104 protein-coding genes, 1 pseudogene and 1 riboswitch (1 of these 106 only partly in view) are annotated in these 112,923 nt (G+C 62.5%); of the genes and pseudogenes, 37 read left to right on the top strand and 68 right to left on the bottom strand.

The window, feature by feature from the left end; translation table 11 throughout:
• Both mmsB and araD1 read left to right on the top strand, forming a co-directional pair.
• Positions 1–535 carry the final stretch of a multiple monosaccharide ABC transporter permease gene (gene mmsB, locus NKJ40_RS04190; protein ID WP_352464896.1) on the top strand. 758 nt of this gene lie to the left of the window's left edge, so the window shows 535 of its 1,293 coding nt (coding positions 759–1,293); its start codon lies off the left edge, out of view; the stop codon is at positions 533–535.
• A 189-nt stretch (positions 536–724) separates the two neighbouring features.
• Entirely contained in the window at positions 725–1,717 is a 993-nt protein-coding gene (araD1, locus tag NKJ40_RS04185; RefSeq protein ID WP_352464895.1) for an AraD1 family protein, read from the top strand.
• Positions 1,718–1,746: 29 nt separating this feature from the next.
• Here araD1 and NKJ40_RS04180 read toward each other — a convergent pair whose 3' ends face one another.
• Positions 1,747–2,841, bottom strand: coding sequence for a 2'-deoxycytidine 5'-triphosphate deaminase (locus NKJ40_RS04180; RefSeq protein WP_292659520.1), 1,095 nt, complete (start codon positions 2,839–2,841; stop codon positions 1,747–1,749).
• A 135-nt stretch (positions 2,842–2,976) separates the two neighbouring features.
• A riboswitch (SAM riboswitch) is annotated at positions 2,977–3,054 on the top strand.
• 69 nt (positions 3,055–3,123) lie between these two features.
• Here NKJ40_RS04180 and NKJ40_RS04175 point away from each other — a divergent pair.
• Positions 3,124–4,314, top strand: a complete 1,191-nt coding sequence (locus NKJ40_RS04175; RefSeq protein ID WP_292659518.1) for an O-succinylhomoserine sulfhydrylase — start codon at positions 3,124–3,126, stop codon at positions 4,312–4,314.
• A 36-nt stretch (positions 4,315–4,350) separates the two neighbouring features.
• Here the strand turns inward: NKJ40_RS04175 and NKJ40_RS04170 are convergent.
• A pseudogene (locus NKJ40_RS04170) lies at positions 4,351–5,509 on the bottom strand (glycosyltransferase).
• Between the two features lie 228 nt (positions 5,510–5,737).
• On the opposite strand from NKJ40_RS04170, the gene apaG reads away from it, so the two are divergent.
• Positions 5,738–6,130 carry a Co2+/Mg2+ efflux facilitator ApaG/CorD gene (apaG, locus tag NKJ40_RS04165; protein ID WP_352464894.1) on the top strand — a complete coding sequence of 131 codons (393 nt, stop codon included), beginning with the start codon at positions 5,738–5,740 and terminating at the stop codon, positions 6,128–6,130.
• Between the two features lie 6 nt (positions 6,131–6,136).
• Here the strand turns inward: apaG and NKJ40_RS04160 are convergent, their stop codons facing one another.
• From NKJ40_RS04160 to NKJ40_RS04150, 3 genes are all read right to left on the bottom strand, one after another.
• Positions 6,137–7,147: an Hsp33 family molecular chaperone gene (locus NKJ40_RS04160; RefSeq protein ID WP_352464893.1), complete on the bottom strand. Its 1,011-nt coding sequence runs from the start codon at positions 7,145–7,147 to the stop codon at positions 6,137–6,139.
• Between the two features lie 177 nt (positions 7,148–7,324).
• Entirely contained in the window at positions 7,325–8,236 is a 912-nt protein-coding gene (argF, locus tag NKJ40_RS04155) for an ornithine carbamoyltransferase (protein WP_292659512.1), read from the bottom strand.
• A gap of 14 nt (positions 8,237–8,250) precedes the next feature.
• Entirely contained in the window at positions 8,251–9,450 is a 1,200-nt protein-coding gene (locus tag NKJ40_RS04150) for an aspartate aminotransferase family protein (RefSeq protein ID WP_352464892.1), read from the bottom strand.
• 355 nt (positions 9,451–9,805) lie between these two features.
• Here NKJ40_RS04150 and NKJ40_RS04145 point away from each other — a divergent pair, with 355 nt between their 5' ends.
• Complete coding sequence (locus tag NKJ40_RS04145) at positions 9,806–10,330, top strand: GcrA family cell cycle regulator (RefSeq protein ID WP_352464891.1); 525 nt, start codon at positions 9,806–9,808, stop codon at positions 10,328–10,330.
• A 126-nt stretch (positions 10,331–10,456) separates the two neighbouring features.
• Here the strand turns inward: NKJ40_RS04145 and NKJ40_RS04140 are convergent, their stop codons facing one another.
• The 3 genes from NKJ40_RS04140 to NKJ40_RS04130 form a co-directional block, all read right to left on the bottom strand.
• Positions 10,457–11,464: a magnesium and cobalt transport protein CorA gene (locus NKJ40_RS04140; protein ID WP_023677347.1), complete on the bottom strand. Its 1,008-nt coding sequence runs from the start codon at positions 11,462–11,464 to the stop codon at positions 10,457–10,459.
• Between the two features lie 116 nt (positions 11,465–11,580).
• On the bottom strand, positions 11,581–12,306 hold the full coding sequence (phoU, locus tag NKJ40_RS04135) for a phosphate signaling complex protein PhoU (protein ID WP_023677346.1): 726 nt from the start codon (positions 12,304–12,306) through the stop codon (positions 11,581–11,583).
• A 117-nt stretch (positions 12,307–12,423) separates the two neighbouring features.
• Positions 12,424–13,689, bottom strand: a complete 1,266-nt coding sequence (locus NKJ40_RS04130) for a sensor histidine kinase (RefSeq protein WP_352465092.1) — start codon at positions 13,687–13,689, stop codon at positions 12,424–12,426.
• 197 nt (positions 13,690–13,886) lie between these two features.
• Here NKJ40_RS04130 and ppk2 point away from each other — a divergent pair, with 197 nt between their 5' ends.
• Positions 13,887–14,789, top strand: coding sequence for a polyphosphate kinase 2 (ppk2, locus tag NKJ40_RS04125; protein WP_352464890.1), 903 nt, complete (start codon positions 13,887–13,889; stop codon positions 14,787–14,789).
• A 24-nt stretch (positions 14,790–14,813) separates the two neighbouring features.
• On the opposite strand, the gene NKJ40_RS04120 is transcribed toward ppk2, so the two are convergent.
• From NKJ40_RS04120 to NKJ40_RS04110, 3 genes are all read right to left on the bottom strand, one after another.
• Positions 14,814–15,563 carry an enoyl-CoA hydratase-related protein gene (locus NKJ40_RS04120; RefSeq protein ID WP_023677343.1) on the bottom strand — a complete coding sequence of 250 codons (750 nt, stop codon included), beginning with the start codon at positions 15,561–15,563 and terminating at the stop codon, positions 14,814–14,816.
• 15 nt (positions 15,564–15,578) lie between these two features.
• On the bottom strand, positions 15,579–16,217 hold the full coding sequence (locus NKJ40_RS04115) for an acyl-homoserine-lactone synthase (RefSeq protein ID WP_352464889.1): 639 nt from the start codon (positions 16,215–16,217) through the stop codon (positions 15,579–15,581).
• 97 nt (positions 16,218–16,314) lie between these two features.
• Positions 16,315–17,046 (bottom strand): helix-turn-helix transcriptional regulator, encoded by a 732-nt coding sequence (locus NKJ40_RS04110; RefSeq protein WP_023677341.1) that lies wholly within the window; start codon positions 17,044–17,046, stop codon positions 16,315–16,317.
• 271 nt (positions 17,047–17,317) lie between these two features.
• On the opposite strand from NKJ40_RS04110, the gene NKJ40_RS04105 reads away from it, so the two are divergent.
• Complete coding sequence (locus tag NKJ40_RS04105) at positions 17,318–18,169, top strand: ABC transporter substrate-binding protein (protein ID WP_352464888.1); 852 nt, start codon at positions 17,318–17,320, stop codon at positions 18,167–18,169.
• Between the two features lie 14 nt (positions 18,170–18,183).
• Here the strand turns inward: NKJ40_RS04105 and NKJ40_RS04100 are convergent, their stop codons facing one another.
• Positions 18,184–18,594 carry a tellurite resistance TerB family protein gene (locus NKJ40_RS04100; RefSeq protein WP_352464887.1) on the bottom strand — a complete coding sequence of 137 codons (411 nt, stop codon included), beginning with the start codon at positions 18,592–18,594 and terminating at the stop codon, positions 18,184–18,186.
• Positions 18,595–18,840: 246 nt separating this feature from the next.
• Here NKJ40_RS04100 and NKJ40_RS04095 point away from each other — a divergent pair, with 246 nt between their 5' ends.
• The gene (locus NKJ40_RS04095; protein WP_352464886.1) at positions 18,841–20,496 is read left to right on the top strand and encodes a lysine--tRNA ligase; all 1,656 of its coding nucleotides are present in this window, start codon (positions 18,841–18,843) and stop codon (positions 20,494–20,496) included.
• Here NKJ40_RS04095 and NKJ40_RS04090 read toward each other — a convergent pair.
• The 7 genes from NKJ40_RS04090 to NKJ40_RS04060 form a co-directional block, all read right to left on the bottom strand.
• Positions 20,459–21,298, bottom strand: coding sequence for a thermonuclease family protein (locus NKJ40_RS04090; RefSeq protein ID WP_352464885.1), 840 nt, complete (start codon positions 21,296–21,298; stop codon positions 20,459–20,461). The genes NKJ40_RS04095 and NKJ40_RS04090 overlap by 38 nt on opposite strands.
• A gap of 11 nt (positions 21,299–21,309) precedes the next feature.
• Positions 21,310–21,954, bottom strand: coding sequence for a S24 family peptidase (locus NKJ40_RS04085; protein ID WP_292659493.1), 645 nt, complete (start codon positions 21,952–21,954; stop codon positions 21,310–21,312).
• 81 nt (positions 21,955–22,035) lie between these two features.
• Positions 22,036–24,255 carry a 3-hydroxyacyl-CoA dehydrogenase NAD-binding domain-containing protein gene (locus NKJ40_RS04080; RefSeq protein WP_352464884.1) on the bottom strand — a complete coding sequence of 740 codons (2,220 nt, stop codon included), beginning with the start codon at positions 24,253–24,255 and terminating at the stop codon, positions 22,036–22,038.
• Positions 24,256–24,267: 12 nt separating this feature from the next.
• Positions 24,268–25,476, bottom strand: a complete 1,209-nt coding sequence (locus tag NKJ40_RS04075) for an acetyl-CoA C-acetyltransferase (protein WP_352464883.1) — start codon at positions 25,474–25,476, stop codon at positions 24,268–24,270.
• A gap of 31 nt (positions 25,477–25,507) precedes the next feature.
• Positions 25,508–26,677 carry an acyl-CoA dehydrogenase family protein gene (locus NKJ40_RS04070; RefSeq protein ID WP_352464882.1) on the bottom strand — a complete coding sequence of 390 codons (1,170 nt, stop codon included), beginning with the start codon at positions 26,675–26,677 and terminating at the stop codon, positions 25,508–25,510.
• Between the two features lie 112 nt (positions 26,678–26,789).
• Entirely contained in the window at positions 26,790–28,586 is a 1,797-nt protein-coding gene (locus NKJ40_RS04065; protein WP_352464881.1) for an acyl-CoA dehydrogenase, read from the bottom strand.
• A gap of 237 nt (positions 28,587–28,823) precedes the next feature.
• A complete protein-coding gene (locus tag NKJ40_RS04060; RefSeq protein WP_352465091.1) occupies positions 28,824–29,285 on the bottom strand; it encodes a MerR family transcriptional regulator in 462 nt (153 codons plus the stop codon).
• A gap of 550 nt (positions 29,286–29,835) precedes the next feature.
• Between NKJ40_RS04060 and NKJ40_RS04055 the strand changes: the two genes are divergently transcribed.
• The 4 genes from NKJ40_RS04055 to NKJ40_RS04040 all read left to right on the top strand — a co-directional run bounded on the left by NKJ40_RS04055 (position 29,836) and on the right by NKJ40_RS04040 (position 36,964).
• Complete coding sequence (locus tag NKJ40_RS04055) at positions 29,836–33,693, top strand: peptidoglycan-binding protein (protein WP_352464880.1); 3,858 nt, start codon at positions 29,836–29,838, stop codon at positions 33,691–33,693.
• A gap of 191 nt (positions 33,694–33,884) precedes the next feature.
• The gene (locus NKJ40_RS04050; protein ID WP_023676949.1) at positions 33,885–34,808 is read left to right on the top strand and encodes a sulfite exporter TauE/SafE family protein; all 924 of its coding nucleotides are present in this window, start codon (positions 33,885–33,887) and stop codon (positions 34,806–34,808) included.
• Positions 34,808–35,599 carry a TIGR02186 family protein gene (locus NKJ40_RS04045; RefSeq protein WP_352464879.1) on the top strand — a complete coding sequence of 264 codons (792 nt, stop codon included), beginning with the start codon at positions 34,808–34,810 and terminating at the stop codon, positions 35,597–35,599. Before NKJ40_RS04050 ends, NKJ40_RS04045 begins: the two co-directional genes overlap by 1 nt.
• 108 nt (positions 35,600–35,707) lie before the next feature.
• A complete protein-coding gene (locus NKJ40_RS04040) occupies positions 35,708–36,964 on the top strand; it encodes an Hsp70 family protein (RefSeq protein WP_352464878.1) in 1,257 nt (418 codons plus the stop codon).
• Between the two features lie 5 nt (positions 36,965–36,969).
• Here the strand turns inward: NKJ40_RS04040 and NKJ40_RS04035 are convergent, their stop codons facing one another.
• Positions 36,970–37,872 carry a LysR substrate-binding domain-containing protein gene (locus tag NKJ40_RS04035; RefSeq protein WP_352464877.1) on the bottom strand — a complete coding sequence of 301 codons (903 nt, stop codon included), beginning with the start codon at positions 37,870–37,872 and terminating at the stop codon, positions 36,970–36,972.
• Between the two features lie 280 nt (positions 37,873–38,152).
• On the opposite strand from NKJ40_RS04035, the gene NKJ40_RS04030 reads away from it, so the two are divergent.
• From NKJ40_RS04030 to NKJ40_RS04015, 4 genes are all read left to right on the top strand, one after another.
• Complete coding sequence (locus NKJ40_RS04030) at positions 38,153–41,080, top strand: molybdopterin oxidoreductase family protein (RefSeq protein ID WP_352464876.1); 2,928 nt, start codon at positions 38,153–38,155, stop codon at positions 41,078–41,080.
• Complete coding sequence (locus NKJ40_RS04025) at positions 41,077–41,811, top strand: 4Fe-4S dicluster domain-containing protein (RefSeq protein WP_352464875.1); 735 nt, start codon at positions 41,077–41,079, stop codon at positions 41,809–41,811. The genes NKJ40_RS04030 and NKJ40_RS04025 overlap by 4 nt, the downstream gene beginning before the upstream one ends.
• Before the next feature lie 11 nt (positions 41,812–41,822).
• On the top strand, positions 41,823–42,758 hold the full coding sequence (locus tag NKJ40_RS04020) for a dimethyl sulfoxide reductase anchor subunit family protein (RefSeq protein WP_352464874.1): 936 nt from the start codon (positions 41,823–41,825) through the stop codon (positions 42,756–42,758).
• Positions 42,759–42,875: 117 nt separating this feature from the next.
• A complete protein-coding gene (locus tag NKJ40_RS04015; protein ID WP_352464873.1) occupies positions 42,876–43,568 on the top strand; it encodes a tetratricopeptide repeat protein in 693 nt (230 codons plus the stop codon).
• A 104-nt stretch (positions 43,569–43,672) separates the two neighbouring features.
• Here the strand turns inward: NKJ40_RS04015 and pdeM are convergent, their stop codons facing one another.
• The 5 genes from pdeM to NKJ40_RS03990 all read right to left on the bottom strand — a co-directional run bounded on the left by pdeM (position 43,673) and on the right by NKJ40_RS03990 (position 49,652).
• Positions 43,673–44,389, bottom strand: coding sequence for a ligase-associated DNA damage response endonuclease PdeM (pdeM, locus tag NKJ40_RS04010; RefSeq protein WP_352464872.1), 717 nt, complete (start codon positions 44,387–44,389; stop codon positions 43,673–43,675).
• Positions 44,386–46,908, bottom strand: coding sequence for a ligase-associated DNA damage response DEXH box helicase (locus NKJ40_RS04005; protein ID WP_352464871.1), 2,523 nt, complete (start codon positions 46,906–46,908; stop codon positions 44,386–44,388). Before NKJ40_RS04005 ends, pdeM begins: the two co-directional genes overlap by 4 nt.
• A gap of 68 nt (positions 46,909–46,976) precedes the next feature.
• On the bottom strand, positions 46,977–47,837 hold the full coding sequence (locus NKJ40_RS04000) for a C40 family peptidase (protein WP_352464870.1): 861 nt from the start codon (positions 47,835–47,837) through the stop codon (positions 46,977–46,979).
• A 29-nt stretch (positions 47,838–47,866) separates the two neighbouring features.
• Positions 47,867–48,217, bottom strand: coding sequence for a MarR family winged helix-turn-helix transcriptional regulator (locus NKJ40_RS03995; protein WP_023676939.1), 351 nt, complete (start codon positions 48,215–48,217; stop codon positions 47,867–47,869).
• A gap of 70 nt (positions 48,218–48,287) precedes the next feature.
• Entirely contained in the window at positions 48,288–49,652 is a 1,365-nt protein-coding gene (locus tag NKJ40_RS03990) for a leucyl aminopeptidase family protein (protein WP_352464869.1), read from the bottom strand.
• 121 nt (positions 49,653–49,773) lie between these two features.
• Between NKJ40_RS03990 and NKJ40_RS03985 the strand changes: the two genes are divergently transcribed.
• Positions 49,774–50,595, top strand: a complete 822-nt coding sequence (locus NKJ40_RS03985; protein WP_352465090.1) for a tetratricopeptide repeat protein — start codon at positions 49,774–49,776, stop codon at positions 50,593–50,595.
• A gap of 117 nt (positions 50,596–50,712) precedes the next feature.
• On the opposite strand, the gene NKJ40_RS03980 is transcribed toward NKJ40_RS03985, so the two are convergent.
• From NKJ40_RS03980 to NKJ40_RS03935, 10 genes are all read right to left on the bottom strand, one after another.
• Positions 50,713–51,729 carry a type II secretion system F family protein gene (locus NKJ40_RS03980; protein ID WP_292654024.1) on the bottom strand — a complete coding sequence of 339 codons (1,017 nt, stop codon included), beginning with the start codon at positions 51,727–51,729 and terminating at the stop codon, positions 50,713–50,715.
• A 9-nt stretch (positions 51,730–51,738) separates the two neighbouring features.
• Complete coding sequence (locus tag NKJ40_RS03975) at positions 51,739–52,752, bottom strand: type II secretion system F family protein (protein WP_352464868.1); 1,014 nt, start codon at positions 52,750–52,752, stop codon at positions 51,739–51,741.
• A 29-nt stretch (positions 52,753–52,781) separates the two neighbouring features.
• On the bottom strand, positions 52,782–54,281 hold the full coding sequence (locus NKJ40_RS03970) for a TadA family conjugal transfer-associated ATPase (RefSeq protein ID WP_352464867.1): 1,500 nt from the start codon (positions 54,279–54,281) through the stop codon (positions 52,782–52,784).
• Between the two features lie 29 nt (positions 54,282–54,310).
• Complete coding sequence (locus tag NKJ40_RS03965; protein WP_352464866.1) at positions 54,311–55,594, bottom strand: CpaE/TadZ family protein; 1,284 nt, start codon at positions 55,592–55,594, stop codon at positions 54,311–54,313.
• A 56-nt stretch (positions 55,595–55,650) separates the two neighbouring features.
• Complete coding sequence (locus NKJ40_RS03960; protein WP_352464865.1) at positions 55,651–56,385, bottom strand: CpaD family pilus assembly protein; 735 nt, start codon at positions 56,383–56,385, stop codon at positions 55,651–55,653.
• 14 nt (positions 56,386–56,399) lie between these two features.
• A complete protein-coding gene (locus tag NKJ40_RS03955) occupies positions 56,400–57,938 on the bottom strand; it encodes a type II and III secretion system protein family protein (protein WP_352464864.1) in 1,539 nt (512 codons plus the stop codon).
• Positions 57,935–58,750 (bottom strand): Flp pilus assembly protein CpaB, encoded by an 816-nt coding sequence (gene cpaB / locus NKJ40_RS03950; RefSeq protein WP_352464863.1) that lies wholly within the window; start codon positions 58,748–58,750, stop codon positions 57,935–57,937. The genes NKJ40_RS03955 and cpaB overlap by 4 nt, the downstream gene beginning before the upstream one ends.
• Before the next feature lie 190 nt (positions 58,751–58,940).
• Positions 58,941–59,459 carry an A24 family peptidase gene (locus NKJ40_RS03945; RefSeq protein WP_352464862.1) on the bottom strand — a complete coding sequence of 173 codons (519 nt, stop codon included), beginning with the start codon at positions 59,457–59,459 and terminating at the stop codon, positions 58,941–58,943.
• A 150-nt stretch (positions 59,460–59,609) separates the two neighbouring features.
• Complete coding sequence (locus tag NKJ40_RS03940; RefSeq protein WP_352464861.1) at positions 59,610–59,780, bottom strand: Flp family type IVb pilin; 171 nt, start codon at positions 59,778–59,780, stop codon at positions 59,610–59,612.
• Positions 59,781–59,875: 95 nt separating this feature from the next.
• Entirely contained in the window at positions 59,876–60,151 is a 276-nt protein-coding gene (locus NKJ40_RS03935; protein WP_352465102.1) for a hypothetical protein, read from the bottom strand.
• On the opposite strand from NKJ40_RS03935, the gene NKJ40_RS03930 reads away from it, so the two are divergent.
• The 3 genes from NKJ40_RS03930 (at position 60,117) to NKJ40_RS03920 (ending at position 61,903) form a co-directional block, all read left to right on the top strand.
• Positions 60,117–60,539 (top strand): pilus assembly protein N-terminal domain-containing protein, encoded by a 423-nt coding sequence (locus NKJ40_RS03930; RefSeq protein ID WP_352464860.1) that lies wholly within the window; start codon positions 60,117–60,119, stop codon positions 60,537–60,539. The genes NKJ40_RS03935 and NKJ40_RS03930 overlap by 35 nt on opposite strands.
• Before the next feature lie 152 nt (positions 60,540–60,691).
• The gene (locus NKJ40_RS03925) at positions 60,692–61,252 is read left to right on the top strand and encodes a TadE/TadG family type IV pilus assembly protein (protein ID WP_352464859.1); all 561 of its coding nucleotides are present in this window, start codon (positions 60,692–60,694) and stop codon (positions 61,250–61,252) included.
• A gap of 30 nt (positions 61,253–61,282) precedes the next feature.
• Positions 61,283–61,903, top strand: a complete 621-nt coding sequence (locus NKJ40_RS03920) for a TadE/TadG family type IV pilus assembly protein (protein WP_352464858.1) — start codon at positions 61,283–61,285, stop codon at positions 61,901–61,903.
• A gap of 27 nt (positions 61,904–61,930) precedes the next feature.
• Here the strand turns inward: NKJ40_RS03920 and NKJ40_RS03915 are convergent, their stop codons facing one another.
• A complete protein-coding gene (locus NKJ40_RS03915) occupies positions 61,931–62,857 on the bottom strand; it encodes a phosphate/phosphite/phosphonate ABC transporter substrate-binding protein (RefSeq protein ID WP_352464857.1) in 927 nt (308 codons plus the stop codon).
• A gap of 160 nt (positions 62,858–63,017) precedes the next feature.
• Here NKJ40_RS03915 and NKJ40_RS03910 point away from each other — a divergent pair, with 160 nt between their 5' ends.
• The 9 genes from NKJ40_RS03910 (at position 63,018) to NKJ40_RS03870 (ending at position 72,572) form a co-directional block, all read left to right on the top strand.
• On the top strand, positions 63,018–64,259 hold the full coding sequence (locus NKJ40_RS03910) for a phosphopentomutase (RefSeq protein WP_352464856.1): 1,242 nt from the start codon (positions 63,018–63,020) through the stop codon (positions 64,257–64,259).
• A complete protein-coding gene (gene mutM, locus NKJ40_RS03905; RefSeq protein WP_352464854.1) occupies positions 64,252–65,142 on the top strand; it encodes a bifunctional DNA-formamidopyrimidine glycosylase/DNA-(apurinic or apyrimidinic site) lyase in 891 nt (296 codons plus the stop codon). Before NKJ40_RS03910 ends, mutM begins: the two co-directional genes overlap by 8 nt.
• Positions 65,143–65,169: 27 nt before the next feature.
• Positions 65,170–65,943 carry an enoyl-CoA hydratase gene (locus NKJ40_RS03900; RefSeq protein ID WP_352464853.1) on the top strand — a complete coding sequence of 258 codons (774 nt, stop codon included), beginning with the start codon at positions 65,170–65,172 and terminating at the stop codon, positions 65,941–65,943.
• A 160-nt stretch (positions 65,944–66,103) separates the two neighbouring features.
• A complete protein-coding gene (gene rpsT / locus NKJ40_RS03895) occupies positions 66,104–66,370 on the top strand; it encodes a 30S ribosomal protein S20 (protein ID WP_023676922.1) in 267 nt (88 codons plus the stop codon).
• An 838-nt stretch (positions 66,371–67,208) separates the two neighbouring features.
• Entirely contained in the window at positions 67,209–68,756 is a 1,548-nt protein-coding gene (dnaA, locus tag NKJ40_RS03890; RefSeq protein WP_376702025.1) for a chromosomal replication initiator protein DnaA, read from the top strand.
• 199 nt (positions 68,757–68,955) lie between these two features.
• Entirely contained in the window at positions 68,956–70,074 is a 1,119-nt protein-coding gene (gene dnaN, locus NKJ40_RS03885; RefSeq protein WP_023676920.1) for a DNA polymerase III subunit beta, read from the top strand.
• A 26-nt stretch (positions 70,075–70,100) separates the two neighbouring features.
• Positions 70,101–71,249: a DNA replication/repair protein RecF gene (gene recF / locus NKJ40_RS03880; protein WP_352464849.1), complete on the top strand. Its 1,149-nt coding sequence runs from the start codon at positions 70,101–70,103 to the stop codon at positions 71,247–71,249.
• A gap of 76 nt (positions 71,250–71,325) precedes the next feature.
• Positions 71,326–72,087, top strand: coding sequence for a molybdopterin-synthase adenylyltransferase MoeB (locus NKJ40_RS03875; protein WP_352465089.1), 762 nt, complete (start codon positions 71,326–71,328; stop codon positions 72,085–72,087).
• A complete protein-coding gene (locus tag NKJ40_RS03870) occupies positions 72,084–72,572 on the top strand; it encodes a GNAT family N-acetyltransferase (protein ID WP_352464847.1) in 489 nt (162 codons plus the stop codon). The genes NKJ40_RS03875 and NKJ40_RS03870 overlap by 4 nt, the downstream gene beginning before the upstream one ends.
• A 64-nt stretch (positions 72,573–72,636) precedes the next feature.
• Here the strand turns inward: NKJ40_RS03870 and NKJ40_RS03865 are convergent, their stop codons facing one another.
• Positions 72,637–73,638, bottom strand: a complete 1,002-nt coding sequence (locus NKJ40_RS03865; protein WP_292654007.1) for a 2-hydroxyacid dehydrogenase — start codon at positions 73,636–73,638, stop codon at positions 72,637–72,639.
• Positions 73,639–73,795: 157 nt separating this feature from the next.
• Here NKJ40_RS03865 and NKJ40_RS03860 point away from each other — a divergent pair, with 157 nt between their 5' ends.
• Positions 73,796–74,353 carry an SH3 domain-containing protein gene (locus tag NKJ40_RS03860; protein WP_023676915.1) on the top strand — a complete coding sequence of 186 codons (558 nt, stop codon included), beginning with the start codon at positions 73,796–73,798 and terminating at the stop codon, positions 74,351–74,353.
• An 82-nt stretch (positions 74,354–74,435) separates the two neighbouring features.
• Here NKJ40_RS03860 and NKJ40_RS03855 read toward each other — a convergent pair whose 3' ends face one another.
• Together NKJ40_RS03855 and irrA are read right to left on the bottom strand one after the other, a co-directional pair.
• Positions 74,436–74,795 (bottom strand): DUF4260 domain-containing protein, encoded by a 360-nt coding sequence (locus tag NKJ40_RS03855; protein WP_352464845.1) that lies wholly within the window; start codon positions 74,793–74,795, stop codon positions 74,436–74,438.
• 10 nt (positions 74,796–74,805) lie between these two features.
• Positions 74,806–75,237: an iron response transcriptional regulator IrrA gene (irrA, locus tag NKJ40_RS03850; protein ID WP_023676913.1), complete on the bottom strand. Its 432-nt coding sequence runs from the start codon at positions 75,235–75,237 to the stop codon at positions 74,806–74,808.
• Positions 75,238–75,477: 240 nt separating this feature from the next.
• On the opposite strand from irrA, the gene fabA reads away from it, so the two are divergent.
• The 3 genes from fabA (at position 75,478) to fabI (ending at position 78,164) form a co-directional block, all read left to right on the top strand.
• Complete coding sequence (gene fabA / locus NKJ40_RS03845) at positions 75,478–75,996, top strand: 3-hydroxyacyl-[acyl-carrier-protein] dehydratase FabA (protein ID WP_352464844.1); 519 nt, start codon at positions 75,478–75,480, stop codon at positions 75,994–75,996.
• A gap of 121 nt (positions 75,997–76,117) precedes the next feature.
• Positions 76,118–77,338: a beta-ketoacyl-ACP synthase I gene (fabB, locus tag NKJ40_RS03840; RefSeq protein WP_352464843.1), complete on the top strand. Its 1,221-nt coding sequence runs from the start codon at positions 76,118–76,120 to the stop codon at positions 77,336–77,338.
• A gap of 13 nt (positions 77,339–77,351) precedes the next feature.
• Positions 77,352–78,164, top strand: a complete 813-nt coding sequence (gene fabI / locus NKJ40_RS03835) for an enoyl-ACP reductase FabI (RefSeq protein ID WP_352464841.1) — start codon at positions 77,352–77,354, stop codon at positions 78,162–78,164.
• Between the two features lie 34 nt (positions 78,165–78,198).
• On the opposite strand, the gene NKJ40_RS03830 is transcribed toward fabI, so the two are convergent.
• From NKJ40_RS03830 to rimP, 10 genes are all read right to left on the bottom strand, one after another.
• On the bottom strand, positions 78,199–79,212 hold the full coding sequence (locus NKJ40_RS03830) for a class I SAM-dependent methyltransferase (RefSeq protein ID WP_352464839.1): 1,014 nt from the start codon (positions 79,210–79,212) through the stop codon (positions 78,199–78,201).
• A gap of 87 nt (positions 79,213–79,299) precedes the next feature.
• A complete protein-coding gene (gene pnp / locus NKJ40_RS03825; protein WP_292654001.1) occupies positions 79,300–81,447 on the bottom strand; it encodes a polyribonucleotide nucleotidyltransferase in 2,148 nt (715 codons plus the stop codon).
• Between the two features lie 407 nt (positions 81,448–81,854).
• A complete protein-coding gene (rpsO, locus tag NKJ40_RS03820; protein ID WP_352465088.1) occupies positions 81,855–82,166 on the bottom strand; it encodes a 30S ribosomal protein S15 in 312 nt (103 codons plus the stop codon).
• A gap of 140 nt (positions 82,167–82,306) precedes the next feature.
• Positions 82,307–83,401 carry a magnesium/cobalt transporter CorA gene (corA, locus tag NKJ40_RS03815; protein WP_352464837.1) on the bottom strand — a complete coding sequence of 365 codons (1,095 nt, stop codon included), beginning with the start codon at positions 83,399–83,401 and terminating at the stop codon, positions 82,307–82,309.
• A 146-nt stretch (positions 83,402–83,547) separates the two neighbouring features.
• Positions 83,548–84,507, bottom strand: coding sequence for a tRNA pseudouridine(55) synthase TruB (truB, locus tag NKJ40_RS03810; RefSeq protein ID WP_352464836.1), 960 nt, complete (start codon positions 84,505–84,507; stop codon positions 83,548–83,550).
• Entirely contained in the window at positions 84,507–84,932 is a 426-nt protein-coding gene (gene rbfA, locus NKJ40_RS03805; RefSeq protein ID WP_352464835.1) for a 30S ribosome-binding factor RbfA, read from the bottom strand. The genes truB and rbfA overlap by 1 nt, the downstream gene beginning before the upstream one ends.
• A gap of 124 nt (positions 84,933–85,056) precedes the next feature.
• A complete protein-coding gene (gene infB, locus NKJ40_RS03800) occupies positions 85,057–87,624 on the bottom strand; it encodes a translation initiation factor IF-2 (RefSeq protein WP_352464833.1) in 2,568 nt (855 codons plus the stop codon).
• Positions 87,621–88,271 carry an RNA-binding protein gene (locus NKJ40_RS03795; protein ID WP_352464832.1) on the bottom strand — a complete coding sequence of 217 codons (651 nt, stop codon included), beginning with the start codon at positions 88,269–88,271 and terminating at the stop codon, positions 87,621–87,623. The genes infB and NKJ40_RS03795 overlap by 4 nt, the downstream gene beginning before the upstream one ends.
• 38 nt (positions 88,272–88,309) lie before the next feature.
• A complete protein-coding gene (nusA, locus tag NKJ40_RS03790) occupies positions 88,310–89,905 on the bottom strand; it encodes a transcription termination factor NusA (RefSeq protein ID WP_023676901.1) in 1,596 nt (531 codons plus the stop codon).
• 47 nt (positions 89,906–89,952) lie between these two features.
• Entirely contained in the window at positions 89,953–90,585 is a 633-nt protein-coding gene (gene rimP, locus NKJ40_RS03785; protein WP_352464831.1) for a ribosome maturation factor RimP, read from the bottom strand.
• A gap of 283 nt (positions 90,586–90,868) precedes the next feature.
• Between rimP and NKJ40_RS03780 the strand changes: the two genes are divergently transcribed.
• Positions 90,869–91,033 (top strand): hypothetical protein, encoded by a 165-nt coding sequence (locus tag NKJ40_RS03780; RefSeq protein WP_352464829.1) that lies wholly within the window; start codon positions 90,869–90,871, stop codon positions 91,031–91,033.
• Positions 91,034–91,093: 60 nt separating this feature from the next.
• On the opposite strand, the gene trmB is transcribed toward NKJ40_RS03780, so the two are convergent.
• The 17 genes from trmB to NKJ40_RS03695 form a co-directional block, all read right to left on the bottom strand.
• The gene (gene trmB / locus NKJ40_RS03775) at positions 91,094–91,795 is read right to left on the bottom strand and encodes a tRNA (guanine(46)-N(7))-methyltransferase TrmB (protein ID WP_352464827.1); all 702 of its coding nucleotides are present in this window, start codon (positions 91,793–91,795) and stop codon (positions 91,094–91,096) included.
• 11 nt (positions 91,796–91,806) lie between these two features.
• On the bottom strand, positions 91,807–93,096 hold the full coding sequence (metK, locus tag NKJ40_RS03770; protein WP_352464825.1) for a methionine adenosyltransferase: 1,290 nt from the start codon (positions 93,094–93,096) through the stop codon (positions 91,807–91,809).
• Positions 93,097–93,424: 328 nt separating this feature from the next.
• Positions 93,425–93,844 carry a helix-turn-helix domain-containing protein gene (locus NKJ40_RS03765; protein ID WP_292653991.1) on the bottom strand — a complete coding sequence of 140 codons (420 nt, stop codon included), beginning with the start codon at positions 93,842–93,844 and terminating at the stop codon, positions 93,425–93,427.
• 138 nt (positions 93,845–93,982) lie between these two features.
• Positions 93,983–95,569: an apolipoprotein N-acyltransferase gene (gene lnt / locus NKJ40_RS03760; protein WP_352464824.1), complete on the bottom strand. Its 1,587-nt coding sequence runs from the start codon at positions 95,567–95,569 to the stop codon at positions 93,983–93,985.
• A 69-nt stretch (positions 95,570–95,638) separates the two neighbouring features.
• Entirely contained in the window at positions 95,639–96,712 is a 1,074-nt protein-coding gene (locus NKJ40_RS03755; RefSeq protein ID WP_254816261.1) for a hemolysin family protein, read from the bottom strand.
• A 28-nt stretch (positions 96,713–96,740) separates the two neighbouring features.
• Positions 96,741–97,238 (bottom strand): rRNA maturation RNase YbeY, encoded by a 498-nt coding sequence (ybeY, locus tag NKJ40_RS03750; protein ID WP_352464823.1) that lies wholly within the window; start codon positions 97,236–97,238, stop codon positions 96,741–96,743.
• A 17-nt stretch (positions 97,239–97,255) separates the two neighbouring features.
• Entirely contained in the window at positions 97,256–98,248 is a 993-nt protein-coding gene (locus NKJ40_RS03745) for a PhoH family protein (protein WP_352464821.1), read from the bottom strand.
• Between the two features lie 83 nt (positions 98,249–98,331).
• A complete protein-coding gene (miaB, locus tag NKJ40_RS03740) occupies positions 98,332–99,741 on the bottom strand; it encodes a tRNA (N6-isopentenyl adenosine(37)-C2)-methylthiotransferase MiaB (RefSeq protein ID WP_352464819.1) in 1,410 nt (469 codons plus the stop codon).
• A 63-nt stretch (positions 99,742–99,804) separates the two neighbouring features.
• Positions 99,805–100,605, bottom strand: coding sequence for a lyso-ornithine lipid O-acyltransferase (gene olsA, locus NKJ40_RS03735; RefSeq protein ID WP_292653986.1), 801 nt, complete (start codon positions 100,603–100,605; stop codon positions 99,805–99,807).
• Positions 100,606–100,626: 21 nt separating this feature from the next.
• Positions 100,627–101,121 (bottom strand): ribosomal protein S18-alanine N-acetyltransferase, encoded by a 495-nt coding sequence (rimI, locus tag NKJ40_RS03730; protein ID WP_352464817.1) that lies wholly within the window; start codon positions 101,119–101,121, stop codon positions 100,627–100,629.
• Positions 101,121–101,798, bottom strand: a complete 678-nt coding sequence (gene tsaB, locus NKJ40_RS03725; protein ID WP_352464815.1) for a tRNA (adenosine(37)-N6)-threonylcarbamoyltransferase complex dimerization subunit type 1 TsaB — start codon at positions 101,796–101,798, stop codon at positions 101,121–101,123. Before tsaB ends, rimI begins: the two co-directional genes overlap by 1 nt.
• A 159-nt stretch (positions 101,799–101,957) precedes the next feature.
• A complete protein-coding gene (locus NKJ40_RS03720) occupies positions 101,958–103,064 on the bottom strand; it encodes a DUF1513 domain-containing protein (protein WP_352464814.1) in 1,107 nt (368 codons plus the stop codon).
• A 2-nt stretch (positions 103,065–103,066) separates the two neighbouring features.
• A complete protein-coding gene (locus NKJ40_RS03715; protein ID WP_352464812.1) occupies positions 103,067–104,140 on the bottom strand; it encodes an imelysin family protein in 1,074 nt (357 codons plus the stop codon).
• Positions 104,140–105,636 carry a di-heme oxidoreductase family protein gene (locus tag NKJ40_RS03710; protein WP_502903688.1) on the bottom strand — a complete coding sequence of 499 codons (1,497 nt, stop codon included), beginning with the start codon at positions 105,634–105,636 and terminating at the stop codon, positions 104,140–104,142. Before NKJ40_RS03710 ends, NKJ40_RS03715 begins: the two co-directional genes overlap by 1 nt.
• A 123-nt stretch (positions 105,637–105,759) precedes the next feature.
• Entirely contained in the window at positions 105,760–106,245 is a 486-nt protein-coding gene (gene bfr, locus NKJ40_RS03705) for a bacterioferritin (RefSeq protein ID WP_023676883.1), read from the bottom strand.
• Entirely contained in the window at positions 106,211–106,522 is a 312-nt protein-coding gene (locus NKJ40_RS03700; RefSeq protein ID WP_352464808.1) for a (2Fe-2S)-binding protein, read from the bottom strand. The genes bfr and NKJ40_RS03700 overlap by 35 nt, the downstream gene beginning before the upstream one ends.
• Positions 106,523–106,576: 54 nt before the next feature.
• On the bottom strand, positions 106,577–107,866 hold the full coding sequence (locus tag NKJ40_RS03695; protein ID WP_352465087.1) for an imelysin family protein: 1,290 nt from the start codon (positions 107,864–107,866) through the stop codon (positions 106,577–106,579).
• A 425-nt stretch (positions 107,867–108,291) separates the two neighbouring features.
• Between NKJ40_RS03695 and NKJ40_RS03690 the strand changes: the two genes are divergently transcribed.
• Positions 108,292–109,545, top strand: a complete 1,254-nt coding sequence (locus NKJ40_RS03690) for an NAD(P)/FAD-dependent oxidoreductase (RefSeq protein ID WP_352464807.1) — start codon at positions 108,292–108,294, stop codon at positions 109,543–109,545.
• A gap of 2 nt (positions 109,546–109,547) precedes the next feature.
• Here the strand turns inward: NKJ40_RS03690 and NKJ40_RS03685 are convergent, their stop codons facing one another.
• Positions 109,548–110,825: a 4-aminobutyrate--2-oxoglutarate transaminase gene (locus NKJ40_RS03685; RefSeq protein ID WP_352464805.1), complete on the bottom strand. Its 1,278-nt coding sequence runs from the start codon at positions 110,823–110,825 to the stop codon at positions 109,548–109,550.
• A gap of 60 nt (positions 110,826–110,885) precedes the next feature.
• Positions 110,886–111,239: a hypothetical protein gene (locus NKJ40_RS03680; protein ID WP_352464804.1), complete on the bottom strand. Its 354-nt coding sequence runs from the start codon at positions 111,237–111,239 to the stop codon at positions 110,886–110,888.
• Between NKJ40_RS03680 and NKJ40_RS03675 the strand changes: the two genes are divergently transcribed.
• A complete protein-coding gene (locus NKJ40_RS03675; RefSeq protein ID WP_352464802.1) occupies positions 111,238–112,221 on the top strand; it encodes an efflux RND transporter periplasmic adaptor subunit in 984 nt (327 codons plus the stop codon). The genes NKJ40_RS03680 and NKJ40_RS03675 overlap by 2 nt on opposite strands.
• On the top strand, positions 112,218–112,923 hold a 706-nt coding region (locus NKJ40_RS03670; RefSeq protein WP_352464800.1), incomplete at its 3' end, for an efflux RND transporter periplasmic adaptor subunit. The genes NKJ40_RS03675 and NKJ40_RS03670, both read left to right, overlap by 4 nt.

Genomic DNA, 112,923 nt, shown 5'->3' with positions numbered 1-112,923 from the left:
GTTCGTCGTCAAGACCCTGGTGATCAGCGCGCTGGCGCTGTTTCTCGTCTACCAATTCGCCACCTACAGGGGCCTTCCCATCGTCCTCATGGTGATGGGCGTACTGATCGCGTTGTTCGTCTTCGTTACCAAACGCATGACCATCGGCCGCCGCATCTATGCGATGGGCGGCAATGCCAAGGCAGCTCAGCTATCGGGCATCAAGACCGAACGGCTGACGTTGATGGTGTTCATCAATATGGGCGTGCTGTCGGCACTCGGCGGCCTGATTATCGCTGCGCGCCTGGGGCAGGCTGTGCCGGCGGCCGGCCTCGGCAGCGAGCTCGACGTCATCGCCGCGGTGTTTATCGGTGGTGCTTCGGCGATGGGCGGCGTCGGCCAGGTCATCGGCGCGGTGGTCGGCGGTTTCATCATGGGCGTCATGAACAACGGCATGTCGATCATGGGTGTCAATGTCGACTGGCAGCAGGTGGTCAAAGGCCTGGTGCTGCTCGGCGCCGTCGTCTTCGACGTCTACAACAAGAACAAGGCTTGAGAGGCAACCAGGAGGCATACGGGTCATATCGCGGCGCTGCCGGGCGACGCGAAAAAGTCCCCCGAGGGACCTGATCCGCGAGCGCAATCCGGACGAAGAATTTCAACCGAGGCGCGGACAGGGTCCGGGCCGCGCAGGGCAGGGTTTGCCGAGAAAGGCAGGCCAGCCCGCAATTCAGAGAGGGTTACCATGCTGATCTCACAGATCCTCGACGACGCCGACACGATCCGCGTCGTTGCCCGCAACGGCGGCAAGACCCGCGTCATCAACGGCGCCCGCAGCGTCTATTCGCTGGCGATGGAGGCCGCGCGCACCGGCAGCGGGCTTGTCGCCCTGATCGAGCGCAAGGGCTTTGGCGAAACCGTCGATCTCGACGCAGCCTACAAGAAGGGGCGGCTGCTGTCGCCGATCAACCATCCCGATCCGGCGCATCTCCATCTCACCGGCACCGGGCTGACGCATCTCGGCTCCGCCGCGACCCGCGATTCCATGCATAAGAAGCTCAGCACGGACGGCGAGGAACAGCTGACCGATTCCATGAAGATGTTCCGCATGGGGCTTGAGGGCGGCAAGCCGGCGAAGGGCCAGACGGGCGTGCAGCCGGAATGGTTCTACAAGGGCAACGGCACCATGGCAGTGGCGCCCGGGGCGGCGCTTATGTCGCCGGCCTTCGCCCAGGATGCCGGCGAGGAGCCGGAAATCGCCGGTATCTATGTGATCGGCGACGACGGCGCCCCGTTCCGCGTCGGCTTCACGCTGTCGAACGAGTTTTCCGACCACGTCACCGAGCGCGTGAACTATCTCTTCCTTGCCCATTCCAAGCTGCGCAACGCTTCGTTCGGGCCGGAGATCCTGATCGGCGATCTGCCGTCCGATATCCGCGGCGCTTCACGCATCCTGCGCGACGGCAAGCTGCTTTGGGAAAAGCCGTTCCTGTCGGGCGAGGCGAACATGTCGCACACCATTGGCAATCTCGAGCATCACCACTTCAAATACTCGGCCTTCCGACAGCCGGGCGACGTGCATGTGCACATGTTCGGCACGGCGACGCTGTCCTTCGCCGACGGCATCAGGACCGAGGCCGGTGACGTATTCGAAATCGAGGCGCAGGATTTCGGCCTGCCTCTGCGCAACCCGCTCGAAATCGAGCAGCCGGTGAAGGTCGCCGTGAAGGCGCTTTGAGGCGGCATAGCCCGCAAGTAAGAGGAAGATCAGCGCGCGGCGCGGAAATGCTTGGATAGTTTCAGGCCCTGCGCCTGATAGTTCGAGCCGAGATCGGTGCCGTAGAGCGCTTGCGGCCGTTTTAGCATGTGCTCGTAGACTAGCCGTCCGACGATCTGGCCGTGGTCGAGGATGAACGGCACTTCATGGCTGCGTACCTCGAGCACCGCCCGGCTGCCGGTGCCGCCCGACGCCGAATGGCCGAAACCCGGGTCGAAGAAACCGGCATAATGGACGCGGAACTCGCCGACCAGCGGATCGAAGGGCGTCATTTCGGCGGCGTAGAGCGGCGGCACATGCACCGCCTCGCGCGACACCAGAATATAGAATTCGTCCGGATCGAGCACCAGCTCGCCGGCGCCGCTCTTGTAGAGCGGCTCCCAGAAATCGACGACATCCTGCGCGGCGCGCTTGTCGACGTCGACCAGGCCGGTGTGGTGCTTGCCGCGATAGCCGACCAGCCCATCCTTGTCGCCGTCGAGGTCGATCGACAGCGCGATGCCGCCGCCTGAGATGTTGGGCGGTTCGGTGGCGACCAGCATCTCGGCGCGATGCAGGTCGTGCAGCTCGCTTTCCGACAACAGCGCATTGCCGGTGCGGAACCTGATCTGCGACAGCCGCGAGCCGGTCCGCACCACAATCGGGAAAGTGCGCGGGCTGACCTCCAGATAGAGCGGGCCTTCATAGCCGGCGGCGATCTTGTCGAACTCGTGGCCACGGTCGGTCATCACCCGGGTAAAGATATCAAGCCGTCCGGTCGAGCTTTTCGGGTTGGCCGAAGCCGAAATATGCGCGGGCAGCGCCAGGCTTTCGAGCAGCGGCACGATGTAGACGCAGCCGGTTTCCAGCACGGCACCTTCGGCGAGGTTGACCTCGTGCAGCTTCAGCCGGTCGAGCTTATCGACAACCCTGTGGTCCGGGCCGGGCAAGAAGGAAGCACGCACCCGCCAGGCCTTGTCGCCGAGCCTGAGGTCAAGGCTGGCCGGCTGGATCTGATCGGCATCGAGCGTGCGCGGCGATTTCAGCGCGCCCGACTGGAACAGCGCGGAAATATCCTGATCGGGAAGAATGCCTGTCTGCCGCAAGGGTCTGGCTCCGTTCGAACGCCGGGCGAGGTCTTGTTCTGTCGCAGGTCCGACCGTGGACGCCTTTGGCACCTGCTTGGTACAACCCTCTTAATCATGCCGGCAATTGACGCAAGCGTGGCGCGGGTCTAAAGCTCGTTATCCCGTGGTGATTTGGCCGGTCGGCTTGCAGCCACGTTAAACAAGTCGCTAAAGGACCGTCGGGCCGCAAGGCCATATGGACCGGTTGCGACTTTCGCGACCGGTTTTTTTTGTTTGGACCAATTTTGGTGTTTGGATAGAATGATGACCAAGAAGCGCGACTGGAAGCCTCAGACCGCACTCGTGCATGCCGGGACGCTGCGTTCCGGCTTCGGCGAGACCTCCGAGGCTATGTATCTCACCCAAGGCTATGTCTACGAGACGGCGCAAGCGGCGGAAGCCCGCTTCAAGGGTGAGGAGCCGGGCTTCATCTATTCGCGCTATGCCAACCCGACCGTCGACATGTTTGAAAAACGCATGTGCGCGCTGGAAGGCGCCGAGGACGCGCGCGCCACGGCATCCGGCATGGCGGCGGTGACGGCAGCACTGCTGTGCAGCGCCAAGGCGGGCGACCATATCGTCGCGGCGCGCGCGCTGTTCGGCTCCTGCCGCTGGGTGGTCGAGACGCTGGCACCGAAATACGGCATCGAGGCAACGCTGGTGGACGGCACCGACATCGCCAATTGGGAAAAAGCGGTTAGGCCCAATACCAAACTGTTCTTCCTGGAAAGCCCGACCAATCCGACGCTGGAGGTGGTCGACATCGCCGCCGTCGCGGCACTTGCCAATTCGATCAGCGCCAGGCTGATCGTCGACAACGTCTTCGCCACGCCCTTGCAGCAGAAACCCTTGCGGCTCGGCGCTCACATCGTCGTCTATTCGGCCACGAAGCATATTGACGGCCAGGGGCGCTGTCTTGGCGGCATCGTTCTGTCGGACAAGAAGTGGATCGACGAAAACTTGCATGACTATTTCCGTCACACCGGCCCCAGCCTCTCGCCTTTCAATGCCTGGACGCTGCTGAAAGGCCTGGAGACGCTGCCGATGCGCGTACGCCAGCAGACGGAAAGTGCCGGCCGCATCGCGGATTTCCTCGCCGAGCGCCCGCAAGTCGCCCGCGTCATCTATCCCGGCCGCGCCGACCACCCGCAAGCGGCCGTGGTCAAGAAGCAGATGTCGGGCGGCTCGACGCTGATCTGCCTGGATGTGAAGGGCGGCAAGCAGGCGGCCTTTGCTTTCCAGAACGCACTCGACATCGTGCTGATTTCCAACAATCTTGGTGATGCCAAGAGCCTGATCACCCATCCAGCGACGACGACGCACAAGAACTTGACCGATGAAGCACGTGCCGAACTCGGCATCGGACCCGGAACGCTCAGGCTTTCCGTCGGCCTGGAGGACACCGACGACCTGCTCGAAGATATCGAGCAAGCGCTGAGAGCTGCCGGATAAGGGCTGGCCGAACAGAGGCGAGCGGGGACGCGCTGATCAGGCGCCGGACGGGGTCTCTTCCAGCTCCGCGACGGCCTTGGTCTGGATAGTCATCACGTTGCCGCGCCAGTCGACGGCGCCGCTCAGCCATCCGCGCGCCCAAATGGCGGGAAGCATCAGGTCTCGCGCCATCATCGCCGGGATAGTGCGCGGCGACAGGTGCCATCCCTTGGCCGAGGCCAAGACGCATTCCGGCAGGTAGGCCGCGACCAGCACGGCGATGGCGGTTGCCGGCCGGGTGCCGCCGGCGGCCGCCGCCGCGGGCCGCCCCCGCCCCCCCCGGGGGCGGCGCCGCGCGCACCTGATTGGGGGGGCAAACCACCCCCCAACGGGCCCCGGGCCCCCCCGGCGCCCAGCGCGCCTGCCGCGACCAGATCTCGCCAAGCGTGCGCCGGCCGAGCGGCTGTTCGAAGGGCGAAGCGACAAGATTGACCCGCAGTCCGAGCCGGTTGACCAGCTTGGTCGCGGCGGCGTCCTCGGCGATCTCGGCAGCAAGCGCGCGGATACCGCCATTGGCATCGAGCATCGGCTTGTTCCACAACATGCTCTTGCCCTGCGCGAAGCCGAGGCCGAGCGCCTCTCCAGCGTACTGCCAGCGTGCCTGCAGCGTGTTGAGAAAGGCGCATTCGACCTCCCCCCAAAACCCGTCCGGCCGCGAGCCGATCGGCGTCGAGCAGACGAGGCCGGTATCGGGCCGCCATGCCGCCATCAGCTGCTGGACATAATCGCTCGGCATAAGCACGTTGGAATCGGCAAGGATGACCCAGCGATAATGGGCCGCCTCCCAACCCTTCACGCAATTGTTGAGTTTCGGATTGCTGCTGATGCCGTCGTCACCGACAAGCAGTCGGGCCCGTATTGCCGGAAAACGCGTCATTGCGGCGGTGATCGGCTTGACTACCGAATCGTCCGCATGGGCGACGCAGAAGATGAGTTCGTAGCGCGGCCAGTCGAGGGAGAAGGCGCGCTCTAGAGTCTCTTCGGCAAACGGCTCGACGCCGCGCGCCGGGACGACGATCGATACCGGCGGCGCGTTGGCCGCGGGCGGTGCAATCCTGGCTGGTCGCTTCAGCTTCAGCGAAGCTAACAGGATGCTGGCGAGATTTGAAAGAAGGAGGGCTATGGAAAGGAGGGCGGCTGCGAATGTCGGTTCCATCGAGATCTGGTCACTCCAGAAATGCCGGCCGCATTACGGCCGTTTTCAACAATTCGACAAAACGCTGAGTCGCCCGGCACAAGCCTGCACACCATCATTGTCATGTGTCACTCAAATGACATTGTTTTTCGGCACCTGCGCTTGAGATCGGGCAAGAAGATGCCGCGCATCGTTGACCAAACTGCGCTGAGCATCGAAAGTTCCATCTACATTGCTTTGGAGCAGTTTATGTACAGCGCCGTCACCCGCAACATCGAAGTGCAGGTCAGGCCGTTCTATCTGGAGGATCACTCCGACCCGCCGCAAAACCGCTATGTCTGGGGCTATCAGGTGACCATCGACAATCAGTCGGATGAGTTCGTGCAGCTTCTGTCACGCTACTGGCACATTACCGACGGCACCGGCAAGGTCGAGGAAGTGCGCGGCCCCGGGGTCGTCGGCGAGCAACCTGGACTCAACCCCGGCGACAGCTATCAGTATACGTCTGGATGCCCGCTCTCGACCCCGTCCGGCATCATGGTCGGGCACTACATAATGCGCAACAAACGGGGTGAGACCTTCGACGTCGCTATCCCTGCCTTCTCGCTCGATTTGCCAGGCACGCGGCGCACCGTCAATTGAGGGCCATCATTCAGCCGCTGCAAACTCCGCCGGATCGAAGTCATATTGCTTCGAGCAGAATTCGCAGGCGACGTGAATGCTGCCATCCTCGGTGCTGTCCCTGATCTCCTCGGCGGAAAAGCCTTCGAGGATGCCGCGGATCTTCTCCCTCGAGCATGAGCACTGGTCGGCGACCGGCACCCCGCCGAAGACGCGGACGCCATGCTCGTGGAAAAGCCGGTAAAGCAGCCGTTCGGCGCCGATCGTCGGATCGATCAGCTCGGTCGGTTCAATGGTACCAAGCAGCGCCAGCAGCTCCTGCCAGGAATTGTCGGTCGGGTCGTGGATTTCCTCACGCGGATCGCCGTCGCCACCGGGAAGGTCGGGTACGCGCATGCGCTCCGCCGACTGCGGCAGGAATTGTGCCAGCAAGCCACCGGCCCGCCATTGCTCGCGGGCACCGCCGACGCCGGGCGTCAGAAGCTTGGCAACCGAAAGCCGGAGGTCGGTTGGAATCTGCTCCGACTGGCGGAAATAGGTGCGTGCGGCATCTTCCAGTGTGACGCCGTCGAGCTGGACGATGCCTTGGTAGCGTTGCGTGTGAGCGCCCTGGTCGATGGTCAGCGCCAGGACGCCGCTGCCGAGCAGCGTCTGCGGTGACGTCTCGCCGGCAGCCGTCAAAGCCTGCAGCCGGTCGGCATCGAAGCGGGCATAAGCGCGCAGCGCGCGCGGCGTGGAGAAATCCGCGACCAGCATGTCGACCGGCCCGTCGGTGCGGGTCTGCAAAATGAACTTGCCCTCGAACTTCAGCGAAGTTCCGAGCAATACCGTCAGCACACAGGCTTCGGCCAGGAGCCGGGCGACCGGCTCGGGATAGTCGTGGCGGCTGAGAATAGCGTCGAGCATCGACCCGAGCTGGACGGTGCGGCCGCGCACGTCGAGCGGGCCGACCTCGAACGGCACGACATGGTCGTCGCCGGCGTAGCCGAATTCGCCGAGCTTGGGTTTATGTTCAGCCAATTGATGAGTTTCCAACATGACAAAGCTCCGGGGCGCGGCGATGCCGCCCTCCGGGGCGCATGCGACGAGACGCGCTCGATTTGCGTGATGCGCCTGAGATAGGCACCACCCACTTCTGGATCAAGGCGGCCCGGATCAAGGCGGCGCAGATCAAGGCGGCGCGGATCAGGCCGGCCCGGATCACCGCGGTCCGTATCAAGCGCCCAGGCACCAGGCCAAGACCGCCTTCTGGGCATGGAGCCGGTTCTCGGCCTCATCGAACACCACCGAATGCGGTCCGTCGATCACCTCGTCGGTAACCTCCTCACCGCGATGCGCCGGCAGACAGTGCATGAACAGCGCGTCCGGCTTGGCTTTCGCCATCAGTGCCGCATTGACCTGATAGGGCAAGAAGACATTGTGGCCGCGGGCACGGTGCTCCTGGCCCATCGACACCCAGCAGTCGGTGACGATGCAGTCGGCCTCGTGAACGGCCTCCTCGGGCGAACGGGTGAATTTCAGCTTGCCGCCATTGGCTTTCGACCAGTCGACATGCTTCTGAGCCGGTTCGCTGCCCTCGGGCACGGCGACGTTCAGCTTGAAGCGGAACCGCGCAGAAGCCTCCAGCAGCGAATGCAGCACGTTGTTGCCGTCGCCAGTCCAGGCGATCGTCTTGCCGGCCACCGGACCGCGATGCTCTTCGAAGGTCATGATGTCGGCCATCAGCTGGCAGGGATGGGTCTCGTCGGTCAGCCCGTTGATGACGGGGACCGTAGCGTTTTCCGTCAGTTCCAGCAGCCGGTCATGCGAGGTGGTGCGGATCATGATGGCATCGACATAGCGCGACAGCACCTTGGCCGTGTCGGCAATGGTCTCCGAGCGGCCAAGCTGCATCTCGGTGCCGGTCAGCATGATCGTCTCGCCACCCAATTGCCGCATACCGACATCGAACGACACGCGCGTGCGCGTCGACGGCTTGTCGAAGATCATGGCCAGCACCTTGCCTTCGAGCGGCTTGCTGCGTTCGCCGGCCTTGAGTCTTGCCTTTCGCACAGCTGCGTCGTCGAGCATGAAGCGCAGATCGCCTTCGGAAACGGCGGAAAGATCGGTGAAATGGCGAAGGGACATCAGGAATTCCAGGATTACTTCGCGGCGGCAGCGACGATGGCATCCGCCAGGCTCTTGGCGCCGGCACGAATGCGCTCGAGCGCCTCGTGGATCTCGGCATCGGTGACGGTGAGAGGCGGCAGCAGGCGGATAACATTGTCGCCGGCCGGAACCGTCAAGAGATGCTGGTCGCGCAGTGCCACCGTGACCTTGGTGTTGGGCATCGCGCATTTAAGCCCGAGCATCAGGCCGGTGCCCCTGATGCTTTCGATAACATCCGGAAATTCGTCGGCGACACCGGCAAGCCCCTGCTTCAACAGCAGCGCCTTGCGCCGGACGTCCTCGAGAAAGCCCTCTTCCAGCACCACGTCGAGCACGGCGTTGCCGACCGCCATCGCCAGCGGATTGCCACCGAAAGTGGTGCCGTGCACGCCGGCGGTCATGCCGACCGCTGCCTCGTCGGTGGCGAGGCAGGCACCCATCGGGAAGCCGCCGCCGATGCCCTTGGCCACCGCCATGAGGTCGGGTGTGATACCCGCCCACTCATGCGCGAACAGCTTTCCGGTGCGGCCGACGCCGCATTGGACCTCGTCGAAAATCAGGAGCAGCCCGTGCTGGTCGCAGAGCTGTCTGAGGCGCTTCAGCGATTGCGTCGGCACTTGCCTGATGCCGCCCTCGCCCTGCACCGGCTCGATCAGGATCGCCGCGGTCTCAGGCGTGATCGCCTTTTCGGCGGCATCCATATCGTCGAAACCGACCTGGTCGAAGCCGTCGACCTTGGGGCCGAAACCTTCCAGGTATTTGTACTGGCCGCCGGCGGCGATGGTGGCCAGGGTGCGGCCGTGGAAAGCGCCTTCGAAGGTGATTGTGCGGTAGCGCTCGGGATGGCCCTTGACGAAGTGGTAGCGCCGCGCCGTCTTGATGGCGCATTCGAGCGCCTCTGCGCCGGAATTGGTGAAGAACACCTTGTCGGCGAAGCTGGCGTCGGCCAGCCGCTCGCCGAGCCGGCTCTGTCCCGGAATCTCGTACAGATTGGAGACATGCCAGAGCTTGGCGGCCTGCTCGGTGAGGGCCGCGACCAGATGCGGATGGCTGTAGCCCAATGAATTCACGGCGATCCCGCCGGCGAAATCGAGATATCGCTCGCCCTTATCAGTGACCAGCCAGGTGCCTTCACCGTGGTCGAAAGCCAGGGGTGCGCGAACAAAGGTCTCGAAAAGCGCCGAACCGCTCATTATATGCGTCTCCGGAACCGGAAAAATCAAAAAGCCGCCAAAGCGGCGGCCCTTGTGGCTTATCGTGTTTTTCGGCCGTGAAGTCAACGAAAAGGTCGCGCAAGGACGTGCGGCAAGCCCTCCAGCACAACGCCGGCTCATAAGCGACCGGGCAAGTTGGGGAAAACCGAAAAAACCGATTCGTGTTGGCCTTGGGACTCTTGTCACCGAGTCAGCGCATAAGGTAATTGTAGTAGAGAAATAACTAGATTTCGTGCGGCGGACCTAATCACCCGATATATGTGGTGTCTGCCCGGCAGAAGCCGGGTCGGGAATGGATTCCGATTGCCGCACGTTTCAGCAGGAGCGCGGTCTCATGAACTGGACTGACGAGCGAGTCGAACTTCTCAAAAAATTGTGGTCGGAGGGCCTCAGCGCCAGCCAGATCGCCGCACAGCTTGGCGGGGTCAGCCGCAATGCGGTCATCGGCAAAGTGCACCGGCTGAAACTGTCCGGTCGCGGACGCACGACCGCCTCACCGGCACGCCAGAAGAAGACGGTACAGGGATCGACGATCCAGAAATCGGTGTCGCGGGCAGCAAGCGCCACGCGCCATGCCACCACGTCGATGTCGATCGGTGCGACCGCGCTCAAGGCGCAGTTCGATGCCGAACCGGTGGCGCGCCACTATATCCGCCCGGTCGAGAACGTCGTCGTGCCGATCTCGCGGCATCTGCAACTCGTCGAGCTGAACGAGCGCACCTGCAAATGGCCGAATGGCGATCCGCTTTCGGAAGACTTCCATTTCTGCGGCAACGACGCCGCCGAAACCGGGCCCTACTGCAAGTACCATGCCCGCGTGGCGTTTCAGCCGGCATCCGAGCGGCGGCGGAGCAGATAGTTAAGGGAATAGGGAAGTAAGGGAGTAAGGGAGTAGGTAAGGATTAGGGCTTTGCGAGTGCACCCTTGGCAACTTACTACATACTGCCCTACTCCCTTACTGCCCTACTCTCTTACTCCCCTCTCTTCAAAGCCACCCATTCTTGCGAAACCGCCAGTAGAGAAACGTGCAGATCAGGGCAATTGCCGCCAGGACGGCCGGGTAGCCATACTCCATCCTCAGTTCCGGCATGTCGCTGAAATTCATGCCGTAAATGCCGGCGAATGCCGTCGGCACGGCCAAGATGGCAGCCCATGAGGCAAGCTTCTTGGAGATCGCCGTCTCCTGGCTTTGACCGACCAGAAGGCTCGCCTCGAAGGCGAAGGCGAGAACCTCACGCAGGCTGTCGATCTTTTCCTGGACAGTGCGGATGTGGTCGGTGACGTCGCGAAACAGCGGGTGCATGGCTGTGTGGATTTGCGGCAGATCGGCGCTGGTGAGCCGCCGGCAGACCTCCACCAGCGGCAGGGCCGCATTACGCAGGCGCAAGAGATCGCGGCGCAGCATATAAAGCCGTTCGATATCGGAGCCGGTCATCGGTTTCAGCAGAACCTTGTCCTCGATCGCCTCGACCTCGTTTTCGATCTGCTCGAGCACCGGCATGTAGTTGTCGACGATGAAATCGAGAATGGCGTAGAGGACGAAATCCTCGCCCTTGGCAAGGGAATGCGGGCAGCTTTCCCAATGCTGGCGAACGGCGGCGTAGGAGGTCGACGGGCCATGCCTGACGCTGACGATGTAGCCGGCGCCGACGAACAGATGCGTCTCGCCGAAAGTGACACGGCTGTCGATCAGCTGCGCCGTGCGGGCAACGATGAACAGGGCATCACCATATTGCTCGATCTTCGGTCGCTGGTGCGGATGCTCGGCGTCCTCGATCGCCAGCTCATGCAGATGGAATTGCGCCTGGACGCGCAGCAACAAATTGCGGTCGGGCTCCAGCAGTCCGATCCAGACTACGTGGCCTGGCTTCCCGGCCCATTCACCGGCTTCCTCGATCGGAATGTCGGCGATGCGCCGCCCAGCCGTATAGACACCGCAGGCGATTATGCCTGACATCGGCGGCGCAGGAGCAAACTCGCGGACGTATTCCATCGCAGCCTCCTGAAGGCGGGGCCTTCGTCGCGGAACTGAGAAGTCGGCGCGTCGAAAGCTTAGCGCAATTGTCTCTCAGGTGGCGAATCCGAAATTCGCATCATTGCTGAGAGAACTCACTTCGCTGGTTGCGTTGCGGGAAGAATAATCTTGTCCGTCTTGTCGCCCTTCGGACGATCGGCCGGCATCTGATCGCCGGTGACGATATAGTAGATCGTCTCGGCGATGTTGGTGGCGTGGTCGCCGATGCGCTCGATGTTCTTGGCGCAAAACAGGAGATGTGTGCAGGGCGTGATGTTGCGTGGGTCTTCCATCATGTAGGTCAGCAACTCGCGAAACAGCGAGGTGTACATGGCATCGATCTGGTCGTCGCGGTCGCGTACGAAACCGATTTTTTCCACCGACCGCGATGCGTAGACGTCGAGTACTTCCTTGAGCTGGGTCAGTGCCAGATTGGCCAAAGCCTCGAGGCCGCGGAACAGGCTGTTCGGCTGGCGCCCGTCTGCGACGGCAACCACCCGCTTGGCGACGTTCTTGCCGAGGTCGCCTACCCGTTCGAGGTCCGCCGAGATGCGGATCGCGCCTACGATCTCGCGCAGATCCGTCGCCATCGGCTGGCGCTTGGCGATGATGATGATCGCCTTGTCGTCGATCTCGCGTTGCCCCTCATCCAGAACCAGGTCGTCTCGAATGACTTTCTGGGCAAGTCCCGGATCCGCATTGACCAGCGCCGCGACTGCCTGCTCGACCATGCGCTCGGCATGCCCGCCCATCGCCGCGATGCGCTTCGACAGATATTTCAGCTCCTCGTCATAGGCGCTGACGATATGCACGGACTGCATGGACGAAATGCCTTCCCGGGATTTTCTGGTTGAGTCGTTCCCTCGAATCCCCGCTGATACGCTAGCCGGATGACAGAAAAAAGAAACGGCCCATTATGTGCTAGAGATAGTACCGCGTCAGCGAGCCGGCAAATGGACCGTGAACGCAGCGCCCTTGCCGACCTCCGACCTGATGGAGAGCCTGGCGTTGTGGCGCGTCAGGATATGCTTGACGATGGACAGGCCAAGGCCGGTGCCCTTTTGGGTCCGGCTGTTCTCGACGTCGACGCGGTAGAACCGCTCGGTGATGCGCGGGATGTGTTCTTCGGGGATGCCGGGGCCGAAATCCCTGATGGTGACGTCGATGCCCGGTTCGGGATCGCTATCGCTGCGCATGATCGACACCACGACGCGTCCGCCCGACTGACCGTATTTGCAGGCGTTTTCCAGCAGATTTTCGAAGACCTGGAAAAGCTCGTCCCGATCGCCGGGCACGTCGAGCGGCCCTTCTGCGAAATCACGCTCGATGACGACGCCGTTTTCCTTTGCGAGCGGCCCAAGCGAATCGATGACGCTGTCGATGGCCTGGCGCAGGTCGACCTCGGTTCCCGGCTTGAGATAGGGTTTCATCTCCAGGCGCGACAGCGACAGAAGGTCGTCGATGAGGCGCGCCATGCGGCTGGTCTGGTTCTGCATGATCTGCAGGAACTGCTCGCGCGCCGCGGGATCGTTGCGGGCCGGCCCGCGCAGCGTCTCGATGAAGCCGGCGATCGAGGCGAGAGGCGTGCGCAGCTCGTGGCTGGCATTGGCAATGAAATCGGCGCGCATTCTGTCGATCCGGCGCGCCTCACTCTGGTCCTTGAACACCAGCACGTAGAGATCCGTGGCATGGCCGACAGAAGACGCGCTCACCCGGTAGGCTCGTTCGACCGGCAGCTTTTCTATGTAGTCGACGCTGTCCGAAGCGACGTTGCCCGCCAAGATACTATCCAGCAAGGCCTGCATTTCCGGCGCGCGGAATTTCAGCGACAGCGACATGCCGGGGGCAATTCCGCCAAAGGCGGCAAAGGCGGCGGCGTTGGCGTGGACGATGGCGGCGGAGCGATCGAAAATGATCAGCGGATCGGCAACCGCCGCCGCGAGATATTCGCCGGAAAGCCGTTGCAGACCGCTCGCCTCGATGGCCGCGGCATTTTCGGTCGATTGACGCGCGACGCCGGCCGGCAGCATCGCAGCGGCAACCAGCACGACGCCTGCCAGGAGCACCACATAGCCGGACATGCCGGCAAAACCATACACCATCAGCACCGCAACGAAGCCGGCCGCCAGCAGCCAGCGGCTGTTCCACAGCCGCATGGCGACGGCTTGCGCCCTGCCTTTCCGCTCTGTGCCGATGTCGGCCATTTGCGCTCCGTCTGCGGCCATTTCAAGAACTTCCTGCTGGACCGGCGCTAGAGCACAGTGCGTCCAATTGGACGCACAAAGGACGCTCTACCACTTTATATGCTGCATCGTTCTTTCCGAAAATCGATTCCGATTTTCGGGCCGATGCAGTAAGGCTCCCAATAGCATGAGTCCGGAAGCTGGAAAGGTTCGTCTCGATGAAAAACGCCAGGGAAATCCCCGCCGCACCCTCATCGGGGCCGCTGAAGATCATGATCGACGGCAAGGAGCGGGAGTTCGACATCGAGGCCCCCACGCTTCCCGACTGGGTCGAGGACCGCAAGCTGACCGCCGGCGGCTATCCCTACGACAAGAAGATGAAGAGCGAGGAGTACGACGAGAGGCTAGAGAAGCTGCAGATCGAGCTGGTCAAGGCGCAGGCGTGGCTACAGTCGACAGGCAAGCGGGTAATGTCGCTGTTCGAGGGGCGCGACGCTGCCGGCAAGGGCGGCACAATCTTCGTTTTGCGCCAGTATCTGAACCCTCGCACGGCGCGCAACGTGGCGCTGACCAAGCCAACACCCACCGAGCTTGGACAATGGTACTTCCAGCGCTACGTCGACCACTTCCCGACGTCGGGCGAATTCGTCACCTTCGACCGCTCCTGGTACAACCGCGCCGGCGTTGAACCGGTGATGGGATTCTGCACGCCCGAGCAGCACGAGCAATTTCTGGACGAGGTTCCGCATTTCGAGCGGATGATCCGCAACGAGGGCATACATTTCTTCAAATTCTGGCTGAACGTCGGCCGGGAAACGCAGCTCGAGCGGTTCCACGACCGTCGCTGGAGCCCGCTGAAGAGCTGGAAGTTTTCGCCGATCGACGTCGCCGGCATCACCAAATGGGACGACTACACCAAGGCGCGCGACCTGATGGTCGAACGCACGCACAAGGAGTTCGCGCCCTGGATCATTGTGCGGGCGAACGACAAACGGCGCGCGCGGCTGGCCGTCATGCAGCGCATTCTCCTTTCGCTTCCCTATGACGGCCGCGACCTCGACGTCATCGGCAAGGAGGACAAGAAGATCATCGGCGAAGGGCCGACTTTCCTCGAAAAATAAGCTCACCTCATCGATACGCGGCTTTCATGCCGCCAGCCGGGCTATCCGCTGCAGTCGCTTCAGCGTGGTGTCGTCCTGCAGCGCCTGCTGGAAAAGCGAGATTTCCTGGTCGATGCGGTCGCAGAGCGCGCCGGTGTCCCCCCTGAGCAGGTCGCGCGTCTGCAGCAGCGCCGCGACAGGCTTCTTGGCGAGCTGCCTGGCTCTTGCCAGCGTGGCTTCCTCGACGCTGCCGTCCGTCACGATCTCGCCGACAAGGCCCAGTGCCCTGGCATCTTCGGCGGCGAGCGTGTCGCCCAGGCAGAAGAAGCGGAACGCCCCGGCATAGCCGAGCTTCTGCGGCGCCAGAATGCTGGTCGCCGCGTCCGGCACCAGGCCGAAATCGACGAACGGCACCCGAAACGTGCTCTTGCTCGAGGCGATCACCATGTCGCAGTGGAACAGGATGGTGCAGCCGACGCCGACGGCGTCGCCGTCGACACAGGCAAGGACCGGTTTCGGGAACGTCGCCAGCGTGCGGAACATATCGGTGACGGCGGCGATCAGTCGCCGATGTTTGGTGGCGTCGAGAAATTCGGAAAAGTCGGCACCGAGGCAGAAGCACCCGGCCAGGCCGCGCAGGACCACAACGCGGACGTCGTCGTCAACGGCGGCTTCGTGGAATGTCCTGGCCAGGCTTTCATAGGCCCGCCTGTCCAGCACCGGGCGGCCGTCACCCGACGACACCGTGACGATCAGCGTGTGATTGCGGAATTCTGCTTTTGAGTGAACGTTCATGGCCTCTCTCCAATCTCACGAGGCGCGTCTCTGTCCGAGCATGTCCGGGTACCCTCTGGCCAGCACCGGCGCAAAGTGGTTGCGGCGCGAACGCACCACGTCGAGCGTGTGCTCGTTGAAGGTGAGCAGTGTGGCAACCACCTGCTGGTTGCCGTAGGTACGCTGGTAACCGAGCGGCGTTGCCAGGAAATGCAGCTGCAGCGCGCGAAGCACCCACATCGGCTCGAATTCGATGATCACCTGGTTGACGTTGCGCTTCAGGCCCCACTCGACGAAGCCGGCGATCAGCTCCGTGCCCACCGTCGACACGCCGCGCCGGCCGTCGCGGAACCCCGGCGCAACCGCATAGCGGGTCAGTTCATAGACATTCGGGCCCGAAGGTGGGGTTCCCTCATAAAGGTCCGCCAGCACGTCGGTTAGAAGATGTGCCCGGGTCGTCGGCAACATCCGCTGATAACCGGCGAGCTCGCCATTGCGGATGACGATCTGGTGCACTGCCTCGTCGTGGTCGAATTGATCGATCTCGAGGCCATCGGGGCGCTGCAGATCGGTCCATCCCATCTCTTCGACGAAAATCTTGTAACGCAAACGATGAACTGCCTCCCAGAGATCGGGCCGTTCCATCAATTCCTGGGTCGTGAGGGAAAAAAACATTTTGCCGTCTCCTGTTTCAATAGGAAGATACGGCCGTGCTTTCCCAAAAAAATTACGCGATCACGCAAGCAAGAATTTCTAGGCCGGCGCGGCCGACCTAGTTAATATAGCCGCGCCTTATCGCTTCCGCGACGGCCTGGACCCGGTTGACGGCACCGAGTTTGCTTTTGGCGTTAAGAAGGTGTTTCTCTGACGTGTGTTCCGAAATGCCGAGAATTTGTGAAATCTCCCATTCGGACTTGCCAACAGCGGCCCATTGCAGGCATTCGCGCTCACGCGGCGTTAATTCGACATGATCGATGGTTTTGCCCGCCATGGTGTGGAGCTGCATTGCGCGGCCAATCGCATACGTCGAGACCAGCGACACCAACCCGAACTCGGCGCTCGACAATTCGACAGCCTCGCCGCCTAGCGACACCATGACGATCTGGCCATCGAGCGTGATTAGCGGGAAGGCCAACCCGTCGCGCAGCTTGAATTCGCCGGCGTCGCCCATCACCTCGCCGCCGCTCTTGCCGATACGGATGCCCTGAGACGCTTCCCGCCACTGGAATGGCGCCTGAAGCTGCTTCATGTGACTGACGACGGGGTCGTGATCGACGTAATTACGCGCGACGTAGCGCTCAAGCCATTCAGCCGGCCAGTCGCAGAGCAGCACATGGTCCTTTTGCTGGTTTCTCGGCGTGCCAGGTTGCGGAACCGTCCCGGCCATCAGTGCCGTCAGCCCGAACCCGCTTGTTACCCCCAGCAGCTTTTCGCAGACGGCGGCCGCTGTGCCGGCGTGCTGCAACTGATCTATCAGCTCCAGGGTACGATCGAAATGACCCATCGCAACATCTACCCCATGTTGCCTTCCGCTCTTGAGGCCAATGGCAGTGATCAACCCGCACCACGCCATCAACCCCGGACTGCAAAGCTGCTTCCCCTGTGCGTCCTACTGCTCCTCTTCAGCCGGCATCACGCAGTCACTTGCAAACTCACTAAACAATATCCCTAAATTGCAATGATGAAACCAAAAACCGTTGTGCCTGTGTTTTTTTCGTACAAAAACCTGTGTTATTTCGTACGAAAGCCGGGGCAAGACCGGACGGAGTCGTCGCGTGGCGTTTCGGCGCATATCCATTTCATTGATCTCGATATTGATCGGAGCGCAATCGCTTGCGGCTGCTGCGCTCGCCGCGGAGCCGCAGGTGCCGGTGTTTTGGGACGCCAAGGAGCGGCTGCCAAAGCCGGACCTTTCGATGCTGCCGCGGCTGCGATTCCTGACCACCACGGATTTCCCGCCGTTCAATTTCCTCGATGGGGCAGGCCGGCTGTCGGGCTTCCATGTCGACCTGGCGCGCGCCATCTGCGCCGAGCTCGGCATTGCCGAAAAATGCCAGATCCAGGCGCTGCCCTGGGCCGAGCTCGAAGGCGCGCTCGGGAAAGGCGAGGGCGAAGCGATCATTGCCGGCATCGCCGCGACGCCGGAGTCGCGGTCGAAATACGCATTTTCACGCTCCTACCTGCAATTTCCGGCACGCTTCATCATGCTGAAGACACAGGCGCTGACCGAACCAATGTTCGACAAGCTGCGCAGCAAGAGTGTCGGCGTGATCGCCGGCTCCGCGCACGAGCGGATGCTGCGCGATTATTTCCGCGACGTCCAAATCGTCCCCTTCGCAAAGCCGGAGGAGCTTTATGGCGAGCTGAAAGCCGGCAAGATCGACGCCGCCTTCGGCGACGGCATGCGTTTCGCCTTCTGGCTCGGCGGTTCGGATGCAGCGGGCTGCTGCCGCTTTGCCGGCGGCCCCTATCTGGCGCCCGAATATCTCGGCTCAGGCATGGCAATCGCCACCAGGGCCGACGATCCGGCACTGGCCGCCGCTTTCGACTACGCGCTGCAGGAAATCTCGGTGAAAGGCACGTTCGCCGAGTTCTATCTGCGCTATTTTCCCGTCAGTTTTTTCTGAGCTTGGCCGCCGGCTCAGGTCAGCGTGCGAAGACGGGCCTTGGCGGCTCGCGCAATGGCGGCGACCGTCAGCGCATCGAGGTCGAGTTCCCGGCGGACGAGCTGCAGGACGCGCACCTCCTCCAGGCGCATTTCGAGATCGACAGCTGCGACCTCGAAGGCGGCGGCATAGGCGGTGTCACGCAGGCGTTCGGGCAGCGCCTCGGCGACACGCGCCAGGACGCCCTCCAGCCCGTCCCTTTCCTGCAGCATTTTCTGGCAGGCCTGGGCGACCTCGACCAGCCGCTCCTGGTTGAAATCCTCAAACACCGGCCAGGATCGAACGACGTCGCCGATCCGCGCCAGTTCGACGTCGGTCATGTCGCGATCTGACGCCGAGGTGATGACCATCAGGTAGATCATGGCTTCGTGTGGCGACAATGGCATTTACAACTCCTTGCGATGGTCCCGAAGTTAGGAACGAGGGACCGGCGCCGCAAGGAAAAACAGCCGCGATCGTTGGCGCTCCGGTCACGCTTTGGAACTTCATCCATCCTGACTATCGGGAGCGGGGCTCTTAGTCTTCTTGCCTGATCACGGTCCTGCCCGAAAACCGGGTTCCACTTTTCGGGATCATGGTCTAGAGCATGCGGCTGCCGGCATGGATGCTGGCAAAGTTGCAGGAATAGCATCATGGCCGAACAACAGCCGATCGATCTCAGCCCGGAAGTCCTCGCCGCCGCCGCCGAAAGCAAGGCGTGGCCATTCGAGGAAGCGAAAAAGATCGTCGCCCGCTACGCGAGCAGCGGCTACCCGGAAACGGTGCTGTTCGAGACCGGCTACGGCCCGTCCGGCCTGCCGCACATCGGCACGTTCGGCGAGGTGGCGCGCACATCTATGGTGCGCCACGCCTTCCGCGTGCTGACTGAAGACAAGGTCAAGACGCGGCTGCTGTGCTTCTCCGACGACATGGACGGATTGCGCAAGGTGCCGGACAATGTGCCTAACAAGGACATGCTGCGCGCCTATCTCGGCAAGCCGCTGACCAGGATACCGGACCCTTTCTCAAATGATTATCCGTCCTTCGGCGCCGCCAATAACGCACGGCTGCGCGCTTTCCTCGACCGTTTCGGCTTCGATTACGAATTCGCTTCCTCGACCGACTATTATACTTCCGGCCGCTTCGACGCGACGCTGCTCAAGATGCTCGAACGCTTCGATAAGGTGATGGCAATCATGCTGCCGTCGCTGCGCGAGGAGCGGGCGCTGAGCTATTCGCCCTTCCTGCCGATCCATCCCAAGACCGGCATCGTCATGCAAGTCGCGATCGACGAGCGCAAGCTCGACGCCGGCACCATCGTGTGGCGCGACCCGGACACCGGCGAGCGCTTCGAGACGCCGGTGACCGGCGGTCATGCCAAGCTGCAATGGAAGCCAGATTGGGCGATGCGCTGGGCAGCACTCGGCGTCGATTACGAGATGTCCGGCAAGGATCTGATCGATTCCGTCAAGCTCGCCGGGCAGATTTGCCGCGCGCTCGATGCTCCGGCACCGGAGGGCTTCAATTATGAGCTGTTCCTCGATGAGCACGGCCAGAAGATCTCGAAGTCGAAGGGCAATGGGCTGACCATCGACGAGTGGCTGACTTACGCGCCGACCGAGAGCCTTAGCCTTTATATGTTCCAGCGCCCGCGAACCGCGAAGAAGCTTTATTTCGACGTCATCCCGAAGGCGGTAGACGAATATTACACGTTCCTCTCTGCCTATCAGAGGCAGGACTGGAAGGAGCGGCTGGGCAATCCGGTCTGGCACATGCATGACGGCAATCCCCCGGCAGTCGACCTGCCGGTTCCGTTCTCGCTGCTGCTCAACCTGGTCAGCGCCTCGAATGCGCAGAACAGGGACGTGCTGTGGGGTTTCATTTCGCGCCACGCGCCGGGTGTGACGCCGACAACCCATCCCGAGCTCGACCGGCTGGCCGAATATGCCATCCGCTATTTCGACGATTTCGTGAAGCCGGCGAAAGTGTACCGTGCTGCCGACGCGGTCGAGCGCGAGGCGCTGACCAAGCTTTCGGAAGCGCTCGCCGCGCTGCCGGCTGATGCCGACAGCGAGGCAATCCAGAACGCTGCCCTCAATGTTGCGCGCAAGATCGAGCGCTACCAGGATCATTCCAAGCAGAGCCCGGAGGGCGGACCCGGTGTCTCCGTCGCCTTCTTCCAGATGATCTATCAGGTGCTGATAGGTCAGGAACGCGGGCCGCGCTTCGGCTCCTTCGCCGCGCTCTACGGCATCGCCGAAACGCGCGAGCTCATTCAGCGGGCGCTGGCTGGTCAGCTGGCGGCATGAGGATGCCGTCTTGCTCCTCCAGGATCGAGCTAGGCGCTACAGGCGCGGATCGCGACGCAGCAGCCGGGAGCGGCGGCAGGCCTGAAACGCTCGGCGCCGGCCCGAAGACGCCTTTTTTTGCTGCACGCGCCTTTTCGCCGGCTTCTAGGTAAGGGCCGCCCTTGGCGGCGCGCGCCCAGCCATTTTCGACCAGCCATTGGCCGATATCCTGATTGCCGATCCGGCACTCGGCGGCGATCAGATCACGACCGCCTTCGGGCGGCACGGCACAGACCACCGCACGACTGCGGAGAAAGCCGCGGAAGGCCGTTCGCGCCCGGATGCCGCAATTCCAGGACTCGCCGCCGTCGGTGCAAGTCTCCTCCTGCTTGACGATGTCGATACCGGAAACCGCAATCGAATAGCCCTTTGCTTCGATGACCCCGGCGGCCGACGCGACGGGCTGGAATAGTTTCGTGCCTTTCCAGTCGTCGGGCATTTTCGTTTTTGGCGGCTTGGGCGGTCCGGCCAATGCCAGATCGCTTAACGGGGCGCGCGGCTCTATCCGTTCAAGCTCGTTGGAAGCGAGCTGCGGCGGCACCACGATTTCTGGATCGATTGCCCTCGAATGCGCCGCCTGCTTGGCCGGCACTGGTTTCGGGATGGCCGACGTAGCCGCCGCGGCGGGCTGCGGTTCAGCGCCGACCTGGATTTGCTCCCAGGGGCCGCCGCTTTCGCTCTGGACGGCGCGGCCGCCGGCGACAATTGCCGTGGCCATCGCCGAGATCGCCAGAACAGCCAAGGCAAGCTGAGGCAGACGCACCGGCCCCGCGCCTACTGGCTTGCCCAGACAATCCGCGCCACCCATTCGACATCGCGCATGGGGATGTCGCGGTCCGGGTGATCGGGATTGAGGGAGACCAGCGCGATCGACTTCGGTGTCTGGCGGTCGAGCACCTTGGCCATCACCTCGCCGGCATTGGTCTTGACGACGACGCGATCGCCCTTTCGTATGGTAGCCCCCGGCTCGACGATCAGGACATCGCCATTGCGATAAAGCGGCAGCATGGAATCGCCCTGGACCTTCAAGGCATAGGAGGTTTCGGTTGCCCGTGCCGGAAGCTCGATCAGGTCCCATCCCTGCCCCGCCGGAAACCCGGCGTCATCGAAGAAGCCACCGGCGCCCGCCTGGGCGAAGCCGAGCAGCGGCACCGACGATCTCTGCACGGGCAGTGCGCCGGAATTACCGCGCCCTTCGACCAGCCCCGCAAATTCATCCAGCGAGGCGCCGGTCGCCTCGATGATCTTGGCCAGCGATTCGGTCGACGGCCAGCGCGGCCGCCCATCTGAGGACAGCCGCTTCGATTTGTTGAAGGCGGTCGAGTCGAGGCCAGCGCGCCTGGCCAGTCCGGAGGCCGAAAGCGAATAACGCTCGGCAAGAGCGTCGATGGCGGCCCAAACGCGGTCGTGCGAGAGCACCATGCTCTCCTTCGAAACAGGAAAAAATACCTTCCCTGTTCTACCCCTTGGCCGCCATCTTGTCCACCGCCGAAGACGGCGTCAGGCTGCCTCCTTGGCCTCGTCCCTGGTATAGGGATCGAAGCGCTCGTAGAAGGTCTCGCCCTTCTCGGCCATGTCGAGCAGCAACTTCGGCGCCTTGAACTCGGCGCCGTATTTCTTCTGCAGGCGCTTGGCGAGTTTGACGAATTTCTTCGCGCCGATGCCGTCGATGTAGGACAGTGCACCGCCTGTATAGGGCGCGAAGCCGAAGGCCAGGATCGAGCCGACATCGGCCTCGCGCGGATCGGTAACGATGCCCTCTTCCATCACCCGTACTGCCTCAAGCGCGATGGTGACCAGCAGCCGCTGCTTCAGTTCCTCATAGTCGACCTGCTCCGGCGCCAGCTGCGGGTAAAGATCCCTCAGGCCTGGCCACAGCTTCTTCTTGGCCGGTTTTGCCGGATAGTCATAAAAGCCCTTGCCGTTCTTGCGGCCCAAGCGACCATGCGTGTCGACCATCGTGTTGATCAGCGCCATCTGCTTCGGATCGACCGCCTTGTCGCCGAGGTCGCGCATGGTCTGCTTCATGATCTTCTGGGCAAGGTCGATCGCCGTCTCGTCGGTCAACGCCAGGGGACCGACCGGCATGCCGGCGGCTTTCGCCGCATTCTCGATCATCGGCGCCGGAACACCTTCGATCAGCATCTTGTAGGCTTCCGACATGTAGCGCAGCACGCAGCGATTAACATAGAAACCGCGCGTATCGTTGACGACAATCGGCGTTTTCTTGATGGCACGGACAAAGTCGATCGCGGTTGCCAGCGCCTTGTCGCCGGTTTTCTTGCCGAGGATGATCTCGACCAGCATCATCTTGTCGACCGGCGAGAAGAAGTGGATGCCGATGAAATTCTTCGGCCGCGCCGAATTCCTGGCCAGCGATGTAATCGGTATGGTCGACGTATTCGAGGCGAAGATCGCCGACGGCTTGAGTACAGCCTCGGCCAGTTCGGTGGCACCCTTCTTTACGGCCGAATCCTCGAATACCGCCTCGACCACAAGATCGCAGCCGGCGAGATCCGCATAGTCGGCCGTCGGCGTGATCAGCGACAGCAACTGATCCTTGTCCTGCGGCTTGGCACGGCCCTTCTTTACCTGATCCGAGATCAGGTTGTCGGAATGCGCCTTGCCCTTGGCGGCAGACTCCATGTCTCGGTCGAGCAGCACCACCGGAATGCCGGCCTTGGCCGTCACATAGGCGATACCGGCGCCCATGAAGCCGGCGCCGAGCACGCCGATCTTCTTGAACGTCGTTTCCGGCACACCGGCCGGGCGGCGCGCGCCCTTGTTCAGTTCCTGCAGCGACACGAACAGCGAACGGATCATCGCCGCCGCTTCCCTGGTCTGCATGATCTCGGTGAAGTAGCGTTGCTCGATCCGCAAGGCGGTGTCGAACGGCACCAGCAGGCCCTCGTAGACGCATTTCAGGATGGCGGCAGCGGCGGGATAATTGCCATAGGTCTCGCGGCGCAGGATGGCGATGGCCGGCGGCCACAGATTGGCACCGGCCATCGAATAGATCGGAGCGCCGGGCAGCTTGAAGCCTTTTTCGTCCCAGGGCGCCACCGGTTTCAAGCCGTTCTTGATCATCGCCTTGGCGGTTTCGACCAGCATCTGCGGCTCGGCAATCTCATGGATCAGGCCCATCGACTTGGCCTTCTGCGGCGACAGCGTCTGGCCGGAGGTCAGCATTTGCAGCGCCTGCTGCTGGTCGGTCAGCCGTGGCACGCGCTGGGTGCCGCCGGCGCCCGGAAAAATGCCGATCTTCACTTCGGGAAGCGCCATCCTCACTTTGTCTGAATCGGCCGCGACACGGCCATGGCAGGCGAGCGACAATTCGAACGCGCCACCCATGCAGGTGCCGTTGATCGCCGAAACCCATGGCTTGCCCGAGGTTTCCAGCTTACGGAACAGGCCATTCATAGTGCCCGCATTGTCGAACAGCGCCTTGGTCGCCTTCTCCGGGTCCTTCGCCTTGTCGGCGGCGAAGGTCGCCAGCATCTTCTGCAGCATGGTGATGTCGGCGCCGCCCGAGAACGTATCCTTGCCGGAGGTGATCACCGCGCCCTTTATCGCTGCATCGCTCGCCACTTTGTCGACGATGGCGTTCAGTTCGAGCATCACCTCCTCGGTGAAGACGTTCATCGAACGGTCCGGCATGTCCCAGGTGACCAGCGCAATGCCATCGGCGTCGATGTCGAGGGTGAAATTGGTGTAGCTCATCATCTCTCTCCGTCAGACGCGTTCGATGATCGTTGCAGTGCCCATGCCGGCGCCGATGCAAAGCGTCACCAGCGCGGTGTTGAGGTCGCGGCGTTCCAGTTCATCCAGCACCGTACCGAAGATCATCGCACCGGTGGCGCCGAGCGGATGGCCCATGGCGATGGCGCCACCATTGACGTTGATCCGGTCATGCGGGATGTCGAAAGCCTGCATGTAGCGCAGCACCACCGAAGCGAAGGCCTCGTTGAGCTCGAACAGGTCGATGTCCGACAGCTTCATCTTCGCCCGCTTCAACAGCTTCTCGGTGACGTCGACGGGGCCGGTCAGCATCAGCACCGGTTCGGAGCCGATGTTGGCGAAGGCACGGATGCGCGCGCGCGGCTTGAGGTCGAGCGTCTTTCCCGCCTTTTTCGAGCCAAGCAGCACGGCCGCCGCGCCATCGACGATGCCGGACGAGTTGCCGGCATGGTGGACGTGGTTGACCTCTTCCACCTCGGGATGCTTCTGCACGGCGACGGCGTCGAAGCCGCCCATTTCGCCCGGCATGACAAAGGACGGATTGAGCGCGGCCAGCGACTGCATGTCGGTCGAAGGCCGCATGTGCTCGTCGTGATCGAGAATGGTCAGGCCGTTCTGGTCCTTGACCGAGATCACCGAATTCTTGAAGCGGCCCTCGCCCCACGCCTTGGCGGCACGTTTCTGGCTTTCGACCGCGTAAGCGTCGACGTCGTCGCGCGAAAACCCGTATTTGGTGGCGATCAGGTCGGCCGAGATTCCTTGCGGCACGAACCAGCCGGGCAGGCCGACCGATGGATCCATGAACCAGGCGCCGCCGGAGGCGCCCATGCCGACGCGCGACATCGATTCGACGCCGCCGGCAATGACGATCTCGTCGGCGCCCTGCGCGATCTTGGCGGCGCCGAAATTGATGGCGTCCAGTCCCGAGGCGCAGAAGCGCGATATCTGCATGCCAGGCGCCTTGGTGTCGTAGCCGGCCTCGAAAGCGGCGGCACGTGGAATGACCGCACCCGCCTCGCCAACCGGATCGACACAACCGAAGATGATGTCGTCAACAGCGGCGGTGTCCAGTCCGTTGCGGTCGCGGATGGCCTCGAGCACCTTGGCGCCGAGCCGCACCGCCGGCACTTCGTGCAGCGAGCCATCCTTCTTGCCCCTGCCGCGCGGCGTGCGCACGGCATCATAGACATAAGCTTCGGCCATTTTCCTGCTCCTTGGGTTTGCTGAAAGTCGCTCAGAGTGAGCGCCCGATCAGCAATTTCATGATCTCGTTGGTGCCGCCGTAGATGCGCTGGACGCGGGCGTCGCGAAACATGCGCGCAATCGGATATTCATTCATGTAGCCATAGCCGCCATGCAATTGAAGGCATTCGTCGACGACTTTTCCTTGCAGGTCTGACAGCCAGTATTTGGCCATCGAGGCCGTCACCGGGTCGAGGCCACCGTTAATGTGGCGGGCAACGCAGTCATTATAAAAGACGCGGCCGATGGTCGCCTCGGTCTTCAATTCGGCAAGCTTGAACTGGGTGTTCTGGAATTCGATGATGGCCTTGCCGAAGGCCTTGCGCTCCTTGACGTAGTCGATGGTAAGCGCCAGAGCCCGCTCGACCATGGCGATAGCAGTGGTGCCGATCTGCAGCCGCTCCTGCGGCAATTGTTGCATCAACTGGACGAAGCCCTGGCCTTCGTCGTTGCCGAGCAGGTTCGAGGTCGGCACACGCACGTCATTGAAGAACAGTTCCGACGTGTCGTTGGCCTTGAGACCGATCTTGTCGAGGTTGCGGCCGCGCTCGAAACCCTCCACCTCGTCGGTCTCGACGACGATCAGCGAGATGCCCTTGGCGCCCTTCTCAGGATCGGTCTTGGTAACGACGATGATGAAATTGGCGAGCTGGCCGTTGGTGATAAAGGTCTTCGAGCCGTTGAGCTTGTACCGGTTGCCGTCCTTTTCGGCGCGCGTCTTGACGCCTTGAAGGTCGGAGCCCGTACCCGGCTCGGTCATGGCGATGGCGCCGATCAGCTCGCCGCTCGCCAACCTCGGCAGCCACTTCTTCTTCTGCTCCTCCGAGCCGTAGTGGAGGATATAGGGGGCAACGATCGAATTGTGCAGGCCAATGCCGAACCCGTCGACGCCGACATGGCCGATCGCCTCGATGATGGCGCTCTCATGCGCGAAGGTGCCGCCCGATCCGCCATATTCCTCCGGCATCGAGGCGCAGAGCAGGCCGGCAGCACCCGCCTTCCGCCAGCTTTCGCGGTCGACCATCTCGTTCTTCTCGAACTCGTCATAACGCGGCGCGATCTCTTCCGACATGAAGCGGTGCGCCATGTCGTAAAGCATGGCAACCTCGTCCGCCGCCCAGGCGGGCTTGGGAAGGCCAAGGATTTCGGCGGGGTTGGTCATGTTTCTCTGATCCTCCTTCCAAGCACGCCGCCAGAATTGAGGCTGGCGCGCTGCCGTGGCGACCCCTCCCGGCCGCTTTCGCGGCCACCCTCCTCTCGAGGAGGAGGGGAACCTAGAACGCTTCCGCCGGCAGTGCCATCAATGTATCGGCACCGCTGGAGATGCGGGCAAGATGCGCCGACGTCTCCGGCATGATCCGCTCGATGAAGAAGCGCGCCGTCACCAGCTTGTTGTCGTAGAAAGACGAAGCGCCGTCGGCGCCATTCGCCAATTTCACTGCGGCCACCTTGGCCATCCGGGCCCACATATAGCCCAGCGCTACCAGGCCGAAGAGATGCATGTAGTCGGTCGAGGCGGCACCGGCATTGTCGGGCTTGGCCATGCCGTTCTGCACCAGCCACATCGTCGCCGCCTGCAGATCGTTGAGGCCCTTCTTCAGCGCCTTGGTGAAGGGCGCAATCTTCTCGTCGGTGCGGTTTTCCTCGCAGAACTCGCCGACTTCCCTAAAGAAGGCCTGCACCGCGCGACCGCCATTCAAGGCCAGCTTGCGGCCGACGAGGTCGAGCGCCTGGATGCCGTTGGCACCCTCATAGACCATGGCGATGCGCGCATCGCGGACGAACTGGCTCATGCCGTGCTCTTCTATATAGCCGTGGCCGCCGAAGACCTGCTGCGCCATTACCGCATGATCGAAACCCTTGTCGGTGAGCACGCCCTTGACCACCGGCGTCATCAGGCCGGTGTAGTCGTCGGCGGCCTGCCGATCCTTGTCGTCATCGGAGCGGTGAGCGATGTCGGACTTGATCGCCGTCCACAGCGCCAGCGCGCGGCCGGCCTCGTTGAAAGCCTTCATGGTCATCAGGCTGCGGCGGATGTCCGGATGGACGATGATCGGATCGGCCTTCCTGTCCGGCGCCTTCGGCCCTGACAGCGAGCGGCCCTGCAGACGATCCTTGGCGTAGGAAACCGCATTCTGATAGGCGACCTCCGATAGCGAGAGCCCCTGCAGGCCGACGCCAAGCCGCGCCTCATTCATCATGGTGAACATTGCTTTCAGCCCGCCATTGGCCTCGCCGAGCAGCGTGCCTTCAGCGTCGTCGTAATTCATGACGCAGGTCGAGTTGCCATGGATACCCATCTTCTCCTCGATCGAGCCACAGGAGACGGTGTTCTTCTCGCACGGATTGCCTGAGGCATCGAGCTTGAGCTTCGGCACGATGAACAGCGAGATGCCCTTCACGCCATCCGGCGCGCCCTCGATACGGGCCAGCACAAGGTGGACGATATTGTCCGACATGTCATGCTCGCCGGCCGAGATGAATATCTTCTGGCCGGAGATCCTGTAGGTGCCGTCGCCATTTGGGACGGCCTTGGTGCGCAGCAGGCCAAGATCGGTTCCGCAGTGCGGCTCGGTCAGGTTCATGGTGCCGGTCCAGGCGCCCTCGACCAGCTTCGGCAACCATGTTGCCTTCTGCTCTTTGGTGCCATGGGTGATGATCGCAGCGATCGCGCCCTGCGTCAGGCCGGCATACATCATCAGCGACATATTGGCCGACACCATATATTCGGCAACCGCAGTGTGCACCGCGTAGGGCAAGCCTTGCCCGCCAAACTCGACAGGTGCGGCGAGCCCCATCCAGCCGCCTTCGCGATACTGGTCGAAGGCTTCCTTGAAGCCTTTCGGCGTCGTTACCGAACCGTCGTCATGGCGCATGCAGCCTTCCACGTCGCCGACACGGTTCAGCGGCTGCATCACGTTTTCGGCGAGCTTCGCACCCTCGGCAAGGATGGCCTCGAGCACATCCGGCGTCGCGTCGGAAAATCCGGGAAGATTGGAATAACGCTGATATCCCAACACTTCGTTCAGCACGAACAGCGTGTCCCGGACCGGCGCTCTGTAGATCGGCATGCGTTTCCTCCACCATGCGGTCTTGGCCCCGAAATCAGCCCCAGCATATGAGGATGGCAGGCGGACCAACGTTACGGTCGAGATAACAAATATTGACGTTTGCGTAAACGTCAATTCTGCGGTGCGGCAAATTTTCTGCCGCGCGCCAAGACGGCAAACGACGAAGGACGGCAAACGACGAAGAACCGCGCAGCGAAAGCCACGCGGTTCTCATTCGTCGGAAATCGACAGGTTAGTTTAGCTCGCCACGCTGGCCTGCGGCGCCGAGCGCTCGATCAGCATTTTCCGGACGGTCGACATCGAAGCACTCAGTTCGCTGATGGCATCGTCGATCAGCGCCCGCTGCTTCTGCAGACGGGCAAGCTGCTTCTCCGACTTGTCGAGCGCCAGCCGCAACTGCTTGGTGTTGGAGCCGTTCGGATCGTAGAGGTCCATCATCTGCTTGACGTCGCGCAGCGAGAACCCGAGCTTGCGGCCAAGCAGGATCAGCTTCAACCGGGCCCTGTCGCGGCGCGTATAGAGACGGGTCGATCCGTCACGCTGCGGGTTGAGTAGACCCTTGTCCTCATAGAAACGCAGCGTACGCAACGTCACTCCGTATTTCTTGGCCATTTCGCCGATGCGGACAAGCTCTTCACCGGCTTCGCTCGACATATCGTTGGTGTTGGCCGCGGCTTGGCCGGGCGAAATAAGTTTCATGGTCACTGGCTTTCCCCGTCTGGTGGCGTCGCGGTCGCGGACCTTGCGTCGCCTGAGTGAAAGCGGGGGCGTGCTTCCACTCGTGGTTTCAACAAACAAATCGCAAACGGCGTAATCCGCTCATTTACGTTTACGTCAATTCTATATCGATAGCCGCCTCACCACGCAAGAGCGTTCTGGTCTTGCAACTTTATGCCGCAGCACCAGCGGATAAACCCAAAAATCGCGGTCGACTTCGGAAAGAACCCTGCGGCAGATCAAAATTCTACAGCGTCCTTTGTGCGTCCAAAGGGACACCCGGCGCCCTCGGCAGCAAGCCGACAAAGTTGCAACTTCTTAAGCTTGGTTAACGCGTTGTTTACCACGTTGGGGCGAAATGTGCGCATGTCGGTTACCCGTGTCTATCCTGTATTGAATTTTTCACGGTTTTCGGAGCGCGGATGAGACCCGGGAAGCTCGTCTTCCACTGCAACAAGCCAAGCAGTCGCCTTCGTCCCGGCAGGACTTTGGGAACCTGGTGAAAGCCAGCAATTCTGGAACGGGCGCATTGATGAACAGCAAGCGGTCCTACCTCGATACACTCAACGCCGGCAGGCAACGCCGGCCGCACACGACGCTTGAAGAGCTCAACCGCTCCCTGGAAACGCTGGAGCAGCGGCTGGAGCGGACGCGCGAGGAGACGGCAAGCCACCCAGATCCGCGCCGACCAGGGGCAGAACCGCGCTATCCCAGCGCCCAACCCTATGGCCAGCAGCGCCGGTATGAGGACCCACGCGCGCAGCGGCCGAAAGGTCCAGCAGCGGCTTTCGACCAGAATTACCAGGCGATCGCCCGCGATATAGACCGGGTGCGCGGGCAGGAGGACGGCGTCGCCCTAGCCGGCAAGATCGCCGGGGAATTGCGCGGCCTGCGCGAAGAGTTGCGCCAGCAGATGACCTCCGGCCTGCAACGCGAGTTCGAGGTACTGCGCAAGAATGTCGAGCGAGCCTTCCAGTCAAATGGCGGCGGCAAAGGCAGCGCCGAACTCGGCGTCGAATTCGAGCGGCTTTCCGGCGCCATCCAGACACTGGCCGAAAAAAGCGACGACAGAAGCGTCAATATGCTGCGGCTCGAGCTTGAGCAGGTCAAGGCCGCGCTCGATACGCTGGCGCGCGAGGAGAGCGTGCAGGCGGTCGGACGCCGCTGGGACGATTTCGACCGCCGCTGGAACGCCTTCGAGGACCGCGTCGAGGCCGATCAGCGCAAGCGTTCCGATGCACCCGGCCTGTCGGCGCTGACGGAGCGGCTCGAACAGATCAGCAATGCCGTCAGCAATCTGCCGGAATCGCTGTCGCTGCGCTCGCTCGAGGAAAAGGTCCGGACGCTTGCCGGAGCGGTCGACCATTTCGCCCGCCAGCAGGACAATCGCGGCGGCGACACATTCCGTCAGATCGACGAGCGGCTCGACGAGATTTCCCGCGCGATCGTCGCCTCGACGGTTGCCGCGCAAGCCAATTCGTTCGACCCCGAGCCCTTCGAACGCATCGAGAAGCGGATCGATTCACTGGCCCAGCAAATCGAAGAAGTGTCGCAGGATCGTCCGGGTCGGGAGGTCATCGACCGTCTCAACACATTGTCGAGCCGCGTGGATGAGCTGGCCGGCCGAGCCAATCTGCCGGAACAGGCGATGGAGCGCCTTGCCAGGCAAGTCGCGCTTATTGCCGACAAGATCGACCACGCACCTGCCATGCCCGACGCGGACTACATCTTCCAGGGGCTCGAGCAGCGCTTCGACGTGCTGTCCAGCATGATGGAACGTCGCCAGGGCGACGCCATCGAACAAGGCAACATGCTGTTTCGCGACCTTGAGCGCCGGTTGGACGAGGTCGCCGACAGGCTCGACCAGCGCATGCCGCAGGTCGACAGCGCCGGCATCATGGATGCCATCGACGCCCGCTTCACCGCGCTGGCCAAGCGGATGGAGACGCGCGTTCCGGATCCTGCCAACGAGGCGGCGATCCGTGGCCTGGAGAGCCGGCTCGAAGACATCTCAAGCCGGCTGGATTCGTCCGCGGCACAGGTCGCAAGCATCGACCCGGCGTTGATCCGCAGCCTTGAAGCGCAGGTCGCCGGCCTGACGGCGCATCTTTCCCAGCCCGGCACGCCGCTGCCGGAATTCGACGACATCAGCCCGCGTCTCAACGACATCGAGAAGTCGCTGGCCGGAACCCGCGATTCCATCCTCGGCGCGGCGCGCGAGGCGGCTGAGAGCGCCGTCCGCTCGCTGGCCGGATCAAGCGCGAACACGGCGGCCGTTACCGGCCTCGCCCAGGACCTGAAGACGCTTGAGGCACTGACGCGCCGTTCGGACGAGCGCAATTCGAGGACGTTCGAGGCTATCCACGATACGCTGCTCAAGATCGTTGACAGGCTTGGTTCACTGGAGACCGGCGAACCGGCAAGCGCGGAGTTGAGCAAGCGCTTCGGCCGGGCATCCAAGATCTCGGTGCAGGACGCACCGTCGATGGACCTCGACCAGCCGCTGCCGTTGACGGGCAGCATGGCCGATCTCGACGGTCGCGCCGCGGCGCTCGTGCGAGACGAACCAGGTCCGCGTACGCCGGCCGAGGCCGCCGCCGCAGCCGCCCTGGCGGCTCTCGGTTCAGACACGACGCGTGAAAAAACCGAGCAAGGCGGCGGCAGGAAATCGATGTTAGGCGGGCTGGCGCGCGCCTTGAAGGGCAAGAAGGACGCCGAGATGCCGCCGCTTGCAGGCTCGGCGCCGAGCGCCGAGATACCGAGCGTCGATCTCGACGAGCCCCTCGACCCCAAGCTCGCCAACCGGCCACTGGAACCCGGCTCCGGTGCACCCGACCTCAGCGCCATCATGAAGCGCGTGCGCGACGAGCGCGGGCAGCCGGCCCGGGAAGGCGCCGAAGCGGCGAAGTCGGACTTCATCGCGGCAGCCAGACGGGCTGCGCAGGCGGCGGCTGCCGAGGCGGACGCCCTCAAGCGCCAGTCGACGATGAAAGGCCCGGTCAAGGCGCTCAGGATCGGCGACCTGCTCAAGGCGCGGCGCAAGCCGATCCTGATGGGGGCAATCGCCATCATGCTGGCGCTTGCCGGCCTGCAACTGGGCAAAGCCTTCTTCTCCGACCCGGTCGAAGTCGCCAACAATGAGGCGGCACCGGCCGTGGCCGTACAGCCGGTGGAAACCGCATTGGCCAGCGTTGCCAGCGAGCCGAAGGCGGACGCGCAGACGACAACACAGGAGAGTGCGCCGTCGCCCACCGTCAGGCAGGCAGAGCCATCCGCATCGATGACCAAGGACGACACGGCGGCGCAAACCGGCCCCGCCACAGCGGCAACCGAGGCATCGACGGCGCCCTCGGCTGCCGCGGCATCCGCTGACCTGGCGGCGCCAGACACCACGGCCGCAGTGCCCGCGCCGTCAGCGGCGACGGCCAGCGACGCTGAGCCAATGGCTGCCGCGCCTGCTACCACCACCGCCGCGACGCAGGACACGACCGGCACGGTGCCGCCGGCGGATGCTGCCGCGGCAGCAGGCGCCAAGATCGACGTTCCGGCCGATGCCGGTCCGGTCGCCCTGCGCGATGCAGCGGCCGACGGCGACGTCAAGGCGTTGTTCGAGATCGGCTCGCGCTACGCCGAGTCGCGCGGCGTCAAGGAAGACATGGCGGCGGCGGCCAAATGGTATGAGAAAGCTGCTGAACTCGGTTTCGCACCGGCAGAATACCGCATCGGCAATTTCTACGAGAAGGGCATTGGCGTCGCACGTGACGTCAAGAAAGCGAAGACCTGGTACCAGCTTGCCGCAGAGCAGGGCAATGCCAGCGCCATGCACAATCTGGCCGTGCTGTTTGCGATGGCGGCGGATGGCGTGACCGACAATGAATCGGCAGCGCGCTGGTTCCAGGCGGCGGCGGATCTCGGTGTCAAGGACAGCCAGTTCAATCTCGGCATCCTCGCGGCGAAGGGCGTCGGCATGAAGCAGAACCTCGAGGAGAGCTATAAATGGTTCGCGCTCGTCGCCAAGACCGGCGACAAGGATGCGGCGGCCAAGCGCGACGAGATCGCCAAGGCGCTGAGGCCCGAGCAGCTGGAGCGTGCGCGGGCCGCGGCTGAACTGTGGAAGGCCAAGCCGCTCGATCCAGCCGCCAATTCGGCCGACATTCCTGAATCGTGGCAGGACGGCACTCCGCAGACAACGGCCGGCATCGATATGAAGAAAGCGGTCCAGAACATCCAGCGCATTCTCAACAAGAACGGCTACGAGGCCGGCAATCCCGACGGCATGATGGGCCAGAAAACCAAGAACGCGATCATGGCCTTCCAGGCCGACAACGATATGAAGGCAACCGGCGCGATCGACGAAAAGCTGGTCAAGGCGCTACTCGCGCGTAAATAACGGCAGATGCGTCGTTTCCGCGACGCCCTTGCCACAGATTTGCCTGTTAACTGATTGAGTTGTTTTTTGTTTCGGCGGCGCGGCGAAGTTTGACTTGACCGCCCGGCCGGCGCAAGAACGAAATAGTCTTTTGGCGCAAGATGCCCGCAACGGTTGCATTCGCCAGGAGGCAAACTGATCGAGACTGACGGGTGGGCATCTATCTCCCGATCGCGGAAATTTCCGTCAACATCTTCGTACTGCTGGCCATGGGTGCGGCGGTAGGTTTCCTGTCGGGCATGTTCGGCGTGGGCGGCGGCTTTCTCATTACGCCGCTGCTGATCTTCTACAACATACCGCCGGCAATCGCGGTCGCCACCGGCGCCAACCAGGTCATCGCTTCCTCCTTCTCCGGCGCCCTGTCGCACATGAAGCGCGGCACGCTCGACTTCAAGCTCGGCGGCGTGCTTTTAGCCGGCGGCATCGTCGGCTCGACCGGTGGTATCTATGTCTTTGCGCTCCTGCGCCGGCTCGGCCAGCTCGACCTGTTCATCTCGCTGCTCTACGTCGTGCTGCTCGGCACCGTCGGCGGACTGATGCTGGTCGAGAGTGTCAATGCACTGCGCGCCACTCGCAGCGGCGCCGCACCGGTATTGAAGAAATCCGGCCAGCACAATTGGATCCACCGTTTGCCGCTAAAGATGCGGTTCAGGGCCTCGAAGCTCTTCGTCAGCGTCATTCCGGTGCTTGGGCTAGGCGCGGCGATCGGCTTCCTGTCCTCGATCATGGGCGTCGGCGGCGGCTTCATCATGGTGCCGGCCCTGATCTACCTTTTGAAAGTGCCGACCAACGTCGTCATCGGCACCTCGCTGTTTCAGATCATCTTCACCTCGGCCTACACCACGCTGGTCCACGCCACCACCAATCAGACGGTCGACGTCATGCTCGCCTTCCTGTTGATGGCAGGCGGCGTCGCCGGCGCGCAATATGGCGCCAAGGCTGGTCAGAGGCTGCGGGGCGAGCAACTCAGGGCGCTGCTGGCGCTGCTGGTGCTGGCGGTAGCCATCCGGCTTGCCATCGATCTTTTCGTCACGCCGCCCAATCTCTATTCGCTGTCCGGCGTGGGCCTGAGCTGATGGCTGGCTTGAGGACGCTCGCGGCCGCCGCCTTGCTGTCGCTGCTGGCCATTGCGCCACCGGCGAAGGCGCAGACGCCATTAACCGAAAACATCCAGATCGGCCTTTCCACCGACAATGTCTCGATTACCGCCGGCTTTTCCGGCGCCGACCTGACCATCTTCGGCTCGCTGGAAAATGCGGATCCGCTTGTCGCGCGGCAAGGGCGCTACGACGTGATCGTCGTGCTGGAAGGCCCGGCCCGACCGGTCGTCGTGCGCCGCAAGGACCGGGTGCTCGGCGTCTGGGTCAATCTGGAGTCGGAGACCTTCAAAAACGTACCTGTCTCCTATTCGGTGGCGACGACGCGGCCGCTGCAGGACGTCACCGATCCGAACAGCTACAAGCAGCTGTCGCTTGGCGCCTCCAACCTCTATTTGCAGCCGGCCGACGCCGAGGACAGCCCGGCGACAATCGAGGAGTTCACCGCCGCGCTGCGCGAGCGCAAGGCGGCGACAGGCCTCTACAGCGAGAATGTCGGCGGTGTGCAGTTCCTGTCGCAGAACCTGTTCCGCGCCACCGTCAGGCTCGCTCCCAACGTTCCGGTCGGCACCCACAAGGCCCGCGCCTTCCTGTTCAAGAGCGGCCTGTTCATCAAGGAAAGCTCCGCCCAGCTCGAAATCCGCAAGTCCGGTTTCGAACAGTCGATCTTCCGCGTCGCCCACGACTACTCCTTCCTCTACGGTGTCTTTGCCGTATCGCTGGCCATGCTGACAGGCTGGCTCGGAAGACTGGTCTTCAGGAAAGACTGAACTCTCGTAAAAGTGGTTTCCCTTTCCGAGGGTATGGGCTAGACCGCGACCCCCGGCCCGACCGGACACGAGCTGCTGCTCCCCAAATCAGAAATACAGGAACGCACGATGCGACCAGCATTTGCCGGGATCGACTTCGGCACTTCAAATTCCACCGTGAGCGTGGTCAGGAACGGACAGCCGCGGCTGGTGGAGTTGGAAGACGGCCAGGTCACGCTGCCCAGTGCGGTGTTTTTCAATTTCGAGGACAACCGCACCTATTTCGGGCGACGCGCCATCGCCAACTATACGGACAGTATCGAGGGCCGCCTGATGCGCTCGCTGAAGAGCGTGCTCGGCAGCTCGCTCGCTCACGAAAAGACGCGCATCAAGGCGCGCTCGATCGGCTTCATGGAAATTGTCGGCCTATTTGTCGGCCACCTGAAAAAGAAGCTCGAAAAAAACGCCCTCGACACAGTCGAAAGCGTCGTGCTCGGACGGCCGGTACAGTTCGTAGACGACGACGCCGGGGCCGACGCCGAGGCTGAACACGAACTCGAAAATGCCGCTCGCGCCCAAGGCTTCAAGCACATCGCCTTCCAATTCGAGCCGATCGCGGCGGCACTCGATTACGAGCAGAAAGTGACGCGCGAGGAACTGGCGTTGATCGTCGACATGGGCGGCGGCACGTCCGACTTCTCGATCGTGCGGGTCTCGCCTGAGCGCGCCCGCTCGCTCGACCGCAAGAACGATATTCTGGCCAGTCGCGGCATCCACATCGGCGGCACCGACTTCGACCGGCTGCTGAGCATCGCCCATGTGATGCCGCAGCTCGGCTATCTGACGCCAACCAAGGACGGCAAGCGCAATCTGCCGGCGAGCTACTTCATCGACCTGGCGACATGGCAGCGCATCAACCTGGTCTATACCGCAAGGGCGATGACGCATCTTCGCCAGATCCGCTACGAGGCAGAGCGCGCAGACCTGGTCGACCGCTTCATCCACATCGTCGAGCATCGTTACGGCCACGCGCTGGCGGCGCTGGTCGAAAAGGCCAAGATCGAGCTGACGGACCGATCGTCGGCCGGTATCGAGGTCGCGCTACCGGAGGTGAGGTTCATGGCAGAGATCACGCGCGCGGGTCTCGAAGCCACTATCGCTCGGGATATTGAGCGCGTTGCAGGTACGGTCGAGCAGACCGTCCGCGACGCGCAGGTGAAGCCCTCCGATATCACGGCGGTGTTCCTGACCGGCGGATCGACCGCGATCCCGCTGGCCAGGCAGCAGATCCTGGCTCTGGTGCCGCAGGCGTCGGTAATCGAAGGCGATGTGTTCGGCTCGGTCGGGCTTGGGCTGGCGCTCGACGCGCAGCGGAAGTTCGCCTGATCGGCTTAAAGCGGCGCGGCTCTCTCAGCTTTGCCGCCGAGATGCGCCTTGAGCGCCATCTGGGCCAGGCTTGGCTGCCGGTCGCGATGCGTGATCATGGCAAATTCGCGCTTCGGAAGATCGATCGGCACGGAACGCAGACTGCCTTCGGCGACCGCGCGCGCGACGACGAGTTCCGAAATGATGGTGGCGCCGGCGCCGGCCTCGACTGCCTGGCGAATAGCCTCATTGCTCGGCAACACCAGGAATATCTGCAGATCCGCGAACGAAATCCCGTCGCGTCGGGCGAGGTCCTCCAGCGCCTCGCGCGTGCCCGACCCGCCTTCGCGAATGATCCAGCGAAGCCCGCCAAGGTCGGGATGTCCAGGCGAAACTTCCGCGATCTCAGGGTGCGAGCGCGCCACGACCAGCATCATGCGATCGATATCGACCTTGGCACGCCGCAAAATGTCGGATTCGGTGCGCCCCTCTACCAGGCCAAAATCGGCTGCGCCATCAAGTACATTGGTCTCGACCTGCCTGGTGTTGCCAATGCTCACGCTCAGCCTGACGGCAGGATAGGCTTCGTGGAAAGAGGCGAGCCGGCGCGGCAGCCAATAGCTGGCGATGGTCTGGCTGGCAGCGATCGAGAGACTGCCTGATATCGTCTGCGAGACATGCTCCAGCACATTGTGGGCGGCCGCAGCCCGCTCGAGAACCGCCTTGGCCTCCGGCAGGAACCGGCGCCCGGTCTCGGCGAGCTCGATATTGCGGCCCACTCGGTTGAACAACTGCACGCCGTGCTGCTGCTCGAGCGAGCGGATCGCGGCGGATGCCGCCGACTGTGAGATGCCCACCAACTCGGCCGCTTTGGTCATGTGCGCCCGTTCGGCGACGGCGACGAAGATCCGCAATTGGTCCAGAGTCATGCCAGCATTAAGAAGCAAATCCGATTGGAATTACAAGAACAAGTTGTTAGACGGATCGATTGCCTTGTTCTAAATTTTGGCCCGAAATTGGAAAAAAGTCGCGCCAGAACAGTCGAGGCTAGAAATTGGTGAGACTGTTCAAATCCGTGTTTGCGCACTGGAGCCGCAGCCTGCGGTGGCGGCTGGTCGGTGAACGCTATCGGCCGGAACAGCATTATATGCGCGGCCCAGGCCCGAAGACGAGAGCCAAGGCCGCGGAACGCAAAAACATCGCCGGATCATGACCAACGAACCGCTGCGCGGCGCCAACTCAGCACCATCCCAACGGCCGCTTGCCGATACGCACGCGCCCGCTGAAGGCGACGGCGTCGATACTTCGCCCGATGTCTCCGACAGCGTCGCCAAGACCACTTGCTATATGTGCGCCTGCCGCTGCGGCATCGACGTCCATATCAAGGACGGCAAGGTCCGCTACATCAACGGCAACAAGGACCACCCGGTCAACCGCGGCGTGCTGTGCGGCAAGGGCAGCGCCGGCATCATGCAGCATTACAGCCCGGCCCGGCTGAAGAAGCCGCTGCTACGCACCGGCCCGCGCGGCTCGGGTGAGTTCCGCGAGATCGAGTGGGAGGAAGCTTTGTCGATCGCGACGAAGCGGCTTTCGAATATCCGCCGAACCGATCCGAAGAAACTCGCCTTCTTCACCGGGCGCGACCAGTCGCAATCGCTGACCGGCTGGTGGGCGAGCCAGTTCGGCACGCCGAACTTTGCCGCTCATGGCGGCTTCTGCTCGGTCAATATGGCGGCCGGCGGCCTCTACACGATTGGCGGCTCGTTCTGGGAGTTCGGCGAGCCCGACTGGGACAACACCAAGTATTTCATGCTGTTCGGGGTTGCCGAGGACCATGATTCCAATCCGATCAAGATCGGCCTCGGCAAGCTCAAGGCGCGCGGCGCCAAGGTGGTCTCGATCAACCCCTGCCGCACCGGCTATAATGCAATTGCCGACGACTGGATCGGCATCCGGCCTGGCACCGACGGCCTGTTCGTATTTGCTCTCATCCACGAATTGCTGAAGGCAGGGCGCGTCGATCTCGACTACCTCTTGCGCTACACCAACGCCCATCTTCTCGTCATTCAGGAGCCTGGTGCGGCCGACGACGGGCTGTTCATGCGCGATGATGGCGGCAATCCACTGGCTTGGGACAGGGTGGCGAAGATGCCTGTCGATGCCAGCAATGCCGATGCGAAACCGGCATTGACCGGCAGCGTTCTAGTTGACGGCCGCCGCGGCGTGCCGGTCTTCCAACTCGTCGCCGACCGCTATCTGGACGAGAGCTATTCACCGGACGCCGTCGCTGACCGGTGCGGCATCTCCGCCGACACCATCCGACGCATTGCCGCAGAACTCGCTCATGTCGCCTTCGAACAGCAAATCGAATTGCCGGTGGCCTGGACGGACTGGGCGGGCCGCCGGCACGAGACCATCAAGGGCCGCCCGGTGTCGATGCATGCAATGCGCGGCATCTCGGCTCATTCGAACGGATTTCACACTTGCCGCGCCATTCATCTGCTTCAGGTGCTTCTCGGCACGGTGGACGTGCCGGGCGGCTTCCGCTTCAAGCCTCCCTATCCGCGGTCCGCGCCGCCGGGTCCCAAGCCAGCCGGCAAGACTGTGAAGCCAATGACGCCGCTGGACGGCATGCCGCTCGGCTTCGTCTGCGGACCGGAGGACCTGCTGATCGATGAAGCCGGCAAGCCCATTCGGATCGACAAGGCCTACTCCTGGGATGCGCCGCTTGCAGCACACGGCCTCATGCACACGGTCATCCGCAACGCCTGGGCCGGCGATCCCTACACGATCGACACACTATTCATGTACATGTCGAACATGGCCTGGAACTCGTCGATGAACACGGTCGAGACGATGGCGATGCTGACCGATGTGGATGCATCGGGTGAGTACAAGATCCCGTTCATCATCTATTCCGACGCTTATTATTCCGAGACCGTGCCGTTCGCCGATCTGGTGCTGCCGGATACGACCTATCTCGAGCGTCATGACTGTATCAGCCTGCTCGACCGGCCGATCAGCCACGCCGACGGGCCGGGCGACGCCATCCGCCATCCCGTCGTCGAGCCGGACCGCGACGTCAGGCCGTTCCAGACGGTGCTGATCGAACTCGGCGCGCGGCTCAGCCTGCCCGGCTTCGTCGAGGACGATGGTTCCGCCAAATACCGTGACTATGCCGACTACATCGTCAATCACGAGCGCACGCCAGGTGTCGGCCCGCTCGCCGGCTGGCGCGGAAAGGACGGGGCCTCGGTCGGCAAGGGCGAGGTCAATCCCGACCAATTGCAGCGCTACATTGATAATGGCGGCTTCTGGCACCAGGATTTCGACGCCGATCAGCGCTACTACAAAATGGCCAACCGCTCGTATCTCGAATTCGCCAAGAGCATGGGCTTCATCCCGAAGGCCGAGCCTATCGTGTTCCAACTCTATTCCGAGCCGATGCAGCGCTTCCGCCTCGCGGCGCGCGGCCATGGCCGGGTGCTGCCGGAGGCGGAGCGCAGCCGGGTCGAGACCTATATGGACCCGCTGCCGTTCTGGTACGCGCCCTTCGAAGAGGCTGCGGTCGATGGCCAAGCCTATCCGCTCCACGCGCTGACGCAGCGGCCGATGCACATGTACCACTCCTGGGGCGGGCAGAATGCCTGGCTAAGACAGATCACCAGCCAGAACAGGCTGTTCGTGCATCACCGGACCGCAGCCGGCCTCGGGCTTGTCGATGACGATTGGGTTTGGATCGAGAGCATCAACGGCAAGGTCAAGGGGCAGATCAGCCTGATCGACGGCGTCAACGCCGATACGGTGTGGACCTGGAACGCGATCGGCAAACGGCGCGGCAGCTGGGGGCTCAAGGACGACGCGGCCGAATCCAATCGCGGCTTCCTGCTCAACCACATCATCGGCGACCAGACCTCTGCCGATGCCAGCGGCAAACGCTATTCGAATTCCGACCCGGTGACCGGCCAGGCGGCGTGGTTCGACCTGCGCGTGCGCATCGTCAAATGCACGGCCGAGGAAGCTGGCTTCACCGAACCGCAGTTCGAGCGGTTCCGGCAGCCGCCGGGCTTCCAGCCCTCGCCCGACAAACTCAGTTTCGGCGCGGAATTCCGCCGGGAGAGAGAGGCTGCCGAATGACTTGCCTTCCCGCCAATACCGACAAGAAGCTCGGCCTTGTCATCGATCTCGACACCTGCGTCGGCTGCCAGGCCTGCGTTACCGCGTGCAAAGAATGGAACACCGGCGGCCATATGGCGCCGCTAACCGACATCGACCCCTATGGCGGCAATGTCGACGGTGTCTGGTTCAACCGCGTGCACAGTTATGAGCACATGACGGAGATGGGTGGGCGCACGGTCAATTTCCCACGCTCCTGCCTGCACTGCGAGACACCGGCGTGCGTCACGGTCTGCCCGACCGGCGCCTCCTACAAACGGGCGTCGGATGGCATCGTGCTGGTCGACGAGGACAAGTGCATCGGCTGCAAACTGTGCAGCTGGGCCTGTCCCTACGGTGCGCGCGAATTCGACACCGATGTTGGCGTGATGAAGAAATGCACGTTGTGCGTCGACCGCATCTACAACGACAATCTGGCTGAAGAAGATCGCGTGCCTGCCTGCGTTGCCGCCTGTCCGACCAGCGCGCGGCATTTCGGCGATCTGGGCGATCCGGCATCGGCTATCTCGCAACTGGTGGCCGAGCGCGGCGGTGTCGATCTGATGCCGGAAATGGGCTATAAGCCGACCAACAAATATCTGCCGCCACGTGCCCACACCACCCGCGCCGCATCGGTGCCGGCGCCGGCGCTTGAAGCGGTGCGGGCCGAAGGCGGCTTCCTCGGCTGGGTCGACCGCATGCTTTCGAACTGACCCGTGCCTTCATGCATCCAGCATTCTCCGTCGTCTTTTTCACCACCGCCACGGGCGCCGGTTACGGCCTGCTCGCGCTGATTGGCGTCCTCGCCGGACAGGGCTTTATCCCGCCCGATTTCTGGCTTGGCCTTACCGGCATGGGGCTGGCGCTTGGCCTGATCTCGGCAGGCCTGCTGTCGTCGGCCGGCCATCTCGGCCGGCCCGAACGCGCCTGGCGTGCCTTCTCGCAATGGCGAAGCTCATGGCTGTCGCGCGAAGGCATTGCCTCGGTCGCCACCTTCGTGCCGGCGGGACTGTTCGGTATTGGCTGGGTGGTCCTCGGCCGAACGAGCGGCTGGGTGGCTGTCGCCGGGCTGCTCGCTGCCATCGGCGCGGTCGCCACCGTTTGCACCACCGGCATGATCTACGCGTCGTTGAAGCCGATCGCCCAATGGCACAGCCGCTTCACCCTGCCCGGCTATCTGATCTTTTCGGCGATGACCGGCTGCGTGCTGCTCAATGCGGTGCTGCAGGGTTTTGCCGTCGGTTCGAATACGCTTATGACGGCTGCCCTGTTGCTGACCGTGCTCGGCTGGGGTTTGAAGCTGGCGACCTGGCGATACAATGACAGGCTGGAGACGCCGACCAATGCCAACACCGCAACCGGGCTCGCCGGCGGCACGGTGCGATCGCTGGAATGGCCGCATACCGAGGAAAACTATCTGCTCAAGGAAATGGGCTTTCGCATCGCACGCAAGCACAGCGCTAAACTTCGCCAGACCACACAGGTGCTGGCCTTTGCTTTGCCTGCGTTGCTGCTGGTCGCGGCGTTCGCCTTGCCGTGGCCCTTTGCGGCAGCACTGTCGATACTCGCAGCAATCGTCCAACTCGCAGGCATGCTGGTCGAGCGTTGGCTGTTCTTCGCCGAAGCGAAGCACACGATCACGCTCTATTACGGACGCTAGAGGCACCTAAAAATGACTTCGATCAATGTACTCGACAGGAGTAGAATCCAAAATTATTGTACGCAGTGAACTCGATATTTCCTTGGAATTCCAGCTAGTTATCTGTAGATTAAAGCGATGAAGCTCACCGCCTACCTTCCGACTTATGTCGCATGGCGATTTTTCCTTCCGTGTATATTTTTCCTTCCACCCCACGATTTAATGGCAGGCGCGCTCGAAGCCGAAGCAGCCTTTGAAGCGAAAAACTATCCAGAAGCCTACAAAGAATGGACGGCCCTCGCCCAAAAGGGCGATGTTACTGCGCAATTTAATGTCGGATTTTTGTATTCCAGGGGACTTGGTGTGCCTCTGGATTATTCCAAAGCGGCCGAATGGTGGGATAAGGCAGCGGATCAAGACATGGCAGTGGCCGAGTTGAACCTTGGACTTTTGTACTCCTGGGGTGAGGGCGTTCAGCGAGACGATTCCAAAGCGGCAGAGCTATGGCGCAGGGCGGCGATCCAGGGTTTGTCTGAAGCTCAGCAATATCTTGGATATGTGTATTTCTCTGGGAAGGGAGTGCCCAAAAGTGGCGCGGATGCGATCCGTTGGTGGACCAGAGCCGCAGAGCAAGGTAACGTTGACGCACAGATCAATTTGGCAGCTTCTTACCTGACCGGTGAGGCTGTAGATAAAAACCCCAAGCTAGCCTTTTATTGGTACGAAAAGGCCGCACAACTGAATGACGGCAAGGCACAGTTCAACTTGGGATTGATGTATTTAAAAGGCGTTGGGTTGACGAAAATGCTGACCTTGCCATCCAATGGCTAAAACGCTCGGCAGCCCAAGAATACCACGGCGCGGAAGAAGTGCTTGCTCGTATTCAAGCGGCGCTTAAGAAAACTTGAGTCTTCACCCAAGACCTGACGACGACCTCAGCCCGGCCTGAGCATCGCGTGGGAAATCGCGAAAATGCGCTCTGTGCCAAGCATATAGGCCATCAGCGTTTCGCGGCGAAACAGCCCGGCATAGGCGCGGTCAAGCAGGTTGAGCGAACCGGTGTAGGCGCCGAACGCCGGCATGATCATACGGCCGCCATCGCCGGCAAAGCAGCGCCGCCGCACGGAGCGGCCTTGCTGCACGATGCGGGCACAAGGATGCAGGTGACCTGATATCTCGCCTTCCACTCTCACCGCCGAAGGCTCGTGCCGGAAGAGTAGAGAGCCTATGGCCAGCTCGCGCACGGTCTCGCCGGGCAGATCGGCCGGCGCTTCAGGATCATGATTGCCGGCGACCCAGAACCAGTCGCGCCCGACCATCAGCCCTTCCAGCCTTTCGCGAAAGCTCGCGTGCATACGCGCTGCGCCGCCGCCATCGTGAAAACTGTCGCCCAGGCTGATGACGATCGCGGGCTGATAATCGGCGATCACCGCCTGCAGCCGGAGCAACGTCGCGCCGGTGTCGTAAGGTGGAACCAGCGTGCCGCGCCTGGCCAGTGATGAGCCTTTTTCCAGATGCAGGTCGGACACCGTTAGAAGCCGAAATTCGGGAAAATAGAGCACGCCGCGACGGTCGCAGATCGCGCGTTCGCCGGCGATACGGACAGCGCCCGCATCCGCCAGAGGCGCAGCCGTGGCGCGCGCGACAGTCATTTCGTCCCCATGGCCTCCTCGACTAGCGTGGCTGCATCCATCAGCAGCGTGTCATCGGCCTCGCCGTGCACCGGCATTTTGCCGATCTCGAGCATGATCGGCACGGCGAGCGGCGATATCTGCTCGAGGTTCTTATGCATGATTCGACCTTGGACGCGCGAGAGCATCTCGGCAAGTCTGCTGACATCCAGCAGACCGGTCGCGGCATCGGCACGTGTCGCCTGCAAAAGGATATGGTCGGGCTCGTGGCTGCGCAGTACGTCGTAGATGAGATCAGTCGACACGGTTACCTGGCGGCCGCTCTTCTCCTGGCCCGGGTGGCGTTTCTCGATCAATCCCGAGATCAGCGCGCAATTGCGAAAGGTGCGCTTCAACAGCCAACTGCCGGCGAGCCAGGCTTCGAGGTCGTCGCCCAGCATGTCCTGATCGAATAGCGCAGCCAGCGACGGTTTCTTCGCCCTGAACATGTGGCCCATATCGGCCAGCGACCATATGGCAAGCGCATAGTCGGTGGCGACGAAGCCGAGCGGCTTGGCTCCCGCCCTGTCGAGGCGGCGGGTGAGCAGCATGCCGAGCGTCTGGTGCGCCAGCCTGCCCTCGAACGGATAGGCCACAAGGTAGTAGCGATTGCCTCGCGGAAAGGTCTCGATCAGCAGATCGTCGCGTTTCGGCAGCACCGACTTGTCGGCCTGGAAGCGTAGCCAGTCGGCGACCTGCTCCGGCAGCTTCTTCCAGCGCTGCGGATCGTCCAGCATGGCGCGGACCTGTTCGGCTAGGTACGTCGAAAGCGGGAATTTGCCACCACCGTAATACGGTACCTTGGCGTCGCTGCCGGGCGCGTTCGAGACGAAGCACTCATTCTCGCGGATGCCTTCGAAACGCAGCACCTTGCCGGCGAACATGAAGGTATCGCCGTGAGTCAGCGTCTCGAGGAAGGCCTCCTCGATCTTGCCCAGAACCCGGCCGCCACGCGAAGCCGCGCCTCTGCTGCCGGCCTGCACGTAGCGGACGTTGAGCGCCGGCACTTCGATGATGGTGCCGACGTTGAGCCGGTATTGCTGGGCGACGCGAGGATTTGAGACCCGCCACAGCCCGTCCTTGTTGAGACGAATACGGGCGTAGCGTTCGTAGTTCTTCAGCGCATAGCCGCCGGTGGCGACGAAATCGACGACGCGATCGAATGTCGGCCGGTCGAGATCGGCATAGGGTGCAGCCGTCCGCACTTCCTCGAACAGCGCATCGGCATGGAATGGCGCACCGCAGGCACAGCCCAGCACGTGCTGCGCCAGCACGTCGAGACCGCCATTGACCAACGGCGGGGTGTCCTGGGCGCCGAGATAATTGGCATCGAGCGCCGCCCTGCATTCCAGCACCTCGAAGCGGTTGGCCGGGATCAGGATCGCCTTGGACGGCTCGTCCATACGGTGGTTGGCGCGGCCGATGCGCTGCGCCAGCCGGCTGGCACCTTTCGGCGCGCCGACATGGACGACCAGGTCGACGTCGCCCCAGTCGATGCCGAGGTCGAGCGTCGATGTGGCGACGATGGCGCGCAGGGCGTTTTCGCCCATCGCTTTCTCCACGCGCCGGCGCTGGGCGACATCGAGCGAGCCGTGATGCAGCGCGATAGTCAAGGTGTCCTCGTTGACCCGCCACAACTCCTGGAACAGCAGCTCCGCCTGGCTGCGCGTGTTGACGAACAGCAGGGTTGTCTTGTGGCGCTTGATCTCGTCGTAGATCTCCGGCGTTGCGTAGCGGGCCGAATGTCCCGCCCACGGCACGCGCTCCTCCGAATCGAGAATGGAGATCTCGGGCTTGGCGCCGCCAGTGACGACGATCAGTTCGGCCATGTATCCTGGCGGGTTCTGGTTGACCAACCAGCGCCGCAAATCGTCGGGCTCGGCGACCGTCGCCGACAAGCCTATCGTCTGTAGGGCGGGCACAAACGAGCGCAGCCGGGCCAGCCCGAGCGACAGGAGATGCCCGCGCTTCGAGGTCACCAGCGAATGCAATTCGTCGAGCACGACATAGCGCAGGTCCTCGAAGAAGCGCCTGGCATCGGGCGCGGCAATCAGCAGCGCCAATTGCTCGGGCGTGGTCAGGAGAATGTCGGGCGGCGCCAGCTTCTGCCGCTGGCGCTTGTGTGCGGGCGTGTCGCCAGTGCGCGTCTCGACGGTGACGGGCAGCCCGATCTCTGCGACGGGTTTGCCGAGATTGCGCTCGATGTCGACGGCCAGCGCCTTCAGCGGCGAGATGTAGAGTGTGTGGATGCCTCGATGCGCCTGTCCCGGCCTTCTCCTCGGCCGGCCAGCCAGTTCGGTCAGCGATGGCAAGAACCCGGCCAGCGTCTTGCCGGCGCCGGTCGGGGCGATCAGCAATACCGACTGCCCGCCTTGGGCCTTGGCCAGCAAATCGATCTGGTGGGCGCGCGGCGACCAGCCCTTTTCCGCAAACCATTTGACGAATGGCTCGGGCAGGACGATAGCGGCATTCTGTTCGGCAAGGCGCGGCTGCTCTGTCACGCGCCAGAGGTAGCGCGGCGACGCGCAATCGCCAAGCAGAATCAGAACAAAAGGTGATCGATTTCGCGTTACGGCCGGCGAAACCCGGTCGGTCCCCCATAGAGATAGCCGATACGGGCGACCGCCTCCCTCAGTCCCTCACGCGACACCAGCATGGTGTGGCCGTTGGCGTGGATCATGGTCTCCGGGTCCGTCATGATCGCGACGTGGCCTTTCCAGAAGACCAGGTCGCCGCGCCGCAACCCGGAAAAATCCGGCCCCGGAACGAGTGGCTCACCGATCGTTGCCGCCTGCATGTCGGTGTCGCGCAGCACTTGCCTGCCGGCCATTTGCATCGCAAGCTGCACCAGGCCGGAACAGTCGATGCCGAAGCCCGAGGCGCCCCCCCACAAATAGGGCGTGCCGAGAAAGCTCTCTGCAACAGCAACGTAGTCGGCGGCTGCCTCGGCGACAGGCCTGAGATGACCCGAGATGACCGCCTGGCCGGACGGCAACAGCGCATAATGCGTGCCGCGCGTTTCGGCTGAGCCCGTCACCGTCACCAACGATCCCATCGAGAGCTGCCCGCTCACCGGGAAGCGCAAGTCGGGTCCTGGATAGAGAAAGGTGCGCGGCACCGAAACGACATGGGTCGGCGCATGGTCCCGCGCGCCCAGTGCCGTGTCGGCAACATAGCCGACATAACCGTCGCGTTCGGCCTGGATCCAGGCCCAGCCTTCGGCGTCCTCGAAGACGAGAATATCGTCGCCGAACAAAAGCTGTGTGTTGACGCCGGCGTCCGGCCGCGGCGCCTTGCGTATGTCTGCGACGGAAGCGGTGATGCGAGCCGGCCGGCCGGCGACGAAACGGTCGGCGGCGACCTCGCCTCTCAGCCTGGCGTCGGCGAGATCGGATCGGAAGGCATGGAGGCGGGCATCCCTGGCGGTCAAATCGGCAACTCGTTCAAATGGACAATTTGTCAAATGGGCAACTCTTGGGCTCTGGCAATGATAACATCGCCAAAGCGCTCGACAAAGAGTGCGCCTTCGACTGTGCGCCTGACCAGCACGTTGCGCTTGTCCAGCTCGTCGCGGTGGCGCGACACCAGTTTCAGCGCCCCCATCGTATCGAGCGCACGGGTGATCACCGGCTTGGTGACGTTGAGGCGGGCGGCGAGCCCGCGGACCGTGTGCGGCGGCGGATCGAGATAGATGGTGAACAGGATCGCCGTCTGGCGCATGGTGAGATCGGGCGCGTCGTCGCGCACCTCCGACAGCACCACCTGCTGCCACAGTCGCAAGGCCTGGCTTGGACGCATGATAATCGACATCCGTCCAGCATGACGGAAAATTGTTTCGGTTCCGTTTCAGTCAACACGTTCGTCGGCTATGCCCGAGAGATCAGCCGAAGCGGTTCGAAATGACCTGCTCCAGCGCCCGGATGCCTTGCGCCTCGCCGCCGGCAAGGCCGTGCGGACGGTCGGACGGGTTCCAGGCGAAGATGTCGAAATGTGCCCAGGCGGCGGTCTTTTCCACGAAGCGCTTCAGGAAAAGCGCCGCGGTGATTGAGCCGGCGAAACCGTCCGACGTGACGTTGTTGATATCGGCCACCTTCGACGCCAGCTTGGCGTCATAGGGCTTCCACAACGGCATGCGCCATAGCGGATCCTCGACCGCAACGGAGGCGTCCGACAGCTCGGATGCAAGCGCCTCGTCACCGGTGTAGAACGGCGGCAGGTCGGGACCGAGCGCAACACGGGCAGCGCCTGTCAGCGTTGCCATATCGACCAGCATCTGCGGCTCTTCGTCATCGGCCAGCGCCAGGGCATCGGCGAGCACCAGCCGCCCCTCGGCGTCGGTGTTGCCGATCTCGACGGTGATGCCCTTGCGGCTCGCCAGCACGTCGCCTGGCCGGAACGCATTGCCGGCAATCGAATTCTCGACAGCGGGGATGAGCACGCGCAGCCGGACCTTCAGCCCGGTGGCCATAATCATGGAAGCGAGGCCCAGCACGTTGGCAGCGCCGCCCATGTCCTTCTTCATCAAAAGCATGCCCGAGGACGGTTTGATGTCGAGACCGCCTGTATCGAAGCAGACGCCCTTGCCGACCAGCGTTATCCTGGGGGCATTGTTCGGTCCCCAAATCATGTCGATCAGGCGCGGTGCGTCGACAGAAGCCCGACCGACGGCGTGGATCATCGGAAAGTTGGCGGTAAGAAGATCGTCGCCTTTGGTCACCGATATTTCGGCCTTGTGCGTCGCGGCCAAGGTCCGGGTGGCCTTCTCCAACTGCCCAGGACCCATATCGCTGGTCGGCGTGTTGACCAGATCGCGCGCCAGGAAAACGCCATCGGCGAGGCGGCGGATGCGGGCGGCGTCGATGCCTGCCGGCAGCGCTAGGCGAAGCGTCTTGCCTGGCTTCTTGCCGTAGCGGGTGAAGGCATAGCCGCCGAGCGCCACGGCGAGTGCCGTAAGCTCCGGCTTGGCCAGTGCGGACGCAAAATGCCAGTCGCCTTCGGGCAAGGCTCTTGCCAGTGCGCCGACGGCCAGTGCGCCCTCGCCATCACCGGTGCCGAACAGGGCTCCGGCAATCGCGCCGTTGTCGCCAGGCAGGATCAGCGTCCTGCCGGCCTCGCCGGAAAAGCCGTTGGCCTTGGCCCAGGCGACCGAGGAAGGCGCAAGGCCCGACGCCGCCAGAGCATCCTTCCCCACCAGATGGACCGGCAGCGCATTGCTCAATTCTTTCTCGACGAGTTCGACAGGCATCCACTGGTCTCCGGCTTCCGAGTCGGCGTTTCTTAACTCTCCGTTAGGGTTAACAGAATATTTCTGCGGGAGGGAAGATGGCCACGCAAATGGTCACGCGATGAACGGAGCCCTGGTGCCGATGCCGACCAACCGCAGGATGAACGCCAGCGCAAATAGGCTGATCACCACGGCGTTGATGATGGTGCTTGCCGCAGGCGTCGCCGGCTGCGGAACCAGCAAATTGACGACTGGCTCGATTTCTCGTCCAAGCGGCAAGCCGCTGGAAACAATGTCGGCGGGCGAACTGCACAACGCTACGATGGCGCTCGGCCAGTCCTATTCGAAAAACCCCAGCGACAAGCGGATCGCGACAAACTATGCAGCGGCGCTGCAGATGGACGGCGACGCAGACCAGTCGCTTGCGGTGATGCGCAAGCTGGCGATTGCCTTGCCGAAGGATCGCGACGTGCTCGCCGCCTATGGCAAGGCGCTAGCCGCCAACGGTCAGTTCGAGCCGGCTCTCGATGCCGTGCGCCGCGCGCAGACCCCCGAATATCCTGACTGGAAACTAGTGTCGGCGGAAGCTGCCATTCTCGACCAGCTCGGCCAGAAGGACGAGGCGCGCCAAGGCTATCGCAAGGCGCTTGACCTCAGGCCGAACGAACCGTCGGTCCTTTCCAATCTCGGCATGTCGTACGTGCTGGAAGGTGATTTGCGCACGGCCGAAACCTATATGCGCTCAGCCGCCCAGCAGCCGAATGCAGACAGTCGCGTCCGCCAGAACCTGGCGCTGGTCGTCGGTCTGCAAGGCCGTTTCGACGAGGCCGAGAAGATCGCCTCGCAAGAGCTGTCGCCGGATCAGGCGCAGGCCAATGTCGCTTACCTGCGCCAGATGCTGGCGCAGCAGAATGCCTGGAGCCAGCTCAAGGACCAGGACAAGGCAAAGCCCGCCACCAACTGACCGGCTCGAGCGCCAAACCGGTGCGCGAAATTCCGCAACACGTCTAACGCAAAGAGCCGCGCTGCACCGGCAGCGCGGCTCTGAATCATATCAGCGTTTCTGGCAACGCCGCTGGCGCTACTCGCTACTGGATTTCGGCTGGTCGCCAAAGATGCCGCGCTGGCTCACCTGGATGCCGGCGGGACCCAGAATGATGGCGAACAACACCGGCAGGAAGAACAGGATCATCGGCACGGTGAGCTTGGGCGGCAAGGCCGCGGCCTTCTTCTCGGCGGCATTCATGCGCATGTCGCGGCTTTCGGCTGCCAGCACGCGCAGAGCATGCGCCACCGGCGTGCCGTAGCGCTCAGCCTGAACCAACGCCTGGGACACCGACCTGACGGATTCCAGGCCAGTTCGGCTTGCAAGGTTCTCGTAGGCCTGCTTGCGCTCCTGTAGATAGGAAAGCTCGGCGTTGGTCAGGATGAATTCTTCCGCCAATGCCACCGATTGCGCGCCGATCTCATCGGCGACCTTGCGAAGCGCTGCTTCCACCGACATGCCGGACTCGACGCATATCAGCAACAGGTCGAGCGCGTCCGGCCACGCCATCTGAATCGACTGCTTGCGCTTGGTAGCGCGGTTGTTGACGTAGAGCACCGGCGCGTAGAACCCCGCATAGGCTACCACGATGCACACGAACAGCTTCACGAAAAGCGGCTGCTCGGGCAATCCTCCGAGCACGAACAGATACATCGCCGCCAATGCAAAGCCGATGAAGGGCAGGACGAGACGGAAGAAAAGGAAGCGTGTCAGCGGATTTTGTCCGCGAAAACCCGCCACTTTCAATTTCTGCAAGGTACCTTCATCCGCCAGCGCACGCCTGAGATCCAGGCGATCGACAATATTGCGCATGCCGACCGACTGTTCTTCGCGCAGGCCCTTGCGGCGGCGGTCGGCTTCGACTGCCAGTCGCGCGCGCTGCTTGGCGCGCAGCTCATCGCGCTCCAGCGCTACGGATTTCATGCGCGCCTTGAGCTGGTTCCCGCCAAAGGCGGGCAGCAGCGTGAAGACGGTCGCAAAAACCGCGATGCCGACCAGCAGTGCGATCAGCAGGGACGGGTCGGTGAGAGTTCTGATGACGTGATCGGTCATACGCGAGTCCTAGACTTCGAAGTTCATCATCTTGCGCATTACCAGGACGCCCATCGACATCCAGATGCCGGAACAACCGAGGATCAGATGGCCGGTGCTGGTGACAAAGAGGGGCATGATGTAGTTCGGGCTCGTCAAATAGACGAGAAAGGCGACGACGAAAGGCAACGCGCCGATGATCACGGCGGATGCCTTGGCTTCCATGGACAACGCCTGGACCTTGGCTTTCATTTTCTTGCGGTCGCGAAGTACACGCGAAAGATTGCCCAGCGCTTCGGAAAGATTGCCGCCGGCCTGAGACTGGATCTGGATGACGATGCCGAAGAAGCTCGCCTCGGTGCACGGCATCGTTTCGGGCATGCGCATGGCCGCGTCGGGGATCGACAAACCCATTTGCTGCGAATCGACTATGCGGCGGAACTCGGTCTTGACCGGTTCGGGGGATTCGTTGGCGATCAGGCGCACGGCATCGTTCAGCGGCAGGCCGGATTTTACCGCACGCACGATGATATCGAGCGCGTTCGGAAATTCGTTGAGGAACGCCTTGACGCGGTGCGCGCGGCGAAACGAGACGAACCAGCGGGGGAGACCCAAAACGCCGACCAGCAGCGCAGCCGGCAAGACCAGCAACGGTGCGCCGATGAAATAGACAAGAGCCGTCAAGACGATGCCGCAGACCGCCGAGTAGACATAGAAGCGCTCAAGCGAGATCTTCATGCCGGCCTGACGGATTTGGATCTTCAGCGGTGGTTTCTTGACCAGGCTCTGATTGGACTTTTGCTTTTGATCGAGATCCTTCAGCGAATCCTGGACGGACTTGCGACGCTTAGCCGCTTCCGCCACGCGATCGCGCGAAGCCTTGACGACGGAACGATCTGTCTCGGCGGTCTTGATCGATTCAAGCCGCTTGCCGACCTGCTTCTCGGTGCTGATCCGGTTGAACAGGAAAGCATAGGCCACAGCGCCGGCGCTGAAGCCGGCGAGCACGACGAATGCCAATACGGTGCCGTCAATTCCGAACATCGACCCTGGCCCCCACGCTTCCAGACGGATCAGTCAGCGCGTTTCTCCATCGCCTCGAGCGCAACCGCGAGGCGCTGCTCCTCACCGTAATAGCGGGCGCGTTCCCAAAAATGCGGACGGCCGATGCCGGTCGACACGTGCTCGCCCAGCAGTCTGCCGTTCGCGTCCTCGCCCTTGATGTTATAGAGAACGATATCCTGGGTGATGATGACGTCGCCCTCCATGCCGATCACCTCGGTGATGTGGGTGATGCGCCGCGATCCGTCGCGCAGGCGTGCAGCCTGTATGATCACGTCGACGGAGCCGACGACGATTTCGCGCACGGTTTTTTGCGGCAGCGTGTAGCCGCCCATGGCGATCATCGACTCAATCCGGTTGAGGCATTCGCGCGGGCTGTTCGAGTGGATCGTTCCCATCGAGCCGTCATGGCCGGTGTTCATCGCCTGCAGCAGGTCGAACACTTCGGGTCCGCGCACTTCGCCGACGATAATGCGTTCGGGCCGCATGCGCAGACAGTTCTTGACCAGGTCGCGCATGGTCACTTCGCCCTCTCCTTCGAGGTTGGGCGGACGGGTTTCGAGACGCACCACATGCGGCTGCTGCAATTGTAGCTCAGCCGAGTCCTCGCAGGTGATGACGCGTTCCTCGCGGTCGATATAGTTGGTCAGGCAATTGAGCAGCGTCGTCTTGCCCGAGCCGGTACCGCCCGAGATGACGATGTTGCAGCGGACACGGCCGATGATCTTGAGAATCTCGGCCCCTTGCGGCGAAATCGAACCGAACTTGACCAACTGGTCGAGCGTCAGCTTGTCCTTCTTGAACTTGCGGATGGTAAGTGCGGTGCCGTCGATAGCCAGGGGCGGTGCGATGACGTTGACACGGGAGCCATCCGGAAGACGCGCATCGCAGATCGGGCTTGATTCATCGACGCGGCGGCCGACCTGGCTGACGATACGCTGGCAGATGTTGAGGAGCTGCTGGTTGTCGCGGAAACGGATGCCGGTCTGCTCGACCTTGCCGTTGACTTCGATGTAGACGTTCTTGGAGCCGTTGACCATGATGTCGGCAATATCGTCGCGGGCAAGCAGTGGCTCCAGCGGCCCATAGCCCAAAACGTCGTTGCAGATGTCCTCGAGAAGCTCCTCCTGCTCGGCGATGGACATCGCGAAATTCTTGATCGCAATGATGTCGTTGACAATGTCGCGGATTTCCTCGCGTGCGCTTTCGGGATCGAGCTTGGCCAGTTGCGACAGGTCGATCGTGTCGATCAGTGCGGCGAAGACCTGGCTTTTGGTATCGTAGTAGGTTTCGCTCTTTTGGCGCTGGATCGTTTTCGGCTCCGGGGCCAATGGCGGCGGCTCGACCGCACGGCGAACCGCCGGCGCACCAGATGGCGGCAGCGCCGCCGGCCTGGCAGCTACAGCCGCTTCCACAGGGTTCGCGGCCGCCGGCGCAGCAGGCGCAGGTGCTGGCTGACGGAATTCCGGAATGGTCCGGTTGCCGTCGTCGCTGCCTCTTTTACCAAACATGATCGCTTACCAATTCCACCGCTGAGGCATCACTTCTTGTTGCGCGAAAGCTTGCCGATCAGGTTGCCGAGCCCAGCCTTTTTCTTCACCTTGATTTCGCTGCGCCCTGTCAGCACATGGGCGATCTCGTTGATCATGGCGACGACCGGACTCTTGGCATCCATTTCACCGAGCATACGTCCATTGTTGGCAGCATTTCCGAACAAAAGCGGCTCGAACGGGATGATCGACATCGGCGAAAGGCCGAGCGATTCGGAGAAGTCGGACGGCGTAATCTCGGGACGTTTCGGCACACCGGCCTGGTTGATTACAAGCTTTGGCGCAGGATCGTTCGGACGAAGCCGCTTCAGCATGTCGACCAGGTTCTTTGTGTTTCGCAGATTGGCCAGTTCGGGCGTCGCCGTGATGACGATCTCGTCGGCCTTGACCAGCGTGTTCTTGGTCCAGCCGGCCCACACGTGGGGAACATCGAGCACGAGGAGCGGCGCGCTACGCTGGGCTATGTCGATAAGCTGGGTGAAGGCGTCGGGATCGAAATCGTAGACCCGCTCCAGGGTCGAAGGTGCCGCAAGCAGCGACAGGTGCTCGGCGCATTGGGCGAGCAGCCGGTCGAGATAGACCTCGTCGACGCGTTCCGGCGAGAATACCGCCTCGGCAATGCCTTGCGCCGGGTCCTGGTCGAAGTTGATGTTGGCCGTTCCGAAGGCGAGGTCGAGATCGGCGACAACCACTTCGGATTTGAAAAGGGACGACATGGCCCAGGCCACATTATGGGCTATGGTCGAGGAGCCGACGCCGCCCTTGGCGCCGATGAAGGCAATCGAGCGGCCGATCGGCTCAGCTTCCGGATCGACGAAGATCGAAGACACCACGCTGACGATGTCGGCCATCGATACGGGCGCGATGACATATTCGGAAATGCCCGAACGGATGAGTTCGCGGTACAGGCCGACATCGTTGTAGTGGCCGACAACCACCACCTTGGAGGTCGGATCGCAATGCTCGGAAAGCTGGGCGAGTTGTTCCAGCAACAGCTTCGGCTCGCTGCGCGATTCAAGCAGGATCAGGTTCGGTGTCGGCGCAGACTGATAGAATTCGATGGCGGTGGGGATGCCCCCCATATGCACTTTCAGATGGGCCTTGGCCATGCGGCGATCCTCGCCGGCGCGCTCGACCGGATTGGCTACGCCTTCGGTCTCGCAAAATGCCTGGATCGAAATGCGCGGGATCGGCCGCAACGCCTGCATCGCGGCAATATCCTGCTCCGAGGTTTCGCCGCCCGGTACCTCTGTGTCATAGGCAAGATTGCTCATTGTCATCTCTTTCCGTGACTTGCGCGGCTTACGGTCTGTTGGAGCCTCAACATTCGTTAATAATCGACTTCCGAATTGCCGAGGAATTCGTCCGAAATACCTCTGTCACGATAGACGTCGATCACCGCGCCGCGATTTTCCGCGTCGATCGGCGTCGGTTTGCGTGGCCCGATCAGATCGGACGGGTTGGCCATCTGAGCAGCCAGGTTGTTCTGATACGAACAGCCGAAATCGGCATAGTGCTTGTTTTCCGAAGTCTCCAGCAGGTCTTCGGGCCAGCGCCCGCATCTATCCGTCTGAGCCTTCACCGAGACGTAGGCGACACGGACCGGTGCGGACGCTTCGGCCGAAACAGACTGATAGGATCGCATGGCGATCCGCTTCCGGCTGATGCCGCTGGCTATGGCTAGCCTGGCGAAATCGCGGCCGGCCGCGGCCGCTGCGATTTCGTTGGCCGAGCCGCTCGGAATCTCGATCGTCAGCACCGGAGCCGCGCTCCTGTCGTATCCGTCCAGGAAGCCCAGGAGCGTGTCGCGCTGGGATCTGGTCATGCCGCGGTCGCCGGCGCCGACCGGAAGGTCGATCTTCTGGATCTTCTCGGCGATGACGATCGGATGGGTGGTGCGGTAATCGTCAGGTATGGCACCGACCGTGACGCTGTCGCGATTGGCGCAGCCGGCCAGTGATGCCGCCACCGCGATCGCTATGATGGGAACGGCCGGCCGCCAGATTCGCGAATGGACTGACCGCGTCGCGGTGATCGCCTGCGCCTTCGACGTTGACTTAGACATGACCGCTTCCCCGCTTACTTGTAGATGAAGCCGACAACGCCGTGGTAACGGCCGTTGGGCTTGTCGGTCTGCATGGTGCCGTAGACACGGTTGACGCGGCCAAGGAAAATGCCGGCGCCATCGCTGGCGGCGTTGAAATTGTCATCCGGCTTGGCAAGATCGTTGCGCGCCACCGGCTTCACCAGATAGGGCGTGATGATGATGACGAGCTCTGTCTCGTTGCGGACGAAATCCCTGCTGCGGAACAGCGTGCCGAGCACCGGTATCTTGGTCAGGCCGGGCAGCCCGGCGACCGCCTGCCTGATGTCGTCCCGGACAAGACCGGCGATCATCATCGAGCCGCCGGAGGGCAATTCCACCGTGGTGTCTGCCAAGCGTTTGCGAATTGACAGCAAAGTGGTGCCGGGCAAATCACGAGCCGCTTCCAGGACTGTGGCGCCTTCGCTCGTGGGCTCCGAAACCGACGTCCTCACTTTAAGGCTGATGCGGCCGGCCGAGAGCACAACCGGTTGGAACTCAAGCCCAATTCCATATTCGAGCCGTTCGTTGCTGTAAGTGACCTGGCCCGTTTGGTTGTCATTTGAAACGTTGTTCGTTCGGCTTGTGATAAGATTGAATTCACCGCCGACCTTGAATGTCGCTTTCTCGCCCGAAACGGCGGTAAGCGTAGGCTCGGCCAGGGTCTTCATGACGCCGCTCTGCTCCATGGCATTGATATACGCCTGAAGTCCGTTTCCGAGCCCATCACCTAACCGCAAGTTGGAGTACTGCGAAATCGGCTTGCCCAAGCCATAAGCGGGAGAACTCATCGCGCCATAGGAGATGCCATTGCTGCTGCCGTTGCCGACCATGTTGACGCCGAGCTGCTTCATCACCGAGCGGCTGACTTCCGCGACCGTCACCTTCAGTGTCACCTGGTCGTCGCCGATAATCTGCAGCAGGTTGACGATCTGGCTGACGCGGCGCTCGGCATCCGGGTTATCGATGGCGACGCCGGATTCGGCCGAACCGCCGGCAGCGGTCTGCGAATATTGACCCGTGGTCGCCTCGCCGCCGGACACGAAGATGGTTGCCAGATCGGCCGCGCGCTTGGCGTCCAGAGGAGTGTCCACGGTTCCGGTCAGAACGACGTTGTCGTTCAGCAGCTCGACCTTGACCTCCGATGATGGGATGAAGCGCTTGATATAATCCTCCAGCCCGGCAACATCGCGTTCGACCGCCAGATCCAGGCTGACGATCTGCTCGCCATTCGGGCCAAAGACGAAGATGTTGGTCTCGCCGACCGCCTTTCCGAACAGATAGATACGCCGAGCGGTGCGGGTTACGGCGTCGGCTACCGCAGGGTTGGCGACGAGAATGTCGTAGGCATCGCTTGGCAGGTCGATGACCACCGATTTGTTCAGTCCAAGCTTGACCCGCTGGGTGGCGGTCGAAGCCGTGACCCTGGCATTGCTCGCCGCACTGGCATCGAGAGTGCCATATGCATTCGTTCCAAGGAGAAACAGGCCGATCGCCGCAGCCAGGGTGACCGGCAGTTTGGTTCTTAGCTTCATTTCCTCGCCCCCACTTCGGAAACTTCGCCCGACTTGATCAACCGCACCGTTCCGCGCCGACCATTGCCGGAAACCAGGTAGTCGGCCTCGCCCACATTCTTGTCCTGGCTGTCCTTGATCGAGCGCAGCGCCAATGTCAGGCGATCCGCCATCTGCTGTGCGACGGTGATGATCTCGGACTGCTGCGGCGTCAATTCCAGAGTGGCGGTCTGGCCGACCCTGGTCTTCTTGCCTTCCTCGTCCTCCTGAATGGTCTGGTCGATCGCCAGGACGCGAATGTTCTTGAGGATAGTTTCGGTCGTGAAGCCCGGACCACCGCCATTGGCGGCATCGGCTCTGCGGGTCATGATGACGTCGACGAAATCATTGGGAAGAATAAAGCCACCGGCCGAAGTGTCGGCCGAGATGCTTGTGGCGACAGCCCGCATGCCGGAGGGCAGGATCGACGACATGAAGCTTTGCCCCTCACCGATCAGCTTCGAACGCCGCAACGGTTCGCCGGCATACAGTGCCACGCGGGCGACGGCGCCCTTCAGCTTATCCAGCGCTTCAGGCTCGGCGGCGCGGGTGATGAAATTTGCGTTGATGCCGGCGGACGGCCATGACTCCCAGGAAATGTTGTTTTCAAGCGGACTGCCCATCGGAACGTCGCCGGAAAGGACAAGCACATCCTGCAGCGCGATCGTCGGCGCCTGGGGACCGGAATCGACAACCGGAGGCGGCGGAGCGACGACCATGTTCTTCGCGACATAGCCTGCACCACCGGCCGCGGCTATCCCCACGCTCAGAATGATCAATCGGGATGCTGGCATCTGTCCGAACCTCGCCCTTGGCAAACCACGTAGCCAAGCCGGACTTTGCAGCGGCAATCGTCAAAACAAGGTTAATGTTATACTTACGATCGTGATTAATTTAACGTTTATATAAATTAGAGCGACAAGCCCGGCCCGAAGGAAAACCTGGCCAACTCGCCCGCTCGGCGCCAACAATGTAAAGCGAAATTCAGCCCGCCAGCCTGGCAAGTGCCCAGGCCATCAACGGCGAGTCCGAATAGGTGAGCAGACCGCCAATGCCAAGCGCGATGCCGTACGGAACGCCGGTCGCCTCATCGGCGAAATGGCGCAGGAACGGATTGTGGCTTGTGACGGCGGCAAGCGGCGATTTTCGATAGGCGAGGATGGCGAGCGTCAGCAGACCGCCGATGAATGTCGAGGCGACGAGGTACTCGATGAGATGAATGTTCAGTCCCATCCACATAGCAGTGGCGGCCAGAAGCTTGGCGTCGCCGCCGCCCATGCCGCCCAGCGCGAACAAGCCGAACGTCACCGCGAGAACCAGGCCGGCGGCGGCGAAATGCCAGCCATAGGTGGCCCAGTCCATGCCGGTCAAAGGCGCAACCAAGGCGAAGACAACCACAAGCAACACCGGCACGCGATTGGCGATCGTCATCGAAAGCATATCGGAGATCGCGGCAAAAAGCATGCAGAACGGAAACACGACGAAGATCACGGCTTCAAGCATCAGCGCGCCTATGACCAAATTGCATCTGGCCCCCAAGCCTAGTCCAATTCGATTAACGATTGATGAGGCCTAAATTTCAAATCATGCTAGGACTAAATAAGGGCCGCCAGTGCGGCGGCCCTTATTTGGAAACAACCGAACCTGTTACGGTCAGCTACCGTTCACCTTAGCGGAGATGGCGGTGAACTTGGCGTTCAGCGAGTTGCCGAGCTGGCCGGCGCCGACCATGATGGCGAGTGCGATAAGAGCGGCGATCAGACCGTATTCGATAGCGGTCGCGCCGGATTCGTCCTTCACAAAACGTGCGATGAGGTTAGACATTCGAGCTCCTACTCCAATTGTTACAGCACTTCCGTCAACTTCTCTTGGTGGCTGATCGGATACTGCGAATCTAAGGAGAAGCTGTTTCAATCGGCTTAATAAACAGGCTTACCGATTCCTTTCCCGCTTCGACGACATTGCGTGGTTAACCCAGAACTAAAATGCCCGCCGCTGGGCCCACGGGCTGACAAAAGGCGCAATTCGGCAAAGACGTTCCAGCCGTGCCGGCTGAGCCCAAATACCGGTTCCGGCTTAATCCTGAACTCCAGCCGCTTAACGGTTGGTTCACCAATCTCGTTCATGTTCTGTTGAACAGTTTGCCAGGGGAGCGCCTCAATGGCCGGGCCGAGATCATCATTTCCAGTTGCCATGCTTTTTGCCGCAGCGGCTTTCGCCGTTCCAGCCAAGGCCGGCGCCGGCATCGAGGTGACGATGAACCAGGCAAAGATTATCAAATTGTCGCGCGCCGCCGATACGATTGTCGTCGGCAATCCGGCGATCGCCGACGCCTCCGTGCAGGACGCATCGACGATCGTACTGACCGGCAAGGGCTTTGGCGTCACCAATCTCGTCGTCCTCGACCAGGAGGGCAACCCGATCGTCGATGAGCAAATAACCGTCGTGCGCCAGGCAGCGTCGTCGGTGCGCATCTATCGGCGTTCCGAAGTACAGACCATGTCCTGCGCGCCATATTGCGAAAGCTCGTATAAGAGCGATGCCGAGAAGGCCTCTGAAGCCGAAATGAGCGCCGGGCATTAGCTAGCCGACGTCTCCGCCTTTGGCGGGAACGTGCTTCGGTTATCGCCGGGTTAAGGCCTTCCCGTTGAATTTAACGGCCATTCCAACCGGACTTCAATCGGTTCCGACTAAGGGTGGGACCGATACAGAAGCGGCATCGGCGTGTAGAGAACATGAGCAAGGCAGGACGAGCAGGTTTTCCCGGACGGTTTTTGGGCGACCGACGCGGAAGCACGGCGATCGAATTCGCCATGCTTGCAATTCCATTCGCGCTTCTGGTCTTCGCCATCCTGGAGAGCTGCATTTCATTTGCCGCACAGGAAGTGATGGCAAACGCCACAGACGACATCGCGCGCCAACTGCGTACCGGCCAGCTAAGACCGGCCGATGTGTCCGGGACCAAGCTGCGGGATATGATCTGCACCAAATTGGAGATCATGGTCGCCAGCACCTGTCCCGGATTGCTGGTGGATTTGCGCGAATACCCGACCTTCGCCGATGCGGCGCTGGCCGGTTTCAAGATCCAGGATGGCGATGTCGTGCTGACCAAGGGCACGAGCACACAGACCTTCACCGTCGCACCTGGCCTGGCGGAGTCGAGAAACATGCTGCGGGTTTTTTACAAATGGCCGGTGATGACCGACTTCATGGCCAAATCGATGGCCAACCTGAAGGACGGCAAAACGCTGCATTTTGCTTCGATCACTTGGCAGAACGAGCCATTCGACAACTGAACCACGTAGTCGCTTGAAAAGGGCAAAGCCATGATTCGTGCGGGGGCACAGCTGGGCATCGCAGGGGTTTGTACAAGAGTAGTCCGGCTTTGCTCGGACCGCCGCGGTATTGCGGCTGTCGAGTTTGCCCTCATCGTGCCTGTCCTGTTGATCATGTACTTTATGACAATGGAGGCCTCGCAAGCCATCGAGACCAGCAAGAAGGTCAGCCGCATCGGCAGCATGGTAGCGGATCTCGTCACGCAGCAGCAGACCATCAAGGCGGCCGATGTCGATGCCATCATGGAGATCGGCAGTTCCACGCTGCAGCCCTACAACCGCTCGAAACCGAAGATCATTATCACGGCGATACAGGTGACGAACGAGACGACGCCGAAAGTCCTGGTCGTGTGGTCGCGCAAACTGGTCGATGGCGTCTCTAGCGTCGACGCGGTCAAGGATTCCACCACAACGGTCCCGAGCGCGCTCAAGATCAAAGGCACTTTCCTCATTCGGGTCGAAAGCGATCTCGCCTACAAGCCAATCATCACCTGGTCGGCGGACGGCCAAAGCCGGTTCGGGTTGAGCTCGGTCTTCAATTCGATATCGATGGCAGAAACTTATTATCTGCGGCCGCGCCGGAGCCCGACCATTCCGTGCAGCGATTGCTGACGCCTGAGGCCCGCTAACTGGCTGTTGCTATTGCTTGCGACCGCGGGCCGAGACTAGACGCACGATGGCTGCAGCCAGCACATAGTCCCTTGGACCGGCAACGGCGAACCCGCCGGAATGTCTCGGCTCCAGAAGATCGTAAATGTCCGGCGCGGTTGATCTGAGATTGGTGAGAAAGACGGTGAGCCGGCGTTTGGCTTCGGGGTCCAGATCGCTGCGGACGGCGTGCGGCCCATATCTCAGCAGGCCTGACGTCCAGACGACCTGAAGCGCCGATTTCGAGAGCCCTGCGGCCTCGAGCCTCGCCACCGTGCCGCCAGTAGGATTTGGCAGTCCGTCGGCCACAGCCGGCATCCAGCCGAATATCGCATCGGCCACGCCGTCGACCAGCATCGCTTCAGCTGCGGCGGCAGCCGAATTGGCGTGGGTCAAAAACGGTGCATCTTCCGCCACCTTGACCCCGTCCGCAGCCAGCCCGGCAAGCGGCAGCAGAGCACCGACGCTGTCGGAAGGCGCCATGACGACTCGATGGGCTGCCATGGCCGTAAGATCGGGAACCCTCCCGTCGCGCGCCAGCAGAACGGAACGGATGCCGCTGGCCCCGTCGGAATCGAGCGGCGCCGCGAGAGGTTCGACACATCCGCACCGTTCGGAGGCGATGGCGTAGGCGGTTGCCGAATAGATGGCATATTCGATCCGCGCATTGGCCTGCGCTCGATCAACGCCCGCATAGTCGCGGGCAACGACAAACTCCACCTTCATTCCGAGCGCTTTGGCATAGGCGTCGGTCAGCAGCGCGAGACCTGGAACAGTGTTGCCGGCGCCGGGCTCGGCAACGATACCGATATGGAACGATCCGATAACATCGCGCCAATCGGCGCGCGCCAGGTTTGCGCAAGATGCATCCAGCAGCAAAGCCAGTACGGCAGCGAATGCTTTCAGGGCAGGCCTCATGCGAGCTCCACGCCGCGCATTTCCATCGGCAGATCGACCATGCCGCGATTCGTCTCTCCCGGACCAGCACGCCAAGCCGTGCTGTTTGGGTTTCCGAATTGCCAATGGCGGCGCGGAACCCTATGTCTGAGCCAACACACAGGCAATGATGAACCTTTCGATGGCACGCGCCTTCCTTTTTGTCCTTGACTCTTTCGGCATCGGCGGCGCGGCCGATGCCGAACGCTATGGCGACACCGGCTCCAACACGTTCGCACACATCGCGCGGTCCTGCGCGGAAGGCCGCGCCGATCGCGAAGGCTTGCGTGACGGACCCCTTCTCGTACCAAACATGCTCGCGCTCGGCCTCGGCCAGGCCGCGGCAACGGCGACGGGTTTCAGGTTCGAGAATGGCGGCAGTGCCCCGCTTGCCGCCGCCTTTCACGGCGCGGCCCAAGAGGTTTCGAGCGGCAAGGACACGCCATCGGGCCATTGGGAAATAGCCGGCCTGCCGGTCCGTTTCGACTGGGGTTACTTCCCGGACACGATTCCCGCCTTTCCGGCCGAGTTGACCGAAGCAATGGTGCGTGAAGGGAAGGTGCCCGGCATCCTCGGCAATTGCCATGCTCCGGGCACCGAGATCATCGAACGGTTCGGTGAAGACCATATTCGCACCGGCAAACCGATCTGTTACACCTCGATCGACTCCGTCCTGCAGATCGCCGCGCATGAGGTCCATTTCGGCCTGGAACGGCTTTACGAGTTCTGCAAAGGGGTGCGCAGGCTCGTCGATCCGCTGAATATCGGCCGCGTCATCGCACGGCCGTTTATCGGTGAAACCGCCGCCACGTTCGAGCGAACGCATAATCGTCGCGACTATGCCGTACCGCCGCCGGAACCGACGCTGCTCGACCGGCTGACGGCGCGCGGCAGCCGGGTTATCGCGGTCGGCAAGATCGGCGACATTTTCGCCCATCGGGGGATCTCGGAAGTCCGCAAGGCTGCCGGCAACATGGCGATGTTCGACAAAGCGCTTGGTGCCATGGAAGACGCCCGCGACGGCGACCTCGTCTTCGCGAACTTTGTCGACTTCGACACCGAGTTCGGGCATCGGCGCGACGTTGCCGGGTATGCCGCCGCACTCGAAGCTTTCGACCGGCGCCTGCCCGAGGCATTCGCACGGCTGAGGCCAGGCGATCTGCTCATTTTGACCGCCGATCACGGCAACGATCCGACGTGGCGCGGCACCGACCACACGCGCGAGCGTATTCCGGTTATCGGGACACGGCCGGGTTTCAAAGGCGCAGACGTCGGACTGAGGACAACATTTGCCGACATCGGCGAAACCGTGGCCGAACATCTCGGGCTGGCGCGCGGCCGTCACGGCACCTCCTTCCATGCCGCGACAGGTGGCCATGCCTGAGCTGCCGGAGGTCGAGACAGTCAGGCGCGGTCTGCAGCCGGCCCTTGAAGGTGCCCGCATTGTCGGTGTCGAGGCACGCCGGCCGGATTTGCGGTTTCCGTTCCCCGAGAGATTTTCGGAGCGGCTGACCGGCAAGACGATTGCGGCGCTCGGCCGCCGTGCCAAATATCTGACGATGCACGTGGACAACGGCCCGGTTCTGATCTGCCATCTCGGCATGTCGGGGTCGTTTCGCATCGAAACGGCCGACGAGAGCGCAACGCCCGGCGCGTTCCACTACGAACGTTCGAAAAACACCGCTCACGATCACGTCGTCTTCGATATCGTATCACCTGCCGGCGTCCGCTCTCGCGTGATCTTCAACGACCCGCGCCGCTTCGGCTTTATGCTGTTTTCGGAAGGCGAGCCCGACATGCATCCGATGCTGGCGGGATTAGGCGTCGAGCCTACGGGCAATGCACTGGACGGCGCGCTGCTCGCTTCGTTGCTGAAAGGTCGCAAGTCACCGCTGAAAGCGGCACTTCTGGACCAACGGCTGATCGCCGGGCTAGGCAATATCTACGTCTCGGAAGCGCTTTGGCGGGCCGGCCTGTCGCCGCTGCGCGAAGCGGGCACCCTCGCGAGAGCCGGCAAGAAAGCCAAAGAGCAGAGCGAAAGCCTGGCCGAAGCAATCCGCTCGGTCGTCGCCGATGCGATCGCCGCCGGCGGCTCGTCGTTGCGCGATTATATGCAGACAGATGGATCGTTGGGCTACTTCCAGCATTCTTTCGCGGTGTACGACCGCGAGGGCGAAGCCTGTTCCAAGCCTGGTTGTCGCGGCCACATCGAGCGTATCGTGCAAAGCGGTCGCTCGACTTTCCACTGCCGGACCTGTCAGGCTTGAACCAGAAGCGAGGAGGAGGAGCAAAGCATGGGCTACGAAACCATCATCGTCGAAACCCGCGGCAAGGTCGGGCTGATTACGCTGAACCGGCCGCAGGCGCTCAATGCGCTGAATTCACAAGTGCTGGCGGAACTGGTCGCGTCGGTGAACAGCATGGGCGCAAATGCCGACATCGGCGCCATGGTCATCACTGGTTCGGAAAAGGCTTTCGCGGCAGGTGCCGATATCAAGGAAATGCAGTCGATCTCCTATGTGGATGCCTATCTGCAGGATTTCTTCGTCGGCTGGGAAGAATTTACGCGGGCACGAAAGCCGATCATCGCGGCGGTGGCGGGCTATGCGCTGGGCGGCGGCTGCGAACTGGCGATGATGTGCGATTTCATCATCGCCGCCGACACCGCCAAGTTTGGCCAACCCGAGATTACGCTGGGCGTCATGCCTGGCATGGGCGGATCGCAGCGCCTGACCCGCTTCGTCGGCAAGTCGAAGGCGATGGATATGTGCCTGACGGGGCGAATGATGGACGCAGCCGAGGCCGAGCGTTCCGGCCTGGTCTCGCGCGTGGTGCCAGCCGGCGAGTTGATCGAGGAAGCGCTTAAGGCAGCGGCCAAGATCGCTAGTTTTTCCTTGCCGTCGGTGATGATGGCAAAGGAGGCCGTCAACCGCGCCTATGAGACGACGCTCACCGAGGGTCTGCGGTTCGAGCGCCGGCTGTTTCATTCGCTGTTTGCGCTGGATGACCAGAAGGAAGGCATGGCGGCCTTCACCGGCAAGCGGAAGCCGAATTTCACGAACCGATGAGATGACGAAGGCGTCGGTCAAAAAGAAAGCGCTGCAGCGTTGACGCGCCGGAAAAGCTGAACTATAAGCCGCACCAACCGAGGCGGCCCTGTGGCTGCCCGTTTGTTTTTTGCGCCCTGCGGTATCCCGCAAGCGCCCACCAGATCAGAAGAGAGGCACCATGGCCAATACCTCCTCGGCCAAAAAGGCAACGCGCAAGATCGCCCGTCGCGCAGCGATCAACAAGAACCGCCGCTCCCGCGTCCGGACCTACATCCGCCAGGTCGAAGAGGCGCTGGCGGCTGGCGACAAGGCGGCCGCACAGGCTGCCTTCAAGGTGGCCGAGCCGGAATTGATGCGCGCCGCGACCAAGGGCGTGGTGCACAAGAACACGGCATCGCGCAAGGTGTCGCGGCTGGCCCAACGGGTCAAGGTGCTGTCAGCCTAATATACCTTTTCGTGAACTGCGCTTGTTCAAACCCGGCCGATCGCGCCGGGTTTTTTCGTTTGCCGGCAAGTACTTAAAAGAAAGCCCGCAAAACGGCGTCCGCGAGCATTTCAAAGTTCGAAATGCTTTGCCGGCATATACATGCCCGCTCATATTCGGAGCCTCCGAAACCGCCAATACGAAAATTTCCGAGCGTCACAGATTATCGTTTCTTTTCAGAAGCTTACCGATGGTGATCCACAGCTTGTTCACATCAGCTGCGGCCGATAGGCGACAATTGGCTGTCAAGTGAATTATTTCAGAAAATTTCGCGTTGTGTGGCCTTTTTCATATTCGCCGGAAAAGGGTTTGAATCACAATGGCTTTGTCAAAATCAACTGTTGCAGCATGGCGTTCGAAACGTCCCTTGCTAGTCAGATTCCTTAAAAATCCGTTAGGGGTGGCCTTGCCCTATCCACAGCGATTTCGGTAATGTCTGTCCATCGAAGGGACGGGCCCTTGGCCCTTGACCAGCCTGAAACCGGCCAGCTCAAATTGGCAGAGTTTACAGCGCGGATTCAACTCCGCGGACGGGGTTGGTTTGTCTTTTCGATACGGTAGGGGACTGGCGTAATTGTACATGGCAGGTCGACGGTGCGCCGGCGGTTTTTCGCCGGACGGCATTTTGTTGCCCTGACATGACCAAAGCGGATCGGCTCTTCGGCGCCGGACCGACAACGAGGCGATTCATCAGCCGGCGGCGGCGATGGTGTCGCAGCGAAGACACGGTCGCCGGAAACATGGATGCAGGAGGCGCATCCCCGGCGGAAAACAGGTACAAGAGACAAGGAACTCGATCATGCAGAGCGGCGGCATCGAAAGGGAGCTTACAGGCGACCTCCCATTTCCTGGAACGTTAATCGGAAGGAACGACATGGCGGCTTCCAATGAAGCTGAACAGAAGTTCGATCGGGTCAAGGCCCAGCTGAAGGCGCGTCTGGGAACCGAGGTCTATTCGAGCTGGTTCGGGCGCATGAAGGTCGCTGAATCCTCCAAGGGCATTGTTCGCATCTCGGTGCCAACCGCATTCCTGCGTTCATGGATCAACGGCCACTATCTCGATCTCATCACCGAGTTGTGGAAGCACGAGGATCCGGAGATCCTCAAGATCGAGATCGTCGTTCGTACCGCCACACGCCAGGGCCGCAACAGCGTCGAGCCAGAAGTGGCCCCGGCGCGCAAGATGACCAGGCAGACGCAAACCGCGCTCTCCGCCGGCACGGCGAGCCCCAGCAGGGTCGAACGGGTCCCGGCACCCCGCCCGGGGATGCCGGCAGAAACCGAGTTCCGGCACAATGTTCTCGGTTCGCCACTCGATCCACGCTACACTTTCACCTCCTTCATCGAAGGACCATCGAACCGAGTGGCTTTTGCCGCCGCCAAGGCGGTCGCGGAATCGCAGTCGAGCGCGGTGCGTTTCAATCCGCTCTTTCTTCACGCGACGGTCGGGCTGGGCAAAACGCATCTGTTGCAGGCCATCGCCGCAGAATCGCTGAAGCAGAATCCGAAATCGCGGGTCGTCTATCTGACGGCTGAGTATTTCATGTGGCGGTTCGCCACCGCGATCCGCGACAACAACGCACTGACGCTGAAAGAACAGCTGCGCGACATCGACCTCCTCATCATCGACGACATGCAGTTCCTGCAGGGCAAGTCGATCCAGCACGAATTCTGCCATTTGATCAACATGCTGCTCGACAGCGCCAAGCAAGTGGTGGTCGCTGCCGACCGGCCGCCGTCGGAATTGGAGTCGCTGGAGCCACGCGTCCGCTCGCGCCTCAATGGCGGCGTCGCGTTGGAAATGTCAGCCCCGGATTTCGCCATGCGCATCGGTATGCTCAAGCTCAGGCTGGCCACCGCCAAGCTCGACGATGCGTCGCTCGATATTTCCGAAGAGATCCTCAACCACGTCGCCCGCACGGTGACCGGCAGCGGGCGCGAGCTCGAAGGTGCCTTCAACCAGCTTTTGTTTCGCCAATCCTTCGAACCGCAGATCACCATCGACCGCATCGACGAGATCCTCGGCCACATCTATCGTTCGGGCGAACCCAAGCGGGTGCGTATCGAGGACATCCAGCGCATCGTCGCGCGCCACTACAACGTGTCGAAGACCGAACTTCTGTCTAACCGGCGCACACGCACCATTGTCAAGCCACGGCAAGTCGCCATGTATCTGTCGAAGGTGATGACGCCGCGCTCGCTGCCGGAGATCGGGCGGCGGTTCGGCGGTCGTGACCATACGACCGTGCTGCATGCGGTGCGCAAGATCGAGGATCTTTCCGGTGCCGACAACACACTGGCGCAGGAACTCGAATTGCTGAGAAGGCTGATCAACGACCAGGCCTGACGGCCCGAAAAACGTCGGCTCGCGGACTTCGGCCTTTTTATCCCCAGAAAGCCCGTGCAGCCGGTCCGAACCGGTGGCGCGGGCTTGCGTTTGCCGGGTTTTTCCTGTCAGTTTACGCAGATTCTGAGCCTGTTCAGACCTTTCGCGGGGCGCCGCTTGCCGGAGACCCGTTCATTCATTCAAGCGAGCCTGTTTCGTCATGCGTGTTATCCTGGAACGGTCAAATCTGCTGAAGTCGCTCAACCATGTTCACCGCGTGGTCGAGCGGCGCAATACCATTCCGATCCTGTCGAACGTGCTGCTCAGCGCTGAGGGGGCCAGCCTTGAAATGAAGGCGACCGACCTCGACCTGGAGGTGACCGAAGCAACGCCGGCAAAGGTCGAGCGTGGCGGGGCGACGACGGTCCCGGCGCATCTGCTCTACGACATCGTGCGCAAGCTTGCCGACGGCGCGGAGGTGGCGCTGAAGACCGACGAAGACGGCAACGCCATGACGGTGACGTCGGGGCGCTCGAGCTTCCGCCTGCAGTGCCTGCCGCAGTCCGACTTTCCCGAACTTTCAGCCGGGTCGTTCTCGCATATTTTCCGGCTCGATTCCGTCGGACTAAAGGGCCTCATCGAAAAGACCCAGTTCGCCATCTCGACCGAGGAGACGCGCTATTATCTGAACGGCATCTATCTGCACACGCACGAGGCCGGCGGCAAGCTGAAGCTGCGCTCGGTCGCGACCGACGGCCACCGGCTGGCGCGCGCCGAGATCGATGCGCCGGCAGGCTCTGAGGGCATGCCTGGCGTCATCATCCCGCGAAAGACGGTCAGCGAGCTGCAAAAGCTGGTCGACGATCCCGATGTTGCAGTGACCACCGAGCTGTCGGACACCAAGATCCGTTTCACCATCGGCAGCGTCATCTTGACCTCCAAGCTGATCGACGGCACTTTCCCGGACTACCAGCGCGTCATTCCAACCGGCAACGACAAGAAGCTGATTATCGATCGTCAGAGTTTCGCCGCTGCCGTCGATCGCGTTTCGACCATTTCGTCCGAACGCGGCCGGGCGGTGAAGCTTTCGATCGCCGAAGGGCAGGTCACGCTTGCGGTCAACAACCCGGATTCGGGCAGTGCCACCGAGGAACTGGCGGCCGACTATTCGTCTGATCCGATCGAGATCGGCTTCAACGCCAAATACCTGCTCGACGTTGCCGCGCAACTGACCGGCACGGAGGCGAAGTTCATGCTGGCGGATGCCGGTTCCCCGACGCTGATCCACGACATGGCCGACGAGACCGCGCTCTACGTGCTGATGCCGATGCGGGTGTAGGGCCCGAACGGGGCCATCTTGCTGTCGTGACCAGATCTGCAAAACCGCAGCAGACCTACATAAGTAAGCTCACACTTACGAATTTCCGCAACTATGCGGCGTTGGCAATCGACCTTGATCCCGGCGCTGTGGTTTTCTCCGGCGACAATGGCGCCGGCAAGACCAATCTGCTTGAAGCGATCTCGCTGCTCACGCCAGGCCGCGGCTTGCGCCGCGCACCCTATGCCGAGGTGGCGCGCGAAGGCGGCGACGGTGGCTTCGCGCTGCATGCTCGGCTTGACGGGCCGGAAGGCCAGGTCGAGATCGGTACCGGGATACCGGGCAGCGACGGCGAAGGCGGCAGGCGGGTGCGGATCAACGGCGCGGCGGCACGCTCAGCCGAAGACATGCTGGAATGGCTGCGCGTGGTCTGGCTGACACCGGCCATGGACGGCCTGTTCCCCGGGCCGGCGGCCGATCGTCGGCGCTTCCTCGACCGGCTGGTACTGGCGATCGATCCCAGCCACGGCCAGCGCGCGCTTGACTACGAAAAGGCAATGCGCGGCCGCAACAGACTGCTCGCCGACGGTTCGCGCGACGGTGCCTGGTTCGATGCGATCGAGATGCAAATGGCCGAGACCGGCGTGGCAATTGCCGCGGCGCGTGCCGAACTGGTGCGCCTGCTCGCCGCCATGATCGACCGGCTGCCCGGCGACGGACCGTTTCCGCAAGCCGACATCGGCATCTCGGGCGAACTGGAAGGCGAAATCGGTATTTTGCCGGCCGTCGACCTAGAGGAACGGTTCCGTCGCGCGCTTGCCCAGGGGCGCGACCGCGACCGCACCGCCGGACGCACGCTCGACGGCCCGCACCGTTCCGACCTCGTGGTGCGCCACCGGCCCAAGGCGATGCCGGCCGAGCTCTGTTCGACCGGCGAGCAGAAGGCGCTGCTGGTCGGCATTGTCTTGTCGCATGCGCGGCTAACCGGCGAGATGTCGGGCATGACGCCGATCCTGCTGCTCGACGAGATTGCCGCCCATCTCGACGGCGGTCGACGGGCGGCCTTGTTCTCGATCCTGGAGGAACTGAACTGCCAGGCCTTCATGACCGGGACCGATGCCGCGTTGTTTGACAGCCTCAAGGGACGCGCGCAATTCCTGACCGTCGATCACGGTAAGGTCAGGCCGACCACTTGAACTTGGTTCATGCCGCACTTCTGCGCAGCATGCATTGATGCCTGACAAGCTTTCTCCTCCGCTATATGGTCCGGCGATGATCACAGCCGCCCTTACCGATGAAGAGCTCGAACGCTACGCCCGCCACATCGTGCTGCCCGAAATCGGCGGCGCCGGCCAGCAGCGGCTGAAGCGTGCGCGGGTGCTGGTCATCGGCGTGGGCGGGTTGGGAGCGCCGGTGCTCGAATATCTCGCCGCCGCAGGGATTGGCACCCTCGGTATCGTCGACGACGACATCGTTTCGCTTTCCAACCTGCAACGACAAGTGATCCACGCCACGGGCGATGTCGGCATGGCCAAAACCGACAGCGCCAGAGCGGCGATCATCCGCATCAATCCAAACGTCGTCGTGGAAGAGCACAATTTCAGGCTGACCGTGGACAACGCCCCTGCTCTCATCGCCCGTTATGACATCGTCGTTGACGGCTCCGACAATTTCGAGACACGCTACGCGGTGGCCGACGCCTGCGCCGCCGAGAGCCGGCCGCTCGTGCATGCCGCCGTTGGCCGCTTCGACGGCTCGGTCACCGTGCTGAAGCCGTTCGAAACCGGCCCGGACGGCACGTTGAACCCAAGCTACCGCGATCTCTTTCCCGAGGCGCCGCCGCCGGGACTGGTGCCGTCCTGCGCGGTGGCCGGCATTGTCGGCGCGCTGACCGGGGTCATTGGCACGCTGCAAGCAATGGAAGCGATCAAGCTGATCACCGGGATTGGCGAGCCGCTGGTCGGACGACTGCTGCTCTACGATGCGCTGGCGGCACGCTTCGACACGATCCGCTACAAGCGAACCAACCGGTGAGCCTGCCTGCCGACGTTTCCATCGTGCAGCTTGCGGCCGATTTCGACCGTTGGGACGAGGTCTTGGCACTTGTCCTGCGCGCCTTCGCCTTCATGGACGGGGTTATTGACCCGCCGTCCTCGGCGCATCGGCTCACCGTCGAAAATCTCAGGGCTAAAGCGATCGAGGAGACAGCATTCCTGGCGCTGAAGCAAAGCGAGATCGTCGGTTGCGTCTTCGTCCTGAAGCGCGCAGACGACCTCTATATTGGAAAGCTCGCGGTCGAGCCGGCTCTTCAGGGACAAGGCGTTGGAAAACGGCTGATGCAGGCCGTCGAAGATCTTGCCCGTAGCCACAACAGGACCGCCATCGAGCTCCAGACCCGGATCGAGCTGATCGGAAATCACGCAGCCTTTGCCCGCCTCGGTTTTCGTGAAACCGAACAGACAGCGCACAAGGGCTACGACCGGCCGACCTCAATCACCATGCGCAAGGTGCTTTCGTAAGCCAACATTATCCAAAGACGAACGCGTGGTTGCCGCGGCAAGACCATGCCGGCATGATGGCAGGTCACGCCCGCAGCGGCAGCACGCGGTCGGGCGGGCGATGACCGTCGAAGAAGGCGCGGATGTTGATGATCACCTTCTCGCCCATGTCGATACGGCCTTCGAGCGTCGCCGAACCCATATGCGGCAACAGCACGACCTTGCCTTTGTGGGCGAGCTTCAGCAGCTTGCTGTTCAGCGCCGGCTCGTGCTCGTAGACGTCGAGGCCGGCGCCGGCGATCTTGCCGTCATGGATGAGCTTGACTAGCGATTCCTCATCGATGATATCACCGCGCGCGGTGTTGACTATGTAAGCTGACGGTTGCAGAAGCGCCAGCCGCCGTGCCGACAGCAGATGAAAAGTTGCCGGTGTCGATGGGCAATTGACCGAGATAATGTCCATGCGGGCGAGCATCTGGTCGAGGCTTTCCCAATACGTCGCTTCCAACTCGTCTTCGATTGCCGGCAGCACCCGGTGGCGGTTGTGGTAGTGGATCGAGAGGCCAAAGGCCTTGGCGCGCCTGGCGACGGCGGTGCCGATGCGACCCATGCCGACAATGCCGAGCCGTTTGCCCCAGATGCGCCGGCCGAGCATCCAGGTCGGCGACCAGCCCGCCCATTTCTTGTCGCCGGTCAGCACGTTGGCGCCTTCGGCCAGCCGCCGCGGCACCGCCAGCATCAGCGCCATGGTCATGTCGGCCGTATCTTCGGTCAACACGTTCGGCGTGTTGGTGACGGTGATCCCTTTCTTGGCCGCTGCCGCAACGTCGATCTTGTCGACGCCATTGCCGAAATTGGCGATCAGCTTGAGGTTGTCACCGGCCTGGGCAATCAGCGCCGCGTCGATATTGTCGGTCACGGTCGGCACCAGCACGTCGGCCTCCTTGACCGCCGCCACCAGTTCCGGCTGCGTCATCGGCCTGTCCTCGACATTCAAGCGGGCGTCGAACAACTCGCGCATGCGGGTCTCGACTGGGTCGGGCAACTTGCGCGTGATGACGACGAGGGGCTTCTTTTTGCCTACCATTGTTTCCTCGAACCCGATCTCGTTGAGACCTCTTTAACCAAGAACGGCGAAACTGAGAGCCGATCGCGGTACCGGTCATCCATGTAACAAGAGGTTCCGCCGAAGACAAAGAAAAAGGGGCGCGAAGGCCGATGGGCCGGCGCCGAAAGGAACGAAAGTGTCTGGTTTCGCGTCGCTCCGCCTGACCCTCAGTGCAGCATTTCTCGGCGCTCTCATCCATAGCCCACTGGTGATGGCGCAAAGTGCGGCGGCACCCGCCCAGAGCGTCACGCTCGGACCAAGCGGCTTGCCGCTGCCGCGCTTTGTCAGCCTGAAATCCGGCCGCGTCAACTCGCGCGTCGGGCCGGGCGTCAACTATTCCGTCGACTGGATGTATATGAAGCCAGGCTTGCCGATGGAGATCATCCAGGAGTTCGATACGTGGCGCCGGGTGCGCGATGCCGACGGCTCGGAAGGCTGGATCAATCAGTCGCTGCTTTCGGGCCGCCGCACGGCGATCGTCGCCCCCTGGCAGCGCGGCAAGGACGCTCGCGTCAACCTCCTCGACGACCCGGCAAAAGATGCAGGCGTCATCGCGATCCTCGAACCGGGGGTGATGGGCACGATCAAGTCCTGCGATGGCCAGTGGTGCGAAATGACCTTCGACGGCCATACCGGCTGGCTCGCCCAGTCGCTCGTCTGGGGTGCCTATCCCGGCGAAAAGGTCAAGAACTGACCTTTCCGAACCGGAGGTTAGGCCAGCGCTGCAAGCACCGGATCCGGCATTTTGTTTCGCTGATCTTCGGTTCGGAGATGGTCTAGCGGCCGATGCGGCCGAGATGGGTATCCTGGAAACTGCTCGACAGCTTCAAGCCATAGCCCAGAGCGCGGTCGATGGCGATGTGGGCGATCCAGATCAGCGCAACAGCTATCGCCATTGCATTGTCAAAGACGCTGCCGACAAGCGCCAGCAGAACTGGCAAGATCAGTATGTGCAAGGCGTTGTAGGCGACGGCCCCGACGCGCGGCCCGGCCATGTAACCCAGCATCGACAGGTCGGGTGCCAGAATGAGCACTGCAAATAGCCACCAGGAAGCACCGGCGATTGCATAGAAGACAAGAGCCGCGCCCGCGACGGCGACCCATTCGAGCCGGAGCGTCAAATCCAGGAATTTCATAAGGCGCCGGTCAGTCGCAGCGTTTCGGACGCAGTCTCACCACGATATCGACATTGGCGATCTCCATGCCTTCCGGCGGTTCCGGCAGGTTGGAAACCGTCACCGGGCCGCTGTCGATATCGAAGATCCTGTTTTCGCCCTCGATATAGAAATGATGGTGATCGGAGGTGTTGGTGTCGAAATAGGTCTTCGATCCCTCGACGGCGAGGATGCGCAAAAGGCCAGCCTGGGTGAACTGGTGCAGAGCATTGTAGACGGTGGCCAGAGACACCGGCACGCCGGCGGCAAGCGCTTCCTCGTGCAACTCCTCGGCCGAAAGATGACGGTCGCCCTTGGCGAAAAGCAGATCGGCCAGCGCGATGCGCTGGCGTGTCGGCCTCAGACCGGCCTCGCGAACCCGCTTGTCCACAGCGACATTATCCTTCCGGCAACCCAGATCCATCTATCCGTCGCGCTCACAGTTCCGCCTCAGACACGTCCAAAATGGCAGAAATAGAGCATCTGCCGAAACTGAACGTGTCCTGACATATATTCTGTCGGCCGAATGCGATCAATAGCGCGCATTGACCCGGGCAGATGGGCAGGTTAAGCGCAAACGCCGGTTTCCGGCCTGAAACAGATTGTGTTAGGAAACCACCGACAAGGGCGCCTATCGCCCGGGACGATCACGGGGACGAGATTGATGGCGGGTTCGAAGTCCAGTTACGGTTACGAGGAATTGCTTGCCTGCGCCCGCGGCGAGCTGTTCGGACCGGGAAATGCGCAGCTGCCCTATCCGCCGATGCTGATGTTCGACCGCATCACCGAAATCAGCGAAACTGGCGGTGCGTTCGACAAGGGTTTCATCCGCGCGGAATTCGATATCAAGCCGGATTTGTGGTTCTTCGCCTGCCATTTTATCGGCAATCCGATCATGCCGGGATGCCTGGGCCTGGACGCCATGTGGCAGTTGACGGGGTTCTATCTTGGATGGCTCGGCGAACCCGGCAAGGGGATGGCGCTGTCGACCGGTGAGGTGAGATTCAAAGGGATGGTCACGCCTTCGGTCAAGAAGGTGGAGTACGGCGTCGACTTCAAGCGAGTGATGCGCGGTCGGCTTGTGCTTGGTATCGCCGATGGTTGGCTGAAGGCAGATGGCGAGCCCATATATGCGGCAACGGATCTGAAGGTCGGTCTGTCCAAGCAATCGGCCGCCGCCTGAACGAAGACCCTACAGTACGACGTCTTGGACGTCTGATGGACGCTGTAGCACTTTAATTTTGCGCATGGCTCCGTTCCGGAAATTGATTCAGGTTCGGGGTTCGCGCTGGAAGGAGTTGCGAATGAGACGGGTCGTAGTCACAGGTCTCGGAATCGTGTCGTCGATCGGTAACGATGCCAACGAGGTGCAGACCTCGCTGCACGATGCCAGATCCGGCATCAGTTTCTCCGACTCTTTCGCCGAGCATGGCTTCCGTTGCCGGGTGTGGGGCGCGCCGACGCTGGATCCATCGGGCATGATCGACCGTCGCGCCATGCGCTTCCTGTCGCAGGGTGCTGCCTGGAACCATGTCGCAATGGACCAGGCGATCGCAGACGCCGGCCTCGACGAGACCGACATCACCAACGAGCGCACCGGCATCGTGATGGGCTCCGGCGGACCGTCGACCCGTGCAATCGTCGAGGCGGCCGAGACCACGATCAAAAACGGCAGCCCCAAGCGGATCGGGCCATTCGCGGTGCCAAAAGCGATGTCGTCGACCGCTTCGGCGACGCTTGCCACCTGGTTCAAGATCCACGGCGTCAACTACTCCATCTCATCGGCCTGCTCGACGTCTGCGCATTGCATCGGCAATGGCTACGAGTTGATCCAGTGGGGCAAGCAGGACATCGTCTTCGCCGGCGGCCATGAGGACCTCGACTGGACGATGTCGGACCTGTTCGACGCCATGGGCGCCATGTCGTCCAAGTTCAATGACAGGGCATCGGTCGCCTCCCGCGCCTACGACGTCGATCGCGACGGTTTCGTCATTGCCGGCGGCGCCGGCGTGCTGATTCTTGAAGAACTCGAGCATGCCAAGGCACGCGGCGCCAAGATCTATGCTGAGATCGTCGGCTATGGCGCGACCTCGGACGGCTACGACATGGTGGCGCCGTCGGGCGAAGGCGCAGCGCGCTGCATGAAGCAGGCGCTCGCAACGGTGTCCTCGCCGGTCGACTACATCAATACGCACGGCACTTCGACGCCGGTCGGCGACTCCAAGGAAATGGGCGCCATCCGCGAGGTGTTCGGCGAGAAGATGCCTTTCATCACGTCGACCAAATCGCTGACCGGCCATTCGCTGGGTGCGGCCGGCGTGCAGGAATCGATCTACTCGATCCTGATGATGCAAGGCGGCTTCATCGGCGAGAGCGCCCACATTGACAACCTCGATCCGGAATTCGAAGGCATGCCGATCGTGCGCAAGCGCATCGACGAAGCCAGGATCGACACCGTTTTGTCCAATTCGTTCGGTTTCGGTGGCACCAACGCTACGCTGATTTTCCAGCGCTATTCCGCATAAGGATTTGCCGACCATGGACGGATTGATGAAGGACAAGCGCGGGCTTGTCATGGGTGTCGCCAACGATCATTCGATCGCCTGGGGTATCGCCCGCAAACTGTCCGAACATGGCGCGGAACTCGCCTTCACCTATCAGGGTGAGGCCTTCGGGCGCCGGGTCAGGCCTCTCGCCGAGAGACTGGGCGCATCGCTGGTCGTGCCTTGCGACGTAGAGGACAGCGCATCGGTCGCTGCCACCTTCGAGACCCTTGGCAAGGCGTGGGGCGGGCTGGACTTCGTCGTCCATGCCATCGGCTTTTCTGACAAGAACGAGCTGAAAGGCCTCTACGCCGACACCAGCCGCGACAACTTCATCCGCACCATGGTGATCTCCTGCTACTCCTTCACCGAGGTCGCCCGTCACGCCGCCACGTTGATGAAGGATAGCGGTTCGATGATCACGCTGACCTATGCCGGTTCGGTCCGCGTCATGCCGAATTACAACGTTATGGGCGTCGCCAAGGCCGGGCTGGAGGCCAGCGTCCGCTATCTAGCCAACGACTACGGCCCGCGCGGCATCAGGGTGAACGGGATATCGGCGGGACCGGTACGGACGCTTGCGGGCGCCGGGATTTCCGACGCACGCCACATGTTCTCCTACCAGCAGCGCAACTCGCCGCTACGCCGTACAGTGACGATCGACGAAGTTGGCGGCTCCGCGCTCTATTTGCTGTCCGACCTGTCCTCCGGCGTCACCGGCGAAATCCACTATGTCGATTCCGGCTATCACATCGTGTCCATGCCGACGCTTGACGAGTTGAAGCAGACCGACGGCGGGCGGGAATAGCGCAAGCGACGTCGCCGGCTTGCCCCGCAGCGTTTCAGCGTCGCGCCGAGAAGACCTTGAACATGCCGTCGCGGGCGAGCTCCGCATGGCTGGAGAAGGCGGCCGCCAGCACCGGTTCGTAGGGAAGCTGACGGTTCGCCACCATGAACAGCCGGCCGCCCGGCTTCAGCGCTTTGCCTGCCGCGCGGATCATGCCGGCACCGATCTCCGGCTCAGTCGCTCGGCTGCGGTGAAAGGGCGGGTTCATGACGACCACATCGTAGCGGCGCTCGACCGGCTCGCCCAAAAGATCTATCCAGAAGAAACGTGGCTCCACGCCGGTGTTGCCGACATTGGCCTTCGCCGCCTCCAGCGCTTCGAAATCCGCTTCGTAAAGGTCAAGCGCCGATATGCCGGGTGAGCGGGCGGCGACTTCGGCGGCGACATAGCCCCAGCCGGCACAGAAATCCGCAACGCTGCCACGCAGATCGTTGGGCAGATTTTCGACCAGCAGCTTCGATCCCGCATCGATCTTGTCGAACGAAAACATGCCTGGGGCCGTGCGGAAGCGGTCCTCGACCACCAAGTTCGGATTGGCGGCGCGAAGCGTTGCCGCGGCAACGGTATCGGCCGGCCGGCGAAACCAGAAGGCAATGCCGTGATGCTTCGGCAGGTGGCCTTCGAGCGGCACAAGGGCGCCGACATGCTTGCGCAGGCTGGCGATACCATCGTCCTTGCCGCCGGCAACGGCGATCAACCCGCCTGGTGCTACGCGTTTGACCGCTTCGGCGACGCGCAACTCGTTTTGGCCGCGATGGCGGCCGGCGAGCACAAATGCCGCGTCGAAAGCCTCGCCTTCGACCTGCGGCGTGACCGTGAAGCCGGATGCCTGCAAGGCGCGAAAATGCGGCCTGAAGCCTTGGATGAGATGAAGCTTGGCATCAAAGCCTTCCGGCAAGCGAAAGCCGGGCTCGGCGCCGAGAAAGAGAATGCGTTCATCCTTTCGTGGCAGGGAAACAGCCCCGGCCTCGAATGGATGGAAAAGCGTCTTCAGCGGCTCGGCGGACATTCACCACTCTTGAACTGCAAGGCTGTTGTTGAAACGCAAACGGGCGCGACCTTCCGGCGCGCCCGCTTCGATTGCAGTTAGATCAGCTTAGGCGGCGTTCTCTTCGCCTTCGCTCTTCTTGTCGCGGACGATTTCCTTGCCGGTGGCCTGGTCGACAACCTTCATCGACAGGCGGACCTTGCCGCGCTCGTCGAAGCCCATCAGCTTGACCCAGACCTTGTCGCCTTCCTTGACCACATCGGAAGTCTTGGCGACGCGGTCATTGGCGAGCTGCGAGATGTGGACGAGGCCGTCACGCGGACCGAAGAAGTTGACGAAAGCGCCGAAGTCGGCTGTCTTGACGACCGTGCCTTCATAGATTTCACCGACTTCCGGCTCGGCGACGATGGTGTGTATCCACTTCTTCGCCGCCTCGATCTCCTTGGCATTGGCCGAAGCGATCTTGACCGTGCCGTCGTCCTCGATGTTGATCTTGGCGCCGGTCTTTTCGACGATCTCGCGGATGACCTTGCCGCCCGAGCCGATCACGTCGCGGATCTTGTCGGTCGGGATGTGCATGACCTCGATGCGCGGCGCGAACTCGCCGAGCTCGGCACGTGCGCCGGACAGCGCATGGGCCATTTCGCCGAGAATGTGCTGACGGCCATCCTTGGCCTGGTCGAGGGCGATCTTCATGATCTCCTCGGTGATGCCTTCGATCTTGATGTCCATCTGCAGCGAGGTGATGCCATAGGCGGTGCCGGCAACCTTGAAGTCCATGTCACCGAGGTGGTCCTCGTCGCCAAGGATGTCGGAGAGCACGGCGAAGCGCTCGCCTTCCTTGATCAGGCCCATCGCAATGCCGGCGACCGGCTTGGCCAGCGGCACGCCCGCGTCCATCAGAGCCAGCGAGGTGCCGCAGACGGTAGCCATCGAGGACGAGCCGTTGGACTCGGTGATCTCCGAAACGACACGCAACGTATAGGGGAACTGGTCGGCGGTCGGCAGCATCGGCCGGATGGCGCGCCAGGCGAGCTTGCCGTGGCCGATTTCGCGGCGGCCCGGCGAACCCATGCGGCCGGTTTCACCGACCGAATAGGGAGGGAAGTTGTAGTGCAGGAGGAACTTCTCCTTGTACATGCCGGTCAGCGAATCGACATACTGCTCGTCCTCGCCGGTGCCGAGCGTCGCGACCACCAGAGCCTGGGTCTCGCCACGGGTGAACAGCGCCGAGCCGTGCGTGCGCGGCAGGACGCCGACTTCCGAGACGATCTTGCGGACCGTCTTCAGGTCGCGGCCGTCGATGCGCGAGCCGGTGTCGAGGATGTTCCAGCGCACGACCTTGGCCTGGAGTTCCTTGAACACGGTGCCGATCTGTTCGGACGTGTATTTGGCCTCTTCGCCTTCTGCCGGCGCGAACGCGGCCTTGACCTTCGCCTTGACGGCGTCGACGGCGGCATAGCGCTTCTGCTTGTCGGTGATCTTGTAGGCGTCGCGAAGCTCGCCTTCGACGATCTTCAGCATCTCGGCTTCAAGTGCGGAATAGTCCGGCGCGGTGAAGTCGCGCGGGTCCTTGGCCGCGACTTCAGCCAGCTTGATGATCGCGTCGATCACCGGCTGGAAGCCCCTGTGGCCGAACATGACGGCGCCGAGCATCAGATCCTCGCCGAGTTCCTTGGCTTCGGACTCGACCATCAGCACGGCGTCGGCGGTGCCGGCGACGACCAGGTCGAGCTTCGATTCCTGCATCTCGTCGACATGCGGATTGAGCACGTATTCGCCGTTGATGTAGCCGACGCGGGCGCCGCCAACCGGGCCCATGAACGGCACGCCGGACAAGGTCAAGGCGGCGGAGGTGGCGACGATCGACAGGATGTCCGGGTCATTTTCGAGATCGTGCTGGACGACGGTGACGACGATCTGGGTGTCGTTCTTGTAGCCTTCGGCGAAGAGCGGGCGGATCGGGCGGTCGATCAGGCGGGAAACCAGCGTTTCCTTCTCGCTCGGACGGCCTTCACGCTTGAAATAGCCACCCGGGATCTTGCCGGCGGCGTAAGTCTTCTCCTGGTAGTTGACCGTCAGCGGGAAGAAATCGAGGCCGGGTTTCGGCTCTTTCATCGAGACGACGGTGGCGAGAACCTTGGTTTCGCCGTAGGTGGCCAGCACCGCGCCATCGGCCTGACGCGCGATCTTGCCGGTTTCGAGAATGAGCGGGCGGCCGCCCCATTCGATTTCCACTTTGTGGTAATTGAACATGTCTTGTCCTTCGTATGCGGAAAGGGCCGCGCCGTTTCAGCGTGCGCGGATGCCCCTTTCCCTTGGCTTCCTTTCTCGGGCAGCCACGGGCAAGACAACGGGAGGCTCGGCTATTCGGCGCGGTGCCGCACGAGCGTCCTGCAATCCTGCCCCATGACCGTCCATGGGCGGTTTCGAGTGGCCCTCTGCTGTTTCGAAACCGGGTTGGCCAATCGATCCGACTGGCCTTGCGCGTGAACCCGAAAACCAGGTTTTCGGAAAGTACCCTGCGCAAATCTAAACTTCAGAGCGTCCTTTGCGCATCCAAACCGATGCGCGGCGCTCTACTTTCTTCATTGGAGCCTTGGATGACCCGATGCTCCAATGCGCGACCGGCGGGCTCTCGAAAGAACCCGCCGGTCAATTCGTCAACGGCGCAGACCGAGCTTCTCGATCAGCGTCTGATAACGCGCGTCGTCCTTGCGCTTGAGATAATCAAGCAGGCTGCGGCGCTGGGAAACGAGAGCGAGCAGACCACGGCGGGAATGGTTATCCTTCTTGTGGTCCTTGAAATGGTCGGTCAGGTTCTTGATGCGCTCCGAAAGGATAGCCACCTGGACTTCCGGAGACCCGGTATCGCCCTTGGCGGTTGCGAATTCGCCCATCAATTCCTTCTTGCGTTCGGCAGTAATCGACATCGTGTTTTTCCTTGTCTGTTTGAGGAAACGGGACGCCCACAGCCGGGATGTCGTCCAGCAGGGGCCGGTGCAAGCAACGCGTCAAAGCGCGAAGCTGCGGCGCATATAGTGCAATTCCGGCAAAAAGGCCAGCCCAATTCACAAGCCGGCTTTTTGCTGCATAAACGGGCACTTCCGCTCAGTCAGAGCCATTTCTTCCATTTGAAGTACGCGAAGAGCCCGACCGCAACAAGCGCCATGAAGGCGAGCGACAAAGGATAGCCGTAATAGGCTTTTAGCTCCGGCATGTTCCAGGGCGAGGTGTCGGGATCGAAATTCATGCCCCACACGCCGACAAGAAAGGTGAGCGGCATGAAAATCACCGAGACGATCGTCAGATAGCTGATGACGTCGTTGGTGCGCGCCTGACTGAGCGACAGGTGCATCTCGATCAGGCCGGTCAGCATGTCGCGCTGGGTTTCGACCAATTCGATCAATCGCAGCGAATGATCCAGCGTGTCATTGAGAAATAATTTGGTTTCGGCCTTCACATAAGAGACGTCGTTGCGGATCATGGTCGCCAGCGCGTCGCGCATCGGCCAAAGCACGCCCTTCAGCACATTGGCGTCGCGCCGCAATTCGTGAAGCTGCCGCATCTGGTGCTTGTGCGCCTGGTTCAGCATCTGGTCCTCGATGCTGTCGACCAATTCGCCGGCAGCCTCGATTGGCGGGAAATAGCTGTCGACGATGGCGTCGATCAAAGCATAGGCGAGATAGTCGGCGCCGCGCGAGCGCAAGCGGTTGGGCACCGAGCTTGCGATCCGCTTGCGCACGGGATCGAACGGGTCGCCTTCGCGCTCCTGGAAGGTGACGACGAAGTTCTTGCCGAAGAAGACGGCGATCTGTTCGTAACGGTGCGCGGTGATGTCGTCGATCATCCTGACGACGACAAAGGCGTGGTCCTCGAAGAAATCCACCTTGGGCCGCTGACCGGTGTTGACGACATCTTCCAGCGCCAGCGGATGCAGGTTGAATATCCGGCCGATCTCCTCGATCAGCTGGATGTTGGCTAGGCCTGTGCAGTCGAGCCAGATGATCGGCCAATTGTGGCAATGGGTGTTGACGTCGTCGATGCTGGCATTGTCGATCGTCTTGAACTTTTCAGGCGAGATCAATGTCAGCCTGAGCTCGGAGCGGCGTGCCGCCGGGTCGGCGATCAGTGTGCCGGGCGAAGCCCCGACCGGCGGCCGCCGTGTGTTAAGCACCGCCCGCTTCTTGCCCGTCTCAGCCTTTGTCATGTACCCCCTCGAGTGCAGCGTCGAACGGCACTACTGCGCAGCGCATCCCTTCGGACGGCAAACGACGCCGTAGCCCCGTTGATTTAGCGCATGATCCTTTCCCAAAATAGAATCCGGTTTGGAGATCATGTGCCGAGAGGCAGCTGTTACCCGATAAAGACCCGTTTTGGCTTGAACATGCCTTGCTCGATGGCGCCGATGGCGACCAGCTTGCCGCGCGCGGTGGCGCAGGCCTCCTCAGCTTCTACCGGCGCGTCACGGCCGCGAATGATGACCGGATTGCCGAGGCGGATTTTGGTTGCCGCATCATCGCTGATCGCAACCTGCGGCAAGCATTCAAGCGCAGCGGCGGTATCGACCAGAAGCGCATCGATGGCACCGAAGTCGATCGGCGCGTCCGCTGCGAGCGAACCTTCCTCGCTCTGTTCGCCGAAGCGGGCGGCTTCCAGCTCGGCTAAGGTGACGAAATCTTCCTGCGTGAACGGCTCGACCTCGACCCGCCGCAACTCGGCGATGTGGCCGAAGCAGCCGAGGTCGCGGCCCATGTCGCGCGCCAGCGACCGGACATAGGTGCCCTTGCCGCATTCGACCTCGAAGATGGTGCGATCGGCCATATGCTCGGCCAGGTCGAGCCGGCCGATCTCGACCTCGCGTGCCGGAATGTCGATCGTCTCGCCATCGCGGGCAAGGTCGTAGGCGCGCTCGCCGGCGATCTTGATCGCCGAAAATTGCGGCGGCGTCTGCATGATGACGCCGGTATATTTCGAAAGCAGTGCCAGCACGTCGGCTTCCGCCGGACGGCGGTCTGAGCTTTTGGTCGCCGGGCCTTCGAGGTCGTCGGTCGAACGCTCCTCGCCCCAGGCGACGGTGAAGCGGTAGATCTTGGCGCCGTCCTGGACGTAAGGCACGGTCTTGGTCGCTTCGCCGAGCGCGATCGGCAGCATGCCCGACGCCAGCGGGTCGAGCGTGCCGGCATGGCCGGCCTTTTCCGCCTGGAACAGCCATTTGATCTTGGAGACGGCTTCGGTCGAGCCCATCCCGACCGGCTTGTCCAGTATTAACCAGCCCGAGATCGGCCGGCCTTTCTTCTTGCCGCGACGCGCCACTATTCGCTGTCCTTCCGGTCGTCTTTGTCTTTGTCGTCGGCACTGAGATCGCGTGCCACTTCGGGGGAATGCAGCAATTCGTTGATCTTCTGGAAATTGTCGTAGCTGGTGTCGAGCCGGAAGCGAAATTCCGGCATGTACTTCATCTGCCGCAGCGCGCCGGAAACGCGGCCGCGAACAAACTTCGCATGTTTGTTGAGCGCTTCGACCACCACACCGGCATCCTTGGCGCCAAGCGGCGAGACGAAGGCGGTGGCGATCTTCAAATCGGGCGACATGCGCACTTCCGAGACCGAGACCACGGCATTCTCGATCAGCGGATCGAGAATCTCGCCGCGCTGCAAGGTCTCGGACAGCGCATGGCGCACCTGCTCGCCGACGCGCAGCATGCGCTGGGATGGGCCTGACGGGGTCGAACGGGGCATTTTCCTCGGTCCTGAAATCGTGAAGCGCGGGATGGAACCGCGCCGCATGTCTCATATGGTTTGGGCGGCGGCCTTTCGACCACCGCCCGGTCTCAATATGTGGTCGAACTCAAGGTGCTCGAATTCAGAGCGTCCTGGTCACCATCTCGACGCGGAAGCACTCGATGACGTCACCGACGCGCATGTCCTCGTAGTTCTGGAAGGCCATGCCGCATTCCTGACCGCCCGGAACTTCCGAAACCTCGTCCTTGAAGCGCTTCAGGGTCTTCAGCGTGCCTTCGTGGATGACGACATTGTCGCGGATCAGGCGCACGCCCGCACCACGCTCGACCTTGCCTTCGGTGACACGGCAGCCGGCGATCTTGCCGACCTTGGTAATGTCGAAGATCTCGAGGATCTCGGCATTGCCGATGAAGGTCTCGCGACGCTCCGGGGAGAGCAGGCCGGAAAGAGCCGCTTTCACATCGTCGACCAGATTGTAGATGATCGAATAGTAGCGGATCTCGATACCTGCCGCAGCCGCGGCCGCGCGGGCCTGCGCATTGGCGCGAACGTTGAAGCCGATGATCGCAGCCCCGGAGGTTTCCGCCAGCGACACGTCGCTTTCGGTGATACCGCCAGCCCCCGCATGGACGATGCGGGCGCGCACCTCGTCGGTGCCGAGATTGTCGAGCGCCGCATTGATTGCCTCGATCGAGCCCTGCACGTCGCCCTTGATGACCAGCGGGAATTCCTTCAATCCGCTGGTCTGCAATTGCGACATCATCTGTTCAAGCGAGCCGCGCTGGCCGGCATGCCTGGCCACCGCCTTCTCACGCGCCAGACGCTGGCGATATTCGGTGATCTCGCGGGCGCGGGCTTCGTTGTTGACAACGGCGAAGCGGTCACCGGCCAGCGGCGTACCTTGCAGACCGAGGACTTCCACCGGCATTGCCGGCGGCGCTTCCTTGACCTGCTCGCCGCGATCGTTGACGAGCGCGCGTACCCGGCCCCATTCGTTGCCGGCGACGAGAATGTCGCCCGGCATCAACGTGCCGGTCTGCACCAGCACGGTAGCGACTGGGCCGCGGCCCTTGTCGAGCTGGGCTTCGATGACCACGCCTTCGGCGGTGCGGTCCGGATTGGCCTTCAGGTCGAGGATTTCGGCCTGCAGCAGGATCGCTTCGAGCAACTTGTCGAGATTGATGCCCTTGGTCGCCGACACCTCGACATCCAGCACCTCGCCGCCCATGGATTCGACGAACACCTCGTGGCGCAGCAGTTCCGAGCGCACCTTCTGCGGGTCGGCGTCATGCTTGTCGATCTTGTTGATCGCAACGATGATCGGAACGCCGGCCGCCTTGGCGTGATTGATCGATTCGATCGTCTGCGGCATGACGCTGTCGTCGGCTGCCACCACGAGGATGGCGATATCGGTCGCCTGGGCGCCGCGGGCACGCATCGCCGTGAAGGCGGCGTGGCCGGGCGTGTCGATGAAGGTAATTTTGTTATCGTTCTTCTCGACCTGATAGGCGCCGATATGCTGGGTAATGCCACCGGCTTCGCCGGACACCACATTGGCATTTCGGATTGCATCGAGCAACGAGGTCTTGCCGTGATCGACATGGCCCATGATCGTTACCACCGGCGGACGCGGCTGCAGGTCCTCGGGACGATCGGCGATATTGAACAAGCCCTCTTCGATGTCGGACTCGGCGACGCGACGGACCGTGTGGCCAAATTCGGTCGCGACCAGTTCGGCCGTGTCGGCGTCGATGACGTCGCCAGGCTTCAGGATCTGACCCTGCTTCATGAAGAACTTGACCACGTCGACAGCGCGCTCGGACATGCGCTGCGCCAGCTCCTGGATGGTGATGGTTTCGGGCAGGATCACTTCACGCATGACTTTCTCGCGTGGCTCGTTATGCAACGCGCGCTTGAATTTCTCCTGACGGCGGCGCATCGACGACAGCGAGCGGGCGCGCGCATCCTCGTCGGAGAGAGCCGAATTCAGCGTCAGCTTGCCGCGGCGGCGGTCTTCCTCGCCCTTGGTCGGCTTGGCTGGACGCGCCACTTCGGGCGTGACCAGGCGGCGCACTGGTGCACCGGCACCCGTCCGCTTCGGCTTGACCTCTTCCTCGTCATCGACTGTCGCCAGTTCGGCGGCCAGGGGCGCACGGCGGCGTGCCTCTTCCTCGGCACGGCGGCGGGATTCGGCCTCGGCTTGCAGCCGCGCCTCTTCTTCGGCCTGACGGCGGGCCGATTCCTCGCGCTCGCGGCGGCGGCGCTCTTCGTCCTCGCTGCGGCGCTTGGCCTCCTCGATGGCGCGTTGGCGATCCTCGACGTCGCGCACCTTCGAGCCTTCGAGAGCCCGGCGGCGTGCTTCCATTTCCTGGCGCGATAATTCGTTCAGCACCATGCCGCTGCGTTCGACTGGCGGCGGAGGCGGCGCCGCCTTGGGAGATTCCTGCACGGCAGGCGCTGCCGCGACCGGCTTCGGCGTGAAGACGGACACAGGCGCTGCCGCCGGCTCCGGCTTGTCGCCGGGCAGCGAGAACTTGCGCTTCTTGGTCTCGACAACCACCGACTTGGTGCGGCCGTGCGAGAAGTTCTGGCGCACAGTGCCCTGTTCCATACCGGGGCGCTTCAGCGTCAAGGTCTTCTTCGGCGTAACACTCAGCGTCTTGTCGTCGCCCGATTTCGTATCGCTCATTCCATATCCTCTGCGGCATCATCTTCGTCAGCAACGGCCGCAAGCATTGCCAGATCGTCCGGGGAACCGCCCCGATATCGGTCGAGCGCAACCATACGCTTCTGGACCGCCCTGCCCGCGTCTCCCGCGAGAACGGCAGCATGTATCACATTTGTACCCCCCAATGCCAAGCTCAACTCGGCCTCGGAGAAAAGTTTGTAAGCGCGGATCGCAGGCCCGCCGAGGTGGACGGTTGCCCGTCGCGCCTGGCTTATCTTGCGGACGCCATCGTCGGAAGCCTCGGTCGCGTGGAGCACGAAAAGTGCAAGTCCGCCGCGCACGGCGCTCTCGACCTTGGTCGCTCCGAGCGCTATGGCGCCCGCCTTGCGGGCCAGGCCAAGCATGCCCAGAGCGGACCTGGAAAGCAGCGCGTCGACCATGCCGCCAAGATCGGCTGGCACGGTCACCTGCGCCTTAAAAGCACGGGCAAACAGGTTCTTCGCCGCTGCCTTGTCTATATGTAGGCGGTCGGCGGTCACCCAGCAACCGCGACCGGGCAGGTTTCTCTTGATGTCCGGAACGACGGCCGAATCCGGGCCGACGACGAAACGGATCAGCTCATCCGGTTCGGCTTTCCTGCGGGTGACGATGCAGGTGCGATCGTTCATCTCGTCCAAGGGCGGGTTCGGTGCGATGCGGTTTCACCTCACGCACCGACGGTTTCGTCAGCCGGCACGCCCTCGGCGGCAAGCTCGTCTTCGGTGATCCAGCCAGCCTTCAGGCGAGCGGCCAAGACCATTTGCTCGGCATCGGCGCGCGACACGCCGTGGTTGGCGAGCACACCCGGGAATACCTTCGTCTCGCCGTCCTTGCGTTCCTTCCAACCGGTCAGGTCGTCGGCGGCGTAGCCGGCGAAATCCTCGATCGTCTTCACGCCGTCCTCGCCGAGCGTCACCATCATGGCGGTGGTGATGCCGGGAATCTCGCGCAGCTCGTCCTTGACGCCGAGCGCCTTGCGCTTCTCGTCATGCTCGGCTTCGATCTTTTCCAGATATTCGCGGGCGCGGGTCTGGATTTCCGAAGCCGTGTCCTCGTCGAAGCCGTCGATCGACGCGATTTCGCCGGAGTCGACATACGCGACCTCCTCGACGCTGGTGAAGCCTTCGGAAGCGAGCACCTGGCCGACCATCTCGTCGACGTCGAGGGCTTCCATGAACAGCGACGACCGTTCGACGAATTCCTTCTGGCGCCGTTCGCTCTCTTCCTGCTCGGTCAGGATGTCGATGTCCCAGCCGGTGAGCTGCGAGGCAAGACGGACGTTTTGGCCACGGCGGCCGATGGCCAGCGACAGCTGATCGTCGGGAACGACGACCTCGATGCGCTCGGCATCCTCGTCGAGCACGACCTTGGCGACTTCTGCCGGCTGCAACGCATTGACGATGAAGGACGCGGCCGAAGGCGACCACGGAATGATGTCGATCTTCTCGCCCTGCAATTCGCCGACGACCGCCTGGACGCGGCTGCCGCGCATACCGACACAGGCACCGACCGGATCGATGGAGCTGTCACGGGAGATGACAGCGATCTTGGCGCGCGAACCCGGATCGCGGGCGACCGACTTGATCTCGATGATGCCGTCGTAGATTTCCGGCACTTCCATGGTGAACAGCTTCGCCATGAACTGCGGATGGGTGCGCGACAGGAAGATCTGCGGGCCGCGCTGTTCGCGGCGCACGTCATAGACATAGGCGCGGACGCGATCGCCATACTTGTAGTTTTCGCGCGGGATCAGCTCGTCGCGGCGGATGATCGCCTCGCCGCGGCCGAGATCGACGATGACGTTGCCGTATTCGACGCGCTTGACGGTGCCGTTGACGATCTCGCCGATACGGTCCTTGTATTCGTCATATTGCCGGTCGCGCTCGGCCTCGCGCACCTTCTGCACGATAACCTGCTTGGCCGACTGGGCGGCGATGCGACCGAAATCCATCGGCGGCAGCTGTTCGGCGATGAAATCGCCGAGCTGGGCGTCCGGATTGCGCTCGCGCGCCGAGGAAATGGCAATCTGCGTCGCGTAGTCATCGACCTTCTCGACCACTTCCATCAGCCGCTGCAGCTTCATCTCGCCGGTGTTGGCGTTGATGTCGGCGCGGATATTGGTTTCCTGGCCGTAGCGCGAGCGCGCGGCCTTCTGGATCGCGTCAGCCATGGCGGCGATGACGATCGACTTGTCGATCGACTTTTCACGCGCGACCGCATCGGCGATCTGCAGCAGTTCAAGCCTGTTGGCGCTTACAACCATCTTCTTTCTCCCGAGCTTGTTGCCGACCTTTACGGCCGGCAGCCCAATCACATTTCCTGTTCGGTTTCGTCTTCCGCACCCTCTGGTGCATCTTCGGGTTCGCCGCGGCGTTTCCTGGCTTCCTTGCGCGCCCGATTGTCCTTCGACAGGGCATCGCGGATAAGGTCGTCGGTCAGAATCAGCCGCGCTTCGGCAATCGCATCGTAGGGGACACGCACCGTAGGCTCCTCGCCGTAAGCGGCCTTGTCGCGCTCGATCAGCACACCGTCCGCGTCGCTTTCGGCGATCTTGCCCTTGAAGCGCTTGCGGTCGGCGACGAGAACCGACGTTTCCATCTTCACCAGATGGCCGGTCCAGGCTGCAAAGTCCGATTTGCGGACCAGCGGCCGGTCGATGCCCGGCGACGACACTTCGAGATGATAAGCCTTCTCGATCGGATCATCGACATCGAGCGCCGGCGACACCGCCCGGCTGACCTCTTCACAATCCTCGACCGTCATGGTGCCGTCCTCGCGCTCGGCCATGATCTGCAGCGTCAGCCCGTTCTGGCCCGACAGGTGCACACGCACCAAGCGGAAGCCGATGGCGCGCAGTACCGGCTGAACGATCAGCGCGATGCGCGCATCGATGCCGCTTTCGCGGATGATGCGGTCGTCGCCTTCGCTTGACGTCATTGTCATTCGGTCTCTGTCACTCGATTCCTGTTTGGTCGGCAGGTAATAAAAAAGAGCGGGACCGGGTGGACCCACTCTTCGTCATACCGACCAAGAATTTGAAACTGATATAGACGATCATGGTCCTCGTTTCAAGCCCGTCCTGCATGACGGCAGGGCTCCGAGTCCGCAGCGCTGCGCCAAATGCATGGCGCCCATGCAGTGATCCCCCTTTGAGCACCGGCGGCGCACGACTATCTATGTTGCATTGCACAATCGGAGCGCTCGCTGCGCTCGAAAGGGTACCATCATGAACGATCGTGGATTTTTTTCAGCCATAGGCAATGTCTTTAGCGTGTTCGGCAGCGCCGTAGCAGCGTCGCGGGCTGTGGAAAGTGGTCGCAAGCCGCGTGCGCATGATTTGCGCAATCTCGGCATGGAGCCGGCAGCCTTCGACAAGATCCGTCGCTTCTGAGCCAGGTGAGCGCCTAGAGCCTTCGGCCCGCTCGCCTTTTGCCCAGCTCGGACTTTCTGCTTATTTCCGTACGAAGGTGAGATAGGCGGGCCGTCGGCCTTCGCGAATGGCCTTGGCCTCATAGCGCGTCCCCGGCCAGCCATCATAGGGCCGGTGCCAGTCGGCTGCTTCGCTTGCCTGCCACGTGAAGGCGCCGTGCGCACGGCAATGCAGGAGCGTCCAGTTCACATAGCTGTCGATGTCGGACGCAAAGCGGAATTTTCCGCCTGACTTCAGGATGCGCGCGAAACGGTCGAGATTGACCGGACTGACGAAACGGCGCTTCCAGTGTTTCTTCTTCGGCCAGGGATCGGGATAGAGCAGGTCGATGCCGTCGAGCGAGGCTTGCGGGAGCCAGTCGAGCAGGCGCGTGGCGTCGTCGTCATAGACCCGAAGATTGGCAAGCGGCCGTTCCCTGACCGCCATCATCATCTTGGCCATGCCGTTGACGAAAGGCTCGACGCCGATAAAGCCGGTCGCCTGGCTGGCCGTGGCACGGTGCAGAAGATGTTCGCCGCCGCCAAAACCGATTTCGAGCTGGACAGCCGAAACTTCGGCTTCGAAAAGGCTGCGCAGATCGGCCGGCGGTTCAACCGTCAGATCGAGCCTGTAGGCGGCGAAGCCGCTCTCCAGCGCCGCCGCCTGCTGCGGTCGAATGGTCTTGCCGCGCCGGCGACCGAAAAATGCCTCGGTCGCACGGCTTGGCCGGTCCTTCGGGTCCATAGGCGCCGCGGTTAAGCGGCGACTGCTTCGGCGACTGGTTCGGCGAGAGCGTCCTTGAGCGCCTTGGCGAGATCGGTCTTCTCCCAGGAGAAGGATCCGTCGCGGCCGGCCTTGCGGCCAAAATGGCCGTAGGACGACGTCTTGGCATAGATCGGCTTGTTGAGATCGAGGTGGCGGCGGATGCCGGACGGCGACAGGTCCATCACGGTGCGCAGCGCACGCTCGAGCTTTGCCTCGTCGACCTTGCCGGTGCCGTGCAGGTCGACGTAGATCGACAGCGGCTGGGCGACACCGATCGCATAGGAAAGCTGGATGGTGCAACGATCGGCGAGCTTCGCGGCAACCACATTCTTGGCGAGATAACGCGCCGCATAGGCTGCCGAGCGGTCGACCTTGGTGGTGTCCTTGCCGGAAAAAGCGCCGCCGCCATGGGGCGCAGCCCCACCATAAGTGTCGACGATGATCTTGCGGCCGGTCAGGCCGGCGTCGCCGTCAGGCCCGCCGATGACGAACTTGCCGGTCGGGTTGATGTACCAGTTGCAATTATCGGCGATCTTCAGGTCGCCCAGTGCTTCGCGAATATAGGGCTCGACGACGTTGCGCACCTTCTTCGAATCCCACGTCTCATCGAGATGCTGGGTCGACAGCACGATCTGCGTCACTTCCGCCGCTTTGCCGTCGACATAGCGGACTGTAACCTGGCTCTTGGCATCCGGCCCGAGCCTGCCTGCATCACCGCTGCCTTCATGGCGCGCCGCGGCCAGCAATTCGAGGATCTTATGGCTATAGTAGATCGGCGCCGGCATCAGGTCCGGTGTCTCGCGGCAGGCATAGCCGAACATAATGCCCTGGTCGCCGGCTCCTTCCTCGCCTTGCCGGTCGGAGGCGTTGTCGACGCCTTGGCCGATATCCGGCGACTGGCCGTGCAGCAGAACCTCGATCTTGGCCGTCTTCCAGTGGAAGCCGGCCTGCTCGTAGCCGATTTCGCGGATTGCCTTGCGGGCGACCGACTTGAACTTGGCCGGGTTGACAAAAGGATGGCCGGCCGCGTCCTTCAGGACGTTGCCCTCCTTGTCCTTCTTGAGCAGCGTCTCGGGGACGCGCACCTCGCCGGCGATGACAACGCGATTGGTCGTCGCAAGCGTCTCGCAGGCAACGCGGACCTTCCACGGGTCCATGCCGGTCTTTCTGGCTTCGCGATAGACGAGATCGACAATCTCGTCGGAGATACGGTCGCAGACCTTGTCGGGATGGCCCTCGGCAACGGATTCCGAGGTGAAGAAGTAATTGTGCCGCGTCACGGGTGTCCCCTCTTGAAAAAATATCGGCAGGCCGCCGATTTTGGCGCGCCAGTTGTTAACGGTGCCGGGCGCCGCTCGTCAAGCCGTGCAGCCGTTCTGGCATGAATTTTGACGTCATTATCTTTGCATCCCGAGACGGCGGCAGGGCGCACTGCCATCAGCCCTTGCACCAACAGACTGAGGAAAACGGCTTCGAGGAAGCGTGTCGAGCAAAATCGATCCGCGCTTTAGCGCATCTGCGGAATGCACATCCCTCGATGCGCACAGCCGCGAGAAATTACATCCCAGCTACGACGACCTCTTCCTCTTTGAACTCTTCACGGGCCAGTCAATCGACCTCGTCGGCGGAGAGCGACTTCACTAGCTCAATGATCTTGCGGCGCACTTTCACGTCGGCGATCTTGACGAAGGCGCGGTTCAGTTGGAGGCCTTCCGGGCTGCCGCAGAATTCGACGGCGGAGGTCATCGACGCATCCTCGGCAAATCCGCGGGTGCCCACGGGCTCCTGACCGGGCGCATCCTCGAAGAAGAAGGCGACGGGGACGCCGAGTATGGAGGCGATTGCCTGCAGACGGCTGGCGCCGACGCGATTGGTGCCCTTTTCGTACTTTTGGATCTGCTGGAACGTTATGCCGAGGTTTTCGCCCAGTTTTTCCTGGCTCATTCCCAGCATATTGCGGCGAAGCCGAATGCGGCTTCCGACGTGGATGTCGATCGGATTCGGCTTTTTCTTGTTTTCTTCTGTCATTTTTTCCTCGCCGAATTTTTCCGGCTTTTTCTATTTTGCTGCCCAAACGAAGACGGCGGCCCGTGCCCCAACAGAACGACCTATCGACTTCGATAATTTTTCAGGCGCTTACAGTATGAGTTTCTAATGTGTCGGCTGTCAATTCGCCCGTAGCCTTTGCCTTACGTTCAAAATGCATGCCGCAACGGCAAGCAAAAACATGATCAGCATTCCGTTAATGCGTCGTTGGCCGGAGGAAACGATGGCTTGGTTGGAGATCGGCACACGCACATCGATGGCGCCGCGTGCATCGATTGCCAGCGCGTCGACGATGCGACCGCGCGGGTCGACAACGGCCGAAATGCCGTTATTAGCCGCGCGCAACAGGGGCACCCCATTCTCCACCGCCCGGATCTGCGCCTGCCTGAAGTGCTGGTACGGCCCCGGCGTGTCGCCGAACCAGGCGTCATTGGTGACGTTCACAATAAGCTCGGCTGACGTTGCGTCAACTGCGACCAGATCAGGAAAGATGACCTCATAGCAAATAAACGGCAGCGCCCCGATGCCGCCGGGCAGCGCGATCGGGTGCCGCTCATTGCCGGCCGCGAAGGTCATCGGGCCGGCAACAAGCTGCTCAAGCCCGAAGCGGCCGAGCAGATCGGCGAAAGGTAGATATTCGCCAAAGGGTACCAGATGGACCTTGTCCACGGCATCGACGATTTCGCCCCTTTCGTCGATCGCCACTACCGAGTTGTAGTAACGGCTCCCGGTCGCCGAGCCGCCTTCCTCGCGAACGACGCCGGCAACCAGCATCTGGCCATCGCCAAGCATCTCTCCGATGGCAGGCAGGGCATCCGGACGTTCGGTGAACAGAAACGGCACGGAGGTCTCCGGCCACAGGATCAATTGCGGCCTGTCATGGCCGGGTTCCGGCGCCTTGGCCGAAAGGCCCATCATGGTGGCGAAGATGCGGTCACGCACCGAGGCATCCCATTTTTCCGTGAGGTCGACGGCAGGCTGCACGATACGGACGTCGAGGCTGCGGGCCGCCGGCTTTTCGGGGGCGGCGAGCCTGATATAACCGAAGCCGGCATCGGCGGCGACGAGAACGACAAGCAATGCCGCGCCGAGGCGAAGATGCTGGCGCGCCGCAAGCAGGGCCGGCAGCGCGAAGACGAAGACCGCAAGGGCGTTCATGCCGACCATGCCGGTCACCGATACGCTCTGCATCAGCAAAGGCACCGGCATCGCCGCATAGCCGACGGCATTCCACGGAAAGCCGGTGAACAGGAAGCCGCGCAGCCATTCCGCCAGCGCAAAACCGAAGGCGAGCGCGGCGATGCGGCCAATGTCGTTGCTCCACAACAGCCGGGCAACCACGGCAGCGAAACCGTAAAAGAAGGCCAGCGCGAGGGGGATGCCGACCACCGCGAACGGCAAGGCCCAGGCAAAACTGTCGGCCTCGACCAGCAGCGCCGAGCCGACCCACCAGAGACCGGCAAGAAAGTAACCGAAACCGAACCACCAGCCGGTGGCGAAAGCCGGCCGCAAGCGCCGCAGAAAACCGTCCGAGGCTTCGCCGGTCGCGCCGTCGAGGAGCCACACCAGCAGCGGGAACGAAACGAAACAGACGGCGAAGAAATCGTAAGGCGCCTGGGCAAGAACCGCCAGCGCCCCGGCAAGAAACGCCACCAGCGCGCGCCGCCAGCCCCAAAGCAGAATTATCCGGCCGGCCTGGCGCTCCATCTATGCTTCCGAGTCGTGCGAATCAGGAAGCAAGATCTATCAGGCCGGAGCCCCGGTTCCAAATGAACCCTAAGCCTGCTCGGTGCGGACGGCGCGGCGCCGCCGCTCGCCCTTCAAGGTCTCGACGATGCGCACGCGCTTGACGCGGCGCGGATCGGCGTCGAGCACATGGAACTCGAAGCCGGGTATGGCCTGCACCACTTCGCCGCGCGCCGGCACCCGACCAAGCGTGTTGAAGATCATGCCGCCGATCGTGTCGACATATTCGCCGTGCTCGCCGGCGGCGAAATCCTCGCCGATCATCTTGGCGACGTCATCGATCTCGGCCTTGCCGTCGACGATGAAGACGCCTTCGCCGGCCTGGGTAATCATCGGCTCGTCCTCGTCGTGCTCGTCCTCGATGTCGCCGACCACCATCTCGACGATATCCTCGAGCGAGACGAGACCGTCGGTGCCGCCATATTCGTCGATGACCAGCGCCATCTGGGTGCGCGTCGTCTGCATTCGCCCCATCAGGTCGGAGGCGAGCATCGACGGCGGCACGAACAGCACCGGTCGGATCAGGTTGAGATCGCCGATGGTGCGCGCCAGATCGACCTGGGCGAGATCGAGAACCGTCGCGACCGGGGTTTTCCTGGTCGTCCTGCCCTTTCTGACGCGGGCGACCTTGGTGATGTGCGCCAGCACGTCGCGGATATGAACCATGCCGCGCGGGTCGTCGAGCGTCTCCGAATAGACCGGCATGCGGGAGTGGCCAGACTGTTCGAACAGCCCCAGAAGATCGCCGAGCTTCGTCGTGATCTCGACCGCCTCGATGTCGGCGCGCGGCACCATGACGTCCTCGACCCGCACTTCCCGCAGGCGCAGGATGTTGTTGAGCATGGCGCGTTCGCCGGGCGAGAAGGATTCTGCATCGCTCGCCGTTTCGGCGAGCGCACCGGCAATCTCCTCGCGCAGGCTGGTGCCGTTGCGGTGCCTGAAAAGCCCGAGCACGCGATCGAACAGGGAAGGACCGGCAGGCGATGCCTCGCTGGCGAAGCTGCCGGTCGTGGTACTCGGACTCGAGCCCTCTTCCGTCGTTTCGGAAGGCTTGATCGCACTGCCGGCGTCGGAGCGGGCGGCAGTCTCTGGTTTGTCGTTCATCATCGTCCGGTCAATTGGTCTTTTGTAATTACGTGTAGGGATCGGGAATGGCAAGCCTCGCAAGTGCTGCGCGCTCTGTCGCTTCCATCAGTTCCGCTTCGGCATCGGTTTCGTGATCATAGCCGAGCAAATGCAGCAGGCCATGGATGACGAGATGGGAGATATGGTCCTCGACGGGCTTGTCTTCCAGTGCCGCCTCGCGCACGACAGTCTCGGCGGCCAGCACGATGTCGCCGAGCATCTGCGGCAGAGGCCCGCCCCTGGCAAACGGAAAAGCCGGGAAAGACAGGACGTTGGTCGGCTTGTCCTTGCCGCGCCAGCCGGCATTGAGCGTACGGATATGGGCATCGTCGGAAAAGACGATGCTGAGCTCGGAACGGCCGTCTGCACCGGTTTCGGCAAAGGCGGCCGAGACGGCGCGGTCGACAAGCCGCATCAGCACCGCCTCGTCGGGCCAGTCGCCCGCCTCGATCGCCACATCGATTTCGACGGGAAGCGGCCCCCCCGCCTTTTGCTCCTCAGCCATGCGGCCGCATAATCATATCAGCTTTCGACACCCAAGCCCCTAGCCAGCTTGCCGTCACGGTCGTAGGCCTTGACGATCTCGGCGACCAGCGGATGCCTGACGACGTCGCCTTCATTGAAGCGTACGGTCACCATGCCGGTGACGCCGTCGAGGATTCTCAGCGCCTCGACCAGGCCGGACTTGGTGTTTGGCGGCAGATCGATCTGGGTCGGATCGCCGGTGACGATCATGCGCGAGTTCTCGCCGAGCCGGGTCAGGAACATCTTCATCTGCATCGGCGTGGTGTTCTGCGCCTCGTCGAGGATGACGGCAGCGTGCGCCAGCGTACGGCCGCGCATGAATGCCAGCGGCGCAATCTCGATGACCTCGGCGGCAATCGCCCGCTCGACCTTGTCGGCCGGCATCATGTCGTAGAGCGCATCATAGAGCGGCCGCAGATAGGGATCGACCTTCTCCTTCATGTCACCCGGCAGAAAGCCAAGCCGTTCACCGGCCTCGACCGCGGGGCGCGACAGCACGATGCGTTCGACCATGCCGCGTTCGAGCAGCATTGCCGCATGCGCCACCGCCAGATAGGTCTTTCCGGTGCCGGCCGGGCCGATGCCGAAGACGAGTTCCGACCGCTCCAGCGCGCGCATGTAGGCGTCCTGGTTGAGCGAGCGGGCATAGATGGTCTTCTTGCGCGTCGATATCTGGGCGGCGGACACCTTGCCCTTGCGCTCCAGCGTCGGCAGCGTCAGCTGGTCGTCGGTGGCGATCGCCATGCGCACGGCGCCGTCGACATCGGACTGGCCGATATCGGTGCCTTTCTGCAGAATGCCGTAAAGATTGTCCAAGGCGCGGCGTGCCTGCTCGGCGGCCGAGGAAGAGCCCTTGATGGTCAATTGATTGCCGCGCGAGCGGATGTCGACGCCGAGCTTCTGCTCGAGCCTGGCCAGATTCTCGTCGAACTGGCCGTAAAGGGCGCTGGCAAGCTTGTTATTGTCGAAAGTCAGTACGATGTGCGCCATATCCGAGGCCCCGGAGGGTAGATTCTGGGGCAGATTCTTGACTTCAGCAGCGCTCAACCGTCTCTCCTCATCTGCCGAGGCCTTCAGGCCAATTCGGCGAACAGGCTGTTGTAGCCCGTCTTCGTGATTCGCACCTGGATAATGTCACCGATTTCGCCGGCCTTTTCATCAACAATAACCGGCTGCAGCCAGGGCGAGCGGCCAACCTTCTGGCCGGCCTGGCGGCCCGGCTTTTCGATCAGCGTGTCGATAGTCCTGCCGACCAGGCTTGCGCCGAAATCCTGCTGCTGTTTCAGAAGCAGCGCCTGCAGCCGCTGCAGGCGCTCGTCCTTGACGGCCTCCGGCACGTGATCGCTCATCTCCGCGCCCGGCGTGCCGGGGCGCGGAGAATATTTGAACGAGAAGGCCGAGGCATAGTTGACGTCTTCCACCAACTGCATGGTCGCCTCGAAATCCGCTTCCGTCTCACCGGGAAAGCCGACGATAAAATCGCCGGACAGTGCGATGTCGTTCCGTGCGGCACGGATGCGGTCGATCAACGTCAGATAGTCCTTGGCCATATGCCTGCGGTTCATCGCCTTGAGTATGCGGTCGGAGCCGGATTGCACCGGTAAATGTAGATAGGGCATCAGCGCAGGCAAATCACGATGGGCGGCGATCAACTCATCGTCCATGTCGCGCGGATGGCTGGTCGTGTAGCGCAGCCGCGCCAGACCTGGAATCTCTGCCAGCCTGAACAGCAGCCGGCCAAGGCCCCATTCCTCGCCGTTTTCGCCTCTTCCGTGCCAGGCATTGACGTTCTGGCCGAGCAGCGTCACCTCGCGCACGCCGGCATCCGCCAGGCGCTCGGCCTCGGCGACGATCTGTGCCACCGGCCGCGAGACTTCCGAGCCGCGCGTATAGGGCACGACACAGAAGGTGCAGAACTTGTCGCAGCCTTCCTGAACGGTCAAGAACGCCTTCACGCCGCGCCTGATCAGTTCGGCGCGCTTTGGCTGCGGCAGATGCTCGAACTTGTCCTCGATGGCATAGTCGGTTTCGACGATCTTTTCGCCGCCACGCGCCCTCGCCAGCACACCGGGCAGCCGGTGGTAGGTCTGCGGACCGATGACCAGATCGACGGCCGGCGAGCGGCGGATGATCTCGGCGCCCTCGGCCTGCGCCACGCAGCCGGCGACGCCGACCAGCATTTCGCGCCCGGCCTTGGCACGTTCCGCCTTCAACTCACGGATGCGCCCAAGTTCGGAATAGACCTTTTCCGCCGCTTTCTCGCGGATGTGGCAGGTGTTGAGCAGCACCAGATCGGCCTCGCCAATGGCATCGGTCGCGGCATAGCCGTCGGCCGCCAGAGCATCGGTCATGCGCTGCGAATCGTAGACGTTCATCTGGCAGCCATAGGTCTTGACGAAGACCTTCCTGGTCGCGGCAGGCGGAACGACCAGGCCTTCGGCGGCAGCGCCGGTGTCGTCGCGTTCTATCGTGTTCAATTCCATTTCGCGGCTTCTAGCGCCTTTCCCTGACAAAAAACAGACGAATCTGGCCGAAACCCGCGCAGCCTACCGGCTTGGGCGCGGTTCGGCGAGCGCCGCCTGCACCATCTCGCGCACCTGGCGTTCCATCTGCTTTGCCGTCTCCTTGCGGCTGGAGCCCTTGGAGAAAGCGATCGCCTCGCCAAAATGCACCTCGACGTCGAGGGCGCCCTCGGCCATCAGCACCTTGAGGTGCGGCATCAGCTCCTCATCGCCGATCCAGGCGGCTACCGGCCGATGCCGGCGGCCGAGCGGCACGCCATGCAGGCGCGTATAGACGATGGCCACCGGCTGGATGAAGACCTGTTCGGCCGCCCCTTCCGCAATCGCCATTGTAGCGGCGCCGAACAGCGTGCTCTTGAACGGCAGGATCATGTTGCCGTCGCCGGTCGAGCCTTCGGCGAACAGCACCATGGCGTCGCCCTTGGCCATGCGGCCGGCGATCTCGCTCGCCTGGTCGCCCGACGAACGTTTGCGCTCACGTTCGATGAAGACGGTGCGCTGGAGCTTCGACAGCATGCCGATCAGCGGCCAGCCGGCCATGTCGGCCCTGGCGATGAACGTCACGTCGACCATCGACCCCAGCACCATGATGTCGGTCCAGGAGATGTGGTTGGCAGCAATCAGCAATGGGCGCTGGCCGGACAGCGCTCCCTTGACATGGATGCGCAGCCCCAGCGCCCTGACGATCATCCTGTGCCAGATCTTCAGGATGAAGGTCTCGCGCCAGAGTCCGGTCTTCATCGACAGGATCTGCAGCGGCACAAGCACCAATGAGCCGACAACAACCAGCCCCAGCGCCAGGAAAATCCTGATTTTTCCGATCATTCGTACCACCCCGGCGTTTGGCTAGCGAAGATCGCGGCGCATGACAAGCGCGCCGGTCGGGCCGTGCTCCGGCGACTTGTAATAGTTGGCGCGCTTGCCGACCTCGCGGAAGCCGAGCCGCCGATAGAGCGCGATCGCGGCGACATTGGTCTCGTCGACCTCGAGGAAAAGTGCATCGGCGCGCTGTGCGTGCAGTTCACGCAGCACCGCATCCATCAATTGCCAGCCGAGCCCCCGCCGCCGATGCGAGCGTGCCACCGCGACCGTCAGGACCTCCCCCTCGCCGGCCGCGAGCCGCGCCAGCACGAAGCCGACCGGCGGCTTGGCGCCCTGTCCGGTCTCGCGCGCGGCATAGCCGAACACGGTGTCCTGCTCCAGCAGCGCGGCGAATTCGTCGTCGGTCCACGGCCGCGCGAAATCCTCGCGATGCAGCACCGACATGGCCGCGCTGTCGGCAATCGTCAGCGGCTCGAGCGCATAGTCCCTGCGGCGCGGCTGGAGGAACGGAATGCGCATCAGTTTTTTTGCCTTGATAGAATAAAGCCGGCCTGCGGCTTGGCGTCCGCGCCGCGCAAATACAACGGCTTCGGCTTTTCACCATCGTCCTTGGCAGTCGCTAGCCGGGCATAGACGGCGATGTCGGCAGTGGCTCCTATCGGGCCGGTGTCAAAAACGCGCCCGACCGAGGCGGCAATTTGCGACGTCGCGGTGCCGGCGAGAACCGGAGATCTGTCGACCGCCATTGCGGCGGCCTGCGAAAGCGTAGTCACCGAGGGACCGTAAATCAAAACGGATGCTTCATCGTAAAGTGCCGCATGGATTTCCTCGCGCCCTGCATCGAGCGCGGCGAGAACGGCGCGGCCGGGAAACGTTATTCTCGCTTGCGCCGCCAGTGCTTCCAGAGTCGTCACGCCGATCGCCGGGATTTTCAGCGCCAGCGCAAGGCCGCGCGCCGCCGAGACGCCGACGCGCAGACCGGTGAAGGAGCCCGGACCGGTGGAAACGGCAATGGCGCCGAGGCCGGTAAATTCCGTTCCGGCCGCCTTCAACGCCCCTTCGATGACACCCATCAGATGCTCGGCATGACCCTTGCCGAGATCGAGCACCGAACGGCCGAGTTCTTTCCCGGCCGCCGCGTCGTAGACGCAGGCGGCGCAGAGATTGGCGGCACAGTCGATGGCAAGCAACTTCATGAAGCGGCCGGTTGAGACAGTTTCGAAAACAGCTTCCCTCTGCCCGCCAGGGCTGATCCCCGCAAGGGAATAATGGATAAATCGCCAGGCGACTTCGGTTCGGCGCGGGTCCAAGAATGTAAGTTTCGACGCACACAATCGCCACAATAAGTATCGGGACTAGCCGACCTGCTCGATACGCAGCACGTGATTGTCCCAGACATAGTCCGGCTCGGAACGGATCGAGCCACCGGCCTCGACGATTTCGCCGGCGCCGGTCGTCGCCATGAAGCTTTCCCCATCGGGCGCCACGCCGCAGACCTCGACCAGCGCCTTGCTGGCGACGATGCGGCCGCTGGCCGCGTCGATCACGGCAAGCGAATTGCCCTCAGGCGAAGACACGGCGATGGTGCCGGCGGCAGGGTTGGCGGCGACCGAGCCGATATAGTTCCTGAAGGCCGAGAGCACGTCCTGCGACATGTCGAGCAATTGCAAGTCCTTGCCACGCGCCGCGCGGCCGACCAGCGGGGGGCAATCGGTGCCCGGCCCCCTGTACTGACAGCCGAACCAGACGGTGCCGGACCGGTCGGCATCCATATGGCGGATCGACAGTTGATGCAGCGCCGGCGGCAATTCGTGCTTTTCGGTGAGATCGCCGGTAAGGCGGTCGACCAGAACATAGGAAGGCTTCATCGTTGCGATATTGAGCTCGGCGCGGCCATAATCCGGATGCGTCTCGATGCCGCCATTGGCCACAGCAATCGTCCTGCCGTCGGAAAGCAGCAAAAGCTCGTGTGGGCCCATGCCGTAGGTCGGGAACTCGCCAATGCGCTTGAATTTCGCATGCGCGTCATAGATGCCGACGACGCCGGCGGCATTGTTGAAATCGTTCTCGGTTGCGTAGAGCAGCGCGCCATCGGCCGAGAACACGCCATGGCCGAAGAAATGCCGGCCGGCAACGCTGGCAATGGTGTGCGGTTCATCGCGGCCGGTATGGTCGAAGACGACAGCAAAGGTGCCCGGCTGCCTGGCAAACACCACCGAACGCTTAGACACCGGGTCGAAGGTAACGTCGTGGCCCCGATCGGGCAGATCGATCGTGTGCAACAACTTGCCGGCCTCGGATAGGACGGCCGCGCCATAGCCGCCGTCGCGCTTGACGAAAGCGGTGGCGAAGACCGCGTCGGCGTCGAGTGTCTTTGCCCAGGCCGACGGCGCCATCGCCGCCACCAAACCAGCGCCTGCGGCCCTCAGGAAATCGCGCCGATCGATCAGCGGCGTCCTCATGATCAGTCGCCATCCAGTGACGAGAACCCGGCGGTTAGGCCGAATTCGGCGGTCAGCCTGGTGCCGATCAGGGTCGTCAGGCTGGATGTCACCAGCGAGAAATAGTCGAGCTTGCGGCGCAGCGCCGGATCGGCAAGTGCCTTGTCGATCGAACCCCTGATCGCCTTGGCCGCCTCAATCCCGTTGGTGAGCTGGATGTGGACCGATTCCGCCATCCAGCGCGCCTCGGGCGGCAGCGCGTCGCCAAGCTGCGAGGCCTGGAACAGCGCGTCCATCCCAGCCAGATTCCCGGTCAGCGAGCGGGCGGTGTTTTGCGAGCGCCAATAGATCGCCTGTTTCGGTTTGTCGGCCTCCGGCTTGGCGCCCAGGAAGCCCTTCAGACGTACGTCGCGGACCATTTCCAACTCGTTGATGAAGACGCCGACCAGTTCGGTCACCGCTTCGGTGCCATTGTGGTAGAGCGCGTTCTGCGGACCCGCATTGGCCCAGAGCGCGGCAAAGCCGTCGGGCTTGTTCCAGGCATCGCCGACCTCGCCGGCGATCGTCTCGACATTGCCGGCAATGGCCGCACCGTAGGCGCAGCGATAGGCGTCGTCCTTGCCCGCCAATCGACCGGCGCCGTCGCCGTAGAGCACGAATTCCAGTGCGCCGAGCCCTTGCATAGCGACGCTCTTTGTCGCCAGCTGGGCCGGATCGGCGGCTGTCGGATCCTTGCCGGCAAGTGCTGCCTGCACCTGCTTCAGGCCGATGCTCTTGCGGTCCGGCCAAAACAGCATGCGCTCGAGCCGGTTGTTTTCCGCGATCGGCCCGAAACGGATGATTTCCACCACCGACCAGGCATCCACGACACCCGAGAATTCGGCGCGTGCCGTATCGAGATTGTCTTGCGAGGGCGCCTGGCAAAGTGCGTGCATTGCCTCGGTCAAGCTGTCCGCATGGTCATGCAGCTTGGCATAGGCCGGGCGGACGAAGCCGTCGATCGCCCGCTGGATCACATCCGAAGCCTTCACCGCCGCGGATGTCGGCAGCGCACCGGCGAGGACCAGCATCAGAGCGAATGCAAGACGCTTCCGCATCAAAGCGACTCCAGAAACTTGATCAGCGCGGCGCGGTCGGCCGCATCGGCAGCGGCGAAGCGGCCACGCGCCTTCTGGCCCTCGCCGCCATGCCACAGGATTGCCTCGGCCAGGCTGCGCGCGCGCCCGTCATGCAGGAAGAAGGTGTTGCCGCTGACGGTCTGGGTGAGCCCGATGCCCCACAGCGGCGGCGTGCGCCATTCGCTTCCGGTGGCCTCGCCCACCGCCTGTCCGTCGGCAAGGGCGGGTCCCATGTCATGCAGCAGGAAATCGGAATACGGCCAGATCAGCTGGAAGGCCTGCGCCTTGTTCGGGGTGCCGCGACGGGTGACGAATTTCGGCGTATGGCAGGAGATGCAGCCCATATCGTAGAACAGTTTTTTGCCGGCGAGCACGTCCGGTCTGTCGAGGTCGCGCCGGGCGGGCACGGCAAGATTTTGCGAATAGAAGGTCACGAGGTCCATGACCGGCGGCGGCGCTTCGACCGGACCGAGACGCTCCTGCACACCGTTGGGTAGGGCAAGGCAGGTCTTTTCCGCGGCGCTGCAATCGCCCCAGTGCTTCGGCACCTCAGGCGTCGAAATGCCGATATCGCCGGCAAAAGCGTCCGCCGATTGCTGGCGGATCGATGCCGCCTGCGCCTTCCAGCCGAAACGGCCGAGCGTCAGTTCACCGCTGCTGCCGTCGCGAATTATATTGGGCCTGCCGGAAATCCCGTCACCATCGCGGTCGGCCGGATCGGCGCGCGCAAGGATGTCGGCAGGAGCGATCTGCTCGACCAGGCCAAGGCCGATCATCGGCGGCGTCATGCGCGGCGACAGCGTGGTGCGTGGATCGAGCGATCCGTAGGCGAGACCCTCGACCGAATAGCTCGGCTTGCGCAGCGACACCGTGCTGCCGTCCGCCAGTTTTACTTTTTGCTCCTGATAATCGACATGCATCCTGCCTTCGCCCTGCAAGCCGGGAACGGCTAGCTCCTGAAGTTGCGTGCCATAGACCGGGTCGGGGAAGTTGAGCACCTTGTGATCGGCGAGCGCGGCTTTCTCCTCATCGGTACTGGCTTCCCTTGCCAGGCGCAGGAACATCGAGGTGGTGCCGCTGTCGCCTTCGGGCGGATGGCCGCGGCCGTCCTTCAGATGACAGTTCTGGCAGGCGCGCTCGTTGAACAGCGGACCGAGCCCATCCGAGGCCTGCGTCGAGGATGGCGACGACACCCAGTTCTTGCGGAAAATGGCGTTGCCGAGCTTGAAGGTGCCCTCTTCCTCGAAGCTGATGTTGGCGGAGGATTGCGAGAAGGCGTCCTTGTTGACGTCCTTCTTCGAGGTGCCGGCGCCGCCCTGCATCAGCTCGAATTGCTCGGGCTTGGAGAAATCGATGGTCGGCTTGGTGATGGCGATGACGCGCGCCAGATCCTTCGGCGTCAGATCGGTGCGACTGGTGGCAAGCCCCGCCGGTTGCGGCGCTCCGGCCAGCGCCGAGGCTGTGAGCGTCGCCATCACTGCAAGAAAAGCGCCGCGAAGGATACCGTATCGCGGCTTCTTCTGTGGCGGCAGGCCGCAATGCTCGGCCGGCCGCAAGCGGCGCATGAAATCTAGGGGGCGCCGCATTCCCGCATATCCTTATTCCGCCTCGTCGGCCGATGCCGCGTTGAGCTGGCCGTACTTTTCTTCGCCGATCGAGGCCAGCAGGTCGAGTTGCGTCTCGAGGAAGTCGATGTGACCTTCCTCGTCAGCCAGCAATTCCTCGAACAGCTTCATCGTCACGTAGTCGCCTGCCTCGTTGCAAACCTCGCGCGAACGCTTGTAGGCGGTGCGCGCGTCATATTCGCCGGCAAGATCGGATTCGAGCACTTCCTTGACATTCTGACCGATACGCAGCGGCGCGACGGACTGCAGGTTCGGATGGCCCTCGAGGAAGATGATGCGCGCCACGAGCCGGTCGGCATGGTGCATTTCCTCGATCGATTCAGCGCGTTCCTTCTTCGCCAGCTTGGCGTATCCCCAGTCTTCCAGCAGCCGGAAATGCACCCAGTATTGATTGACCGCCCCAAGTTCCAGAAACAGAGCCTCGTTAAGCCGCTCTATGATCTGCTGTTCGCCTTTCATGGGTTCTGCTCCCGTATTGGACGCGCAGGCCTCTGACGCGATCCAGGTGTGAAACGATGTCCACGCCGCTCGCCGCCGAGCGGGCGTGGTAATTTTCGGTGACCCGAATGATCGTTTCGACCACATTTGGGAAGCAGCCGCAACAGCGACCGCGCTTGTGCATGGCATGATAGACCTTCGCCGGCACGATCAGCTGCCAGGGGTCCTCATCCAGCAGTCCGATGATCGTCTGCTCTATCTCCTTTTCGGTGATGATGTTGCAATGGCAGATCAGCATTTGTCGCTCTGGCTGACGGCGCTCATTGCGCCGCGTGGCTGGTGGTTTCGAAGTTTACTGGAACACTTTGTCCGGTGAGTCGAGGCTGTCCGAGCCCTCGAAGGCGATCGCATTGAGCTTCAGGGTACCGACGGCGCGTTCGATCGATTTGGTCTGATTGACCAGCGCGTCGATCGCCGCCTGCACGGTGGCATTGCCTTCCGTGTTGCCTTCTCCGATCTGCTGGTCATAGGCCTCGCCGGCAAGCGCCCGCGCCTTGATGGCCTCCATCTTGGCGATGGTGACATCCAGCTTAGCCGACAATTCCTTGTCGATCGCCGGATCGGCTTGCCTGACCATGTCGGCCACCGACGGCCCCTCGACGACCGTGCCGTCAAGCCGCGTGTAGCTGCCGTGATAGGCGGCACGGATGCCGATCGCGTCATAAAGATGGGAGTTGTAGGTGTTGTCGGAGAAGCAATCGTGCTCCTCTTCCGGATCGTGCAGCAAGAGGCCGAGCTTCATCCGCTCGCCGGCGAGCTCGCCATAGGACAGCGACCCCATGCCGGTGAAGATGATCGAAATGGCGGCGTTCGGCTCGCCATCGACAAGGTTCTTGCGGGCGGCGCCGCCTTCCTTCCAGTCGTCGACCATATCCTTTAGATCGGAAACCAGAAGGTCGCTCGCCGATTTCAGGTACTGCGCCCGGCGGTCGCAATTGCCGCCGGTGCAATTGGTGAGGTCGTAATCGGTGTAGGGCCGCCCGCCGGCGCCCGGACCGGTGCCGTGCAGGTCTTGCCCCCAAAGCAGGAATTCGATGGCGTGATAGCCGGTCGCCACATTGGCCTCGATGCCGCCCGCCTCCTGCAGTGTGCCGGAGAGGAACTCCGGCGTCAGGTTGGTGGCGTCGACCTTCTTGCCGTTGATCTCGATCGACTTGTTGGCGATCACATTGGCGGTGTAGAGCGCGTTGGCGTCCGACTCGGTGCCGTAGCTCTTGGCGACATAGTCGATCAAGCCCTCGTCGAGCGGCCAGGAGTTCACCTTGCCTTCCCAGTCGTCGACGATGGCATTACCGAAGCGATAGACCTCGGTCTGCTGATAGGGAACACGCGATGCCTTCCAGGCCTCGCGGGCGGCGTTCAGCGTTTCGGCAGATGGCTTGGCGAGCAGTGCATCGACAGCCTTGTCGAGCGCCTCGGCCGTGATCAGCGAATCCTCGTATTTGGCAAGCGCGATGTCGGAATAGGTCTTGACGACCGCCTTGGCATCGGTTTGCGCCTTGGCCGGCAGCACGAACACCGCCGCCGTCAGCATCGCGGTGGCGCCGATCGCCGCAAGCCTGCCGCCATACCGCGCGGTCATCATCGTTCTCATGATTGTCTCTCCTCGGGAATCAATGAAATGCCGGCGCCGCGGCGGGCAGCTGCCAGCGGGCAAAGAAGGTCGCGCCATCGCGCGGTTCGCGGAAGAAAGACACCGAAATGCCTCCAATCGAAAGGGTTCAAGGCCCAGACATCAAAGGGATGCGCTGACGCGCGAGCTTCCATAAAACGGCGAAGACGCCGGATGTCAACTGGGGGCGCAGAAAAAATTCAATTGAAACAACAGTTTAGAATTATTCTAAACTAGAACTGTCAACTTTAACATCGATGTATAGGGAATGCCGGCGCATGACGCAGTTGACAGGCGGCCGTTCCGGGTGCGACCCGGATCGGCGCTCTTGCGGCGGCGCCGGACAATCGCCACCTGGCGGGACGTCCTAGATTTGGATGAGGAATCGGGCTGTTATGAAGAACGGGGTCGTCATTGTCGGTGCGGGTCATGCGGGCGTGCAAGCGGCCGCCAGCCTGCGCGAAGAGGGCTATGACGCCCCGGTGATCCTGGTCGGCGACGAAAACGAATTGCCCTACCACAAGCCGCCGCTGTCGAAGACCTTCATCAAGGATCAGCAAGCAAAGCCGCAGCCGTTGCGCGGCGAGGCTTTTTATACCGGCAGCGCCATAGACTACCGGCCAGGCCTCCGGGTCGAGCGCATCGACGCGGGCGGCCGCCGGCTGGAGATATCGGGCGGCGGTGTGTTGCCGTTCGAGCGGCTGATCCTCGCCACCGGCGCGCGGCCGCGCCTGCTGCCGCTGCCGGGTTCGGAGCTTTCCGGCGTTATGTCGCTGCGCTCGCTCGGCGATGCCCGCCTGATCCGCGAATTGAGCGCGCAAAGCGAGGACGTCGTCATCCTCGGCGGCGGCTTCATCGGCCTGGAGATTGCCGCAACGCTCACCGCGGCAGGCCGCAGGGTTACGGTGGTCGAGGCGGTCGACCGGCTGCTCGGCCGCGCCGTGGCACCGGTCATCGCCGGCCATGTGCGCCAACGGCTGGAAGCCACCGGTGTGCGCGTCCTCACCGGCATCACCGTCGAACTGCTGGAGGGCGAGAACGGCCGTGTTTCGGCTGCAATCACCTCATCCGGCGAAAGATTGCCGGCGCAGATGGTCGTCATCGGCATCGGCGTCGTGCCCAATGTCGAATTGGCCGAAGCCGCCGGCATTGCCATCGCCAACGGCATCCGCGTCGACCAGCAGATGCGCACGTCAGTGCCGGAAATCCTCGCTATCGGCGACGCCGCCTCCTACCGGCACTGGTTCACCGGCGGCGACGTGCGGCTGGAATCGGTACAGAACGCCACTGACCAGGCGCGGCTCGCCGCGCGCACCATCGTCGGCCACGCCGACAATTACTCGGCAGTGCCGTGGTTCTGGTCCGATATCGGCGACATGAAGCTGCAGATGGTCGGCCTGATTGCGGGCGGCGACAGCCATGTCGTACTGGGCGACGTGGCCGAGAACAAATTCTCCATCTACCACTATGCCGGAAGCCGGCTGCTCGGCATCGAATCGGTCAACCGGCCGGGCGACCATATGCTTGGCCGCAAGATGCTCGGTGCCGGTTTTTCGCCGTCGCCTCAGATTGTCGCGACCGGGCCCGACGGGCTGAAGGCGGCGCTCGCCGCCTTCCAGCAGGCAGAGCCTGCAAGAGCGGCGGGATAGCTCTAGGCGGCGCGGACCTCTCGGATCGAACTTTCCAGGATGTCGAGCGCCTCGTTCATGACGCCATCCTGGATGGTGATCGGCGCGAGGAAGCGGATGACGTTGCCGTAGACGCCGCAGGTGAGCAGGATCAGGCCCTTGTCGAGCGCCTTCAGCCGGACCGCATTGGCGAGTTCCGGCGACGGCAAGCCCTTCTTAACATCGTTGAACTCGACCGCGTTCATGAAGCCGGGGCCTCTGATATCGACGATCTCCGGCGCTTCGTCGCGGATCGATTGCAGGCGCTGCTTCAGACGGTTGCCCAGCGTGTTGGCGCGGTCGCAGAGCTTCTCTTCGTCGATGACGTCAAGCACGGCATGCGCCGCGGCAACGCCGATCGGGCTGCCGCCATAGGTGCCGCCGAGCCCGCCGGGGTTCGGCGCATCCATGATCTCGGCACGCCCGGTGACCGCCGCCAGCGGGAAGCCGCCGGCCAGGCTCTTGGCCATGGTGGTGATGTCGGCTGCCACCTCATGGTGGTCCATGGCGAACATCTTGCCGGTGCGGGCAAAGCCGGTCTGCACCTCGTCGGCGATCAGCAGCATGCCGTGCTGGTCGCAGATCTTGCGCAATGCGGTCACGAAGTCGCGTGGCGCCTCGTAGAAGCCGCCCTCGCCCTGCACCGGCTCGACGATGATCGCGGCGACGCGGGCCGGATCGACGTCGGCCTTGAACAGCCGGTCGAGCGCAGCCAGCGAATCGGCGACCGACACGCCGTGCAGCGCCACCGGGAACGGCGCATGGAAGACATCCGCCGGCATGGCGCCGAAGCCGACCTTGTAGGGCACGACCTTACCGGTCAGCGCCATGCCCATGAAGGTGCGGCCGTGAAAGCCGCCGGAAAAAGCGATGGCCGCCGGCCGGCCGGTGGCGCTGCGGGCAATCTTGATGGCATTCTCCACCGCCTCGGCGCCGGTGGTGACGAAGATCGTCTTCTTGTCGAATTTGCCGGGCAGCATGCCGTTTAGACGTTCGGCCAGCCTGATATAACTCTCATAGGGCACGACCTGGTAGCAGGTGTGGGTGAAGCGGTCGAGCTGCGCCTTGACCGCTTCGATCACCTTCGGATGACGGTGGCCGGTGTTGACGACGGCGATGCCGGACGAGAAATCGATGTAGCGGCGGCCTTCCACATCCCAGATCTCCGAGTTTTCGGCGCGATCGGCATAGATCTGCGTGGTCATGCCGACGCCGCGCGAAATCGACTGGCTCTTGCGTTCGGAAATGGCTGAATTTGTCATCGTATCCCTCACCGGGCCGGCGCCCGCTCTCGTTTGATGGCTGTTGAGACTCTTCTGACCTTATTTCAGGTTTTCCTCAAGTTGGCACTGGCGGCGGGTGATTGGGCCTGTGGCCGATGCGTTAACTGGCCAGCTTACCCAACCGCCTATACGCGTACGGGAAGAGGTTTCCTTTTTGCGGAGATCAATTATCCTCGCCATTGTCCGCGCCGCCTTGCTACAGGAGGCGGTCCGCGCGGTTGAGGGAGCTATGAGCAGGAACGCGACATCGTCCGCCTCGCCGCAATCGGTTAAAGCCCCTAGCCATTTGTCTTTTCCTGCCTCCACAATTCTAGCCTGCGCAATGGCAATGCTGCCTTTGCTTTTGGCCGGTTGCCAGAAGCAGGAGGCCGCCGCGAAGAAACTGCCAGTCATGGTCCTCACCGAGACCGTGGCGATCGCCAACTATGCGCCAAGGACTTCGCTCACCGGTGTGATCGCGGCGCGCACGCTAAACAATCTTTCGTTCCGGGTCGGCGGCCGCGTCGCCGAACGGCTTGTCGACGTCGGGCAGCATGTCGATCAAGGCACCGTGCTCGCCCGCATCGATCCGCAGGAACAGCAATTCGACCTGCGCTCGGCGCAGGCCGATCTCGACGCCGCGCAGGCGCAATTGACCCAGGCCGCCGCCGCCTTCGAACGGCAAAAGACACTGCTTGCCCAGGGCTACACCACGAGGCGCGACTATGATGCGGCCGAACAGGCGTCGAAGGTGGCGCGAGGCAGCGTCGATGCCGCTCAAAGCGCGCTCGCCAATGCAAAAGAGGACCTTTCCTTCACCGAACTCAAGGCGGGTGCGGCAGGCGTGATCACAGTGCGCCAGGTCGAAGCCGGGCAGGTGGTGCAGGCGGCGCAGACCGTCTTCACCCTTGCCGAGGACGGCGACCGCGATGCGGTCTTCAACGTAGAGGAAACGATGGTAGCAAAGACGCCGGCAGCACCCGCGGTGACAATCACGCTGTTGTCGGATCCGCAGATCAAGGCGATGGGCAAGGTGCGTGAAATCTCGCCGGCGGTCGATCCGACTTCAGGCTCGATCCGGGTCAAGGTCGCCATTCCCGACACGCCCGCGGGCATGCCGCTCGGCGCGGCCGTCATCGGGTCGGTCAGCGCCCAGCCGTCGAAGGCCGTCATCGTGCCGTGGCAGGCATTGACCTCGAGCGCGGGCAAGCCGGCCGTCTGGGTCGTCGATCAAGCGACCAAAGCGGTGGCAGCGAGACAGGTGGAGGTGCTGGCCTTCGGATCCGGCTCGGTCATCATCGACAAGGGGCTCGAGGCAGGCCAAACCGTCGTCACCGCCGGCGGCCAGTTGCTCAGCCTCGGCCAGACCGTCGAGATAGCGGGAGCGGAGCAATGAACCGGCTCCTGCGCAGCCCTGCCCCGCTTGTTCCTGCCCTGTTTGGGCTCGTGCTCGGCGCCTGCTCGCAATCGGAAGAGAAGCCGCCCGAGATCATTCGGCCTGTGCTGTCGGTGGTGGTCGAGCCCCGCACAGTAGAGACCTTCGGATTCGCCGGATCTGTCGAACCGCAGTTCAGCGCCGACCTTGCCTTCCGCCTGCTTGGCCGGGTCGTCGTCCGCGATGTCAAGGTCGGCGATATCGTCACCAGGGGCACGACTATCGCGGCGCTCGATCCGACGGCGCTGGAGCTTGCCGTGCAGGCGGCGAAGGCAGAACTCTCCAACGCGCAGGCGCAATTTGCCAATGTCGCCGCCAGCGAGGAGCGCCAGCGCCAGTTGCTTGTCGCCGCTAACACCTCGCAGGCCGTCTTCGACGCCGCGCGGCAAGCCAGGCAGGCCGCCGCGGCCGGTGTCGAGCGGGCCAATGCGGCGCTGGCCAAATCGCAGGAACAGCTTGGCTATACCAGGTTGTTCTCGGACTTCGATGGCGTGGTCACCGCCGTCGGCGCCGAGGTCGGCCAGACGGTCTCGCCCGGCCAGACCGTCGTCACGGTGGCGCGCTCTGACCCGCGTGAAGCAGTCGTCGACATTCCCGACCAGTTGACCGGCGATCTCGCCTTCGGCACCCCCTTCCAGATCATCCTGCAATCGCTGCCGACGA

Source organism: Mesorhizobium sp. M0119 (genome assembly GCF_040322615.1).
Lineage (GTDB): Bacteria > Pseudomonadota > Alphaproteobacteria > Rhizobiales > Rhizobiaceae > Mesorhizobium.
The sequence above is the reverse complement of the archived record's forward strand: the minus strand, read 5'-3'. Positions and strand labels throughout refer to the sequence as shown.

Excerpts from the sequence above, each read along its gene's own strand:
- NKJ40_RS03795 (WP_352464832.1), bottom strand. The coding sequence starts at position 88,271 with ATGAACGATCGCACCTGCATCGTCACCCGCAGGAAAGCCGAACCGGAT.
- NKJ40_RS04145 (WP_352464891.1), top strand. The coding sequence starts at position 9,806 with ATGAACTGGACTGACGAGCGAGTCGAACTTCTCAAAAAATTGTGGTCG.
- NKJ40_RS04045 (WP_352464879.1), top strand. The coding sequence starts at position 34,808 with ATGGCTGGCTTGAGGACGCTCGCGGCCGCCGCCTTGCTGTCGCTGCTG.
- NKJ40_RS03900 (WP_352464853.1), top strand. The coding sequence starts at position 65,170 with ATGGGCTACGAAACCATCATCGTCGAAACCCGCGGCAAGGTCGGGCTG.
- lnt (WP_352464824.1), bottom strand. The coding sequence starts at position 95,569 with ATGGAGCGCCAGGCCGGCCGGATAATTCTGCTTTGGGGCTGGCGGCGC.
- fabB (WP_352464843.1), top strand. The coding sequence starts at position 76,118 with ATGAGACGGGTCGTAGTCACAGGTCTCGGAATCGTGTCGTCGATCGGT.
- NKJ40_RS04030 (WP_352464876.1), top strand. The coding sequence starts at position 38,153 with ATGACCAACGAACCGCTGCGCGGCGCCAACTCAGCACCATCCCAACGG.
- argF (WP_292659512.1), bottom strand. The coding sequence starts at position 8,236 with ATGTCCCTTCGCCATTTCACCGATCTTTCCGCCGTTTCCGAAGGCGAT.
- NKJ40_RS03980 (WP_292654024.1), bottom strand. The coding sequence starts at position 51,729 with ATGACCGATCACGTCATCAGAACTCTCACCGACCCGTCCCTGCTGATC.
- trmB (WP_352464827.1), bottom strand. The coding sequence starts at position 91,795 with ATGGACCCGAAGGACCGGCCAAGCCGTGCGACCGAGGCATTTTTCGGT.
- NKJ40_RS03675 (WP_352464802.1), top strand. The coding sequence starts at position 111,238 with ATGGTCCTCACCGAGACCGTGGCGATCGCCAACTATGCGCCAAGGACT.
- NKJ40_RS03930 (WP_352464860.1), top strand. The coding sequence starts at position 60,117 with ATGGCCGGGCCGAGATCATCATTTCCAGTTGCCATGCTTTTTGCCGCA.
- NKJ40_RS04015 (WP_352464873.1), top strand. The coding sequence starts at position 42,876 with ATGAAGCTCACCGCCTACCTTCCGACTTATGTCGCATGGCGATTTTTC.
- NKJ40_RS04075 (WP_352464883.1), bottom strand. The coding sequence starts at position 25,476 with ATGGCCGAAGCTTATGTCTATGATGCCGTGCGCACGCCGCGCGGCAGG.
- NKJ40_RS03700 (WP_352464808.1), bottom strand. The coding sequence starts at position 106,522 with ATGCTGATCTGCCATTGCAACATCATCACCGAAAAGGAGATAGAGCAG.
- NKJ40_RS03685 (WP_352464805.1), bottom strand. The coding sequence starts at position 110,825 with ATGACAAATTCAGCCATTTCCGAACGCAAGAGCCAGTCGATTTCGCGC.
- NKJ40_RS03920 (WP_352464858.1), top strand. The coding sequence starts at position 61,283 with ATGATTCGTGCGGGGGCACAGCTGGGCATCGCAGGGGTTTGTACAAGA.
- pnp (WP_292654001.1), bottom strand. The coding sequence starts at position 81,447 with ATGTTCAATTACCACAAAGTGGAAATCGAATGGGGCGGCCGCCCGCTC.
- NKJ40_RS03915 (WP_352464857.1), bottom strand. The coding sequence starts at position 62,857 with ATGAGGCCTGCCCTGAAAGCATTCGCTGCCGTACTGGCTTTGCTGCTG.
- NKJ40_RS04070 (WP_352464882.1), bottom strand. The coding sequence starts at position 26,677 with ATGACCAACCCCGCCGAAATCCTTGGCCTTCCCAAGCCCGCCTGGGCG.
- ppk2 (WP_352464890.1), top strand. The coding sequence starts at position 13,887 with ATGAAAAACGCCAGGGAAATCCCCGCCGCACCCTCATCGGGGCCGCTG.
- NKJ40_RS03830 (WP_352464839.1), bottom strand. The coding sequence starts at position 79,212 with ATGTCCGCCGAGCCGCTGAAGACGCTTTTCCATCCATTCGAGGCCGGG.
- NKJ40_RS04175 (WP_292659518.1), top strand. The coding sequence starts at position 3,124 with ATGATGACCAAGAAGCGCGACTGGAAGCCTCAGACCGCACTCGTGCAT.
- corA (WP_352464837.1), bottom strand. The coding sequence starts at position 83,401 with ATGACAAAGGCTGAGACGGGCAAGAAGCGGGCGGTGCTTAACACACGG.
- mutM (WP_352464854.1), top strand. The coding sequence starts at position 64,252 with ATGCCTGAGCTGCCGGAGGTCGAGACAGTCAGGCGCGGTCTGCAGCCG.
- NKJ40_RS03875 (WP_352465089.1), top strand. The coding sequence starts at position 71,326 with ATGATCACAGCCGCCCTTACCGATGAAGAGCTCGAACGCTACGCCCGC.
- tsaB (WP_352464815.1), bottom strand. The coding sequence starts at position 101,798 with ATGAAGTTGCTTGCCATCGACTGTGCCGCCAATCTCTGCGCCGCCTGC.
- fabI (WP_352464841.1), top strand. The coding sequence starts at position 77,352 with ATGGACGGATTGATGAAGGACAAGCGCGGGCTTGTCATGGGTGTCGCC.
- phoU (WP_023677346.1), bottom strand. The coding sequence starts at position 12,306 with ATGCAGTCCGTGCATATCGTCAGCGCCTATGACGAGGAGCTGAAATAT.
- NKJ40_RS04150 (WP_352464892.1), bottom strand. The coding sequence starts at position 9,450 with ATGAGCGGTTCGGCGCTTTTCGAGACCTTTGTTCGCGCACCCCTGGCT.
- NKJ40_RS04065 (WP_352464881.1), bottom strand. The coding sequence starts at position 28,586 with ATGCCGATCTACAGAGCGCCGGTCCGGGACACGCTGTTCGTGCTGAAC.
- NKJ40_RS03765 (WP_292653991.1), bottom strand. The coding sequence starts at position 93,844 with ATGACAGAAGAAAACAAGAAAAAGCCGAATCCGATCGACATCCACGTC.
- NKJ40_RS03695 (WP_352465087.1), bottom strand. The coding sequence starts at position 107,866 with ATGACCGCGCGGTATGGCGGCAGGCTTGCGGCGATCGGCGCCACCGCG.
- NKJ40_RS04115 (WP_352464889.1), bottom strand. The coding sequence starts at position 16,217 with ATGTTTTTTTCCCTCACGACCCAGGAATTGATGGAACGGCCCGATCTC.
- miaB (WP_352464819.1), bottom strand. The coding sequence starts at position 99,741 with ATGGAATTGAACACGATAGAACGCGACGACACCGGCGCTGCCGCCGAA.
- NKJ40_RS04100 (WP_352464887.1), bottom strand. The coding sequence starts at position 18,594 with ATGCCATTGTCGCCACACGAAGCCATGATCTACCTGATGGTCATCACC.
- NKJ40_RS03935 (WP_352465102.1), bottom strand. The coding sequence starts at position 60,151 with ATGGCAACTGGAAATGATGATCTCGGCCCGGCCATTGAGGCGCTCCCC.
- NKJ40_RS03710 (WP_502903688.1), bottom strand. The coding sequence starts at position 105,636 with ATGGCGACGCTCACAGCCTCGGCGCTGGCCGGAGCGCCGCAACCGGCG.
- NKJ40_RS03910 (WP_352464856.1), top strand. The coding sequence starts at position 63,018 with ATGGCACGCGCCTTCCTTTTTGTCCTTGACTCTTTCGGCATCGGCGGC.
- NKJ40_RS03780 (WP_352464829.1), top strand. The coding sequence starts at position 90,869 with ATGAACGATCGTGGATTTTTTTCAGCCATAGGCAATGTCTTTAGCGTG.
- NKJ40_RS03855 (WP_352464845.1), bottom strand. The coding sequence starts at position 74,795 with ATGAAATTCCTGGATTTGACGCTCCGGCTCGAATGGGTCGCCGTCGCG.
- irrA (WP_023676913.1), bottom strand. The coding sequence starts at position 75,237 with ATGGATCTGGGTTGCCGGAAGGATAATGTCGCTGTGGACAAGCGGGTT.
- fabA (WP_352464844.1), top strand. The coding sequence starts at position 75,478 with ATGGCGGGTTCGAAGTCCAGTTACGGTTACGAGGAATTGCTTGCCTGC.
- NKJ40_RS03985 (WP_352465090.1), top strand. The coding sequence starts at position 49,774 with ATGCCGACCAACCGCAGGATGAACGCCAGCGCAAATAGGCTGATCACC.
- rimP (WP_352464831.1), bottom strand. The coding sequence starts at position 90,585 with ATGACAATGACGTCAAGCGAAGGCGACGACCGCATCATCCGCGAAAGC.
- cpaB (WP_352464863.1), bottom strand. The coding sequence starts at position 58,750 with ATGCCAGCATCCCGATTGATCATTCTGAGCGTGGGGATAGCCGCGGCC.
- infB (WP_352464833.1), bottom strand. The coding sequence starts at position 87,624 with ATGAGCGATACGAAATCGGGCGACGACAAGACGCTGAGTGTTACGCCG.
- NKJ40_RS03755 (WP_254816261.1), bottom strand. The coding sequence starts at position 96,712 with ATGAACGACAAACCAGAGACTGCCGCCCGCTCCGACGCCGGCAGTGCG.
- araD1 (WP_352464895.1), top strand. The coding sequence starts at position 725 with ATGCTGATCTCACAGATCCTCGACGACGCCGACACGATCCGCGTCGTT.
- NKJ40_RS03745 (WP_352464821.1), bottom strand. The coding sequence starts at position 98,248 with ATGGCGCACATCGTACTGACTTTCGACAATAACAAGCTTGCCAGCGCC.
- rpsT (WP_023676922.1), top strand. The coding sequence starts at position 66,104 with ATGGCCAATACCTCCTCGGCCAAAAAGGCAACGCGCAAGATCGCCCGT.
- NKJ40_RS04110 (WP_023677341.1), bottom strand. The coding sequence starts at position 17,046 with ATGGGTCATTTCGATCGTACCCTGGAGCTGATAGATCAGTTGCAGCAC.
- NKJ40_RS04140 (WP_023677347.1), bottom strand. The coding sequence starts at position 11,464 with ATGGAATACGTCCGCGAGTTTGCTCCTGCGCCGCCGATGTCAGGCATA.
- NKJ40_RS03865 (WP_292654007.1), bottom strand. The coding sequence starts at position 73,638 with ATGGTAGGCAAAAAGAAGCCCCTCGTCGTCATCACGCGCAAGTTGCCC.
- NKJ40_RS04160 (WP_352464893.1), bottom strand. The coding sequence starts at position 7,147 with ATGTTGGAAACTCATCAATTGGCTGAACATAAACCCAAGCTCGGCGAA.
- NKJ40_RS04035 (WP_352464877.1), bottom strand. The coding sequence starts at position 37,872 with ATGACTCTGGACCAATTGCGGATCTTCGTCGCCGTCGCCGAACGGGCG.
- NKJ40_RS03720 (WP_352464814.1), bottom strand. The coding sequence starts at position 103,064 with ATGAGGACGCCGCTGATCGATCGGCGCGATTTCCTGAGGGCCGCAGGC.
- NKJ40_RS04025 (WP_352464875.1), top strand. The coding sequence starts at position 41,077 with ATGACTTGCCTTCCCGCCAATACCGACAAGAAGCTCGGCCTTGTCATC.
- NKJ40_RS03925 (WP_352464859.1), top strand. The coding sequence starts at position 60,692 with ATGAGCAAGGCAGGACGAGCAGGTTTTCCCGGACGGTTTTTGGGCGAC.
- NKJ40_RS04060 (WP_352465091.1), bottom strand. The coding sequence starts at position 29,285 with ATGAAACTTATTTCGCCCGGCCAAGCCGCGGCCAACACCAACGATATG.
- NKJ40_RS04020 (WP_352464874.1), top strand. The coding sequence starts at position 41,823 with ATGCATCCAGCATTCTCCGTCGTCTTTTTCACCACCGCCACGGGCGCC.
- NKJ40_RS03715 (WP_352464812.1), bottom strand. The coding sequence starts at position 104,140 with ATGCGGAAGCGTCTTGCATTCGCTCTGATGCTGGTCCTCGCCGGTGCG.
- NKJ40_RS03990 (WP_352464869.1), bottom strand. The coding sequence starts at position 49,652 with ATGCCTGTCGAACTCGTCGAGAAAGAATTGAGCAATGCGCTGCCGGTC.
- olsA (WP_292653986.1), bottom strand. The coding sequence starts at position 100,605 with ATGATCGGAAAAATCAGGATTTTCCTGGCGCTGGGGCTGGTTGTTGTC.
- NKJ40_RS04095 (WP_352464886.1), top strand. The coding sequence starts at position 18,841 with ATGGCCGAACAACAGCCGATCGATCTCAGCCCGGAAGTCCTCGCCGCC.
- NKJ40_RS04130 (WP_352465092.1), bottom strand. The coding sequence starts at position 13,689 with ATGGCCGACATCGGCACAGAGCGGAAAGGCAGGGCGCAAGCCGTCGCC.
- NKJ40_RS04080 (WP_352464884.1), bottom strand. The coding sequence starts at position 24,255 with ATGAGCTACACCAATTTCACCCTCGACATCGACGCCGATGGCATTGCG.
- bfr (WP_023676883.1), bottom strand. The coding sequence starts at position 106,245 with ATGAAAGGCGAACAGCAGATCATAGAGCGGCTTAACGAGGCTCTGTTT.
- NKJ40_RS04040 (WP_352464878.1), top strand. The coding sequence starts at position 35,708 with ATGCGACCAGCATTTGCCGGGATCGACTTCGGCACTTCAAATTCCACC.
- NKJ40_RS03690 (WP_352464807.1), top strand. The coding sequence starts at position 108,292 with ATGAAGAACGGGGTCGTCATTGTCGGTGCGGGTCATGCGGGCGTGCAA.
- dnaA (WP_376702025.1), top strand. The coding sequence starts at position 67,209 with ATGCAGAGCGGCGGCATCGAAAGGGAGCTTACAGGCGACCTCCCATTT.
- NKJ40_RS04120 (WP_023677343.1), bottom strand. The coding sequence starts at position 15,563 with ATGAACGTTCACTCAAAAGCAGAATTCCGCAATCACACGCTGATCGTC.
- NKJ40_RS03995 (WP_023676939.1), bottom strand. The coding sequence starts at position 48,217 with ATGTCGATTATCATGCGTCCAAGCCAGGCCTTGCGACTGTGGCAGCAG.
- ybeY (WP_352464823.1), bottom strand. The coding sequence starts at position 97,238 with ATGGCTGAGGAGCAAAAGGCGGGGGGGCCGCTTCCCGTCGAAATCGAT.
- dnaN (WP_023676920.1), top strand. The coding sequence starts at position 68,956 with ATGCGTGTTATCCTGGAACGGTCAAATCTGCTGAAGTCGCTCAACCAT.
- NKJ40_RS03965 (WP_352464866.1), bottom strand. The coding sequence starts at position 55,594 with ATGAGCAATCTTGCCTATGACACAGAGGTACCGGGCGGCGAAACCTCG.
- NKJ40_RS03680 (WP_352464804.1), bottom strand. The coding sequence starts at position 111,239 with ATGACTGGCAGTTTCTTCGCGGCGGCCTCCTGCTTCTGGCAACCGGCC.
- apaG (WP_352464894.1), top strand. The coding sequence starts at position 5,738 with ATGTACAGCGCCGTCACCCGCAACATCGAAGTGCAGGTCAGGCCGTTC.
- NKJ40_RS03940 (WP_352464861.1), bottom strand. The coding sequence starts at position 59,780 with ATGTCTAACCTCATCGCACGTTTTGTGAAGGACGAATCCGGCGCGACC.
- NKJ40_RS03955 (WP_352464864.1), bottom strand. The coding sequence starts at position 57,938 with ATGAAGCTAAGAACCAAACTGCCGGTCACCCTGGCTGCGGCGATCGGC.
- rbfA (WP_352464835.1), bottom strand. The coding sequence starts at position 84,932 with ATGCCCCGTTCGACCCCGTCAGGCCCATCCCAGCGCATGCTGCGCGTC.
- NKJ40_RS03975 (WP_352464868.1), bottom strand. The coding sequence starts at position 52,752 with ATGTTCGGAATTGACGGCACCGTATTGGCATTCGTCGTGCTCGCCGGC.
- pdeM (WP_352464872.1), bottom strand. The coding sequence starts at position 44,389 with ATGACTGTCGCGCGCGCCACGGCTGCGCCTCTGGCGGATGCGGGCGCT.
- nusA (WP_023676901.1), bottom strand. The coding sequence starts at position 89,905 with ATGGTTGTAAGCGCCAACAGGCTTGAACTGCTGCAGATCGCCGATGCG.
- NKJ40_RS03945 (WP_352464862.1), bottom strand. The coding sequence starts at position 59,459 with ATGCTTGAAGCCGTGATCTTCGTCGTGTTTCCGTTCTGCATGCTTTTT.
- NKJ40_RS04055 (WP_352464880.1), top strand. The coding sequence starts at position 29,836 with ATGAACAGCAAGCGGTCCTACCTCGATACACTCAACGCCGGCAGGCAA.
- NKJ40_RS03960 (WP_352464865.1), bottom strand. The coding sequence starts at position 56,385 with ATGTCTAAGTCAACGTCGAAGGCGCAGGCGATCACCGCGACGCGGTCA.
- rimI (WP_352464817.1), bottom strand. The coding sequence starts at position 101,121 with ATGCGCATTCCGTTCCTCCAGCCGCGCCGCAGGGACTATGCGCTCGAG.
- NKJ40_RS03970 (WP_352464867.1), bottom strand. The coding sequence starts at position 54,281 with ATGTTTGGTAAAAGAGGCAGCGACGACGGCAACCGGACCATTCCGGAA.